At 57.5% G+C, this 115,343-nt stretch carries 100 protein-coding genes and 2 pseudogenes (2 of these 102 running past the window's edge); 43 read left to right on the top strand and 59 right to left on the bottom strand.

Annotated elements, in window-relative coordinates:
• Positions 1 to 51: the 5' end (the start) of an NAD(P)H-dependent oxidoreductase gene (locus tag ELR57_RS01350; RefSeq protein WP_126956479.1), read on the bottom strand. It extends 537 nt beyond the left edge of the window; the window shows 51 of its 588 coding nt (coding positions 1-51); it begins with the start codon at positions 49 to 51; its stop codon lies beyond the left edge, outside the window.
• 116 nt (positions 52 to 167) lie between these two features.
• Between ELR57_RS01350 and ELR57_RS01345 the strand changes: the two genes are divergently transcribed.
• Positions 168 to 599: a MarR family winged helix-turn-helix transcriptional regulator gene (locus tag ELR57_RS01345; RefSeq protein ID WP_126956477.1), complete on the top strand. Its 432-nt coding sequence runs from the start codon at positions 168 to 170 to the stop codon at positions 597 to 599.
• Positions 600 to 643: 44 nt separating this feature from the next.
• Here ELR57_RS01345 and ELR57_RS01340 read toward each other — a convergent pair whose 3' ends face one another.
• Positions 644 to 1,726 carry a glycosyltransferase WbsX family protein gene (locus tag ELR57_RS01340; RefSeq protein ID WP_126956475.1) on the bottom strand — a complete coding sequence of 361 codons (1,083 nt, stop codon included), beginning with the start codon at positions 1,724 to 1,726 and terminating at the stop codon, positions 644 to 646.
• Positions 1,727 to 1,756: 30 nt separating this feature from the next.
• A complete protein-coding gene (locus ELR57_RS01335) occupies positions 1,757 to 2,854 on the bottom strand; it encodes a glycosyltransferase family protein (RefSeq protein WP_158629892.1) in 1,098 nt (365 codons plus the stop codon).
• Positions 2,855 to 3,067: 213 nt separating this feature from the next.
• Between ELR57_RS01335 and ELR57_RS01330 the strand changes: the two genes are divergently transcribed.
• Complete coding sequence (locus ELR57_RS01330; protein ID WP_238162365.1) at positions 3,068 to 3,619, top strand: hypothetical protein; 552 nt, start codon at positions 3,068 to 3,070, stop codon at positions 3,617 to 3,619.
• A 229-nt stretch (positions 3,620 to 3,848) separates the two neighbouring features.
• Here the strand turns inward: ELR57_RS01330 and ELR57_RS01325 are convergent, their stop codons facing one another.
• A complete protein-coding gene (locus ELR57_RS01325; protein WP_126956471.1) occupies positions 3,849 to 4,595 on the bottom strand; it encodes a Bax inhibitor-1/YccA family protein in 747 nt (248 codons plus the stop codon).
• A gap of 99 nt (positions 4,596 to 4,694) precedes the next feature.
• Positions 4,695 to 6,755 carry a beta-galactosidase gene (locus ELR57_RS01320; protein WP_126956469.1) on the bottom strand — a complete coding sequence of 687 codons (2,061 nt, stop codon included), beginning with the start codon at positions 6,753 to 6,755 and terminating at the stop codon, positions 4,695 to 4,697.
• A gap of 133 nt (positions 6,756 to 6,888) precedes the next feature.
• On the opposite strand from ELR57_RS01320, the gene ELR57_RS01315 reads away from it, so the two are divergent.
• From ELR57_RS01315 to ELR57_RS01280, 8 genes are all read left to right on the top strand, one after another.
• Positions 6,889 to 7,743 carry an AraC family transcriptional regulator gene (locus ELR57_RS01315; protein ID WP_126956467.1) on the top strand — a complete coding sequence of 285 codons (855 nt, stop codon included), beginning with the start codon at positions 6,889 to 6,891 and terminating at the stop codon, positions 7,741 to 7,743.
• A gap of 21 nt (positions 7,744 to 7,764) precedes the next feature.
• Positions 7,765 to 8,718 (top strand): hypothetical protein, encoded by a 954-nt coding sequence (locus ELR57_RS01310; protein WP_126956465.1) that lies wholly within the window; start codon positions 7,765 to 7,767, stop codon positions 8,716 to 8,718.
• 84 nt (positions 8,719 to 8,802) lie between these two features.
• Positions 8,803 to 9,027 carry a (4Fe-4S)-binding protein gene (locus ELR57_RS01305; protein WP_126956463.1) on the top strand — a complete coding sequence of 75 codons (225 nt, stop codon included), beginning with the start codon at positions 8,803 to 8,805 and terminating at the stop codon, positions 9,025 to 9,027.
• A 1-nt stretch (position 9,028) separates the two neighbouring features.
• Entirely contained in the window at positions 9,029 to 9,307 is a 279-nt protein-coding gene (locus ELR57_RS01300; protein ID WP_126956461.1) for a GNAT family N-acetyltransferase, read from the top strand.
• A gap of 22 nt (positions 9,308 to 9,329) precedes the next feature.
• On the top strand, positions 9,330 to 10,001 hold the full coding sequence (locus ELR57_RS01295) for a lysoplasmalogenase (RefSeq protein WP_126956458.1): 672 nt from the start codon (positions 9,330 to 9,332) through the stop codon (positions 9,999 to 10,001).
• A gap of 258 nt (positions 10,002 to 10,259) precedes the next feature.
• Entirely contained in the window at positions 10,260 to 11,306 is a 1,047-nt protein-coding gene (locus ELR57_RS01290) for an LLM class flavin-dependent oxidoreductase (RefSeq protein ID WP_126956873.1), read from the top strand.
• A 297-nt stretch (positions 11,307 to 11,603) separates the two neighbouring features.
• Positions 11,604 to 13,097, top strand: coding sequence for a glycerol kinase GlpK (glpK, locus tag ELR57_RS01285; RefSeq protein ID WP_126956456.1), 1,494 nt, complete (start codon positions 11,604 to 11,606; stop codon positions 13,095 to 13,097).
• 200 nt (positions 13,098 to 13,297) lie between these two features.
• On the top strand, positions 13,298 to 14,221 hold the full coding sequence (locus ELR57_RS01280; RefSeq protein WP_126956454.1) for an aldo/keto reductase: 924 nt from the start codon (positions 13,298 to 13,300) through the stop codon (positions 14,219 to 14,221).
• Positions 14,222 to 14,277: 56 nt separating this feature from the next.
• Here the strand turns inward: ELR57_RS01280 and ELR57_RS01275 are convergent, their stop codons facing one another.
• Positions 14,278 to 14,736 carry a GNAT family N-acetyltransferase gene (locus ELR57_RS01275; protein ID WP_126956452.1) on the bottom strand — a complete coding sequence of 153 codons (459 nt, stop codon included), beginning with the start codon at positions 14,734 to 14,736 and terminating at the stop codon, positions 14,278 to 14,280.
• A gap of 473 nt (positions 14,737 to 15,209) precedes the next feature.
• On the opposite strand from ELR57_RS01275, the gene ELR57_RS01270 reads away from it, so the two are divergent.
• Positions 15,210 to 17,465, top strand: coding sequence for a putative bifunctional diguanylate cyclase/phosphodiesterase (locus ELR57_RS01270; RefSeq protein ID WP_158629891.1), 2,256 nt, complete (start codon positions 15,210 to 15,212; stop codon positions 17,463 to 17,465).
• Between the two features lie 706 nt (positions 17,466 to 18,171).
• Here ELR57_RS01270 and ELR57_RS01265 read toward each other — a convergent pair.
• The 3 genes from ELR57_RS01265 to ELR57_RS01255 all read right to left on the bottom strand — a co-directional run bounded on the left by ELR57_RS01265 (position 18,172) and on the right by ELR57_RS01255 (position 23,154).
• Complete coding sequence (locus ELR57_RS01265; RefSeq protein ID WP_126956448.1) at positions 18,172 to 19,299, bottom strand: SGNH/GDSL hydrolase family protein; 1,128 nt, start codon at positions 19,297 to 19,299, stop codon at positions 18,172 to 18,174.
• 61 nt (positions 19,300 to 19,360) lie between these two features.
• Positions 19,361 to 22,147, bottom strand: coding sequence for a glycoside hydrolase family 3 C-terminal domain-containing protein (locus tag ELR57_RS01260; RefSeq protein ID WP_126956446.1), 2,787 nt, complete (start codon positions 22,145 to 22,147; stop codon positions 19,361 to 19,363).
• Positions 22,144 to 23,154: a LacI family DNA-binding transcriptional regulator gene (locus tag ELR57_RS01255; RefSeq protein ID WP_126956444.1), complete on the bottom strand. Its 1,011-nt coding sequence runs from the start codon at positions 23,152 to 23,154 to the stop codon at positions 22,144 to 22,146. The genes ELR57_RS01260 and ELR57_RS01255 overlap by 4 nt, the downstream gene beginning before the upstream one ends.
• A gap of 322 nt (positions 23,155 to 23,476) precedes the next feature.
• Here ELR57_RS01255 and ELR57_RS01250 point away from each other — a divergent pair, with 322 nt between their 5' ends.
• The gene (locus tag ELR57_RS01250; RefSeq protein WP_370452176.1) at positions 23,477 to 25,609 is read left to right on the top strand and encodes a glycoside hydrolase family 3 N-terminal domain-containing protein; all 2,133 of its coding nucleotides are present in this window, start codon (positions 23,477 to 23,479) and stop codon (positions 25,607 to 25,609) included.
• A 132-nt stretch (positions 25,610 to 25,741) separates the two neighbouring features.
• Here the strand turns inward: ELR57_RS01250 and ELR57_RS01245 are convergent, their stop codons facing one another.
• The 13 genes from ELR57_RS01245 to ELR57_RS01185 all read right to left on the bottom strand — a co-directional run bounded on the left by ELR57_RS01245 (position 25,742) and on the right by ELR57_RS01185 (position 40,399).
• Positions 25,742 to 29,137: a GH36-type glycosyl hydrolase domain-containing protein gene (locus tag ELR57_RS01245; RefSeq protein ID WP_126956440.1), complete on the bottom strand. Its 3,396-nt coding sequence runs from the start codon at positions 29,135 to 29,137 to the stop codon at positions 25,742 to 25,744.
• 19 nt (positions 29,138 to 29,156) lie between these two features.
• Positions 29,157 to 30,146, bottom strand: a complete 990-nt coding sequence (locus ELR57_RS01240) for a LacI family DNA-binding transcriptional regulator (RefSeq protein ID WP_126956438.1) — start codon at positions 30,144 to 30,146, stop codon at positions 29,157 to 29,159.
• 53 nt (positions 30,147 to 30,199) lie between these two features.
• On the bottom strand, positions 30,200 to 31,018 hold the full coding sequence (locus ELR57_RS01235; protein ID WP_126956871.1) for a carbohydrate ABC transporter permease: 819 nt from the start codon (positions 31,016 to 31,018) through the stop codon (positions 30,200 to 30,202).
• Between the two features lie 54 nt (positions 31,019 to 31,072).
• Positions 31,073 to 31,972, bottom strand: a complete 900-nt coding sequence (locus ELR57_RS01230) for a carbohydrate ABC transporter permease (RefSeq protein WP_126956436.1) — start codon at positions 31,970 to 31,972, stop codon at positions 31,073 to 31,075.
• 119 nt (positions 31,973 to 32,091) lie between these two features.
• Positions 32,092 to 33,393: a sugar ABC transporter substrate-binding protein gene (locus tag ELR57_RS01225; protein WP_126956434.1), complete on the bottom strand. Its 1,302-nt coding sequence runs from the start codon at positions 33,391 to 33,393 to the stop codon at positions 32,092 to 32,094.
• A 460-nt stretch (positions 33,394 to 33,853) separates the two neighbouring features.
• The gene (locus ELR57_RS01220; RefSeq protein WP_126956432.1) at positions 33,854 to 34,633 is read right to left on the bottom strand and encodes an endonuclease/exonuclease/phosphatase family protein; all 780 of its coding nucleotides are present in this window, start codon (positions 34,631 to 34,633) and stop codon (positions 33,854 to 33,856) included.
• Between the two features lie 59 nt (positions 34,634 to 34,692).
• Positions 34,693 to 35,169, bottom strand: coding sequence for a DMT family transporter (locus ELR57_RS01215; protein ID WP_126956430.1), 477 nt, complete (start codon positions 35,167 to 35,169; stop codon positions 34,693 to 34,695).
• Positions 35,166 to 35,879 (bottom strand): Crp/Fnr family transcriptional regulator, encoded by a 714-nt coding sequence (locus ELR57_RS01210; RefSeq protein ID WP_126956428.1) that lies wholly within the window; start codon positions 35,877 to 35,879, stop codon positions 35,166 to 35,168. The genes ELR57_RS01215 and ELR57_RS01210 overlap by 4 nt, the downstream gene beginning before the upstream one ends.
• A 40-nt stretch (positions 35,880 to 35,919) precedes the next feature.
• Positions 35,920 to 36,345, bottom strand: coding sequence for a DMT family transporter (locus ELR57_RS01205; RefSeq protein WP_126956426.1), 426 nt, complete (start codon positions 36,343 to 36,345; stop codon positions 35,920 to 35,922).
• 196 nt (positions 36,346 to 36,541) lie between these two features.
• Complete coding sequence (locus ELR57_RS01200; RefSeq protein ID WP_126956424.1) at positions 36,542 to 37,249, bottom strand: hypothetical protein; 708 nt, start codon at positions 37,247 to 37,249, stop codon at positions 36,542 to 36,544.
• A gap of 20 nt (positions 37,250 to 37,269) precedes the next feature.
• The gene (locus ELR57_RS01195; RefSeq protein ID WP_126956422.1) at positions 37,270 to 37,725 is read right to left on the bottom strand and encodes a hypothetical protein; all 456 of its coding nucleotides are present in this window, start codon (positions 37,723 to 37,725) and stop codon (positions 37,270 to 37,272) included.
• Positions 37,726 to 37,739: 14 nt separating this feature from the next.
• Positions 37,740 to 39,053: an SPFH domain-containing protein gene (locus ELR57_RS01190; RefSeq protein ID WP_126956420.1), complete on the bottom strand. Its 1,314-nt coding sequence runs from the start codon at positions 39,051 to 39,053 to the stop codon at positions 37,740 to 37,742.
• Between the two features lie 218 nt (positions 39,054 to 39,271).
• Positions 39,272 to 40,399 (bottom strand): NADH-dependent flavin oxidoreductase, encoded by a 1,128-nt coding sequence (locus ELR57_RS01185; RefSeq protein WP_126956418.1) that lies wholly within the window; start codon positions 40,397 to 40,399, stop codon positions 39,272 to 39,274.
• A 314-nt stretch (positions 40,400 to 40,713) separates the two neighbouring features.
• Here ELR57_RS01185 and ELR57_RS01180 point away from each other — a divergent pair, with 314 nt between their 5' ends.
• Together ELR57_RS01180 and ELR57_RS01175 are read left to right on the top strand one after the other, a co-directional pair.
• On the top strand, positions 40,714 to 41,367 hold the full coding sequence (locus tag ELR57_RS01180) for a peroxiredoxin-like family protein (protein WP_126956416.1): 654 nt from the start codon (positions 40,714 to 40,716) through the stop codon (positions 41,365 to 41,367).
• Between the two features lie 145 nt (positions 41,368 to 41,512).
• Complete coding sequence (locus ELR57_RS01175; RefSeq protein ID WP_126956414.1) at positions 41,513 to 42,220, top strand: DUF421 domain-containing protein; 708 nt, start codon at positions 41,513 to 41,515, stop codon at positions 42,218 to 42,220.
• Between the two features lie 399 nt (positions 42,221 to 42,619).
• Here the strand turns inward: ELR57_RS01175 and ELR57_RS01170 are convergent, their stop codons facing one another.
• On the bottom strand, positions 42,620 to 43,147 hold the full coding sequence (locus ELR57_RS01170; RefSeq protein ID WP_126956412.1) for a GrpB family protein: 528 nt from the start codon (positions 43,145 to 43,147) through the stop codon (positions 42,620 to 42,622).
• 128 nt (positions 43,148 to 43,275) lie between these two features.
• Here ELR57_RS01170 and ELR57_RS01165 point away from each other — a divergent pair, with 128 nt between their 5' ends.
• Positions 43,276 to 44,346, top strand: coding sequence for an SDR family oxidoreductase (locus ELR57_RS01165; RefSeq protein WP_126956410.1), 1,071 nt, complete (start codon positions 43,276 to 43,278; stop codon positions 44,344 to 44,346).
• A 48-nt stretch (positions 44,347 to 44,394) separates the two neighbouring features.
• Here ELR57_RS01165 and ELR57_RS01160 read toward each other — a convergent pair whose 3' ends face one another.
• The 3 genes from ELR57_RS01160 to ELR57_RS01150 form a co-directional block, all read right to left on the bottom strand.
• Positions 44,395 to 44,763 carry a winged helix-turn-helix transcriptional regulator gene (locus ELR57_RS01160; protein ID WP_126956408.1) on the bottom strand — a complete coding sequence of 123 codons (369 nt, stop codon included), beginning with the start codon at positions 44,761 to 44,763 and terminating at the stop codon, positions 44,395 to 44,397.
• A gap of 81 nt (positions 44,764 to 44,844) precedes the next feature.
• A complete protein-coding gene (locus ELR57_RS01155; RefSeq protein ID WP_126956406.1) occupies positions 44,845 to 46,272 on the bottom strand; it encodes an MFS transporter in 1,428 nt (475 codons plus the stop codon).
• A 118-nt stretch (positions 46,273 to 46,390) separates the two neighbouring features.
• A complete protein-coding gene (locus tag ELR57_RS01150; RefSeq protein ID WP_126956404.1) occupies positions 46,391 to 46,939 on the bottom strand; it encodes a TetR/AcrR family transcriptional regulator in 549 nt (182 codons plus the stop codon).
• A gap of 183 nt (positions 46,940 to 47,122) precedes the next feature.
• Between ELR57_RS01150 and ELR57_RS01145 the strand changes: the two genes are divergently transcribed.
• The gene (locus ELR57_RS01145; RefSeq protein ID WP_238162364.1) at positions 47,123 to 48,145 is read left to right on the top strand and encodes a bifunctional transcriptional activator/DNA repair enzyme AdaA; all 1,023 of its coding nucleotides are present in this window, start codon (positions 47,123 to 47,125) and stop codon (positions 48,143 to 48,145) included.
• A gap of 103 nt (positions 48,146 to 48,248) precedes the next feature.
• Here the strand turns inward: ELR57_RS01145 and ELR57_RS01140 are convergent, their stop codons facing one another.
• The 3 genes from ELR57_RS01140 to def all read right to left on the bottom strand — a co-directional run bounded on the left by ELR57_RS01140 (position 48,249) and on the right by def (position 51,566).
• A complete protein-coding gene (locus ELR57_RS01140; protein ID WP_126956400.1) occupies positions 48,249 to 49,781 on the bottom strand; it encodes a catalase in 1,533 nt (510 codons plus the stop codon).
• Between the two features lie 167 nt (positions 49,782 to 49,948).
• Positions 49,949 to 50,809, bottom strand: coding sequence for a hypothetical protein (locus ELR57_RS01135; RefSeq protein WP_126956398.1), 861 nt, complete (start codon positions 50,807 to 50,809; stop codon positions 49,949 to 49,951).
• Between the two features lie 232 nt (positions 50,810 to 51,041).
• Positions 51,042 to 51,566: a peptide deformylase gene (gene def, locus ELR57_RS01130; RefSeq protein ID WP_126956396.1), complete on the bottom strand. Its 525-nt coding sequence runs from the start codon at positions 51,564 to 51,566 to the stop codon at positions 51,042 to 51,044.
• A gap of 233 nt (positions 51,567 to 51,799) precedes the next feature.
• Here def and ELR57_RS01125 point away from each other — a divergent pair, with 233 nt between their 5' ends.
• Positions 51,800 to 52,684, top strand: a complete 885-nt coding sequence (locus tag ELR57_RS01125) for a GNAT family N-acetyltransferase (RefSeq protein ID WP_126956394.1) — start codon at positions 51,800 to 51,802, stop codon at positions 52,682 to 52,684.
• Here the strand turns inward: ELR57_RS01125 and helD are convergent.
• Entirely contained in the window at positions 52,663 to 55,083 is a 2,421-nt protein-coding gene (gene helD, locus ELR57_RS01120; protein WP_126956392.1) for an RNA polymerase recycling motor HelD, read from the bottom strand. The two genes, ELR57_RS01125 and helD, sit on opposite strands and share 22 nt — an antisense overlap.
• Positions 55,084 to 55,314: 231 nt before the next feature.
• Between helD and ELR57_RS01115 the strand changes: the two genes are divergently transcribed.
• Positions 55,315 to 55,866 (top strand): Crp/Fnr family transcriptional regulator, encoded by a 552-nt coding sequence (locus ELR57_RS01115; protein ID WP_126956390.1) that lies wholly within the window; start codon positions 55,315 to 55,317, stop codon positions 55,864 to 55,866.
• Positions 55,867 to 55,954: 88 nt separating this feature from the next.
• Positions 55,955 to 58,690, top strand: a complete 2,736-nt coding sequence (locus tag ELR57_RS01110) for an invasin domain 3-containing protein (RefSeq protein WP_126956388.1) — start codon at positions 55,955 to 55,957, stop codon at positions 58,688 to 58,690.
• A 133-nt stretch (positions 58,691 to 58,823) separates the two neighbouring features.
• On the opposite strand, the gene hmpA is transcribed toward ELR57_RS01110, so the two are convergent.
• The 3 genes from hmpA to ELR57_RS01095 all read right to left on the bottom strand — a co-directional run bounded on the left by hmpA (position 58,824) and on the right by ELR57_RS01095 (position 63,210).
• Positions 58,824 to 60,062 (bottom strand): NO-inducible flavohemoprotein, encoded by a 1,239-nt coding sequence (gene hmpA / locus ELR57_RS01105; RefSeq protein WP_126956386.1) that lies wholly within the window; start codon positions 60,060 to 60,062, stop codon positions 58,824 to 58,826.
• A gap of 179 nt (positions 60,063 to 60,241) precedes the next feature.
• Complete coding sequence (locus ELR57_RS01100) at positions 60,242 to 62,569, bottom strand: MMPL family transporter (RefSeq protein ID WP_126956384.1); 2,328 nt, start codon at positions 62,567 to 62,569, stop codon at positions 60,242 to 60,244.
• A gap of 26 nt (positions 62,570 to 62,595) precedes the next feature.
• Positions 62,596 to 63,210 (bottom strand): TetR/AcrR family transcriptional regulator, encoded by a 615-nt coding sequence (locus ELR57_RS01095; protein WP_126956382.1) that lies wholly within the window; start codon positions 63,208 to 63,210, stop codon positions 62,596 to 62,598.
• 403 nt (positions 63,211 to 63,613) lie between these two features.
• Here ELR57_RS01095 and serS point away from each other — a divergent pair, with 403 nt between their 5' ends.
• Positions 63,614 to 64,891 (top strand): serine--tRNA ligase, encoded by a 1,278-nt coding sequence (gene serS / locus ELR57_RS01090; RefSeq protein ID WP_126956380.1) that lies wholly within the window; start codon positions 63,614 to 63,616, stop codon positions 64,889 to 64,891.
• A 109-nt stretch (positions 64,892 to 65,000) separates the two neighbouring features.
• Here the strand turns inward: serS and ELR57_RS01085 are convergent, their stop codons facing one another.
• From ELR57_RS01085 to ELR57_RS01075, 3 genes are all read right to left on the bottom strand, one after another.
• Positions 65,001 to 65,597, bottom strand: a complete 597-nt coding sequence (locus tag ELR57_RS01085; RefSeq protein WP_126956378.1) for a hydrolase — start codon at positions 65,595 to 65,597, stop codon at positions 65,001 to 65,003.
• A 3-nt stretch (positions 65,598 to 65,600) separates the two neighbouring features.
• Complete coding sequence (locus tag ELR57_RS01080) at positions 65,601 to 66,809, bottom strand: multidrug efflux MFS transporter (RefSeq protein ID WP_126956376.1); 1,209 nt, start codon at positions 66,807 to 66,809, stop codon at positions 65,601 to 65,603.
• A gap of 86 nt (positions 66,810 to 66,895) precedes the next feature.
• Entirely contained in the window at positions 66,896 to 67,726 is an 831-nt protein-coding gene (locus tag ELR57_RS01075) for a helix-turn-helix domain-containing protein (protein ID WP_126956374.1), read from the bottom strand.
• A gap of 294 nt (positions 67,727 to 68,020) precedes the next feature.
• On the opposite strand from ELR57_RS01075, the gene ELR57_RS01070 reads away from it, so the two are divergent.
• The gene (locus tag ELR57_RS01070; RefSeq protein WP_126956869.1) at positions 68,021 to 72,010 is read left to right on the top strand and encodes a carbohydrate-binding protein; all 3,990 of its coding nucleotides are present in this window, start codon (positions 68,021 to 68,023) and stop codon (positions 72,008 to 72,010) included.
• Positions 72,011 to 72,079: 69 nt separating this feature from the next.
• On the opposite strand, the gene ELR57_RS01065 is transcribed toward ELR57_RS01070, so the two are convergent.
• The 10 genes from ELR57_RS01065 to ELR57_RS01020 form a co-directional block, all read right to left on the bottom strand.
• Positions 72,080 to 74,350, bottom strand: coding sequence for an S-layer homology domain-containing protein (locus ELR57_RS01065; protein WP_126956372.1), 2,271 nt, complete (start codon positions 74,348 to 74,350; stop codon positions 72,080 to 72,082).
• A 172-nt stretch (positions 74,351 to 74,522) separates the two neighbouring features.
• On the bottom strand, positions 74,523 to 75,863 hold the full coding sequence (locus ELR57_RS01060) for a polysaccharide deacetylase family protein (protein WP_126956370.1): 1,341 nt from the start codon (positions 75,861 to 75,863) through the stop codon (positions 74,523 to 74,525).
• Between the two features lie 29 nt (positions 75,864 to 75,892).
• Positions 75,893 to 76,540, bottom strand: a complete 648-nt coding sequence (locus tag ELR57_RS01055) for a hypothetical protein (RefSeq protein ID WP_238162363.1) — start codon at positions 76,538 to 76,540, stop codon at positions 75,893 to 75,895.
• Positions 76,541 to 76,804: 264 nt separating this feature from the next.
• Complete coding sequence (locus ELR57_RS01050) at positions 76,805 to 78,889, bottom strand: hypothetical protein (RefSeq protein ID WP_202866390.1); 2,085 nt, start codon at positions 78,887 to 78,889, stop codon at positions 76,805 to 76,807.
• Between the two features lie 101 nt (positions 78,890 to 78,990).
• Positions 78,991 to 80,421 carry an S-layer homology domain-containing protein gene (locus tag ELR57_RS01045; RefSeq protein ID WP_148125548.1) on the bottom strand — a complete coding sequence of 477 codons (1,431 nt, stop codon included), beginning with the start codon at positions 80,419 to 80,421 and terminating at the stop codon, positions 78,991 to 78,993.
• Positions 80,422 to 80,840: 419 nt separating this feature from the next.
• The gene (gene lspA, locus ELR57_RS01040; RefSeq protein WP_238162362.1) at positions 80,841 to 81,317 is read right to left on the bottom strand and encodes a signal peptidase II; all 477 of its coding nucleotides are present in this window, start codon (positions 81,315 to 81,317) and stop codon (positions 80,841 to 80,843) included.
• Positions 81,318 to 81,401: 84 nt separating this feature from the next.
• The gene (locus tag ELR57_RS01035; protein WP_126956362.1) at positions 81,402 to 82,373 is read right to left on the bottom strand and encodes an RNA polymerase sigma factor; all 972 of its coding nucleotides are present in this window, start codon (positions 82,371 to 82,373) and stop codon (positions 81,402 to 81,404) included.
• Between the two features lie 68 nt (positions 82,374 to 82,441).
• A complete protein-coding gene (locus ELR57_RS01030) occupies positions 82,442 to 82,882 on the bottom strand; it encodes an SRPBCC family protein (RefSeq protein WP_126956360.1) in 441 nt (146 codons plus the stop codon).
• A gap of 12 nt (positions 82,883 to 82,894) precedes the next feature.
• Positions 82,895 to 83,326 carry an SRPBCC family protein gene (locus ELR57_RS01025; protein WP_126956358.1) on the bottom strand — a complete coding sequence of 144 codons (432 nt, stop codon included), beginning with the start codon at positions 83,324 to 83,326 and terminating at the stop codon, positions 82,895 to 82,897.
• A gap of 17 nt (positions 83,327 to 83,343) precedes the next feature.
• Entirely contained in the window at positions 83,344 to 83,829 is a 486-nt protein-coding gene (locus ELR57_RS01020; protein WP_126956356.1) for a MerR family transcriptional regulator, read from the bottom strand.
• A 259-nt stretch (positions 83,830 to 84,088) separates the two neighbouring features.
• Here ELR57_RS01020 and ELR57_RS01015 point away from each other — a divergent pair, with 259 nt between their 5' ends.
• The 5 genes from ELR57_RS01015 (at position 84,089) to ELR57_RS00995 (ending at position 88,579) form a co-directional block, all read left to right on the top strand.
• Positions 84,089 to 85,090 carry a PLP-dependent cysteine synthase family protein gene (locus ELR57_RS01015; RefSeq protein WP_126956354.1) on the top strand — a complete coding sequence of 334 codons (1,002 nt, stop codon included), beginning with the start codon at positions 84,089 to 84,091 and terminating at the stop codon, positions 85,088 to 85,090.
• A 130-nt stretch (positions 85,091 to 85,220) separates the two neighbouring features.
• Positions 85,221 to 86,237, top strand: a complete 1,017-nt coding sequence (locus tag ELR57_RS01010; protein WP_158629890.1) for an ABC transporter permease — start codon at positions 85,221 to 85,223, stop codon at positions 86,235 to 86,237.
• Positions 86,231 to 87,022: an ABC transporter ATP-binding protein gene (locus tag ELR57_RS01005; protein WP_126956350.1), complete on the top strand. Its 792-nt coding sequence runs from the start codon at positions 86,231 to 86,233 to the stop codon at positions 87,020 to 87,022. The genes ELR57_RS01010 and ELR57_RS01005 overlap by 7 nt, the downstream gene beginning before the upstream one ends.
• Positions 87,019 to 87,477: a FixH family protein gene (locus ELR57_RS01000; protein ID WP_126956349.1), complete on the top strand. Its 459-nt coding sequence runs from the start codon at positions 87,019 to 87,021 to the stop codon at positions 87,475 to 87,477. The genes ELR57_RS01005 and ELR57_RS01000 overlap by 4 nt, the downstream gene beginning before the upstream one ends.
• 31 nt (positions 87,478 to 87,508) lie before the next feature.
• Positions 87,509 to 88,579 carry an ABC transporter substrate-binding protein gene (locus tag ELR57_RS00995; RefSeq protein ID WP_158629889.1) on the top strand — a complete coding sequence of 357 codons (1,071 nt, stop codon included), beginning with the start codon at positions 87,509 to 87,511 and terminating at the stop codon, positions 88,577 to 88,579.
• A gap of 74 nt (positions 88,580 to 88,653) precedes the next feature.
• Here ELR57_RS00995 and ELR57_RS00990 read toward each other — a convergent pair whose 3' ends face one another.
• From ELR57_RS00990 to ELR57_RS00980, 3 genes are all read right to left on the bottom strand, one after another.
• Positions 88,654 to 89,331 (bottom strand): YdeI/OmpD-associated family protein, encoded by a 678-nt coding sequence (locus ELR57_RS00990; RefSeq protein ID WP_126956345.1) that lies wholly within the window; start codon positions 89,329 to 89,331, stop codon positions 88,654 to 88,656.
• A 27-nt stretch (positions 89,332 to 89,358) separates the two neighbouring features.
• Entirely contained in the window at positions 89,359 to 90,567 is a 1,209-nt protein-coding gene (locus tag ELR57_RS00985; RefSeq protein ID WP_126956343.1) for a macrolide family glycosyltransferase, read from the bottom strand.
• A gap of 61 nt (positions 90,568 to 90,628) precedes the next feature.
• Positions 90,629 to 91,549, bottom strand: coding sequence for a hypothetical protein (locus ELR57_RS00980; protein ID WP_126956341.1), 921 nt, complete (start codon positions 91,547 to 91,549; stop codon positions 90,629 to 90,631).
• A gap of 195 nt (positions 91,550 to 91,744) precedes the next feature.
• Here ELR57_RS00980 and ELR57_RS00975 point away from each other — a divergent pair, with 195 nt between their 5' ends.
• Both ELR57_RS00975 and ELR57_RS00970 read left to right on the top strand, forming a co-directional pair.
• Positions 91,745 to 92,620 (top strand): cell wall hydrolase, encoded by an 876-nt coding sequence (locus ELR57_RS00975; protein WP_126956339.1) that lies wholly within the window; start codon positions 91,745 to 91,747, stop codon positions 92,618 to 92,620.
• Between the two features lie 187 nt (positions 92,621 to 92,807).
• Entirely contained in the window at positions 92,808 to 93,605 is a 798-nt protein-coding gene (locus tag ELR57_RS00970; protein WP_126956337.1) for a TetR/AcrR family transcriptional regulator, read from the top strand.
• Positions 93,606 to 93,689: 84 nt separating this feature from the next.
• Here ELR57_RS00970 and ELR57_RS00965 read toward each other — a convergent pair whose 3' ends face one another.
• A complete protein-coding gene (locus ELR57_RS00965; RefSeq protein ID WP_158629888.1) occupies positions 93,690 to 95,237 on the bottom strand; it encodes an MFS transporter in 1,548 nt (515 codons plus the stop codon).
• 211 nt (positions 95,238 to 95,448) lie between these two features.
• Positions 95,449 to 96,150, bottom strand: coding sequence for a substrate-binding domain-containing protein (locus tag ELR57_RS00960; RefSeq protein WP_238162361.1), 702 nt, complete (start codon positions 96,148 to 96,150; stop codon positions 95,449 to 95,451).
• A gap of 68 nt (positions 96,151 to 96,218) precedes the next feature.
• Here ELR57_RS00960 and ELR57_RS00955 point away from each other — a divergent pair.
• Positions 96,219 to 96,368 (top strand): annotated as a pseudogene (locus ELR57_RS00955) (carboxymuconolactone decarboxylase family protein); the annotation flags it as partial.
• 262 nt (positions 96,369 to 96,630) lie between these two features.
• Here ELR57_RS00955 and ELR57_RS00950 read toward each other — a convergent pair.
• Together ELR57_RS00950 and ELR57_RS00945 are read right to left on the bottom strand one after the other, a co-directional pair.
• A complete protein-coding gene (locus ELR57_RS00950) occupies positions 96,631 to 97,077 on the bottom strand; it encodes a GNAT family N-acetyltransferase (RefSeq protein WP_126956331.1) in 447 nt (148 codons plus the stop codon).
• A 51-nt stretch (positions 97,078 to 97,128) separates the two neighbouring features.
• Positions 97,129 to 98,322, bottom strand: coding sequence for an MFS transporter (locus ELR57_RS00945; protein WP_126956329.1), 1,194 nt, complete (start codon positions 98,320 to 98,322; stop codon positions 97,129 to 97,131).
• A 164-nt stretch (positions 98,323 to 98,486) separates the two neighbouring features.
• Here ELR57_RS00945 and ELR57_RS00940 point away from each other — a divergent pair, with 164 nt between their 5' ends.
• The 8 genes from ELR57_RS00940 (at position 98,487) to ELR57_RS00905 (ending at position 104,638) form a co-directional block, all read left to right on the top strand.
• Positions 98,487 to 99,164: a TVP38/TMEM64 family protein gene (locus ELR57_RS00940; protein ID WP_126956327.1), complete on the top strand. Its 678-nt coding sequence runs from the start codon at positions 98,487 to 98,489 to the stop codon at positions 99,162 to 99,164.
• A 134-nt stretch (positions 99,165 to 99,298) separates the two neighbouring features.
• Positions 99,299 to 99,682, top strand: a complete 384-nt coding sequence (locus tag ELR57_RS00935) for a MerR family transcriptional regulator (RefSeq protein ID WP_126956325.1) — start codon at positions 99,299 to 99,301, stop codon at positions 99,680 to 99,682.
• Positions 99,679 to 100,437, top strand: coding sequence for an SDR family oxidoreductase (locus ELR57_RS00930; protein WP_126956323.1), 759 nt, complete (start codon positions 99,679 to 99,681; stop codon positions 100,435 to 100,437). Before ELR57_RS00935 ends, ELR57_RS00930 begins: the two co-directional genes overlap by 4 nt.
• An 82-nt stretch (positions 100,438 to 100,519) precedes the next feature.
• Positions 100,520 to 100,945 (top strand): exosporium protein C, encoded by a 426-nt coding sequence (locus ELR57_RS00925; protein ID WP_126956321.1) that lies wholly within the window; start codon positions 100,520 to 100,522, stop codon positions 100,943 to 100,945.
• A 226-nt stretch (positions 100,946 to 101,171) separates the two neighbouring features.
• Entirely contained in the window at positions 101,172 to 101,741 is a 570-nt protein-coding gene (locus ELR57_RS00920; protein ID WP_238162360.1) for a sigma-70 family RNA polymerase sigma factor, read from the top strand.
• On the top strand, positions 101,698 to 102,831 hold the full coding sequence (locus tag ELR57_RS00915) for a hypothetical protein (RefSeq protein ID WP_126956319.1): 1,134 nt from the start codon (positions 101,698 to 101,700) through the stop codon (positions 102,829 to 102,831). The genes ELR57_RS00920 and ELR57_RS00915 overlap by 44 nt, the downstream gene beginning before the upstream one ends.
• A gap of 2 nt (positions 102,832 to 102,833) precedes the next feature.
• Positions 102,834 to 103,796, top strand: coding sequence for an ABC transporter ATP-binding protein (locus tag ELR57_RS00910; RefSeq protein WP_126956317.1), 963 nt, complete (start codon positions 102,834 to 102,836; stop codon positions 103,794 to 103,796).
• A complete protein-coding gene (locus ELR57_RS00905) occupies positions 103,793 to 104,638 on the top strand; it encodes an ABC transporter permease (RefSeq protein WP_126956314.1) in 846 nt (281 codons plus the stop codon). The genes ELR57_RS00910 and ELR57_RS00905 overlap by 4 nt, the downstream gene beginning before the upstream one ends.
• A gap of 141 nt (positions 104,639 to 104,779) precedes the next feature.
• Here the strand turns inward: ELR57_RS00905 and ELR57_RS00900 are convergent, their stop codons facing one another.
• Positions 104,780 to 105,241: a phage tail protein gene (locus ELR57_RS00900; protein ID WP_126956312.1), complete on the bottom strand. Its 462-nt coding sequence runs from the start codon at positions 105,239 to 105,241 to the stop codon at positions 104,780 to 104,782.
• 203 nt (positions 105,242 to 105,444) lie between these two features.
• Between ELR57_RS00900 and ELR57_RS00895 the strand changes: the two genes are divergently transcribed.
• On the top strand, positions 105,445 to 106,884 hold the full coding sequence (locus ELR57_RS00895) for an HD-GYP domain-containing protein (RefSeq protein WP_126956310.1): 1,440 nt from the start codon (positions 105,445 to 105,447) through the stop codon (positions 106,882 to 106,884).
• Between the two features lie 72 nt (positions 106,885 to 106,956).
• Here ELR57_RS00895 and ELR57_RS00890 read toward each other — a convergent pair whose 3' ends face one another.
• From ELR57_RS00890 to ELR57_RS00880, 3 genes are all read right to left on the bottom strand, one after another.
• A complete protein-coding gene (locus tag ELR57_RS00890) occupies positions 106,957 to 107,964 on the bottom strand; it encodes an NADP-dependent oxidoreductase (RefSeq protein WP_126956863.1) in 1,008 nt (335 codons plus the stop codon).
• Between the two features lie 134 nt (positions 107,965 to 108,098).
• Positions 108,099 to 108,392 carry an ArsR/SmtB family transcription factor gene (locus tag ELR57_RS00885; protein WP_126956308.1) on the bottom strand — a complete coding sequence of 98 codons (294 nt, stop codon included), beginning with the start codon at positions 108,390 to 108,392 and terminating at the stop codon, positions 108,099 to 108,101.
• A 185-nt stretch (positions 108,393 to 108,577) separates the two neighbouring features.
• Positions 108,578 to 108,892 (bottom strand): hypothetical protein, encoded by a 315-nt coding sequence (locus ELR57_RS00880; RefSeq protein WP_126956306.1) that lies wholly within the window; start codon positions 108,890 to 108,892, stop codon positions 108,578 to 108,580.
• 229 nt (positions 108,893 to 109,121) lie between these two features.
• Between ELR57_RS00880 and ELR57_RS00875 the strand changes: the two genes are divergently transcribed.
• From ELR57_RS00875 to ELR57_RS00860, 4 genes and pseudogenes are all read left to right on the top strand, one after another.
• Positions 109,122 to 109,820: a response regulator transcription factor gene (locus tag ELR57_RS00875; protein ID WP_126956304.1), complete on the top strand. Its 699-nt coding sequence runs from the start codon at positions 109,122 to 109,124 to the stop codon at positions 109,818 to 109,820.
• Positions 109,821 to 109,824: 4 nt separating this feature from the next.
• The gene (locus tag ELR57_RS00870; RefSeq protein WP_126956302.1) at positions 109,825 to 110,769 is read left to right on the top strand and encodes a sensor histidine kinase; all 945 of its coding nucleotides are present in this window, start codon (positions 109,825 to 109,827) and stop codon (positions 110,767 to 110,769) included.
• Between the two features lie 73 nt (positions 110,770 to 110,842).
• A pseudogene (locus tag ELR57_RS00865) lies at positions 110,843 to 111,765 on the top strand (ABC transporter ATP-binding protein).
• Positions 111,758 to 112,447: an ABC transporter permease gene (locus tag ELR57_RS00860; RefSeq protein ID WP_126956300.1), complete on the top strand. Its 690-nt coding sequence runs from the start codon at positions 111,758 to 111,760 to the stop codon at positions 112,445 to 112,447. Before ELR57_RS00865 ends, ELR57_RS00860 begins: the two are co-directional and overlap by 8 nt.
• Positions 112,448 to 112,539: 92 nt before the next feature.
• On the opposite strand, the gene ELR57_RS00855 is transcribed toward ELR57_RS00860, so the two are convergent.
• The gene (locus ELR57_RS00855; protein WP_158629887.1) at positions 112,540 to 113,418 is read right to left on the bottom strand and encodes a MerR family transcriptional regulator; all 879 of its coding nucleotides are present in this window, start codon (positions 113,416 to 113,418) and stop codon (positions 112,540 to 112,542) included.
• 167 nt (positions 113,419 to 113,585) lie between these two features.
• Here ELR57_RS00855 and ELR57_RS28525 point away from each other — a divergent pair, with 167 nt between their 5' ends.
• Positions 113,586 to 114,518, top strand: coding sequence for a methyl-accepting chemotaxis protein (locus ELR57_RS28525; RefSeq protein WP_126956296.1), 933 nt, complete (start codon positions 113,586 to 113,588; stop codon positions 114,516 to 114,518).
• A 63-nt stretch (positions 114,519 to 114,581) separates the two neighbouring features.
• Here ELR57_RS28525 and ELR57_RS00845 read toward each other — a convergent pair whose 3' ends face one another.
• Positions 114,582 to 115,343, bottom strand: partial view of an RNA polymerase sigma factor gene (locus ELR57_RS00845; RefSeq protein ID WP_126956294.1) — the 3' portion only. It continues 489 nt past the right edge of the window; the window shows 762 of its 1,251 coding nt (coding positions 490-1,251); its start codon lies off the right edge, out of view; its stop codon occupies positions 114,582 to 114,584.

Below are 115,343 nucleotides of genomic sequence, written 5' to 3'. Positions count from 1 at the left end.
ATAGCTCAAGCTGTCGTGATTCGGATGCGCGTAGATCGCAAGAGTTCTCATTGGACACCTCTTTAGTTATCATTTGATAACCATAAGGTATCACTCCCCAATTTAGTTGTCAATTGATAATTGTTTTATGATAAGCGATTTGTTATCTTTGCTCTAGAGGTGACGACATGGACCAGAAAGCGCTATTCGGCAATCTTGTAACCTTCATCGCGGCGGTTATCGAAGCGAAGCATGAATTCACGAAAGACATCCGCATCGAAGGGATCACCCCTGTCCAATACAGCATGCTGGAATATTTGGCCGCTCATCGGAGTGGGCCCGTGACGATAAGCGAAATGAGCGATTGCCAGCATATGTCCTTGCCGAATACGAGCCGCGAGCTGAGGAAGCTGAGCGAGAAGGGACTCTGCGAGAAGTTCGCGGATCCCGAGGACAAGCGCAAGCAATATATCCGTCTCTCCCCGAAGGGACAAGCACAGATGGACGAGGTTTTCCAGGTCGTCTACGGCAAGTTCCTCCAAAGAGTGCAGGGCTTGACCGACAAGGATTACGAAGAGGTTATTCGCGCTGTTCATCTTCTGAAGGATAAGGTTTTCTAACTGACCGACACGACTCAAAAGAAAAGAGCAAAAAAAGCCGGTCCTCAGTCGCCGTAATCGGCGGCGGGACTGGCTTTGCTCTGCTTCAATAACGCTTGCCGAACGGCTTCCAGACAGCGGTATCCATGCTCTTGATCCGGTTCCAGATAAGCCCCCTCCGCCCATTCGTTCCAAGCGTTGAGGAACACGAACTCGCTTCCGTATTCTCTCCTCGCCTTCTCCAGCTGCCGGGTCAAGTACCGCTCGAACTTCGCCGGCGTCATGCCGATCGTGCTCTGGCCTTCCGCCCCCTTGCGGGGAGTATTGTCCCAGTTCACGAAGGCTCCCGGGTAGATCCTCTCTCCTTGCCGATGCGGCGATCGATGCAGAATGGACGACCATACGCGATCGTAATCGACCGTCAAGTGCGGTCGGCCGTCAACCCGCACGCGATCCCAATGGGGTTGCAGCATTCCGTGAGCGAACGTATAATGCGGCTCGAATTCCACGCTGGCATCGAAGCCGGCGGAGGTTCCCGATCGGAAGCCTCCCAACGTCCGGACAAGGTGCAAGCCGCCGAGTCCGTTCTGCACCGCGAGCTTCCGCCAATGCAGCAGCATCTCCTCGCAACGGGGAATGTGGGCCGGCCGGTAGATCGACAGCAGCGGCTTGCCGTCCACGCGGATATAGCGCGGATCCCGGAACGCCTCCAGCAGGCATTCGAAGTGCCGCGTCCAATCGTCCTCTTCGCCGTAGCTCTGCGGCATCAGAATCTCCGAATCCATTCCGTCCCATCGTCTCGTCCACGGTTCGTTCGCCCAAGAGAGACAGAACGGGAATTCCGGTTCCCCGCTCCTCAGAACCTCGCCCAAAGGCTTCTCCAGAAGCTGCTTCCCCGCGAACCAGTAATGGTAATAACAGAACCCGTATATTCCGTATTCTCGCGCCAATTCCGCCTGCCTTGCCCGAGCCGCCGGGTCAGTCAGGTCGTAGTAGTTCTCCTCGGCAGGAACGCGCGGCTGCTTATGCGCAGGGTACAGGGACCTGGCGCGCCTCACATTCGTCCATTCCGTGAATCCTTCTCCCCACCATCGGTCATTCTCTTCGATCCGATGGAATTGGGGAAGCAGGAACGCGATTATTTTCAACTCTTGCTCCTCCCCATCGCGGCGTCCCCCTTAAGCGAAGACCGTTCTCAGAAGCTCCGAACCCTGCTGCAGAAAAGAATGATGGTATTTGTTGTCCATCAACGCGCGCGAAGCCATCCATCTTCTCTCGTCCGGCTCAAGCAGGAAGCGCTTGATCAGCTCCTCCGCCTCCGGAAGGGATCGATAGAGGAGCCAGTGGGTATCCGAATCGAGCGAAGCCGATATTCCCCGCTCTTGATAAAGCTGAAACGCTCCGCACGCCGAGATCTCATGAGCCCGATGCAGGGAGAAACTGCCGTTCACGACCAGTTTGGCGCCGTTAAAATATTCGGCCGCTTCCGCCTCCGTTGCGGAAACGACCCAGTCGCCGAGCGTCTCCCAGCCCTCACCGAGCGTCCGAATCTGCAAATTCGCCAGCACGGGGGATCGCGCCAGCTCCCCCAGCAGGGGATTCCGGTAAAGGCTGCCGACGAGAAGCACATCGGAACCGAACCCCCTCTCCGTCTGCCGCGGGTAATAAAGCTCCGTATCCGCAGCGAACGGCAAGCATCGGCAGCTTTCGCAGCCAAGAGATTGATAGACGATGAGGTTCTCTCTGTTCTGAGTGAATACATGATCCGCCGCTTGCGCCAGCCGACGCTCGACATCGGTCACTCCATCCTGGTCCGACAGCCAGACGGCTTTGAGAGCGGAAGTGGCCTGAAGCGCCGCCATGTTCTCCTCGGACGGCAGTTCTTCCCCGCCGAGCACGATCGCAAGATCATAACTCTGATCTTCCATATCCTTCGCCCATTCTCCGCTTGCTTTCACGGTGACTACCTCTCGAACGAGATGTCGAAGCGCGTCCTCCAGCAAGTTCACGGAGATCGACTCGTTCTCCCCGAAAGCTCCCTCGATCAATAGCACCTTGAGCTTCTTCGGCACCCTCCGGCCGCGTTCGTTCTGCTCCCGGAAGTCTTGCAGAAGGCGCAGGCTCTCTTGAAGGCTGCGATACACGCTCCGGTGATAATCCGCTACGGCTCCGATGACCGGATCCAGCTTATCGGCAAGGGCCCGCTTCATCTGATTGACGAGCCAACGGTTCGAGGCTTGGGTTGCCGTCGGCTTTAGCTTGGATGCCTTCTTCATTCGTCGCCATCCCTCTTCTCCTCGGCGCTCGCGCATTTCTTTGGACTAAACTACTATATGCGTCCGAATCCCCTTTGTTTGTAGGTATTCGACCAATGTCGCCGATAGATTCGTGTCTATCAGGGACGCCTGTGCTTATAGAAAATGTGCAAGGGTACCATGTCCGGCAAGCTTCGTCCACATATACTGATAGGGAGCAAACGGAAGGGGAGGGTGATTGTTCTGCCGACATTTGATCAGGTCGAAATAGACGGCAATATGACGCTGGACGGAGATATGAAGCTGAACGGGAGCGTGACCATCGCTACCGATATTCAACTGAACGGAAACCAGACGATATTCGGCGATCTCCAGGTGAATGGCAGCGAGACGATCGACGGGAACTTGCAGGTCAACAACAACGAGACTATCTTCGGCAACCTGCAGCTGAACGGAAGCGAGACCATCTTCGGCAATCTTCAGGTAAACGGCAATCAGACGATCGATCAGAATTTTCAGGTGAACGGCAATCAGATGGTCGTCGGAAGTTTGCAAATTAACCAGAGCGTAAGATCGTTAGGCAGCGTTCAAGCCGCGGCCCAGCTGCTGGTCGCCAACTTGCCTTCTCTTCCCGCCGGCATTCCCGCTTCCCAGCAGGTGCGCTACTACAACCCCGGAATCGCGAACCAACCCGGACTCGTTCTTAAAGGCACGAACGGAATGAATTACATTCTGTTCGTCGACGCCAGCGGGGCAATTCCCGCTCTGGCCATTCAGCTGGCTTGAGGACTGCTCTTGCTATTTAAAATAGAAGAAATATAGTAATCTCCCTTCGTTTCTTAGTCGGGGGTCTCACGCCTACAAGACGGACCTGGTATACTAAAACAATTAGCCCTTTCGACTTCCCCACGGGAAACTGAAAGGGCTTTTGATTGCATATGAAATAAGAAAGCCGCCTCATCGGAGGCGGCTTTGCTTTGCTTCTGCATAATTCTGCATCATTATGATCGATTCCTCAGTCGCGGTTGCTGAACACCTTGGCCAGAAGCCTGAGCATCTCGACATACAGCCACACGAGCGTCACCATCAGGCCGAAAGCGCCATACCATTCCATGTACTTGGGAGCTCCCTGCTGCGCGCCGGATTCGATAAAGTCGAAGTCCAGCACCAGGTTGAGAGCCGCAATGGCAACGATGACGAGGGAGATCAGGATGCCGACCCAGCCGGTATCATGAAGGTAAGGCATCTCGACTCCGAACAGGCCGAGAACGAAGCTGAGCAGGTAAACGATCATGACGCCTACGGTGGCGGAGAAGACGCCAAGCTTGAAGTTCTCCGTCGCCTTGATCAGCCTTGACTTATAAGCGAAGAGCAAGGCAAGGAACACGCCCATGGTCAGCAAGGCGGCTTGCAAGGTGATTCCATCAAAGCGATCCTCGTAAATCGCCGAGAGAGCGCCGAGGAAGACGCCTTCCAGAATGCCGTAGATCGGAACCAGATAAGGAGCGCTCGGAGGGTTGAAGCTGATGATCAGGGACAGGATGAAGCCCCCGATGGCCCCGCCGATGGCGTAAGCCCCCACGTCGTAGCCATCGAAGTATCTCGACCAACTGACGAACGCGCCGGCCAGAAGCAGCACCAACGTGATGAACGTCTTGTTGACCGTGCCCTCGATCGTCATGAGCGATGCGCTATTGCCGTACCCCGTCGTGCGTTTGAACGTGTTCTCGTTTAATGTCGGATTGCCGCTGCGACCTATCAAGTGAGGATCACCTCTATCGGATATTTGATACGAGTGTACCATATCCAAGCCTTATTTCCCATATTATTCCGAGACGATAGGCGATAGAAGGCCCAAGCCTTAAATAGAAGAGCTCTTGAGGATACGAATACCGTTCACCGGAAGCTCGATGCGCGCCCCTGCCTCCTCCGCCGATTCCAAATCGACGTAAACCCGTCCATCCAACGAGACCGAACGCGGTTCGCCGCTGAAGTTCATGACGAAGACATAGTCAGACACCCCGTCCGAGCGGACCTGAGCCGTCACGCCTTCAGGCAGCTTAACCTCCAACGCTTTGCGCACCCCTGCGGAATCGGCGATCTTCCAATAGAATTCGCCAAGGAAGTCGTCCTTCAGCCTTGTCGCCATATAATACGCTTGGCCTAGCCCGAGCCGATTCCTCGTCAGCGCCGGACGGCCGGCATAGAAGTCGTCCGCGTAGACGCCGAGCACTTCGGCCGTCTCCGCATGGATGAGCTCGCACAGCTCGCGAGCCTCGAACGTCCCTTCCAGCTCAAGCTCGTCTCCGGGCAGAAGGATCACTCCGTTGCGATCGTCGTCATGCAAGCCCTCGATCTCCTCCGCCCAGATTCCCAGCGTCTTCCTCAGAGGCCCGGGGAATCCGCCGAGATGGCAGAGGTCGTGCTCGTCCACGATGCCCGACCAGTAGGTCGCCACAAGCGTTCCCCCTGCCTCCACGAATTGCTCCAGCTTCTTGCCGGTCTCTTCCCGGCACAGATACAGCATCGGGGCGACGATCAGCCGATAGCCGGAGAACTCGTCCTCCGAGCCGATCACGTCCGTCGGTACGCCGAGAGACCACAGCGCGCGATGATGCGCGTACACCGTCTCTTCATAGTGTAGGCCCATATTCCGCGGTCCTTGGGCATCCTTGACGGCCCAGCGGTTGTCCCAGTCGAACAGGATGGCCGTCTCGGCCGGAGTCGAAGTACCGACCACTTCCGTTAAGCCCGCGAGCGTCCGTCCGAGCTCGGCCACATCGGCGAAGACGCGAGTGTGCTCATGGCCGACGTGATCGACAACCGCTCCGTGGAACTTCTCGCTCGAGCCCCGGCTTTTGCGCCATTGGAAGTATTGGACGGAATCGGAACCGTGCGCGACTGCCTGAAGAGAAGAGAGCTTGTGCATCCCGGGACGCTTCAGCTTGCTGACCGACTGCCAATTGGTCAGGCTCGGCGTGCTCTCCATAAGCAGGAACGGCTTCTTCTTCAGGGATCGGAACAGGTCATGATAGAAACCGACGAAGGCCGCCAGCTCGCTGTCGTCCTTGCGCTCGTGCCACAACGGGTAGCTGTCCCAGGAGATGACGTCCAGCTCGTCCGCGAAGCGCCGATAGTCCAAGCCCTCGATCATATGCATGTTCGTCGTGACCGGAAGATCGGGATTCGCGCCGCGAACGGCCTCGATCTCATGACGGCAGAAGGACACGGTCCGATCCGTCACGAACCGGCGCCAATCCAGGTTATGCCCGTGAACCATCGACTCGCCGTGCGGCGCCGGAGATTCGATCTGCGCCCAGTCCGTGTAGGTATGAGCCCAGAAGGAAGCCCACCACGCCGAATTAAGCGCGTCCAGCGTCGCATACTTCTCCTGAAGCCACTTGCGGAATTCCTCCTGGCACAGCTCGCAATGGCACTCCCCTCCGAATTCATTGGAGATGTGCCAGCCGACGACGGCCGGATGCTTCGCGTATCTCTCTGCCAGCTTGGCGTTCAGAATCGCCGTCTTCTCGCGATAAATCGGAGAGGAATAGCAGTGGTTGTGCCTCATGCCGTGCAGGTTGCGTACCCGATTCGCTTCCACGCGCAGAACCTCGGGATACTTCGCGGACATCCAAGCCGGCCGCGCGCCGCTCGGCGTCGCCAACCAGGCGTACAGGCCGTTCGCCGCGAAGGAGTCCAGGAGACGGTCCAGCCACCCGAATTCGAAGCGTCCCTCGCTCGGCTCCAGAGCCGCCCAGGAGAAGATGCCGACGGACATCGCGTTGCAGCCTGCCAGCTTCATCAGACGGATGTCTTCCTCGAGCACCTTCGGGTCGTGCTGCCATTGGTCGGGATTGTAATCGGCGCCGTGCATCATGACGGGCAGCGCAGCGCTGACCGGCGGAAATCTCTTGTTCATTGCAAGGTCACTCCTCTACGAAATAATCGGCTGATTCGCTTATCTGCCTTTGATATTAAGACAGTTGTCCCTTATACTCATAGCATAATCGACTCAGAAAATCGCACTTTTCGAACATGGAGGAAAAAGACCGATGATGCCCTTTCTGATCGCCGACTTCGCCGCCTCGGAGCAGCTGCTCCCCCTATATGTCTGTGTCGTCGGCAGCCATGATCAGAAGCGGATTGACCGCCCCAACGGATACCCCTTCCACCAAATCTTCTTCTCCCGGGGCGGTCGGGGAACGTTCCGGCTTGAGGGTCGGAACTCGAAGGCGAAGGAGATCGCCATGCCGCCGGGCTCGCTGCTGATCCTTCCTTCGGGAGTTCCTCACGTCTATGCGCCGGACGATTCGGCGGAGGAGTGGGATCTGGGCTTCGTCGCTTTCGACGGGGATGCGGCCGGCTCCGTCATGGGACAGCTCTCTTCTCTCTTGAACGTTGCTATCGCCGCGAACGACTTCCATGGGCTGTGGAGCCAGCTCGAAGCGATCTGGCACAACATCAGCCTGAACGGCGAGCAAGCCTATTGGGAGTCGTCCAAGCAGCTCTATGGCTTGCTTCTGTCCATCCGGAAGGATCAGACGACCGCCCGCAGTCCGAAGAGAAACCGGATTTATCCGCAAGACCCGGCGAACGACGCGCTGCAGGCGGCGGTGAGGCTCATCCACGACCATTATCAGGATCGCCTCTCCGTATCGAACATCGCGAGAGCCGCCGGATACTCCCCCCAGCATTTTCACCGATTGTTCGTCCAGCATTACGGGGTCTCCCCGAACCAATACGTGCTGCAGCTGAGAATGCGCCGCGCCATTCAGCTCCGCCAGGATCAGCCTGGCATTACGGTCGAGCAGGCAGCCCAGCAGCTCGGCATGGAGACCAGCTACTTCATTCGTTTATTCAAGCGATTCTACGGCAAGACGCCCAAGCAATACTGGAAGTCGGAATAAAGCGACGAGGAGCGGGAATAGATGAAGATGATCGAGCGGTACCGGAGCGAGCTGGAACGGATATACGCCTTGGCGGAAGAGGAGGTCCGAACGATGCCCGCAGGGCTAGACGTCCACGCGCGACTCCTTCTGAATCGCAGCAACCCTCTTCTTAATGGGGGAAAAGCGAATCTGATCAGCTATCTCCTCCCTTATTGGGTAGGAGAGAAGCTGAACGCGCCGGTCGAGTCGTGCCGGGATCTGGCGGTCGGCAATCTCTATATGATGCTGCATTTCTTCGTGCTGGACGATGCGATAGACGACGATGCGGGTTGGACGGATGAAGAGCGGCGTCGCGTCATTCCGCTCGGGCAGCTGCTGCAGAGCCTGTACCTTCGGCTTTATCTGGCAAGGTTCGGAGCGGAATCGCCGATTTGGGCACATCTCCGGGGATACATGGAGCAGTGGGCTGCGGCCATGTCGCGGGAAGCGGAGGAACGATCCGATCCAAGGAACTACCGGGCGCTCGCCGCGAAGGCGGCTCCTATCAAGCTGTGCGCTGCGGCGCTCCTGCTGGAAGCCGGACTCGATGAGCGAATTCCGGATATGGATGAAGCGATTGACCTGGCGTTAGCCACGTTGCAGTTGGCCGACGACTTGTCGGATTGGCGGGACGATCTGGCGGAGCCGGACGGCAACGCCTTCCTGACCTTGACTCGGGAGCTGCTGAACGCCTCGGACGAGACGGTTCTCGATACGCGAGCGGTCCAGCGAGCGATCTACCACCGGGACGGGATCGGCCGGTTGGCCGGACTGGCGGAAGAGCTCGGGGAGAAGCTCGTCTCGATCGAGGACTGCCCTCTTCGTCTGCTTGAGTATCAACGCTCCATTGCCCAAGAGCTTCGGACGGCTGCGAGCGATACGGAGGAACAGGTTAACCTCTTGCTGCGCGGGGATCGGCTGGCAAGTTTGTTGTCGAACTCCGTTTCTACATAGAGGAATATGGGGCTAAATCGCGAATTGAGATAAGAACGGCTTCCATACTCTGATTGCCTGCAGGAAAAGGGAGGGTGGTTGCGGATGAATTCCGAAGTCAAGCGTTATACCGGGAAGGAGATCGACATTCTGTTCGACTCCGAGAGATGCGCGCACTCCGGCGTCTGCGTTCGAGGACTGCCGCAAGTATTCGATGTTCGTCGTCGGCCTTGGGTGCTCGCGGATGCCGAATCCGCCGACCTCATCGCCAAGTTAATCGACCGCTGTCCAAGCGGCGCTCTGCGATATGAACGCAAGGAGGCTACCTGACATGAGCGAGATTCAGAGAAGCCATAACGGCTTCTATCTCGGCAACGACCCCGACGACCGCGACGCGGAGATCGAATTCTCCCGCCGAAGCGATGGGACCATCGTCATTCTGCACACCCTGGTGTCGGATCGGCTCCGCGGTCAAGGGATCGGGCAACGGCTTGTCCAGAAGGTTGTCGAGCTGGCGCGGGAAGAAGGCGTAAAGATCGTTCCGCTCTGCCCGTTCGCCAAAGCGCAATTCCAGAGAGTCGAGAACTATCAAGACGTCTGGGCGAGATAAGCCAATTGGAGGCTACCCATTCATGTTCCGCCGTACCCTTCCCTTTCTCATCCCTGCGATGGGGTTGCTCTACATCTTTCTTATTCCGGACGATCCCGAGCCGATCAAGCTGCTCTTCAAGCTGATCCCGATGGTTCTTATCCTGTGCTACGCCTGCCTGCATGCGCCGGCCGGCGAGCTTCGCAGCCATAAGCGGCTGCTGCTCGGCCTGCTTTTCTGCATGATCGGAGACGCCACCCTGCGCTGGTTCGTCATCGGCTTATCCGCATTCCTGATCGGACACCTCTTCTACCTGAGTTATTTTCTCCGGCAGAGACGAATGACCCGGGCCAAGCTTATCGTCATGCTGCCCATGCTGGTTTATGCGGTCTACATCGCCGCGAGGCTGGTCCAAGGCTTGCTTGATTCGAATGACGGCTACCTGATCGCTCCCGTTCTTTTCTATGTAGCGGCTATTTTCACCATGAGCGTGTCCGCCCTGGCGAACGGCAACCGGTTCGCGATCGCAGGCTCGCTGTTGTTCCTGGCTTCGGATTCGATCCTCTCCTGGAACATGTTCGTCTCGGACGTCCGTTTTTCCGGACCTCTGATTATGCTGACCTATTACGCTGCCCAATGGCTGATTGCGAGCAGCATAAAGACTCCGCTCGCGAAGCCGCAGGCTTCGGAGCGCCAGAATCCTTCTTTCGGCTAGCCGGCCGTTAACCGATGAATTATCGCAGCCCATCAGATCAAAGCCGCCCATCCGGTCTCTCTCCGGCCAACGGGCGGCTTTTTTGCGCGTCGCCTGATTGTCTAGACAACGGGGAACACTAAGCGGGACAATGCAGTCGGAACGATTGAAAAACCGAATTTGCTCACTAAACTTTATTTTGTTGTGTAACATTATTTTTTATAGTATAATGAGGCCATATCAAAGGAGGGAACCCCAATGGGCGAACATACACCTGTTATGGAGATTGGAATCAGCACATTCCTGGAGACGACCCCCCACCCGTTGACCGGGGAGAAGGTCAGCCACGCGGAGAGACTGCGCCGGGCCGTAGAAGAGATCGTTCTGGCCGAACAAGTCGGCCTTGATGTTTATGGTATCGGGGAGCACCACCGCGCGGATTATGCCGCTTCGGCTCCCGAGCTCGTCTTGGCCGCAGCCGCCCCGCTCACGAAGAGAATTCGGCTGTCGAGCGCCGTCACCGTATTATCCTCTAACGATCCGGTGCGCGTCTATCAAGCGTTCTCCACGGTCGACGGCCTGTCCGACGGCCGTGCCGAGATCATGGCCGGAAGAGGCTCGTTCATCGAATCGTTCCCGCTGTTCGGCTACGACCTGAACGATTACGACGATCTGTTCGACGAGAAGCTGGAGCTGCTGCTGAAGATTCGCGAGCAGGAGAAGGTCAATTGGCCGGGAAGCAAGCATCGGCCGGCGATCGTGGGCAAGGGCGTCTATCCGCGGGCCGTTCAAGAGCCGCTCCCGGTCTGGATCGCCAGCGGCGGCAACCCGGAATCCGCCGTGAGGGCGGGAATGCTCGGCTTGCCGATCGTCTTCGCGATCATCGGGGGAATGCCGGAGCGCTTCGCGCCGCTCGTCGAGCTGTACAAGCGCGCCGCCGCCAAGGCCGGACACGATCCGAGCAAGCTGCAGATCGCCTCTCACTCCCATGGCTTCGTCGCCGATACGACACAGCTCGCTGCGGACACGTTCTTCCCTTACAATCAGTCGCAGATGAACATGATCGGCCGCGAACGAGGCTGGCCTCCGATGAGCCGCGCTTCCTACGACGCCTCGCGCGATATCCGCGGAGCGCTCTATGTCGGCGATCCGGAATTCGTCGCCGAGAAGATCGTCAACCTGCGCAAGCAGCTCGGCCTGACCCGCTTCTTCCTGCACCTCGATGTCGGCTCCATGCCGCGCGAAGAGGTCATGCATGCTATCGAGCTGCTCGGGACGAAGGTTGCGCCTATCGTTCGCAAGGAGATCGCCCGGTTGGAAGCTTAACCGACGATTAAGCGGAATCTGAAGGAATGACTTGCAAGCAGCCCGAAGCGATAATAACGCTCCGGGCTGCTTTATTATGCCCATTGCGAACGAAATCGCCAACTGCGGGCTTTGTTGACGCTTACATGAGATACCGAATATAATGAGCACTAGTTAACCATACGATCGGTCGCAAGGTTCCACCTCGTTCGCTTGTTCTCTCGGGACAGGAAGACGGGTGGACTTTTTTGATCGGCGTGGCAGAGACATGGCTTGGCGCTTCCGGGCAGGAAGGCTGCGCAGGGGAGGAGACTTCGCGTGGGACGATATGTATTGGCGTTGGATCAAGGCACGACTAGCACTCGGGCGCTGCTCGTCGATCGGCAAGGCTCAATTGTCGCGATGGAGCAGCAGCCGATCGAGCTGAGCTACCCTCACCCCGGGTGGGTCGAGGGCGATGCGGAGCGAATCTGGCAATCGGCGGAGGACGTTATCTCCCGGGTCCTGAAGACGACGTCCATCACGGCGGAAGAGATCGCCGGCATCGGCATCACGAATCAGCGAGAGACGACCGTCGTATGGAACAAGAGGACGGGCGAGCCGATCTATTCCGCGATCGTCTGGCAGTCCCGCCAGACGGAGGAGATCTGCGAGCGGCTGCGGCAGGGCGGCCATGAGAGACTCATTCGGGCGAAGACCGGCCTGCGCATCGATCCGTACTTCTCGGGAAGCAAGCTGGCCTGGATTCTGGAGACCGTCGAAGGCGCACGGGAACAAGCGGATCGCGGAGAGCTGCTGTTCGGCACCGTCGACAGCTGGCTGATCTGGAAGCTGACCGCGGGGAAGCTGCATATCACGGACGGATCGAACGCTTCCCGAACGTTGATGTACAACATCTATGAACGCAAATGGGACGAGGAGCTGCTCGGCCTCTTGGGAGTCCCTCTCTCGATGCTGCCAGAAGTTCGCTCCTCTTCCGAGATTTACGGAGGAACGGAGCCTTCGCTCTTCGGGGGAGTCTCGATTCCGATCGCGGGAGCGGCGGGAGACCAGCAAGCAGCCCTGTTCGGACAAGGCTGCTACGAGCCGGGAACCGTCAAGAATACGTATGGAACCGGATGCTTCATGCTGATGAACACCGGAACGGAAGCCGTCGAGTCGCATTCGGGACTGCTGACGACGATTGCGTGGGAGCTCGACGGCAAGGTCGAATACGCGCTCGAAGGCAGCGTGTTCGTTGCCGGAGCCGCTATCCAGTGGCTCCGCGACGAATTGGAGTTCTTCGACGACGCGGCCAAGTCCGAAGCGATCGCCGAGAAGGCGCAGTCTACCGATGGCGTCTACTTCGTGCCCGCGTTCGTCGGCTTGGGAACCCCTCATTGGAACAGCGACGTCCGCGGCTCGATGTTCGGCCTGACCCGGGGAACGACGAGGGCTCAGCTCGTCCGGGCCGCCTTGGAATCGCTGGCGTATCAGACCAAGGACGTGCTTAAGGCGATGGAGCGCGACTCCGGCGTCCATCTGACCCGTCTCGCCGTCGATGGCGGAGCGGTGAGGAACAACTTCCTTATGCAATTCCAGAGCGATCTTCTGAACGTCTCGGTCAAGAGACCGGAGACGAACGAATCGACCGCCCTTGGCGCCGCTTATCTAGCCGGTCTTGCGGTCGGCTACTGGAGTTCCAGGGACGAACTCCTTCGCTTGCGCAAGGTGGAACGCGAGTTCCAGCCTTCCATGGCGGAAGAGGAACGCTCCAGGCTGTACTCCGGCTGGCTGCGAGCGGTCAAAGCGGCCATTGCTTTCGCCGAATAATGATCCGGAATCGATAAAGCAAAATGAACGGAACGATATTCTTCGTGTATTCTCCCGGGAAGTACGAATGGGCTGCCCGTTTCCCGATCTAGACCTTTAAGATAATCTATGCAGAGCGGCGTTTGAATCTCTTGCTCTCCTATGTCACAATAGAATCGCTAGGAATGCGCTTACTTATACGATCGGAGGTACATATCGAGATGAAGACGATCAAGCTGGGCACAAGCAATCTGGAGGTTCCTGTCGTAGCCGTCGGCTGTATGCGGATCAATTCCCTGGATAAAAAGCAAGCGGAGCAATTCGTTCAGACGGCCTTGGAGGAAGGAGCGAATTTCTTCGATCACGCGGACATTTACGGCACCGGCGCCTGCGAGGAAATCTTCGCGGACGCCATTCAAATGAGCCCTTCCGTTCGCGAGAAGATCATCCTTCAATCGAAGTGCGGCATCCGTCCCGACAAGGGCATGTTCGACTTCTCCAAGGAGCATATTCTGGCATCGGTCGACGGCATCCTGAAGCGCCTTCGCACCGACTATCTGGACGTTCTGCTGCTGCACCGTCCGGATACGCTCGTCGAGCCGGAGGAAGTGGCGGAAGCGTTCGATCAGTTGGAGCAATCGGGCAAGGTGCGCCACTTCGGCGTATCCAACCAGAACCCGATGCAGATTCAACTGCTGAAGAAGTTCGTGAAGCAGCCGCTTATCGCGAATCAGCTGCAGCTTAGCATCACCAACGCGACGATGATCTCCCAAGGCTTCAACGTGAACATGGAGAATGCGTCCGCGGTAAACCGCGACGGCAGCATTCTCGATTACTGCCGCCTGAACGACATCACCATCCAGCCATGGTCTCCGTTCCAATACGGCTTCTTCGAGGGCGTGTTCCTCGGCAGCGAGAAGTTCCCGGAATTGAATAAGAAGATCGACGAGATCGCGGCCAAGTACGAGGTGTCGGGCACGACGATCGCCATCGCCTGGCTGCTTCGCCATCCGGCCAACATGCAGCCGGTTACCGGTACGATGAACGTCCAGCGGCTGAAGGATTGCTGCAGGGCGGCCGACATCCGTCTCACCCGCGAGGAATGGTACGAGATCTTCCGCGCGGCCGGCAACGTTCTTCCGTAAGCTATCTCAAGAAGAAGGGCTCCCTGACGGCAGGGAGCCCTTCTTCTTGTCACTTCTTAGCGCAATTCCATGGTCATGTACTTGCTGTACGGATCGTCCGTGTAGTTCGCGAACGGCCCGCACTCCCGGAAGCCGAAGCTCTCATACAGCCGAACGGCAGGCAGGAACGCTTCCATCGAGCCGGTCTCCAGGCTAAGCCGGGTATAGCCCCGCCGCTTCGCCTCGCCGATAATGTGATTCAAAATGGCTCTCGCGACTCCCTTGCGCAGATGAGGGGTTGCGGTTCGCATCGACTTGAGCTCGCCATGCCGGGGATCCAGCTCTTTAATCGCGCCGCATCCAGCCAAGTCTCCGTCGATCCATGCGCTCCAGAAGGTGATCTCCGGCTTCCGAAGGCCGTCCAAATCGAGGGCGTGCACGCTCTCCGGCGGGGAAGTCTCGTGCATGCTTCGAAGATGCTCTTCCAGTAAAGCCGCCACTTCCGGTCCCCGCAGATCGTCAACCTTGATCTCCATGCTCCCATCCCTTCTCTCTCTCCGAATCAATTAACGATAGTATACGACAGCTTCCGAGGCGAGATCAACAATATGGTATAGTATAGGAAAAGCTCTATTCCCATCCACAACATCCATAATAGAGGGATTCATTGGACTACGAATTCATCGTAGACGCCACCGGCCCGATTTTTCTAATCAAGCGTTTGCACCCGATCGATTAAGCCGTTTCTTTTCCTCACCCCCCCCCTCCTTAGAGCCTCCTAATTCTATCCCGGGCCGTTCGCGGCCAAGCATGAGCTCGGCAAAGGAAAATGCCGTTTTTTGTCGAATTATTAGGACAAAGGACGGATCGTACCAAAATTAGCAAATGCTAAATGTTTCCCAGTACATTTCTAACAATTTTCCGATAATCTGTTTCCGTTACCTCCATCTCACATCTCACTAACATCGGGTGCCCTATGAGAAGATTGGCGAGACGTCATCTGTTTGCAATGCATTCCTATAAAGCTTCCATCGGGCTGTGGATCTTCCTGGCCGGCGCGGCGCTGCTCCTGGACTCGGTCGTCGTGCTGTTCACCCATTCCTACAAGGAACGGCTGACCAAGGAAATCTATAGCGACGCCTCCTTCGAGCTGAAGGCGCATGCCTCCGCCCTTGCCTCCGCGATCGGGAGCAAGCTGGACCTTGCCAAAGGCTTGAAGGCCTTCGCCGTGGAAGAGCTCGCTCATTCCGGCTCCGTCGAACCGGCCCGCTTCGAGACGTTCGCCTCCAACTTCATGAAGGACATACCGGGTATCCGTAACTTCTCGGTTTATCCGGACGGCATCTCGACCATGGTCTACCCCAAGGAAGGCAACGAGGCCATGCTTGGCCTTAATCTATTCCGGCACAAAGACCATTCCGTAAGGGAGAACGCCGAGCGCACCCGACTGGCGGGCCGAATGACGGTGCTCGGCCCTATCGAGTTGGCCCAGGGCGGACAAGGTCTCCTGTCCAGAGAACCGATTTACCTGGAAGGGCGCTTCTGGGGCTTCGTGTCCGTCGTTCTGGATATCCCTTCCATTCTGAAGGAGGCCGACTTATACGATCGGAACAAGGGGATCGAATTCGCCGTGCGGGCCAACGGGCAGATTCTGCTCGGCATTTCCGAGCGCTTCGACAACCCTCCGCTCCGTGAGACCGTCAAGCTGCCGGAAGGCCAATGGGAGATGGCGGCCGTGCCGAGCGCTGCCCGTCTCGATTCCATCGCGTCCAAGATTCGCCTCGTCCAGACGATAGGCTGGTGCTCCATCCTGCTGATTCTGTTCTTCCTCTATTCTCAATTCACCCAGAAAGCTAGGCTCAAGAAGCTTGTCGAGGAACGCACCCACAACCTCGAGGCCGCGAACAAGCAATTGGAGATCACCTACCGGGAGCTTGCGGCAACGGCCTATCAGGACGTAGTAACCAGCTTGCGCAACCGATCCGCGTTCAACGAAGCCCTAACGGTCTGGGACCAGGAACGGCTAGAACGGCAAGAGCGGCAGGAGTCGGCGTCCAAGCTAGCCTTGCTCTACTTGGACATGGATCAGTTCAAAATGATAAACGATACGCTAGGACACAGCTCCGGAGACCAGCTGCTTCGGGAAGTCGGCAGCCGATTGAGCGCCATACTGGAGGAAGAGCAGACTTTGTTCCGCATCGGCGGCGACGAATTCTCGATTCTCCTGCCGAGCTTTGAGAATGCCGGGCAGGTCGAACGCTTCGCCCAGCGGGTGTGCGATCTCTTCGCTCAACCGTTCGTGCTGCGGGAAGCGGAGTACTTCATTACGGCCAGCATCGGAATCGCCTTGTATCCCGATCATGCCCGGAACGGCGCCGAGCTAGTCCGCAATGCCGACATCGCCATGTACCGCGCCAAGGAGGAGGGCAAGAATCAATACCGGTTCTACGATGTAACGCTGGATCCGAGCTCGGAGGAAGCCATCGAGATCGCGAGCTATCTTCGCCGCGCCCTGGAGAAGCAAGAAATCTGCATGCATTATCAGCCGCAGGTCGAAGCCGGCTCCGGCAGGATCATCGGCCTGGAAGCCCTCATCCGCTGGCAGCATCCGAAGAAAGGCCTGATTCCTCCGAACCGGTTCATTCCGATCGCCGAGGAGACCGGGCTGATCCTTCCGATTAGCGAGAAGGTGCTGCATCTCGTCTGCGCCCAGAGCAGGGCCTGGCAGGACGCCGGTCTGCCGCCGGTGCGAATCGCCATCAACTTGTCCGCCCGTCAGTTCTCGCAGAGGGACTTCGCGGTCCGCCTGACGGAGATTGTCGCGGAATACGGGCTCAGCCCATGCTGCCTAGAGCTGGAGATTACCGAGATGATGGCGATGAAGGACGATCTGCAGCCCGTTCTGCTGGAGCTGAAGGATAAGGGCTTCACGCTCTCGATCGATGACTTCGGGGTACAATATTCTTCCCTGAATTACTTGAAGAAGCTGCCGGTCGACAAGATCAAGATCGATCGCTCCTTCGTCAGCGGGATCGCCCGGGACCGCAAGGACGAGGCGATCATCGTCGCCATGCTGCAGATCGCGGACCGGCTCAACCTGACGGTTATCGCGGAGGGGGTGGAAACCAACGAGCAGCTGGAGTTCCTGAGGGGCAACAACTGCCAGGAGATTCAGGGGTTTATTTTCCACAAGCCGCAGCCGGCCGACCAGATCGAAGCTCTGCTGCTGGCGGAGGCAAGGGAGAGCAGGGAGCAAGGGAATTGAAGCGCCGATGAAGGCTAATTAATTTCGCTGTAGGCAGAGGACCAATAGATGACGAATCTCGACAAGTGCGGCCTGCCTCTAGCGTTTGCCGCTACTCAACAATATGGAGTTAGTCTCGGGTGTGACTAATTCGGTGCGTGGCGCGCAACTTGAAACGGAGTTAGTCCCGGGTGGGACTAATTCGGCACGCAGCGCGCAGCTTGATGCAGAGTTATTCTCGGGTGAGACTAATTCGGCACGTTGTACGCAACTTGAAACGGAGTTAGTCTCGGGTGAGACCAATTCGGCGCGCGGTGCGCAGCTTGATGCAGAGTTAGTCTCGGATGAGACCAATTCGGCGCGTGGCGCGCAACTTGAAATGGAGTTAGTCTCGGGTGTGACTAATTCGGCACGTTGTACGCAACTTGAAACGGAGTTAGTCTCGGGTGAGACCAATTCGGCACGTTGTACGCAACTTGAAACGGAGTTAGTCTCGGGTGAGACTAATTCGGCACGTTGTACGCAACTTGAAACGGAGTTAGTCGCGGGTGAGACCAATTCGGCGCGTGGCGCGCAACTTGAAATGGAGTTAGTCGCGGGTGAGACTAATTCGGCACGTTGTACGCAACTTGAAACGGAGTTAGTCGCGGGTGAGACGGATCGCAAACGCAATAAGAGGAGCTGCCCTTAAGTCGGATGACTTCGGGACAGCTCCTCTTGTTGTTCGTTATCGATCCAGAAGACCCCGTAGATACCCCGTCAGCTCCGCCGCGGCTCTCTCGTGGGCTTGCTTTCCCGGGTGCCATCTGGCCCCCACGGTCTCCTCCGTCATGTCCGGAAGCTGGAACACCGACACCTTCCGGTCCCCGGACGCCCTGACGTATTCGCTAACCGCGCGGTGGATCGCCGGCATCATCGGAATGCCGAGCATTCCGTATGCCCAGACGATGTGCGCCTGCGGGTTGTTCCTTCGGAGCTTCGTCAGGAAATTCCGGGCGGCTTCCTCGAAGGCGTTCAGATCCTCCTCGTTGAAGCTGCCGTCCTCGTTCAGGCGCTGCTTGTAGACTCGCCCGGTCGCCGGATCCGTCCAAGCCGCGTTGAAGAACGCCCCTCCGTCGTTCGTCCCGAGGTTCACGACCACGACATCCGGCTGCCAAGCCGCGAAGTCATGGTTCTCGTGCGCGCCGAGCGCCGCGTTCTTCTCCCCAGTCAACAGTCCGCATACCTGCTCGTAATAGTCCGGCAGATTGTTGCGCGGAACGTTATCCCAGCTGGTCATGACGCCCCAACCGCTCTGCGAGAGCACCCGGTAATCCGCATTCAGCGCCGCTGCCGTCCGATACGCATAATTATCGATCGCGCTGAACCACATCGGGATCCAGTCTTCCTCCGGCTTCGCCCCGATGGCGCCTTCGCCGGACGTGATGCTGTCCCCGATGAATTCGATCCTGCGCGGCTTATCTTCCACCGGAAGGAACTCCCCGTCGAACTTCGCGCCGTGGATCCGCAGGGAATGGCTCGGGTCGCCGCTCATCGCCTGAACGTCCTTGACGATCCGCACGTTCTTGACGACTTCCGCGTTCATCCCGCGGAAGACGCACACCCAGCTCTTGCCCTTCTGCACCATCTGGCGGCCGACCGGAGCCGAATTGATCAGAATGCTGATCCAAGGCTCGTACTGGTCGTAGTCGCCCTCGATCTCGATCCACAGTTCGGAGCCCCTCGCGTTGAATTCGACGGCGCTGCCCGTCCAGAATAACGCCAGCGGCGACCGGCCGCCCGCGGTTCTGCCGTGAATCTTCACGTTCTCTATCTCGGATAACTCATAATGGATTAACTTCTCGTTCGCGCTCACCGTATCATCCTCCCTATCAAGAGTATCTCCGCGGGGCGCGCCGGGTCAATCCCTCTTCAGGCTAGACCCGCTTGAACTCGATCCAATCGATCCGAAGGCCCGGCTTGATCGTCGCCAGCTTCAGCTCATACACGCCGGCCTCCAGCTCGACCTTAACCAGCCTCTGCTTGATCCACTTGCCTTCCGTGCCGTTCGTCTGAACGGTCGTCAGCACCTTATCGTTCAGCAAGACGTTGCAGGCGCTCTGGGCCAGCTCCGATTCCGCGGACATGATGCTCACGATCAGCCGGTAGGGTCCCGCGTGTTCGGCACGAATCCGAACGGCACCCGACTCGGAAGGCTGGACTTGCGCGTTTTCCGACAGGAGCTGAGCCCCCGCCGGATCCAGGGAAGGATCCGCCTTGAACCTCTCGACCGTCTCTTGGATCGCTTGATCCCTGGAGAAGACCGGCGCGTTCATGATGAACTCGCAGATGTTCGCGGCGGAGCGCTGCAGCTCGCCTCTTGTCAACGTGCCGGCATCCAGCGATTCAAGCGTATTGTCCTCATAAGCGTTGATCTCCGCGCCGTAGTTGGTGACGACCATGTAAAGGTCGTTCTGCGCGCGAACCATGGCGTTCGTGTACTTGCGGTCCGGCGCCCCGCCCGTGACGCAATCGTTCATGACGGCCCACCAGTCGGTCATGACGATGCCGCGGAAGCCCCATTCGCCGCGAAGGATCGTCGTGTTCAGGTCGTAATTCGAGGCCGCCCAGTGCCCGTTGATCGGGTTGTAGGAGGTCATGATCGAATTCGCGCCTCCCTGCTTGACGGCGATCTCGAAGCCTCTCAGGTAAATCTCGCGCAGCGCGCGTTCGGAGACGACCGCGTTCACCTTGGTGCGGTACTGCTCCTGGTTGTTGCAGGCGAAGTGCTTCAAGGTTGCGTTGGAGCCGCCTCGTTGAATGCCTCTCGTGCAAGCCGCGGCGAATACGCCCGATAGGAACGGATCCTCCGAGAAATACTCGAAGTTGCGCCCGTTGAGCGGGCTCCTGCGAATGTTCATGCCTGGGCCGAGCAAGGTGTCGATCTGGTTGCGGAGGAGTTCCTGACCTTCCATGACATACAACCGCTCGACGAGCTCGGTATCCCATGTCGCCGCCAGAAGGGTGCCGATCGACACCTGGGTCGCCTTCTCTCCGCTGTCCATCCGAATCCCCGACGGCCCGTCCGCCGTGCTGGCTACCGGGATTCCAAGCTTGAGCAAGCCGTCGCTCACCCCGCCGAAGGCCGACGCCGTGCCCGAGGTCACGAGCGGGCTGCTCATTCCCTCTCCCCGGACGATCGTCGCCAGCTCCTCATCGCCCAGTTGGGCGATGAACGCCTCCATGCCGATGCGGCCTTCCTTGACATCCTTGAGCTTATAGCCCCGGTCCCCCGTCTGCTCGAGCGTCTTCGGCAAGCGGCTCTTGATCCGATCCGCCATCGACACTTGGCGAGTCGGCGCCTCTTCGTAGATGAGCTCGTACGTGCCATCGTCCTTGCGGGCGCCCGGCTTCATTCTCGATAGGCCTTGCGTCGGCGCCATCGCCTCTTCCAGCTGTGCCACGACGCGAAGGGAATTCACGATGTACCCGTCTTCTCCGGCCACGCCGACCCCGGTCAGCCGCTTGACGCTGGTTCCCGCATAGAGGCGATAGGTTCCCGCTTCGAGCACGTAGGCGGAACGGTGTCCCGTCGCTCCGGCATCGTCATACGAAGCCATCGAACGGACAGGGAAGCTGACGGTGAGCCGTTGAGACTCTCCCGGCTCAAGCCTCTTGGTCTTGCCGAACGCGGCCAATGCTCTCGCCGGCTTGCCCAGAACGCCCTGCGGCGCTTCGTAATAAACCTGTACGACCTCTTGGCCGGCATAGACGGTTCCCGTATTCGTAACCGTTGCGTCCAGTTCAAGGATTTCTTCTCCTTGCTCGCTCAGCACGAGCCGAGCAGGTTCCGGCTCGACCCGGAAGGTCGTATACGAGAGGCCGAAGCCGAACTCGAATTGCACCCGGTCCGGGCAGAACGTCTCGAAATAACGGTAACCGACATAAATGTCCTCTTGATACAGGCTCGTATGCTCGTGCCCGTAGTTGCGAGTGGATGGATAATCGTCGATGGAGAAGGCGATCGTATCGGTCAGCTTGCCGCTTGGGGTTACCTCTCCGGCGAGAACGTCGGCGATCGCGTTGCCGCCTTCCATGCCTCCGTGCCAAGAATAGATGACGGAAGAGATCGGGTGAACATAGTCTTCGTTCAGCCAGCTCATGTCGATGATATTGGACACGTTCAGCACGACGATCGTCCGGTCGAAGCGCGCCGTCACCTGCTTCAGCATCGCTTTCTCTTCCGGCGTAAGCTGATAGCTTCCCGGCTTGTCGGCGTTGTCCTGATCTTCTCCGGCCGTGCGCCCGATGACGACGATCGCTTTGTTCGACCGGCCTCTCGCCGCCGCGACGAGGTCATCGGTGAGCGGCATCTCCTTCTGGTGCCAAGGCTCGGCCGCCCATCCGCCTCCTCCGTTGTCGAACGGATTCTCCTCGATCCATTTCTCGTACACCGCCGCCAGCTCTTCGTCGACGGCAATGCTCTTCTTGCCGCGCAAGCCGTCCAGCAGGTTGGTCGTATAGGCAACGTGGACGCTCCCTCCGGAGCCGGTGCCGCTGCGGTAGTAATTCACTTGAATCCGTCCGAAAATAGCGACGCGGTCCCCCGACTGCAGCGGAAGAGCCCGGTTCTCGTTCTTGAGCAGGACCGCCCCTTGCGCGGCTGCCGTCCGGCTGAATTCCGCGAAGCCTTCCAATGGTACTCCGATCAAAGATGCGCTCATTGCAATTCCTCCTTAGGTAGTTGGTTTTCCTTGGCATCCGAGACGTGCTTGACCGAGCCTCCTTCGATCAATCGAACGTAGACCCGCTCCGTCTCCACCGGCTCTCCGGCGATCATCTTCATCATCTGTTCGGCGGCGAGGGCGCCCCACTTCGTCATCGAATAATCGATCGTGGCGAGCCTCGGACGAATGTACTGGCCCAGCTCGATGTTATCGAAGCCGACCAATCGGATGTGCTCGCCGATCCGAAGCGAAGTGCGGGTCTCCAGGTACTCGTACAAGCCGATGGCCATCTCGTCATTCAAGCAGAAGACGCCCGCGGGACGATCGTAATCCTCTTCGATTCGGGCTCCCGCCTCATATCCCGCATTCTTGTGGAAAGTGCCCGGAAGCAGCGTGACTTCGACTTCCGGCACGCGGTCCGCCGCCTGCTGAACGGCGCGCATGCGCTGCCAGGCGTCGTAAGAGCCTTCCGGCCCCCCGACGACATAGATCCGTTCAAGGCCTTGATCGATGAGGTATTCCATGGCTAACGTCGCTCCAGCCTTATTGTCCAGAAGCACCTGATTGATGTTAGGATGCATCAGCTCCCGGTCCAGCACGACCAGCCGGTGGCCTCGGTCCGCGAATTGGAGCAGTTCCTCATCGGTAAAATCCGCGTCGAGAACGATGGCGCCGTCGAACGTTCTCTCCGGGATCAGCCGATGCGAGCGGCTGCCGCTGCACACGATCAGGTCATATCCTCTCCGGCTGAGCTCGTCCTTTACTCCCTGAAGCAGATTCCCGTAGAAATGGCCGCCATAATTCGTCAGGTACATCCCGATGAGCATCGATTCCCGCTTCTTGAGCCTCCGCGCCGCTCCGTGCGGGACATACCCCATCTCGTCGGCCAAAGCCAGAATGCGTTCCGCCGTCTCTCTCGTAATCCTGTCGCTTCCGTTCAACGCATAGGAAACGGTCGAGATCGAGACGCCGGCCCTCTTCGCGATATCCTTGATGCTGATCACGTAAGCTCACCTCCTTGCGCTAGAGAGGATGAACCCCTCTATTGCTGAAACGTTTCTACAATCCTAGTAAAGCGTTTTCCTTTCTTCTTGGAAATCGTTTTTCTAAGTTCCGATTGTTTAAATTTAATGCAAAATCGCATAAATAGCAACTAAAATGAGCGTTTGACGGGATGGGGAGGCAGATTTATAATCATCGTAGAAACGTTTCGACAGAAATGATCCGATCGAGATGGAAAGAAGGGATTAACCGATGTCCAATACCAATACGCCCGCTCCCGGCGCTGCTCGGGAGAAGCTTACCCCGCAAGAGTATCTTGCGCGAATGACGCTGGAGGAGAAGGTCGATCAGCTGATCCAGCTTGCCGTCCCCTTCTTCGAAGGAGCTTCCGATGCCGGCCAGATCACCGGGCCGATGGCCTCGCTCGGAATTACGGAGCAGACGGTCCATAACGCCGGATCGGTGCTTGGCATGGCCGGCGCGCAGGAGACGATCAACGTCCAGCGAGCGCATCTCGAGAGGAACCGGCTCGGCATTCCCCTGCTGATGATGGCCGATATCGTCCATGGCTTCAAGACCATCTTCCCGGTGCCGCTCGCGATCGGTTGCTCCTGGGATCTGGAGCTCGCGGAACGAAGCGCGGAGATCGCCGCCAAGGAAGCGGCCGTATCCGGCGTCCACGTCACCTTCGCGCCGATGGTCGATCTTGTCCGCGACCCTCGTTGGGGCCGGGTCATGGAATCGACGGGAGAGGATCCTTACCTGAACGCGGAGTTCGGAAGAGCCTTCGTCCGCGGCTTCCAAGGAGCCGATCTGGCCGGCGATCCCGACCGCGTCGCCGCTTGCGTGAAGCACTTCGCGGCTTACGGCGCGGCCGAAGCCGGCCGGGATTACAACACGGTCGACTTGTCCGAGCGCCAGCTTCGGGAGTTCTATCTGCCTGCCTACAAGGCTGCTCTCGACGAAGGCTGCGAGATGGTCATGACGTCCTTCAATACCGTGGAAGGCGTCCCTTCCACCGGCAATGCCAAGCTGATGCGCAACCTTCTGCGGGAAGAATGGGGCTTCGACGGCGTCCTTATCTCCGACTGGGGCGCGGTGAAGGAGCTTATTCCCCACGGCGTCGCCGCGGACGAGGCGGAAGCGGCTCTCAAGTCGTTAAAGGCCGGAGTCGACATCGAGATGATGACCGCTTGCTATACGCACCACTTGGCCGATCTGATCGGCAAGGGCGAAGTGGAAGAGGCCCTTCTCGACGAAGCTGTGCTGCGTATCCTTCAGCTTAAGGAGAAGCTCGGGCTGTTCGACAATCCGTACCGCGCCGCCGATCCGGAGCGCGAGAAGGAGATCGTGTTCAGCGCCGAGCATCGCGAGGCGGCGAGAGAACTGGCGCGCAAGTCCAGCGTGCTCTTGAAGAACGACGGCCTCCTGCCGCTTAAACCTTCCCAGCGCATTGCGGTCATCGGGCCGTTCTCCCGTAGCGGCGACCTGCTCGGCCCATGGTCCTGGACCGGTTCTTCGGATGCCGTTGTCCGGCTGTCCGAAGCGATCCGCGGCAAGCTGTCCGATCCGGCAAGCCTGACCGTTGCCGACGGATGCGGCATCGAGAGCGTGACGGAAGAGCAACTGGCGGAAGCCGTCGAAGCGGCTCGCAACGCCGACGCGATCGTGCTGGCGCTCGGCGAGAACTCCGACATGAGCGGAGAAGCCGGCTGCCGGGCGGACATCCGCTTGCCGGAAGCACAGCTCGAGCTGATCCGCCGCGTCCGGCGGTTGGGCAAGCCGTTCGCGGCGGTGCTGTTCAACGGCCGTCCGCTCGACCTGCACGGCGTCTTCGAGGAAGCGAACGCCGTACTGGAAGCCTGGTTCCCAGGCTCCGAGGGAGGGCTCGCGATCGCCGACCTGCTCTTCGGCGACGTCAATCCTTCCGGACGCCTGACGATGTCGTTCCCGTTCAGCGTCGGCCAGGTACCGGTCTACTACAACGCCTTCAATACCGGACGGCCGCAAGGCGCTCCGGATGCGCAGGTCCGTTATGTGTCGCAGTACCTCGACATCCCGAACGAGCCGCTGCTGCCTTTCGGCTTCGGACTTAGCTATACCGCCTTCGAATACGGCCAGGCCGAACTGTCGTCGGACACGATGACCCCGGACCGGCCGCTGACCGTCACCGTTCGCGTGACCAACGCGGGCAGCACCGCCGGCGTCGAGACCGTGCAGCTTTACGTGCGCGACCTCTCCGGCGAAGTCGTGCGTCCGGTGAAGGAGCTCAAGGATTACCGTCAAGTGACGCTGCAGCCGGGCGAGAGCCAGGTCGTTCGCTTCGAGATTCGCGAGGAGCAGCTTCGCTATTACCATTCCGATCTGTCGCACTCCAGCGACGCGGGTACCTTCCACGCCTTCGTCGGCTCCAACAGCCGCGACAATGCCGTTCTCCCGTTCCGTCTGGCTAAATAACTGGCAGCATCCTAGAGAATGGGGCCGCCCATAAGGAATTAACTTATGGGACGGCCCTATTCTTTATATAGAAAGAGGGCTGTCTCTCCGTCATAAAGACGTCTGAGACAGCCCTCTTGCCCGCGCTAGCGGTTACGCATATACCTCTATGATCGTGCTGCCCTCCGTGCGATGGGCTTCAATCTCGGAACGCTTGATCCTCAGGCCGCCCGTACGGTAAGGGTTGCTCATTCGTTCCGCCTCAAGCTCCTTGCCCGCGATCGCCACGGATCCGACGATGCCGTCCTTGATGCGGTAGACGAAGGAGATCGGCTTCCCGCCGTACTCGAAGTCGAATCGGGTTCCGTCCAACTCGGCAGGCAGGACCGGATCGACGATCAGGTCGCCCTCTTCCTCCCGAATGCCGAGAACGTTCGAGATGAGCTGGTTCATGTAGATCCCCGGACCGCTGGAATAGATTCTCCAACCGCCCTTAACGGCCACCGTGCCGTCGCGCAGCTCGTCGAAGCGCTCCTGCGCTTCGTAACGCGTCTTGAACTTGCCGTCCGAGCTGCTGAAGTACGCGTTGCTCTGGCGCAGCTCCGCGTTCGGCACGACTTCGCGGATGCCGATCGGATTGATGACCTCCAGGTTGCGCCAAGTCTGGTCCCGCTTCCCGATCTTGGCCATCGCTTCGATATAGCGGATATGGGCGTGCACGTACTGCAAGCCGATCTCGCGGCCGAAGTTCGACGCCTGCTCCGCGCGCTTAAAGTGGACGCTGACGCCGCCGACATATTGTGCCGGGCGATTCATCAGACGCACGCCGTCCGGGCAATAGAGCTTCTCTTGAATGATCTCGTAATGGGCTTGCATCTGTTCCGGCGTCAACAGCTCGCCGATCATGCTTCGGGTCATCGGCAGCAGGCGGTACTGGATGCCGGTCTCCTCATCGGTCGGATGAAGCATGAGCTTGGCTGCCTTCGGATCCTCGAAGTAGAGGAAGCCCGGAATAACGTCCGTCCCCAGAATATGACGGTTAAAGTCGGTCTTGATGCCTTCCGCAAGCTGCCCCAGCTCGGCCGACCAGACAGCGTCCTGCTCCGCGAGCACTTGCGACAGCGTATGGATCGTCTGATAGGTAAGCGCCACGGTCCAACTGCTGACCATATACTTCTTCAGCTGGGCGTTGGCCGGCTGAAGCGTATCGTCCCAGTCCCCGTCGCCGTATGCCGATAAGTGCGTGTCATGCAGGAAGTGAGTCCGGATATAGTTCAATTCCTTCAACGCGTGATCCCGAACGGAAGCCGTCGACTCCGTAAAGCCGAATCCTTCCTTGGCGGTGTAAGGAACCTGTTCCTCGAGAATGCCGAAGTCTCCGGTTGCCTTCAGATAGTCCGCCAGCACCTTAAGCGGCCATACGATGATGTCGCCATGGCTCTCCTCCTGCTGGATCTTCGCGTATTTATCGAACATGAACCATTGAGGCCAGTTGCCGTCTTCCGCGTATTGATGGCTGAAGACGGTGAGCAGAACGTCGCGGATCTGCCGGTATTGATGGGTCGCGAGAAAATACTCCACGGGCCCTTGGCACACGTCTCTCGTGCCCCAAGCCGCGCCGCCGTACTGCTCAAGCCCATGAGGAACGGAGTAGTGGACCAGCATGTTGTGGGTATACCACCATGCCAGCGCGTTCATCTTGAACAGCCGATCGGAAACCCGGCCTTCTCTTGAGAGCTTGAACCCGTTCATGACTCCCGCATAGAAAGTCCGATACCGCTCGATCTCCGCGTCGGCACTGCGTTGCGCAACCGGAGGCTTCCCTCCGTTCAGCAGCCCCTGATGGGTTAATGTCCACTCCGCGCTAGGCGCCAGCTCCATCACGACAAGGGAAGCGCTCCCTTGAACGGGACCGTCGGCCAGAAGCCTCTCGTCTCCCAGCTTATAGGTCGTCCCGTCCAGCTGCATTCGGTAGGCGAGCTCGGGATAGGTCTCGGCGCTAAGCAGCGATCCTTCCGGCCGGAAAGTGAGCGCACCCGTCCGTTCATCGAGTTCCATTCGGAACGGAACCTCATATTCGACCACATGCATGGAGATCTGGTTGGTCACGAGATAGCGATAAGGAGCGCCGCTTTGAGATTGGACGTGCAGGCGAACTTCGGGGGAATCGACGGTCGTGAAGTTGGTGATGACCCACGTCTCCGACTCGGTCTTGTAGAACCAGCGAACGTAGTTGAAGCCGATCTCGAGCCAGGAGGGCATCGTCAGCAGGCGATAGCGACCATCCGCTTCTACGTAGATGCGCTGGCCCGCGGTCTTCGGAATGTTGAGCGCGCTTCGGGCATTGGTCATCATCTTGTTCAAGTTCGTATTGCCGACGACCAGATGGGAGTTGAAAATACCGTACATATAGGAGGTAGTCGTGACGACCTCGGGATTCTGGCGAGCATTGTCGCCGCTCATCAGAATATGGCCATGGGGCCGCTCGACAAGAAGCTCTTTGCCCTTCAGTACGACGTGCTCGTAGCTGTCTGTGAAGAAGGCGAGCAAGCTGCCGTTCTCCCGTTCCTCCTGGCGCCGGTTCGGATACCGGAGCTCCAGCTCTTCCGCGCCGATCGCCAGCGTCCGGAGCGGCTGCCCGATCTTGGACGAGATCCGGATCGGCTCTTCCCACGCCGCGTTTCCTTCTGCAGGCGAAGGTTCGGAGGCTGCTTCTAGCTCTTCCCAAGCCTTCCGGACGACCTCCTTGTTCTCGAGGCTGCCAACCGCATCGGGATGATGATCCCGGAACAGGCCGTAGAAAACGAACCGGGATTCTTGCTCCCGGCTTGCCTTGCCGGACTGAAGCGCCGTAAAGGCGAATTCATATTGGTAGATCTCGTTCGGCAGATGCTCCCGCTGCAAAGCCTCCGGCTGATTGGTCTCCTTATAAGAGAGGCCGAAGAATTGGAAGCCGTCCGTGGAATAGCCTTCCGCCTTCGTCAGCGATCCCTGCTGGAGATAAGGGAATCGACCGCCTTGGGGCTGATTCTGCCGAGAGCATACGACAAATCCGAGCTCGTCGTCCTCGTAGACCGAATGGTCGATGTACTGGGACACGTAAGCTTCGTTCGTGCGGACCGCGCCCGGATCGGCAAGGCCGATATCCTGCGTATAGATAACGTCGGCCGCCGCTTCGCTGCCCGACATCCGAACCTCCCAGAACCACATCCCCTGTTCCGCCAGGGAGAATCGGACCTCATAGGAGATCGCCTTTTTCATCTCGGCGACGGGCGCGATCTCCCCTTTCCAGACCAATCGATCGCCGAAGCGGCCAAATCGGCTTGCCGAACGAATGCCCAGCAGCGGATAGGAGCGAATGCCTTCCTTCAGAAATAACCTGATATATAGATTGCCAAGAGCGCCGTCAAGCGGATTGCTCATGAGCTGGTTGATCATCGTCGTGCCGCCAACCGCTTCATACAGCTCGCCGCTGTTCAGGAAGGCAAACCTCAAATCGCCCTTCCGCAGCGTAAGTTTCGACTCGGGTGCCATAGTCAATGTTGTCATGGTATTCTCACTTCCTAATCTATTGCTGCCTAACCGATTCCCTCTCGATTAACTCGACCCTTAATTTATAAGAAAGGTTCACTTCCTCGCCGTTCAGCATCTGGAACAGCAGATGCCCGGCTAGGGAACCCGATTCATGCATCGGTTGACGGATTGTCGTCAGCTTCGGGTTCAAGTACTCCGCCAATTGAATATCGTCGAATCCGATGACGGAGACGTCGTCCGGCACGGTCAACGCGCCCTCTTCCATCGCCTTGATGCCCCCGATCGCCATCTCGTCGTTGCCATAGAAGACAGCCGAGGGAAGCTCCCCTTGCATCATCATCATCTTCGTGGCCTTATAGCCGCCGTCGCGCGTAAAATTGCCGCTAAGCTTCCACTTCGACTTCTCTTCGAGTCCGGCTTCCTTCATTGCCAGCTGATAACCTCGATAACGAAGCGCGTTATCGAAGGAATTGGACGGGCCGCTGATATAAGCGATCGAGCGATGACCCTTGTCGATCAGGTAGCGCGTAGCCGTATAGCCGCCCATCTCGCCGTCGACGATGACGCTGATCAAGCCTTCCCCGGAAGTCATCCGATCCATGACGACGATAGGGAAGCCCGAATTCGCGGAGGTAAAAAGAATCTCGTCCGTGATATTGTGAGCGAGAACGATAGCGCCATCCACTCTCTTCTCGCGCAGAAATTTAACCGCCGTGGAGTTCTTGCCGCCTAGCGAACTGCACGCGATCAGGTCGTAGCCATGAGAGAGCGCGACGTCCTGCACGCTGCGGATCAATTCCGAATAGAAAGGACCAGACAAGTCCGTCAAGATCAAGGCGATGGTATTCGTGCGGCTGCGTTTTAAATCCATGGCGAAGCCATTCTTGCTGTAATTGAGTTGCCTGGCTGCCTCAAGGACTTTCTCCTTTGTCTTAGGGCTGACTTTACTGTCTCCGTTCAATGCATAAGAAGCAGTCGATAGAGCAACTCCGGCCAACTTTGCCACGTCTTTAATCGTAGCCATCCAAGCCTCAATCCTTTCCAAACCGTTACTTTGCTACTACTTTTCTACTATATCTATTTCATCCCGGAGATGGTATATCCTTCTATGATGTGCTTCTGGAAGAAGGCGAAAATGATGATGATAGGAACGACCATGAACGCCGCGCCCGCCATCTGCAGGCCGAACTCCGAAGAATATTGGCCTTTAAGCAAGGACAGCCCTACCGAAAGGGTGTACAGCTTCTCGTCGTTGGCGACGATGAGCGGCCACAAGAAGCTGTTCCATGCGGCGATGAAGGTCAGAATTCCTTGTACGGCAAGCACCGGCTTGACGATCGGCAGGATCAGAATGAAGAAGATCTTCAATTCGCCCGCTCCGTCGAGACGAATCGCCTCGATCAAGTCCGTCGGAATCGTCTGCATGAACTGCCTGAACAGGAAGATTCCGAACGCTCCGACCAGGCCGGGCAGCACGACTCCCGCCATCGTGTTCACGAGATGAAGCTTGTTCACGATCAGATAAGTTGGGATCATCGTGACTTGGCTCGGGATCATCATCGTCGCCAGGATGAGCAAGAAGAACTTGTTTTTCCCCGGAAACTCGAACTTGGCGAACGCGTATCCGGCGATTGCATTCAGGAGCAAGCCGACGAACGACCAGACTACGATCCACAGGGTGTTTTTCAAATAAACCAGAAAGTCCATCTTGACGAACAAATCCGTGTAATTCTTGAAAGTAGGGTGATTCGGAATGATCGTCGGCGGTATGATCGTAAACTCGTTCTCGGGCTTAAACGAAGAGCCGATCATCCATATAAAAGGAACCATCATGAGAATCCCGCCAATCACCAACAAGGCGATCATGATGCTTTTCTCCACTTTCTTTAACGCCATGCTTTGTCCCTCCTCGACCGGTCCGCCCTCCGATTCCTCCATCGGAGATGCCTCTTAATATTCGACTTCCTTCTTGCGCACCGCGAACTGAACGATCGTCGCTATGATGATGATAATGAACAGAACGAACGAGCCTGACGCGGCATAGCCGAAGTTGTTAAGCTGGAAGCCGTTGTTGTAGATGAAGAGAGCCATGGACATCGTGGCGTTCAGCGGGCCGCCCTTGGTCATGACGAACGGTTCTTCGAAGAATTGAATCCAGCCGATCAGTGTCGTAATCGTGACGAAGAAGGTCGCGAAGCCGAGCAGCGGAACCGTAATGTAACGGAGCTTCTTCCAGCCGGTAGCGCCGTCGAGCTCGGCGGCTTCGTAATAATCGCGCGGAATGCCTTGAAGCGCCGCCAGGAAAATGATCATGTTCAAGCCGAGAGCCTTCCAGAGCGCGAGAAGGATTAAGCTCACCTTGGCAAGCGAAGGATCCAGCAGCCATTGCTGCTCCGGAATGCCGAACCAGGAGAGCACATAGTTGAAGAGCCCGTAGTTGCTGTTGTACAGATAGCCCCACACCACGGCCACGGCCACGATATTGGTGATGGACGGCAAGTAATAAACGAGGCGGAAGGTCTTAAACAGCCAGCCCGTTCCATAGTTGAGCAGCAGCGCGATCGCCATCGACAGAATCACGACAAGCGGAACCCCGATGACGACGTAAATGGCCGTGTTATAGATGGACTTCAGGAACACGGGATCCTTGAACAGGTCGATGTAATTGGAGAATCCGACCCCTTTGATATGCGAATAGTCGGCCAGTCCGATCAGGTCCATATCCGTGAAGCTGATGATCAACGCCACGATGATAGGCACGACCGAAAATACCGTAAGCAGGATGATGACCGGAGCGATAAACATATAAGGGTATTTGTACTTGCTCCAGCCTCTCGCGAGCTCCTTCATCCTTCCTCCTCCTCTCAGATAACCCACTCCCTTCCATGCGGGCGACTATAGACAGATAGCCGGGACTCTCGCTGAAGTAGAGTCCCGGCATCGGCAATCGCGACGGAAAGAATGACGAATTACTTGCTTAGAATTCCCGCAATCTTGCCGTTCAGCTTATCCATCTCTGATTGCACGTCGGCTCCGCCGATCGTGATCTGTTCGAAGGAAGCAACCGACGCTTGAGATACTTCTTCCCATTCGGCGATCATCGGAGTCGGAACGGCCACTTTGAGCTGTTCGCCGAACGCGCTGATCAACGGATCGGAAGTGAAGCGAGAGTCGTTCCAAGCTTCCTTCAGGGCCGGCAAGGAGTTGGAAGTCTCATAATACTTCAGTTGGGCGTCCATGCCGCTCATGAAGGAGATGAACTTCGCCGCTTCTTCCGGATGCTTGCTGTACTTGAAGATCGACAGGTCGGAACCGCCCATAAGCGACTTGTTGTTCTTGTTGGCAGGAAGCGTCTTGATCGTCCACTTGCCCTCGATCTCCGGATCCTTCTCCTTCACGCCTTGAATCATCCAAGGACCGCTGATGAACATAGGAAGCGTGCCGTCCTTGAAGGCTGCGAATGTGTCCAGCTCGGAACCGACCGGAACCAGCTTTTCTTTGTAGAAGCTGTTCAGGTAATTCATCGCTTCCACGTATTCCGGCTTGTTGAACAGAGGCTGACGGTTGCTGTCGATGATGTCGCTGCCGGCTTGCCAAGCGAACATGGACAGATAGTTCTGGTCCTTGGCATCGATGTTCACGGCATAATGGCCCTTGCCGCCCTTGGCGACTAGCTTCTCAGCCGCATCCTTAAGCTCATCCCAAGTCTTCGGTCCTTCCGGATAGCCGACGTCAGCCAGCAGATCGGAGCGATAGAACAGGGCGCGGGTCTCTACGTACCAAGGAATGCCGACCGTAACTCCGTTGAATTGCGTCGTTTGAATCGCGCCATCGAAGAAATTGTCCGCCTTGAGAGCCGGATCCTTCTCGATGTAAGGCGCCAGGTCCAGCAATGCGCCCGCTTCGGCGAATTCCGGAATCCAGGTCGTACCCATCTGAATGACGTCCGGACCTTCCTTGGAAGCGACCGCCGTCAGCAATTTATCGTGAGCGGCATCCCACGGAATCGCTTGAACGTCAACCTTCACGCCCGGGTTCTTCTCCTCGTACATCTTCGCGATCGGTTCGACCGAATCGGAAGTTCCCATGAACCATACCTTCAGGGTAGTCGAGCCGCCGCCGCTCGTGCCGCTCGAGGCGCTGGCCGTGCCGGAGGCGCCGGAATCGCCGGAAGCGCCCGCGTTGGAGTTGTTCGAGTCGTTCGAGCCGCAGCCTGCCAACAGCGAGATCGAGAGCAGTGCAGCCACCGTGATGATTCCTTTTTTCTTCATTTGTACCTTCACCCCGTCTTTAGTGTGAGCGAAACCTTGTAAATCCAAAATGACAACCCTTTCATCGAAACGTTTCGATTTTTTTCGAAAAAAAAGGGTACCTTCTTACTACGTAAAACTAACCTTTTTTATGGGAAAATCCATGATTTTCCGCATAAAATCAAGCTTATGAATCCAAAATAACTCAATAACGTTCTGAAGCAGAGATAAGCTGATCCTAACCTATTCGATTTTGGAAGCGCTTATATCGAAACGTTTCAATGAGCCCATTATAAACCCATGCGGAGGCGATTTCAAGGGTGTTTTTGCTAAACTCTTCTGGTTTATTTTCTGCCTCGGAAACGGCGCTTTGAGTGGATTAAACGGCTAACGAAACCCTTCGCGCTCGCTTGATGGCCCCCTGCGCATAAAGAAAGACGGCCCGAGAACCATCTCGAAACCGTCTTCTATGCGGCTTAACTCACCGTCTCAACACGGCGACTACCGGGTAATGATCGGATGGATAACGTCCTTCGTACTTGTTCCGGTCGATCGCGATCCGTTCGACATGAACATCGGAGGTGACGAAAATATAGTCAATGGGCTCCCCCTCCGTGCCGCCCGCGAAATCATGGAACGTCCGGCCGATCTCTGCGGTTCCAGCGCCTAGAGCGGAATAGCAGTTGCGGTAACCATCGGTCCCAAGGCCGCGAACGACCGAGTGCTTCGGAGTCACGTTGAAATCGCCCGTCAGCACGACCGGCAATCCCGTCTTCTCCCTCATGGCGCCGATTCGGCTCTTGACCAGCTCCATGCCGTTCGCCTGGGCTTCCTCGCTGATGTGATCCAGATGGGTGTTGAACACCGCAAGCTCGAATGCCTCCTCCTTCAACGACCGAAGCCTCGCCCACGTGCACATGCGGGGATAATCCGCCTTCCAGCCGAGAACGCCCAGCCGTTCCGGCGTCTCCGACAGGCCGAAGCTTCCCTGCTCGACGACCTTCCACTTGCCCTTCTTGCAGAAGATCGCGCAGTGCTCGTCGTCCCGCCCGCCTCTTCTGCCTTCTCCGATCCAGCCGTACTCTTCCAGCAGCGGCTCCAGATCCCGAAGCATGGAATAAAGCCCTTCCTGAATGCAGACCATATCCGGGTCGTGCTGCCGGATCGCGGCCGCAACGGCAGCCGGACGATAAGGCCATGCGTTGCGGCCGTCCGAATCCACGTTCACTCTAAGATTGAATGTCATGACCGTCCATCTCATGCTGCATCCCTCATCCCGCTGATTCTAGGGGAGTCGTCGACACCCCTTGGATGACCGCATTATAGCACATCGGCAGCGGGTTCGGCTTCTGTTGCGGCTCCGGGCTTTCTCGCTTTGAATAGCGCCAATCCGCCGATCAGCAGAATCGCTCCGGCCGCCTTCAACAAAGTGAACGGAACCTTCTCGAGCCCGAACCAGCCCAGCGAATCCATCCATAGAGCGCTGAGCAGCTGGGAAGCCATGATAAGCGAAACGGCATAACCCGGGCCAAGCAGCTTGACGCTTCGCACGTTGCAGATGACCACTCCGATGCCGAGCAACCCGCTGAACCAGAACCAAGTCTCCATCGAGCCCCACGACAGAAAAGCAGTTCCCTCCATCAGCAATCCCATAGCGAGGGAAGCGAGAAATCCCATTCCTAACACCAACGCCGACGTGCTCCCGGGGCTGGCCGCCTCGTTCACTCGATTGTTGAACATCGTTTGCACGCTGATCAGAGCGCCTGCTGCCAGCGCCATGGCCATTCCCGCCATCATGAGCCTTCTCTCCCTTCCCTTTCGTAAATGTTGCCGCCGGCCATTGCCGTTAAGCCGGTCCTATCCTTCACGATGAGCGTTCCGTGCCTGCGCTCGACGAGCCCGGAGGCCGCGAAGCCTTGAATGACCCGATTCAGATGACGATAGCTCGTGCCGATCAGGCCCGCGATGTCCTTCATGTCCGTCAGGCTGATTCGGTCTGCCGCCCCCGCTTCTTCGTCCGAGGAGACGGACAGAAGGTAGCTGGCGAACCGGACCTCGACCGGATGCAGCAGATGGGAGCTGAGCGCAATCGACTTGGTATAGAATTTTCGGCTGACCTGATCGAGCAGGAACTGCAGCAGCGGAACCTCTCCGTTAAACGGACGGAGCCTCTGCTTATGGATGCCGATCGCCTCGACCGGGGTTACCGCGGTGACGGTGTTCAAATTCTCCCCCTCCTGCAGGTATTCGATCTCTCCGATGAGCCCGAGCGGAGTCGTAAAGTTCACCAGAAGCGTCCTGCCCTCGGCCGAAGTCGTATAGATCCGCACCTTCCCGTGCACGATCAGGAACACCTGCTGGGGTTCTTCCCCCTGGCGGCAAAGAGCTTCATCCGGTTCGAAACGGTAAAGCGTCAAGTGCTTGCGCAGCTCCGGCGGAAATACCTTCTCCAGCTCGAATTGGCGGAGATAGCCCTCCAGACGTTCCTTATCCTCAAGTTGTCTCACAACGATTCCTCCATTGGGATAACCCCTGTCCTTAGTCGGATCAGAGCGTCAAGAACACGATACCGAGCATCATGCAGCCGAACCCGACCCATTGCGAAGGCGCGTAACGAACTCGTTTCTTGCCGAACCCGCCTGCCCTCTCTATGAGCAAGGTAACGGCGATTTGGGAGATCAGCACGGCGGCCACGGTCAGAGCCGCGCCGTTATGGTGAATGGCCGTAATGTTGCTGAAAATAATGAAAGCGGCGAAGCCCCCACCCAGCAGGTAAACCGGTTTTACCCGCTTCAGGTTTCGCCAAGTACGGTCGCGCGCAGCCAACGCCAGCACGAGAGCGGCAACGAAGCCGACGCCCTGGGTTAGCGTTGCCGCCTGCCAAGTCCCGATGCTTCCGCCGATCGCCGCGTTGGCCGTTCCTTGCAGCGTGAGGAAGATCCCGCCCAGACAAGCCAATAATACGCCCCTCATCGTTATTCTCCTCCTTGCCCCTCTTCATATCCTTATTTAACAACGAGAAGGCACCACCGGAAAGGACATATGTCCTCGACTTTCGCCCGCCTGAAGAGAATCGCCGCAGGAGAATAAAGAAGCCGCAGTCCGGAGACTGCGGCCATGCTCGTTGAACCAAGAATATAGGATCGTGCGGCAAGCGGGCGCCGCCGGCTTACTCCGTCGTCAATAGATTGCCGCAGAACTCGCATTCGGCCGTCTCGCCGCGATAGAGCGCGGTGCTCGAGCCGCATCCTCGGCAGACGACCGTTCGCTTGACGGGAGGACCATCGTCCTCTTCGTCCTGATCTTCTTCGTACTCCTCCGCTTCGCCTTCTTCATAGACCTCTTCTTGTCGGCCCGTCTCTTCCTCTTCCAGAGCGTCGATAGCCGCTTGGAAGCCGTCCCCGGTCAGCGCTTGAAGGGCAAGCAGGTAACGCATATCCTGTTCGACGTTCCGGTAGCTGATTCCCGTCATGGCGGAGATTTGATTGTAATCCTGGATGCCCTGCTCTTCCATCAAATGTCGATAAAGCCGGTAGCGTTCGTCCATCTTCTTCCGCCTGCCGCTCGAAAGTCCCGCGAAGATGAAGATCGGGATGAGCATGACGACGGCGAAGAGAATGAGAACCGTCCAGATCTCCCCGTTCGTCAGCGCCGTGTCCGTATCATCCATCTTAAAGACGATATAGAAGAGAACGGAATAGGCGAGCCAGAACCAGACGAGCGAGGAGGAGATGACCCCGTAGTCCTTGGACCGCATGTGGTTGACGTTCGCGTGCGCCATAAAGCGAATAATCAGAAGCAGGATAGCAAGCGGGAAAAATAAGATCGCGGCCCAGATGATGACGCCGTCGCTGATTTTGGGTTTGTTGATTTCCATCGTGTCTGTTCGTCCTTTCTTCAGGTGCCTTCTTCTTGCCGGGCCGCGTTCATCCTATAGAGAACCAAGAGGCCCATCAGGAAGGCCGCGATTCCGAGAGCGATGAACTGCAGAAGGCCGTAAAGGAAGGTCGGGATATCCAAGACCCAAGAGAATACGACGGCCAGCGCGAGCGCGACAAGGAGATAGAGCAAAGCTGCGGTTCCCATTCCCATATAGGAGGGAATCAACCTTCTCGAGCCCGGCAGAGACAATTGGTAATGCACGGCGGTGCCGTACAGGAACGTCTCGCCGATCGTCAGAGCCAGCGTCGTGATCCAGATGTGGCCGGCTCGGCTGCCCGGAACGTCAACCAGCACCAGGAAAGCGACGGTAACGAGCAGCGCCACAACGTACAAGAACGTCAGGATGATCACGGCTAAGCGACCGGAGCTCCCGGAGTTCCTCCCTTGCGGGTTATGCAAAGCGTTTGACATCGTCTCCTGCCCCTTTATTCGTTCAATTTAGTGCCGCATTCGAGACAGAACTTCTGTCCCGGCTTCACTTCATGCTTGCAGTTCGGGCACATCGGGCGGAGATTCGTTCCGCATTCCGGGCAGAACTTGCTCGCCGGGTCGACGGCGGATCCGCAATTGCCGCAGGTCGACTCGCGCAGAGCGCGGCCGCACTTGACGCAAGCGTCGGCATCCGGCTCGTTGTCCGCGCCGCAAGTCGGGCAGGGATGATGCGGGTCCCCGCAGTGCGGGCAGAACTTCGCCGTTTCGGGGAATTCCAGCCCGCACTTGTTGCACGCCGCCATTGCCGGCGCCGCCTTCGCCGGGGACGCGGAAGCCTGAAGGCCGCGGCCGCAGGCGAAGCAGAACTGGGCTTCCTGCCCGTTCAAGGTCTGGCAATTCGGACAAACCTTGTTAGGCGCGGACCCGACGGTTAATTGGTTGGTCAGGCCCGACATCTGTTGGCCGAACGAGCCGCCGAGACCGACGCCCATTCCGAGGCCGAGTCCTGCGCCCATCACATTGGCGCTGGCGCTGCCTTCGTTCTTGGCCGCTCCTTCCAGCGTATCGAAGGTCCGCTGCTGCTGGTACGTGTAGCCGATGATGTCCATCTCCGCTTTTTTCGCGAGGGCGTCCTTCAGCTTGAGCGTCGCCGGGTCATCGTCCGGGATATTGATCGAATCGATGAAGAAGTTCGTCATCCGAATGCCGAATTCTTGGAAGATCGGCATGACCCGTTCCTCGATGTGCTTCGAGATCTCCGACAGGTAAGCGGAGACTTCCAGCAGGCTGATCTTCTTCAGCACGAGATACGAAGAGATCATCTCCTTGATGTTCATCATGAGCAGCCCGCGGAAGTATCGAACCATTGCGTCCTTGTCGAACACCGCCACCGTACCCACGAGCCGGGTCAGGAACTGGCGAGTGTCTTCGATGACGATCCCGAACTGCCCGAACGAGCGAATGTTGACGAACAGCTGATACTTCGGGTCCTGCAGCTGGATCGGGACTGCCGTTCCCCACTTCACGTCGAGAGAATAGGCCTTATTGACGAACCAGACTTCCGCGGTGAAGGGAGAGCGCCCCCCGAAGGGCAGATTGACGATATTCTGCAGCAGCGGGATGTTCGCCGTGCTTAGCGTATGGCGGCCCGGACCGAACAGGTCGAGAGCCTTGCCGCTCTTGAAGAGAATGGCCTCCTGCGATTCATTGACGATCAGCTGCGTCCAGGTGCCCAGCTCCTGATTGGGGTATTTCCATGCGTATACGCCTTCCGGTCCATCGAATTTGACGACCTCTATGATGGCCATGCCTGCACCCTCCTGAATCCCTGGGGAAGTAGTACTCCGTGCCTATTTCATTCCAGCTTTCGACTTCTAGTAGTCTTAATTCTACATTTAATAGATTTTTCCTCTCCTGTGAAGGGAAGCAAATAAAAAGAGGCATTCCCTGGAGATTCGCTCCAGCAAATGCCTCTTGTTCAATTACCCGCGACCGTTCGCGGCAGCTATGCTTATTCGTTCGCCGCTCAGTCCCCGATCGGGAACCAGCCCGGCACGTGAACGATCTTATCCCAGAGCGGTCCGGGTACCTTCAGTCGCTCGCGTCCCCGCGGGTCGAGCTTCGTCTCGAGCTCCTCCTGCCTGCCCGCTGCCACCTTCTTCGCCCAGTCCGGGTCGATGATCATCTCGCGCCCGATCGCGACGAGCGGAGTCCCCGTGGCGAGCGACTCGACGGCGTCTTCGGGCGTCCGGACCGAACCGACGCCGATCACGGGAACGAGATGGCCCACGCGCTTCTGGATCCATTCCAGCCGGGTAAGGCTCTCGTCCGCCCCCCGTCTCGGACGGGACCGGAAATCGAAAAGCGAGACGTGCAGGTAATCCAGCTCCTTCTGCGCCAGGGCATCGACCAGACGGAACGTCTCTTCCATCGTGATGCCGGGATTCGACGCCTCCTCCGGCGAGAACCGATATCCGACGAGGAAGGGGCGATCCGCCCGTTCGCGGGCGACCCGCTTCACCTCGTCGACGACGGCGAGCGGGAAGCGGAGCCGCTTCTCCAAGCTGCCGCCCCAACGGTCCTCGCGCCGGTTCGAATGCGGGGAGAAGAATTGCTGAAGCAGATACCCGTTCGCGCCGTGGATCTCGACGCCGTCATACCCGGCTTCGATCGCCCGGCGGGTCATCTCACCGAAGTCCCGGATGATCGATTCGATCTCCGCATCGGCCAATTCGCGGGGAACGACATCCGGATTCTGGTCGGAAGGAATGGAGCTCGCGCTAACCACATCCCCTTGCGGAACGAGTCCCGGCTTGCACTCCCGTCCGCCGTGGAAGATCTGAAGGATGACCTTCGATCCGCGCTCCTTGATCGAGCTCGCCAACCGGCTTAAGCTTGGAATCATCTCGTCCCGGTCTGCGGCGAACTCGCCGGGGAACCCCTTGCCATTAGGCGTGCCGTACGTGCAAGCCGTCACGATCATACCCACGCCGCCCTCCGCCCGGCGAGCGTAAAAGTCTACTTCCTCGTCCGATACCGTGCCGTCGGCATGGGCAGAGTAATTCGTCATGGGAGCCATGACGAGACGATTCTTCACTTCGACGCCGCTGCGGAAGCGGAAGGGTTCGAACAACGGCTGGTATTCCGTTCTCATGAATGGAATCTCTCCTTTTCGCTTTAACTGTAACAATTATAATTACTGTTGTTTTTATTGTCACAGAATAAGGCTTCGATGTCAACAGACTGGACAGTCCGCGCAAAAACTTTCTTGGCCCTTTTCTTTGCTCCTGTCTTCGCTCCTGTCTTTGCCTCTTCCATTAACCTTTCCGCATTAGGGCCCGCGGTATCCGGCCATGCCCCTAAACAATCAGCTTCTGGATATTTTTTGCATAAACCCCTTACGGCCCCGCTTATCGTCTGCTATAATAAAATACCAATCGGTATCTTTTTCTAAAGGGGGAGTCCGTCATGCGCTTAGAGCAGGCTTTGCATGAGGCCAAAGAACGTTTCAAATCCAGAGTCCCGGAGGACGCACAGGAAGGGATCTTCCGTTTAATCCGCGAGCAGCGGGGTGCAGGCGCGATCTATGGGTTGAAGGAGGGGCAGCGCGCCGTCGATTTTACCCTGAACAACGCGGAGGGCAGTCCGGTCAACCTCTTCGAGCAGCTTGCCCATGGACCTGTCGTCCTGACCTTCTACCGCGGAGAATGGTGCCCCTTCTGCAATTTGCAGCTGCGCGCCTATCAGAACATCCTTGCGGAGATCGAGGCGCTGGGCGGCAGGCTGATCGCCGTCAGTCCGCAGACTCCCGACCGCGCGCTTTCCCAACAAGAGAGAGAAGAGCTTCGCTTCGACGTGCTCAGCGATTCGGAGGGCAAGGCAGCCGAGTCCTATCGTTTGTTATTCGAAGTGCCGCCGTACCTAAGAGAGCTCATGACGACGAGAATGAAGCTGGATTTGGCCGACTATAACGAAGGAAGCCGTTGGATCTTGCCGGTTCCCGCAACCTTCGTCATCGATCCCTCCGGAGTCATCCGCTTGGCTAGCGTCAATCCGGACTTCATGGAACGCTTGGAGCCGCGCGTCCTTCTAGACGAGTTGACTAAGATTGCGGGAAGGTGATCGCTTCAGGACGATGAGGCAAAGAACAAATCCTTGCGGAATCGAATTGGCCGCATTCGTTCGAATGGACTCCATGCCCGGTTATAGTTCTTTCCCGAACCGTCAATAGTGATAACAACATAGCCTTGATAAGGAGACCCACCGCGTGCATCCCTATCTGGAGATCCCCATCCGAACGATTGCCGCTTTCGTCCTCATGTTGATTACATCGAGAATGCTCGGCAAGCAGACGATCTCGAACATGACGTTTCACGACTTCGTCAGCGGCATCACGCTTGGCGCCATCTCCGCGAACCTGGCGTTTAACGTCACCATTAGTCCCTGGTTTCCGATCGTTTCCCTGCTGGTTTTCTTTCTTATCTCCTACTTCGTCTCCTGGCTCGCGATCGAGAGTCGAACCGGGAACAGGTGGGTCTCCGGCACCCCGACCGTCGTGATCGAGAACGGCAAGATTCTCGAGGACAACATGAGGCAAATCCGCTACACGATGGATTCCCTGGCGCAAGCCTTGCGGGAGAAGGATATTTTCAACATGGAAGAAGTGGAATATGCCTGTCTCGAGGATCATGGGAAGCTGTCGGTCAAGAGGAAAAGCGAGTACGAGTGGGTCACGCGCCGGGATCTGAGGATCCATTCGGAAGCGGTGAAGTCGTTTCCCGTCGAGCTGATTCTGAACGGCCGAATCCTCGAAGACAATCTTGTCGGCAACGGATTGACCGCCGAATGGCTAGAAGGAGAGTTGGCGCAGCGCGGCAAGACGGTTATCGACGTCTTCTATGCGGTTAGAGGGACTCAGGATAACTTATACTTTGATTATTACCAAGACCACATCAACGATCCGATTGATTCTTGAAGGAGACCCGGCTCCATCGCGGATGATCCGGAACCGGACGGCTCCGATCGAGCCGGTTGCCGAGCAGCTCGCTCGTAGTTGGGCCGCTGCCGGCTTGCTCTCCTGCGGATATATATGAAAAAGCGAATAGATTTTCTCCCAAACCGTCATTTCCTGCGATTGTATTCGAATTTTCATATACAAAACGCGTTTTCTCCCCGTCCAGGGTGAATTGGATATGATTTTTCAGATATAACATCCGAATGACGAGGGATCGCGTCATTTATATTCGAAAAATCGAATACATCCTCTCGCCTCCAAAAAGAAGGCCAACGCCCTTCGCGGCAACAGAGGAGAGGAGAGAAAATTACGTTCTTTCGTCATCGAATTCTACCGAAACTTCGACAATAGCGTTCTAACTTAACGGCCGGTCTCCGCGCGATACCAGGCCAGCGCTTCCCTCTCCAGCTCCTTGACGAAGGCATCCTTGCCGTCCATGTACGCTTCCATATCGGTCGGATGCCGCTCGGCGAGACTTGCTTTAAGCGCCCCGTAGTCACTGGCTGCCTCGGGATGGGTCCGAAGGTAATCGCGGACGGCCAGGTGCCGGTCGATATCCGCGCGATTATCCTCTTGGAAAACATGAACGTGATGCGTTCGCCGATCCCCGCCCTTGCGGAAGTACCTTCTCCCGCTTATCCCGAATTCCCCCATGCACTCGTAGCCGAGAGCCTCCATCTGTTCGTTGAACCGGTCCACCCTCTCGATGTTCCGCACGACGGGCAGGATATCGATGATCGGCTTGGCCCGCAGGCCGGGCACGGAGGTGCTGCCGAAGTGATGGATGGCGAGCAGTTCCTCTCCGAGAACATCGCGAATCCGCTTAGCTTCTTCCTCGTACATCGTCTCCCAAAGCTGGTCGTAATCCGTTACGATAATAAGCCTCATTTCGCCGCTCCTTTTCCTATGGGGATCGATTCCTTACCTGCAGGTTCCTATATAACCTCAAAGTGCGTACTTCTCAAGCAGCCTCCGACTTCCCATAATTGGGTTCACTAAGGAGAGGAGTGACTGGCATGAGTCTGGAAAAGAACAACGAGCGTCAAACGGCGCTGGTCGTCGGAGCCAATGGGGTGATCGGACGCAACCTGATCGATTATCTGCTGACGATCCCCGATTGGGAGATCGTCGGCGTGTCGCGGCGAGAAGGAGTTCATGCCGGGCGAGTCCGCCACGTCTCCGCCGATCTGCTGGACGAAGCCGATACGAGAGAGAAGCTAAGCGGACTGACGGACATCACCCATATTTTCTACGCCGCTTATCAAGACCGCCCCACCTGGGCCGAGCTCGTCCAGCCTAACTTAGCAATGCTTGCGAATGTCGTCAACGCGATCGAACCGATAGCCCCCGGCCTGAAGCACATCAGCCTCATGCAAGGCTACAAGGTCTACGGCGCCCATCTGGGGCCGTTCAAGACCCCGGCCCGCGAGACAGACGCGCATCACATGCCGCCCGAGTTCAACATCGATCAACAGCAATTCCTCGAGCGGAGGCAGCCGGGGAGCTCTTGGACTTGGTCGGCGCTTCGGCCTTCGGTCGTATGCGGGTTCGCCCTCGGCAACCCGATGAACCTGGCGATGGTGATCGCGATCTACGCGTCGATCTCCAAGGAGCTCGGCATCCCCCTGCGATTCCCCGGCAAGCCGGGAGCTTACCGCAGCCTGCTGGAGATGACGGACGCCGGCCTGCTCGCCCGCGCGACCGTCTGGGCCGCGACGGAGGAGAAGTGCGCGAATCAAGCGTTCAACATCGCGAATGGCGACTTGTTCCGCTGGGATGAACTCTGGCCTAAGATTGCGGCCTTCTTCGGACTGGATGCGGCGCCGCCGCTGCAGATGAGCCTCGAGACGGTCATGGCGGACAAGAACCCGCTGTGGAACGAGATGGTCAAGAAGCACGGGCTCGCGGACAACAGCTACGAGGACGTCTCCTCCTGGCGCTTCGGAGACTTTGTCTTCTCGTGGGATTACGACTTCTTCGCGGACGGAACCAAGGCGCGCCGCCTCGGCTTCCGCGAGTTCGTCGACACCGAGGAGATGTTCATGGGCATCTTCCAAGATCTCCGCGATCGCCGAATCATTCCATAAGCGCAAAGCAAGAAACCGGATTCCGAGAATCAGGATCCGGTTTCTTGTCTATTCCTCCGTTCCGGTCGGCCCGTTAAGGATCGGGGACGTGTCTCCATACACCCGTTCTACGTACGCCTCGCCCCAGCGGCACAGAGAATGAAGAATCTCCTTCAAGCTGCGCCCGAAATCCGTCAGCTCATACTCGACCTTGGGCGGAATCTGGTTGTAGGCGGTCCGGTTCACGATTCCGTCTTTTACGAGCTCCCCCAACTGCTGGGTCAGCACTTTCTGCGTGATGGAGGGGATAAGGCTCATCAATTCGCCGTTGCGCTTCTTCCCGAATGTCAGGTGGAACAGAATGATCGGCTTCCACTTGCCTCCGATCACCTCTAGCGCGGCTTCCACCGCCGTGTTGTAGGTTCTGCCCGCGTTCATGAAGCCTCGTCTCCTTCCCCTTCGGACCGTTCACCTCCATTATACGTACCGCATCGACTATTCTCCATGCCCTGTATATCGTTAGGCTTCAGGACTGGCGACGGGAGAACGTGCCTCCGCTGCCGCCGACCTCCGACTCTTGCCCTTCGCGAACAGCGCCACCGTCAGGAGCGCGACCGTAAGCATGGCCGTGAAGACAAACAAGGCGGGCACGAGATGATGGCCGAAGTCGTCCGGAGTCGCGATGGCTCCGCCGCGGGCGAAGACGAGACCGCCGATCGCCACGCCGAACACTCCGCCAAGCTCGCGGGCGGCGTTGCTCATTCCGCTCGCTTCGCCTGCCGCTTCTTCCGATACGGAGCTCAGCAGGCCGTGGGAGAGCGGGGTGAAGCTGAAGCCCATGCCCGCCCCGGCCGCCATCATCATCGGCACGATATAGCCGAACGGGAACACTGCGCCTTGACCGAGGATAACCAGCGCGAAGCCGACCATCGCGGCGATCTGCAGGAAGATGCCCAGCAGGAGCATGTTCTTGGAGCCGAAACGCCCGATCAGCAAGCCGGCGAGAGGCGCGCAAACCATCGTGCACGACGTCCACACCATCTCGCGAGCCCCTGCTCCCAAGGCGGAATAGCCTTGCGCTTGCTGCAGGAACAAGGTCAGCAAGAAGATCGCCCCGAAGATGCCGGCATTCAACCAGAAGCCCGCCATCATATAGGCGCTGTAATTGCCGCTGCGGAAGTTGGCCAGGTTGATGAACGGCTGCTTCCGGCCCCTCTCCCACCCGAGGAAGGCGAGAAGCAACAGAGCCCCTCCCGCGATCGGTCCCCAGACGGGGAACGTTCCCCAGCCTTCGTCGTTGCCGCGAACGAGCCCGAACACGACTCCGAACAGGCCGGCTCCGAGCAATAGAATGCCGAGCGGATCAAACGGTTTGCTAACCCCTCTCGATTCTTCCAGCCATCGAAGGCCGAAGAGGATCGCCAGAACGCCGATCGGCACGTTGATCCAGAAGATCGTCTCCCAAGGCGCGCCTTTGATAATCGCGCCCCCGACCAGAGGCCCGATCGACAGGCCGAGGCCGGAGATGCCGGACCAGATGCCGATCGCGGCCGCCCGCTTCTCCGGAGGGAACGCGGTATTTACGAGCGTTAAGCTGATCGGCAGAACCGCCGAAGCGCCGATTCCTTGAAGGGCGCGCGCCAATGTCAGCTGAATCGAACTGTCGCTTAGCGCCGACGCCAACGAGCCTAGCGTGAACAGAGCCACGCCCGCCAAGAAGACTTTCTTCCTCCCGAAGCGCTCGCCCAGCATGCTGAACGGAATCAGCAAGACGGCGAAGGCTAACGTATAGGCGTTCATGAACCATTGCATGTCGGACATCTTCGCGCCGAAGTCTTGCTGGATGGAAGGAAGAGCTACCCCGACGACCAAGTTATCCAGCATCGCCATGAACAGGACGATACAGGTGATGACCATCAGACGAACCCGATAAGCCGCCGAAACCATTTTCTCAACACACTCCTTGAGTATTTTTATTTATAGATAAATAAATTAATGCCCAAAAAAAGAGGTCTATCCTCGTTCCCGAATCGGGCAGACCGGCCTAACCGGCCTGCCCTCGGGTTTATTCCCGGTCGTCGCGGGGACCAAACATTCCAAGCTGCGGCAAGTCGAGAACTTCCGACATCGTGATGACCATCCCGCAGGCGATGAATTGGCTTGCCAGGATGTCCGCACGAGGAAGTCCGGCGTTCATGAAGCGCTGGGCGACCAGCTCGTGAATGGTTCCGAACTTCTCGCGCACGAACTGCCGAATCTCCGGCTCCGGGGTGGCGAACGACGACTGCATGCAGATCAGGATCTCGTCGCGATGGGACTCCATGAGCACGTTGAAGGCATGCCCCATCTCATGAGCCAGCTCCTGAGGCGGAGCTTCGACCGACCGGAACGCTTCGATGAGGCGGCCGACGGCGCGGTCTAGAACGGCCAGGTACAGCTCTTCCTTCGTCTTGAAGAAGTGGAACACGTACGGCTGCGTAACGCCGACCTCGGCGGCCACGAGCGCGGTGGTCGTCTTATAATAGCCATTCGTTGCGAATAGGGCGGCAGCTGCGTCCAGAATCTGATCTTTGCGATTCGGGGAAGCGAGCGGGTTGTTTTTCTGTCTGGCCATGGCTAACCTCATTTATTTATTTACCAATAAATTAATTTATTCCGGCGAAGATGTCAACCATTTTCCTCCATCCCCGCGAGAAAAATCAGTGCCTGAATTTCGGCTACGCCGATTGGCGAAACGAGCTATAATCAGTTTATCATTCCAAGGGTAAGGTGCCAAAAGATGGACGAGGAACGCAAAATGGAGTTTTATGCAGCGCTCATCGAGAAGAATTCGGATTACGAAGGCGTCTTCTACGTCGGAGTGAAGACGACCGGCGTGTTCTGCCGTCCGACTTGCCCGGCGAGAAAACCGAAGTTCGAGAACTGCGAGTTCTACGAGAACGCCCAGCAAGCGCTTCTGGCCTCCTTCCGGCCCTGCCGGCGCTGCCGGCCGTTGTCGCATCCGAATCAGGTATCCGACTTGGTCCGCATGCTCGTGGAAGCGGTGGAGAGCAATCCGGAGAAGCGTTGGAGGACCGCGGACTTTCGCGCCCTGTCGATCGACGAGTCCACGGCTCGACGCCAATTCAAGAAACGGTTCGGAATGACTTTTGTCGAATATGCTCGGGCTCGTCGCATGGGACTGGCTCTGAAGGGCATCCGATCGGGGGAGACGATTATCGATACTCAATTAGCATCCGGTTACGATTCCAGCAGCGGCTTCCGGGACGCCTTCTCGCGCATCATGGGCGCCCCTCCTACCCGGCTGGACGACAGCCGCATCCTTAAAGCGGCATGGCTGGATACCAAGCTTGGCCCTATGGTGGCCATTGCGGACGACAGCGAGCTCTATCTATTGGAATTCGTGGATCGGAGAGGGCTGGAACGCGAGATCGAACGGTTGAGGAAAAGGCAGAAGGCGGCGATCATTCCAGGAGAGACGGAGCCGATCCGGTCGATCGAACTGGAATTGGCCCAATACTTCGACGGTTCGCTGACCGAGTTCAAGACCCCGCTTCATCTTGTGGGCTCTTCCTTCCAACGGGGCGTATGGGAGGAATTGTGCCGGATTCCGTCCGGGGAGACCCGCTCTTACGCCGACATCGCGAACGCTTTGGGCCGTCCGACCGCTTACCGCGCGGTCGCTCAAGCGAATGGCGCCAACCAGTTGGCTCTCGTCATTCCGTGCCACCGCGTCATCAACTCGGACGGTTCGCTGTCCGGGTATGGCGGCGGAGTCGCCCGCAAGGAATGGCTGCTGAATCACGAGAAGCGGGGCTGAGAGCCGGTCTCCGCAGACGCTAAAGAAGCTGTCCCGCAGATCGACCGAAGTCGGTTCGCGAGACAGCTTTTTTGAATGGCCTTATTGACGCGATTCGTACGGTTCACCCGGGCTTGGCGTACTTGGGAATTTGCCGGGCGACTCTCTCCCCCAGCTCCGCGCACGCTTGGCTCAGGTAGCTTATGACGATGCCCTGCAGCTCGGGGGAAGCGTTGGCGAGGTCGGCGGCGAGGTTGTCGACCAGGTGCTCCTGATGCACGGGCGGAAGCGACAGATAGAATTGCCCCGCCTGGGAGAAATCGTCCTGCTTGGGGATATCGGAACGGACGAGCTGTCCCTCCACGTAGCGTCCTTCGCCGCTGGTCACGATCTCGGCCGGAGTCCAATGAGCCTGGTGGTTGATCGGAATGCGGCGGAATTCCGGTCCAAGGCGATGCCGCTGCGAATCCCAATAGATGTTGGCGCGTCCCTGCAACATTTTGTCGTCGGACAGCTCGGCCCCGTTCAATAGGTTGGACGGCGAGTAAGCCAGCTTCTCGACCTGTTCCTTGTAATTCTCGGGATTGCGGTCAAGCACCAGCTTGCCGACCGGCACGAGCGGATACTGCCGTTCGTCCCAGACCTTCGTGTCGTCCAACGGATCGAAGGGAAGCGACGCTTCGTCCTGAGGGTTCATGAGCTGAACGTAAAGCCCGTATTCGACGGTCTTGCCCTGCTGCAGGGTGTCGTAGAGATCCTTGCCCGCGTAATCCGGATTCTCGCACGCCAGCCGGGCCGCCTCCTGCCGATCGATCGCCTGTTCCCCGGCCAGCGGCACCCAACGATACTTCACGTAGGATCTCGCCCCTTGGGCGTTTCTCCAGACATAGGTGTTTACGCTATGCCCCGGAATATGGCGAAGGCTTTTCACCGTGCCCGCGTCGGAATAGAGCCTCACGACGAAGTGAGTCGCTTCCGGCGCCCGCGCGATGAAGCTCCAGAACCGGTCGGGATCGATCAGGTTATTGACGGGAGAAGGAAGGAACGCCTTGATGGACTCGGGAAAACGGATCGGATCGCGGACCAGGAACACGGGGATATGGTTGGCGAGCAGATCGAACACGCCTTCGTGGGTGTAGAACTTGGTCGAGAAGCCGCGCACGTTGCGCGACGTATCCGGAGTTCCCGGGTTGCTGACCGCCAGGGAGAACCTGACGGTAACCGGGACCGTCTGTCCGGGCTGCTGCAAGAAACAAAGCTGCGTATACGGAGTCATGGAGTTAAGCGTCTGAAAATACCCGAATGCGCCATAGCCTTTGACGTGAACCGGCCTCTCCAGCAGCTTGCCGTGAACGAACGTCTCCAGCGTCTCGTGGAGGAGGCTGTCCTGCTCCAGGATGGGGCCGCGCGGCCCTACCGTCTGCGAATGGTACGATGCGGGGACATCTCCCGCCCACTGCAAAGGCTGCCCGTAAGCCCGAAGCTGCTCATCGCCCGTCCCGCGCCCGCCCTGCGGCGCCGGCGCTGCCTGCGACGCTTTAGCTGCCTGCGACGCTTTAGCTGCCTGCGCGGCTGCCTTAGGCTGCGGGTTCTGACCGCTCGGCGCGCTCTGCGGGCTTCTCGGAGTCTGCGGGCCCCGGTTCCGGTTGTCTTCCATGATCCCTACCTCCCTTGTCTACGAACAATCCCTCCTATTTTTATGCGGAGCCCGAAGGGGGATATGACTAAGCGCAGGCAAGGGAAGCCAGCTAACCCGTAGGGATCGCGAGGCGGTAGGTAAAGGAAGATAATCTGACTACTCTCTTGGGCGGTAACGCGCGGCAGTTAGTTCGTCTCGAGGCTCGTCTTCACCAACTGCCCGTCCTGAATGACATATTCCCTTATGGCATCTCCGATCAACCTATCGACAAGGTATCTTCCCGGATCGTGCTTATCTAACGCGAATACATTCTCGATCCCAAAGCCCTTTGCGCCTTGGGTTTCATAGACACCGTTGTTATCGGTAAAAAAGACGCTGTTCAGCCAGGCATAATCGTCTTCTCTGACAAAAACAACGCCTGCCGCCGATTCGTATTCATAAAAATCCACCAAGTATATTTTCGTATGATTCCATTCATTCGCATTTTCGCTTCTCATCATATCTTCAGTGAATGCGTGGATATATCCCTCGGCAGCCGATATCATTTTATTCTTGGCGGCGGAGGCTCCATAGTACGGGGGACGAGGCGGTTGGACGGTTAAAGCGAATTCGCCAGCAGTCGTATACGATTCCTCGGAGGGCCATGCGGGATCGCCTTCCGTTGCGATGCCATCGCCGAACACAAATCCATCCTTCGCTTGAAAGACAACGAGACCTTCGCCGACATTCGTATGGATATACGGAGTATCGGGATGGCTGGCATACACTCGGATCTCGGCATCGACCCGCTTGCCGATATGCGGTTCGAATACGAAGCTGTTCCCGGGAACGGAGCTAGGATCAAACCAAAGATGATAGTTAATGAATTCGTCAAAGGCCGTCTGGATAGATTCCGCCGTGAAGCCCGATGGCAGTTTAACATCCGGTTGAACGGCGGCTTGCTTCGTCGCAGCCAGATTCCCCGACGGATTCCCAGCTTGATTCATGCAGCCGCTGCCGATCCACACCGTCATTGCGGCAAGCCAAATCAGAGTTATTCTCCTCACAGTCGATCTCCTCACCCGTCGCCGAACAGACGAATCCCTATTTTCCACACATATCCAATATTATGACGAGTCAAGTCGACAGAAGGTTTAAGTCATAACCACAGGCTTGCGGAAATTACGGCCGCTAACAAGTCATTTCCCTTAGAATCCGAATGGGGCCAATTAGTGCCTATAGAGGTCTCCAATTTCCGTTACGATTCCTTATAAAAAAAACCGGACGATCGACAAGCGATCATCCGGCTCCTTCTTGGTTGCTCAATCGAATCACGGGAAGCAGCTCGATCTTATGCTCCGACTTCTCGTGGTAAAGCCATCTGTCCTGTACGCGATCGACGAACAGCACCCCGTTCAGGTGGTCGATCTCATGCTGCATGCAGCGCGCCAGGAAGCCCTCGCCCTCTAGAATGATCGACTCGCCTTGGCGGTTCAGGGTCTGGACCTTCACCTTGTTCGCCCGCTTCACGAACCCGTAATAGCCGGGATACGATAAGCAGGATTCCGGACCGACTTGCTCGCCGGAGCTCTCGACGATCTCCGGGTTAATAAGCTCGATCAGGCCGTCGCCGCAGTCCATCACGATCAACCTTCGGAGATAGCCGACCTGAGGTGCGGCCAAGCCGGCCCGGCCTTCGCCGTCATACAAGGTCGCGGCCATGTCCTCAAGAATCTTAATCGCTCTATCGTTCACGCCGTCGACGGGCTTTGCCTTCTTGCGCAAGATCGGATCGCCGAACGGCAAGATGGTTCTGACTGTCATTGCCAAAGCTCCTCTCCAATTCTGCGGATGGATACAGCCTAATATAACATAATTATGCGGCGAGACCCATTCAGGCGGACGCCCGTTGCTCTCCTTTATATGTTACATTGGAGATAACTTAGCGGGAGGCGATAAGAATTGATGACTATAACAACCGGACCTAATCTCGAAGGATAGCGCCTATCGGTCCATAAACTGCGTGGTTCCTTCCCTTATAGAAGGTGCATCTCTTTATGTCCAATACAAAAAAGACAACCAAGACAACCGTAATCCCCATGCTCTACGACTCTCGGGAGCACCTCTCGGCGATCGCCCGGCTGGAGGAAGAATGCCGCCGCTTGGATCCCGTCCCGTATCGAGCGGGAATCGAACATCTCGCCAAGGAGAACGGGGATCGCGGAGTCCTCTGCTTCCGGGACAACGAGCTGATCGGGCTGCTAAGCTGGCACACGCCGGATGGAGAGACGGCCAAAGTCGACGCGAGGGTTCACCCTCATTATCGTCGGCAGGGCGTCTTCCGCAGCCTGCTTCGGCATGCGGCGGAAGAAGTCGCGGCGCTCGGCATTCGGCAGTTCAGCTTCCGCGTTCCTAAGCTCTCGGATGCCGGAATCGCGGCGGCGAATGCGCTTGGAGCCGCCTATGACCGAACTGAATTCGCGATGACGCTTCGCCGGAATTCGATGGACAGCCGCGTCGATTCCGACATCCGCCTGATTCCCGAGCAGCCCGAGGATGACGAGTTCATGATCGATTGCATGGTTCAGGCTTTCGGCGACGACGAGAACTGGACCCGCGACTATCTGGCCCTGACCCGCCGCGAGCCCAGCCGGACTACCTATATCGCGTGGGCAGACGGCCAACGCGTCGGAATGATCCGGGTGAACGCTGCCGGCGAGCGAATTGCCGCCATCCACGATTTCTGCATTCTGCCCGCTTATCAAGGCAGGAAGCTCGGCACTCAAGCGCTTCAAGCAGTCGTCTCGCTCCTCTTGGCGGACTCCTTCGCCGACATTCGCCTGGGAGTCGTCACGGATAATGAGCGAGCTTTGAGCCTGTATCTCAAATCCGGGTTCGAGGTGACGGCCGAGAATCGGTATTATCTCGGCAAGCTGTCGTAAAGCGCGGGATCGACCCCGCGAAGGAGAGGCGACCATTCTCCCGAGGCGTAAAGGCGAAGCCGGTGCATGGCGCGGGTGCAGGCCGTATAGAAAAGCTTGCGTTCGCCCTCCCGGCGGTACGTCCGAGATGACGCGTCGTAGAGGAGCACGGCATCGAATTCGACGCCCTTGGCGAGATAGGCGGGAATGACCAGCACTCCCTTCTGGAAGTCCAGCGTCTTCTTCGTGACGAGGCGCAGCCCTTCGCATCCTTGTGCGGAGAGAAGCTCGTGCGCGCGGACGCTCTCGGCCGCCGTCTTCGCGATGACGGCGATGGAGCCGAAGCCTTCGGCCCTCAGCTCCGCTACGTCCTTCGCGATTCGCGCGACCCGCTCCTCTTCGCTGCCGGCGAGGCAAAGAATCGGCTTGCCGCCCGATCGATCGAACGGCACGATCTCCTGGCCTCCCGGCAGCAAGGACCTCGCGAACTCCACGATCTCGCGGGTGGAGCGATAGCTGCGAACGAGCCGAATCAAGTTCGTCTCCGATTCCCCGTATAAGGGAACGAGCGGGGAGTCGGCCTTCTCCAAGTTCGTCGACTGCGTGAAGATCGCTTGGCCGAAGTCGCCCAGAACCGTCATGCGGGCGCGCGGGAACAGCTTCTTCAGGAACTCGTATTGGAACACGGAGTAATCCTGCCCTTCATCGACGAACACATGCTTCACCTCCGTATTCGTCCTCACCCCTTCCACCAGCTCTTGAAGATGCAAGTAAGGCGTCGCGTCCTCGTAGAACAATTCGGACCGGCTAAGCTTCTCGCGCGTCTGCTCGGCGATCTCTTCCCAGAGCGAAGGGATCTGAGCTTCCTTCGTCATCTCCCGATAAACCTCTCTATCCGCGAACAGTTGGGCATACAATCCGCTCTTGTCGATAAAAGCAAACTTTCTCACGCTTCGTCTGAGCGGCTTGAACTGCTCCTTCACGATGCCGCGCCGCAGCAGCTCCTCTTCCTGCTCGGCATAACTGAAGTCCCCTTCGTCTCCTCGGGTCTGACCCAGCATCCTCTCCCTCGCCTCCGCATAGCGTTCCGCGAAGTCGAAGACGCCTCTGTCCTTGTGAAGCTGGCGATGGACTTCGGCATACTGGTCGTTGTCCAGGAAGTGCATCTCTTCCGTGACCCAGTCTTCTTCCCTCTCCTTGCGTTCAAGCGCGGCCAATTCCTTCAGCAGCCACTCCTGAAGCAGACCGACTCGATTGGCAAGCCGGATGGAAGCGTCATAGCCGTAGAACCTTGCCGTCATCCGCTCGGCGGAGATCAGCTCCCGGCCGCGGAAGCGGATGGCGTTAAACCGCATCCCTTCCCGCTCCAACCACAGCGCGTACTGGTGAAGCGCCTTGAGATAAGCCTCCGAAGACTTGTATTGGATCCCTTCCAAGCGCGCCGAATAGCCCGGACTCCCTTCTTCCGTCAGCACGTATTCAAGCTGGTCGAACGGATCCTCCAGAGCAAGAGCGTTCCCGAGCCAATGGTCCAGATACTCCTGGAAGGTCGTCTGCTGCATGTTCTCTTCGCCGAGCTCCGGAAGCACCGTGGAGACATAGCTGTTGAACATCGAGTTAGGCGAGAAAAGGACGATCTGATCCGCTTTGATCCGATCCCGGTACCGATAGAGAAGATACGCCACTCTCTGCAGGGCCGCCGACGTTTTCCCGCTTCCCGCCGCGCCCTGCACGATCAGCATTCGGCTCTTCTCTTCGCGAATGATCGCGTTCTGCTCCCTCTGGATCGTCGCCACGATGGTCTTCATCTGCGAATCCGCGCCTTGGCCGAGAACCTGCTGCAGCAGCTCATCCCCGATCGTTACGCTCGCATCGAACATGTTAAGGAGCTGTCCCTCTCTGATCTGATACTGCCGCTTCAACGTCATCGTGCCCGCGATAAGCCCGCCCGGCGTCGTATAAGCCGCTTCTCCGGGCGGATAATCGTAGTAGAGGCTCGCGATCGGGGTGCGCCAGTCGTAAACCAGGAAGCTCATGCCGTCTTCGCTGGCGAAGGAGGACACGCCAACGTACACCTGCTCCCTTAAGCCCAGTCCTTCCTCTTCAAAGTCGATCCGTCCGAAATAAGGGGAGGGCAGCAGCCGGTTCAAGCTCTGCCACTGCCGCATCCGCTGCCGATGGCTCCTCTCTCTCTCGGACAGAACCGCAGCCTGCTGCTTGATGGTGAAGAAGGTCTCTTCGAAATCCTCGTCCGTGCTCGTGTTGACCGTCACTTCTTCCCAGAAGCGCTTGCGAATATCCACGACCTGGTGGCGGAGCCCGGCGACTTCCGGCTCCAGCTCCGCGATTCGCTCCCGCAGCTTGCCCGTTACCAGATCCAGCCTCGTCTGCTCCTGTTGCCAATCGTTTGCGTTCGACATTTTCCCAGAACACTCTCCTTCTCATTCAGGCTAGAAGATGGTTGACAGCCGGTATCCCCTTATGATAAGATTAAAGTGTAAGTAAGATAGGATACATATGTCCGAATTCAGAAACTATCATAAATAGCGCCCCTAATCATAGCACAGGGGTTCTCCATATGCAACCATAACGAAGAACCCGGCGACCTGCCGGGTCCTTTTCTTTATCTTATAAGCAACGAGGAGATACCGATGATTCTGCACAAAGGCGAGATCCTGTTCCGGCAGGGAGAATCCGGCGAGCTGTACCAAGTGAAGAGCGGCCTGTTGAAAATCATTCGGGTGCACGAGGACGGAACGCCCACTTTGGTGAACATAATCGTCCCCGGCGAGATGATCCCCCACCATTCCCTGTTGACGCCATCCCCCAACTTCGGAACCGCCATCGCCCTGATGACGAGCGAGGTCGAGGCGCTGTCGGCGAGGAGCTGGTATCAAGCCCTGGAGGAGAATCCCCGTCAATACCGCTCCATCGCCATTAAGCTGCAGGACAAGCTCCGCATGATGCAGCAGCGGATCGATCAATTGACCGAGATCGCGCCGGCCGACCGGCTTCGGAAGCTGCAAGCCTGGTTCCAAGCTTACATCGCTCCCAGCGCGCTAACGGACGTGCTGACCCAAGACGAGATCGGCCAATTCATCGGATTGCGGCGGGAGACGATCAATCGGCTGCTGCGGGATCAGGCGGTCTCGGCAACTCGTAATGAATGCGGGTCCTTGCGAATAGATGGAAATACCCCATAGTAGGTATGGTCTATTCGAACCGATTCCTCTACCTTATTTACATTGATGATTAATGGAGTAAAAGAGAAATCATTGGTGGAGGTTCGGGATGATCGGTTCTATGAAGAAGGGTTGGAAAAGAGGGCTGGCCGCCGTTCTAGCGCTTGCGCTCGCATGGGGAACTTTCGCGGGGGGACATGCCGCTCGTGCCGCTTCGGCGGATGCGGTGTTGGATCAGGCTGTCGATACGAATTATGCTTCGGGTTTTATCGATTCTAGGTATTCCGCAGCTCAGTATTTCATGCCGGGCATCACCGGCGAGCTGGATCAGGTCGATCTTCTGCTTAACAAGCAGGGGGATCCCGGCGACGCGATCCTTAGCGTGATCGACAATTCGTCGCATGTGCTTGCAACGGTCAGGGCGGAAGTCCCGCAGTTCGGGTGGGTCGAATTCGACTTCTCCCAATCGCATGTTTACCTGGCGCAAGACGTGCAATATCATTTGTCGTTGACGGCGGAGAAAGGGACGGACGGTTCGAACGGGTTGAACTGGTTCTCGAACTATAACAATGTATACGATCGAGGCTATGCGATCAATCCTAACACTAATTTCGACTATGCCTTCCGAACCTACATGATTCCCGACACCTCCATCTCGTTAAGCGACAGCGAATTGTCGGTCGAGTCCGATACCTTGCCTGCCGATGGGACAAGCCAGACGGATGTAACCGTGACGTTGAGGGATGTCCAAGGAGACGTGCCCTCGTCCGGAGGGGAAACGATTGAGATCACGTCGACCCTGGGGCAGGTAGGGGACATAACGGACAATGAGGACGGGACCTATACCGCAACCTTGACGGCTCCGACGACAGCCGGTATTGCCACGGTCGCCGCAACGGTTGGAGGCGCCGCGCTAACGCATACGGCCGAGGTCGAATTCTTGGCGGGCGAGGTCTCTTCGGATGCGAGCACGATCGAGGCGGACGATGACGAGCTGACGGCCAACGGGATCAGCGAGACGACTATCACGGTGACGCTGCGCGATTCCTACGGAAACGCGCGGCACAGCGGCGGGGAAGCAGTCGAGCTAACGACGACATTGGGAACGATCAGCGATGTTGAGGACAACGAGGACGGAACGTATACGGCGACATTGAGGGCTCCGACGAATCTAGGTACGGCGACGATAAGGGGCGAGTTAAATGGCGCCCCCATGCCGCATACGGCAACCGTGAAGTTCGTGGCGGGATTGGCGAGTCGTTCTCTATCGACCGTCACGTCTGACGTCGGGACGGTCGCGGCGAACGGCACGAGCCGGGCGATCGTTACCGTACGACTTAAGGACGATCAAGGACTTCCGGTTGCCGATCAGCGCGTGCAGTTGACGGCTAACGGCGGGCATTCCATTATCGCGGCGCTGACGGAGACGACGGGCTCTGACGGCGCGATAACGTTCGCGATCACCGACACGACGGCCGAGACGGTCACCTATTCAGCCGCGGTAACCGCCCCCGAATCGACGATTAATCAGACAGTGACCATTGTCTTTACTAAGGTCGCCTCGGGATCCGGCTCCTCGTCTTCGGCTGGCAGCTCTACCGATCCTGCTCCTGCTCCGCCTGTCTGGATCGACGGCCATCAGGTAGACGGCATTGTCAAGACGCAGCCGAACGGGGATCGGACGAAAGCGATCGAAATCAACATAACCGCGGACTCGCTTCAAGCCGTGCTGAACGAGTTCGGCGGGAAGGCGGATAAGAACCTGACCGTCTCCGTCAAGGCCGATGCTGACGAATATGTGCTTACGCTTCCCGACGAAGCGCTGTCTCTGCTGCAAGAGAATGCGGATTCGATCGAGCTGGCAACGCCGTTCGGCCAGTTCCGCTTGTCCGTAGCCGACCTAGCAGGCGCGAAGAGCGGCCGGACAAGCGAAGACGAGCTTCGCTTATCGATCGCTCGCAGCGAAGCCGAAGAGCAGAACGGGCTTCTTGAGGCCGCGGACCAAGGGGGCTTCCAGCTCGCCGGAGACCCGATTCATTACCGGGTATGGGCGATCGGCACCGACGGGAAACGGGAGATCTCATCGTTCGGTCACTACGCTCGCAAAGTGATCTATCTGACCGAGAAAGACGGCTTATCGGCATCCGCCGCCGTCTTATGGGATGCCGAGCGTGGCGCTCGTCCTGCCGCCGCGGAGTTCGTCTCGGTGGAAGGCCGTCCTGCCGTAATCATCCGCAGTCTACAGAACGGCCTCTACGCGCCGGCATTCCGTTCGTTGAGCTTCGCCGATACGGCCGGCCATTGGGCCGTTCCGGACATCGCGGCCATGTCGGGCCGCTTCATCGCGAACGGAGTCGCGCCGGATCGCTTCTCGCCCGATGCTCCCGTAACCCGAGCCGAACTGGCGGCACTGCTGGCGAGGTCGCTAGGGCTGGAAGCTCCCGAAGACGGCACCTTCTTCCGGGATGTCTCCGTTGCAAGCTGGTACGGCAGCCCGGTCGCGGCTCTCCGGCAATACGGAATCATGAGCGGTTACGAGGACGGAACGTTCGGCCCCGAGCGGGAAGTGTCGCGCGAGGAGACGATCGTAACGATCGTTCGGGCGATGCAGTGGGTGAACGGAGAATCGTCGGCTTCTTCTGCCGGCGGGGCGGAGCTGTCCCGCTATGCGGACGGAGGCCAAGTCGCGGGCTGGGCGCAAGAGGCGATGACAACCGCCATCCGGCTAGGCTTGGCGCAAGGAGACGGGGAACGCCTGCTGCCGCAGAAGGTGCTCACTCGGGCGGAGACCGTCGCGCTTCTCCATCGAATGCTGGTTCTGGCGGGCCTTATCGAGAAGGAGTAGAACGGACTTAAAAAGCTATCCGGAAGCAGATGCTTGGATCTGCGTCGGATAGCTTTTCTGTTATGGCGCTGCTCCTTCGCTAGGGGTCGAAGCGGCGCCGACGATGCAGCAGCCGATCGATAATCGATCGGGATCAGGCGGTCTCGGCAACGGGCCCGGACAAAGCTCCCTTGGGTCCGAAGAACTCGTAATGAATGTCCGAATCCGGGATGCCCAGCGACTTCAGCGCGGCGTTGATGGCCTGCATGAAGGCGACCGGACCGCAGAAGTAGTACGATGCTCCTTCGGACGGAATCAGGTTCCGCAGCCATTCCGCGTCGATAAACCCTTCGTGGTGGTAGGCATGCGCCCCCTTATCCTCGTCCGTAGGCCGACTATAGTTCCAATAAACGCGGATCTGCGGGTGAGAACGCGCCAGCTCTTCCACTTCTTCCTTCATCGCATGAAGCTTGCCGTTACGGGCCGAATGGATAAAGATCGTCTTGCGCTCCGGCTCTCTCTCGGCGATCGTCTTCAGCATGCTCAAGGTCGGAGTCAAGCCGACCCCGCCGCTGATCAGGACGACCGGCCGCCTATCCTGCAGATCCAACGTGAAGTCTCCCGCCGGCGCGGTCAGCGGAAGCAGGTCTCCCGCCTTCACCGCATCGTGAAGGTACTCCGATACTTTGCCGTCGGGCTTGCCCTCGCAGCCGACCTCCTTCTTCACGGAGATGCGGTAATACGGCTTGCCCGGAACGTCGGATAAGCTGTATTGGCGAAGATGCGTATACGGGTCTCCCGGAATGTTGAGCTTCACCGTGACGTATTGGCCGGGAATATAGCTCGCAATCGCCTTCCCGTCCGCCGGAACCAGATAGAAGGAAGTAATCGCCTCGCTCTCAACCGCCTTCCGGTCGACCTTGAATTCCCTCCAGCCGGCCCAGCCGCCTTCCTGCTTCTCCGCTTCCTCGTACATCTGAGCTTCGACCCCGATGAACGCGTCGGCAATGACCCCGTAGGCTTCGGCCCACGCTTGGATAATCTCATCGGTAGCGGCGTCGCCCAGAACGTCCTTGATCGCGGCCAGAAGGTTCTCCCCGACGATCGGATATTGATCCGCCGTAATGCCCAGACTGCGATGCTTGTGGGCGATCTGCTTCACCGCCGGAAGGATCTCTTCCAGCCGGTCGATATGGGCAGCCGCGGCATAGACTGCGTTGGCGAGAGCCGTCTGCTGCCGTCCCTGTCTCTGATTGGCGTGGTTAAATACGTTCAACAGCTCCGGATGATTCGAGAACAGCATCCGGTAGAAGCGTTTCGTGATCTCCGTTCCATGAACCTCGAGCACCGGCACCGTCGATTTAATAACCTTTATCGTTTTCTCGCTCAGCATGCGCGACCTCTCCTATGTAGCTCGAATAGCCTTGGCTTCATCAAGAAGTATAGCCTGCCGAATAACGGTAGCTTGTGATTGCACTCACACCAATATGCAACGATTTGTGACGTTAGAATCGGAACGAGAAGAAGGGCACCCCGGTGGATGCCCTTCTTTGAGAGACAGGATATATTCGATTAGTTCGCCTTAGGCAGAGGCTTGGCTTTATCATGCTTCTCGCCGTTAAGCTGAGAGATCAGCTTGTCGCCTTCGACGTCCAGGTTCGGCAGGATGCGGTCCAGCCACTTCGGCAGCCACCAAGCCTTGTTGCCGAAGATCGCCATGACGGCGGGCACGAGGCACATCCGGACAATGAACGCGTCGATGAAAATTCCGATGGTCAGCGCGAAGCCGATCTGCTTGATCATGACGTCCTCGGTGAAAATAAATCCGGCGAAGACGGAGACCATGATGACGGCGGCGGCGACAACGACGCTGCTGGCGCTCTTATAGCCATATACGACGGAATCCAGCCCCTTGCGGCCGTGGACGTGCGCTTCTCGCATCGAGCTTACCAGGAACACCTGGTAATCCATCGCCAAGCCGTAGAGAATGCCGGTGACCAGGATCGGCAGGAAGCTGAGCAGCGGGCCGCCGGTGTCGAAGCCGAAGACGGAATGGAGCCAGCCCCAATGGAAGACGGCCGTGGTGATCCCGAAAGTGGCGAGAATGCTGAGCAGGAAGCCCGCGGTCGCCTTGATCGGAACGATGATCGAGCGGAACACAAGCAGCAAAATGATAATCGACAGAAGCATAATGATTCCTACGTAGATCGGGAAGGCTTCCGAGAGTTTAGCCGACATATCGATGTTAATGGCCGTCTCTCCGGTAACCCCGATCTTGACGTCATAGGTTTGCGCGATGCTCAAATCCGAAGCGCGCAGAGCCTTGACCAGATCTTTGGTGGCGGTATCGGTGGGACCCGTTCCGGGGATCAGGCTGAAGATCGCCAGGTTCCCCTCCTCGTTGACGCCCATTGGCGATACGGATACTACATTGTCTAGCTTCTGCAGCTCTTGGGCCATCCCCGATAGCTGCTCCGCCGAGATCTTGGCGGACGGATCGTTCGGCTCGGCCACGAGAACGAGCGGGCCGTTGGAGCCTTCCCCGAATCCCTCGGCGATGGCGTCGTAGCTTTGTCTGGTCGGCGTATCCAGATTCGCCGTTCCGGCGCCCGGAATGCCCAGCTCCATGTCTTTGATCGGAATGGCGGCGACGCCAAGCACGACGACGATGCCGACGATAACGAGCCAACGATACTTGATGACGCCCTTCACCCAAGGCTCGGCAACCCCGCGGCTGGCGGCTTTCTCCTGCTTCTTATGCTTCTCGCGCGCCTTCGGCGAACAAATTTTCTCGCCTACCAAGCCGAGCAAGGCAGGCAGCAGCGTCAAGGCGATCAGCACGCTGACGAAGACGGTCGCGGCGGCGACAAGCGCCATCGTGGACAGGAAGCCGATTCCGATAACGAGCATTCCGCTGAGCGCGATGATGACCGTCAGCCCCGCGAAGAAGACGGCGCTGCCCGCCGTGCCGATCGCTCTGGAGGCCGCCTCCATCGCGCCTAGTCCTTGACCGAGAATGAGTCGGCGCTGACGGCTGACGATGAACAACGCATAGTCGATGCCGACGGCAAGGCCGATCATCAGGGCCAAGATGGAGGAGACGCTCGTCATGTTGACGAAGGTCGAGATCGAGAACGCCCCGCCGACGCCGACCGCCACTCCGAAGATAGCCGTCAGCAGCGGCAAGCCCGCCGCCACCATCGAGCCGAGCGTGACGAACAGCACGATCGCGGCCACGACGATTCCGATCGCTTCCGTCGCCCCGGTGGTGATCTCCAGCGGCGCCAACGATTCGCTCGGCAGCACGTTCAAGCCGGTTCCCTTCTCGGCCCCCATCACGATGTCGACGATCGAATTGAGCACGTCGCTCGGAACCGACTTCAAGGCGATCGTAAACTGGAATTTGAACAAGGCGACCTTGCCGTCCGCCGACAAGGTCACCCCGAGAACGGGAGAGCCCTCCGACATCAGCATGCCCGAAGCCGCGGCCGCGCCGTCTGCCGATTGCGTTGATGCGTCGGACTGCGAGGCGTCCGAAGAGGAAGCTGTGCCATCGGACCCTGTCATATAATCCGCAGGATTGATAACCAACTCCTGCTTGTAGACTTCATTGACCGCCTTCGCGATCGCTGCGGACCGTTCCGGCGTATCCAGCCTCTCGTCCCGCGGCGCCTTGAAAATAACGCTCCCCGAGCCTCCGGCGGCTTGAGGCAGCTCCTCCGCCAGCTGGTCCAGAACCCGCTGCGCCTCGGTGCCTTCTATCTTCATCTCGGAGCTCGTCTTCATCCCGTATACTCCGATCATCGTTCCGACGATACCCAATACGACAATCCAGCCTAAAATGAAATACCACGGCTTGCGATAAGCGGTTTTCCCCACTCTATACAAAAAGGTAGACATGTTTCTCTATAACGGCTCCTTCGCTGTTAGAATCCATTCCTTAAGTAGCCATAAATCTTGTTCAGATACTGATCGAACGCCAGCGCGCCGGGGTTGTCGGCCTCCGATTCGCCGGGAAGCAGGACGTGAATGCGGCCGTCGACCAGAGGAAGCATCGCGCCGAACAGCGCACCCAGCAGCAGGTGGGTATAGACTTCATCGTAACGGCCCCCGGACCAGCCATGGAACGTCTCCTGAGCCGTCATCTGCAGACGATGCACCGCGCCGAGGAAGTAAGGCTCGAGCGAAGGATGCTTCTCCTTCAACCGCACCAGCTCGCGCATCTGCCTCATCAAGTCCGCCGTGAGCTGCAGCTTGATCAAATCGTACAGAATATCGATCAAGGGAGTCTCCTCGGACATCCCGACCAGAAAACATTCGGCTTCCTCCGAACCGGGATAGACGGTCGCTCCCGTCGCCACCGCCTCTTCCTTGCAGGAGAAGTAGTTGGCGAACGTTCTTCTCGAATAGCCGGCGGCTTGCACGATATCGTCCACCGTGAATCCGTCCAGGCCGCGTTCCAGCGCCAGATCGAACGCCGCCTTCGCCAGCGACTGGGACGTCGCTTCTTTCTTGATATACCGCAGGGATTGTTTGATCATGACCCTTCTCGCCTCTGCGGGCGCCTCCTTCCTGCAACGTGTTTTCTTCTAATCGTAAGGTCCAATTGCCCATTGCGCAAGTTTGCTCATTAGGCAATTCTGTGACATTTTCTAGAAGCCGCTTGTATGCAGGAGTTGCAAAAATAAAAGCTTGAGCTATAATAGTGAAAATATCGCATCATGCCGATGAAGAGAATCCAACTCGGAGGCGTTCTCGTCAAGGGGATTATCGCATCTCGAACATCCCCCTAAGTTAACCGGATCCGCCCGTTAACGCGGACTAAGTGGATTGAACAGCCCTGCTGTTCGGTCAATTTGGGTGGCACCGCGAAAAAATAAAGCGCTCCTTCGTCCCAATCGGACAAGGAGCGTTTTTTATTTTATCCAAAAGGAGTGCAGTGCCATGTTAGACATCAAGTGGATCCGGCTTCATCAAGAGAGGGTACAGGCGGCAGCCGACCAGAAAGGGATTACGGTCTCCATCGCCGAGCTTATGGCTTGGGACGACAAAAGAAGGACGCTTCTTATCGAGGTCGAGCAGCTGCGTCAGGATCGCAACCGGATCACTCCGACCATCGCAGCGTTATTGCGGAAGAAAGCCGCCGAAGAAGCGGAACGGCTGAAGCTGGAGGTCAAAAGCATCAATCGGAGATTAGGCGTCCTGGAGCGGGAGCTTCAAGAAGCGGAGGCGCATTGCCGCGAGCTCCTTCAGCTCGTTCCCAACGTCGTGTCGCCGGATACGCCGCTCGGCCTGTCGGATAAGGATAACGTCGAGATCAAGCGAATCGGCGAGCCTTCGGCCTTCGACTTCGTGCTTCGCGATCATGTCGCGCTGGGAGAGCTTCACCGTATGATCGACATCCCGCGCGGAGTGAGAACGGCGGGAAGCCGCAATTATTACCTGACGGGAGCCGGAGTCATGCTGCATCGCGCGGTGCAGCAGCTCGCTCTGGATCTGCTTGTCGGCAAGGGCTTCACGCTGCTCGAGGTTCCTCTGATGGTCCGCTCGGAAGCCCTGCTCCATACGGGATTCTTCCCCCTGGGCCAAGACCAGACCTTCCGCATCGCCGACGAGAACAAGTGGCTCGTCGGAACCTCGGAGGTCCCTCTCGTCTCGTATTATCACGACGAGATCGTAGATGCGGCAGTGCCCATCAAGCTGGCAGCCGCGTCGGCCTGCTTCCGGAACGAGATCGGGTCGGCGGGCAAGGACGTTCACGGCCTCTATCGGGTTCACCAGTTCTCGAAGGTCGAGCAGGTGATCCTCTGCGAAGCCAGCCTGGAGACGTCGGAGCGCATGCTTCAAGAGATAACGGCGAACGCGGAGGAGCTTCTGCAGATGCTGGAGCTGCCTTACCGCGTCATGGCCGTGTGCGCGGGAGACATGTCGCAGAAGACCTATAAGCAATACGATATCGAGACGTGGATGCCGAGCCGGCAGGCTTACGGGGAGACGCATTCGTCGTCCAATCTGTTAGACTTCCAAGCTCGCCGCTCGAACATCCGGTACCGGGATGAGGACGGGAAGCCGAAGTTCTGTTACACCTTGAACAACACCGCCGTCGCTTCGCCTCGAATCCTCATTCCTCTGCTGGAGAACCATCAAGAAGAAGACGGCTCGATTCGGATTCCGCTCGCGCTTCGGCCTTATATGGGCGGGCTGGAGAAGCTTCAGGCCTAATAGCAAAGGGGCGTCCTGCAAGTTAAACGCACGCGAACACCTTAAAGAGGCTGTCCCAAAGTAAGCTTCCGCTTACTTGGAGAACAGCCTCTTCTTTATGGCCGATGGATTATTCCAACGCCGCAATGACTTCGTCCGCCGTGCGGACCTTTCCGATCCGCGGGAACAGCTTGTTTACGACATAATGATGCTCATCCGCCGACGATGCGGCCATCGCTTCTTCCACGAACACTTGATGGTAACCGTGCTGGTAAGCCTCCCGAGCTGTCGTATCGACGCCGATGGAGGTCGAGATTCCGCACAGCACGATGGTATCGATTCCGCGGCGGCGAAGCTGCAGGTCCAGCTCCGTGCCGTAGAACGCTCCCCATTGGCGTTTGGTCAGCACCAGGGCGTTCTCGAAGCGAGCCATCTCCGGAACCAGCTGATCGAAGCCTTCCGGGAGCTTCATGGCCGGCATCTCGACGTCCGTGCGAGGATGCAGCATATCCTTGCCGTCCGTGGCGGAGACTCGAACCAGAACGACGAAGGCTCCCTTCTCCGTGAAGGCTTCCGCCAGCTTACCGGCCGCGCCGATCACATGCTCGACCGAGTTCGGCGCCATTGGGCGGCCCAGGCTCGCGATTCCCTTCTGCAGGTCGATGACCACCAGGGCTGTTTTCTTCGCGTCGAATGCATCTTTTGCCGAGTTGTTCAATTCTGTCATGGTTCAATTCTTCCCTTCAAGAGTTGGTAATTGGAGCTTCTTATACACCTTGAAATATACCCATCCCGCATTCAGCAGCAGCAGAGCGCCCGTCATGAAGAACACGTAACGCGGCCCCAGCCAGGAAGCGACCTGCCCGCCGAGAATCGAGCCGCCGAACACTCCCAGATAGCCCGCGGCAACGTTGAACCCGAACACCCGGCCGGTAATGGAGCTCGGAGTAATTCTCTTTAGAAGGGTGTTGATGGACGGGCTCAGTCCGCCTGCGGCCAAGCCGAAGACGAACCGCAGCGCGGTCAATTGCCACGGGTCGCTGACGAAGGCCTGAGGGATAAACACGATGCCCCCGACGAGAAGGGCGCCAAGCAGAACCTTGTGCGGACCCGCGCGGTCCGAGAGCTTCCCGAGCCGCGGTGCCGCCAGCACCTGAGCCAGCCCTGACGCGGAGAAGACGACGCCCGCGATCAAAGCGACATGCCCCATATTCCGGGACAGATCGGAGACGTAGACGGTCAGGATCGGTTCAATGGAATACAAGGACGCCGTCAGGACTAGAGCGGTAAGGAACAAGGTCAGCGTTAAGCTCTTCTCCGGAACGCTCGACCAGAGCTCCTTCATCTTCGACGTCTTCTTTTCCTGCCTGACGAACGTCTCCTTCACGAACAGCAACGTCGTCGCGAAAGCGATCATCATCAGGCCGCCGGTCACGAAGAAGGAATTCTGCAGCCCGAAGCGTTCGGCAATCAGCCCCCCGACCGAAGGTCCGATGAGCGAGCCCGAGGTATTGGCCGTCGACAAGGTTCCGAGCGCCCATCCGGAATGCTCTTTATCCGTCTGGGTAGCGATCAGAGTCGTACAGGCGGTGCTGTAGCCGGTAATGACGCCCTGAAGCAGCCGCAGCCCGATCAGAACATAGACATTGTGCGCGAAACCCATGCATCCGATGACAAGAGCCATTCCGAGGCTGGCTCTCAACAGCATCGGTTTGCGCCCGAATTTGTCCGCGGCGATGCCCCAGATCGGCGAGAAGATCGCGGAGACGATGAACGTGACGCCGAAAGCCAGGCCGGATACGGCGGAGACCGATCCCGCGTCTTGCACGCCCAATTGCTTGATGTATAGCGGCAGAATCGGCGCAATCTGGCTCATCCCGATGCCGGTAAGAAACATGCCGAACCAGCAGACGAACAGATTCCTTCTCCATATGGGCATAACGAACAAGCCTTCCTTCTGAGATGCTTTGGTTCCTGGAACCCCCTCATCGTATCAGCGGAAAGGCTTGCGGGACATGCAAAATCTTAAATTCCATGGACATTCTTGCTGTAAAATTCCTTGGGACTGCGCCCCTCGATTTTCTTGAACAGCCGGCTGAAGTAGAACTCATCCGTATATCCCAACGCTCCTGCCACTTCTTTGATTCGCTTATGGCCGTCCATCATCATCTCTTTGGCCTTATCGATCTTCATCTTGTTGAAGTACTCGATGACGGAATAGCCGGTCGTCTCTTTGAACGCACGGGATAGATAAGTCGGCGACAGCTGGGCGACGCCCGAGAGCTCGTCCAAGGCGATCTTGTCGGCCAGATGCTCGCGCATGTATTGAATGACTCTCTCGACCTTTAAGGAGGTCGAATATGGGGTCCGGGCTTTCTTGCGATTCCGGGCGATGACGACCAGCAGCTGTTGAAGCTGCACTTTGGAGGCGAACTCGTATCCCGGCAGCTTCGCGTCCCAGGTCTCCGCCAGCTTCTTGAACGCGTCCTCCACTTGATAATAATCCTTCAGAGACTGCGCTCCCTCCAGCGGGAGAGTCTGAGGCTCTTCCTGGATGCTCCACCCGTCTTCGCCGAGATTCACGCGCGCATAGCTGAAATGAACCGAGTAGAAGCGGCCGGGAACCGAAGGATCCGTCTTGAGCGTATGCCTTAGCCCGGGGCGAATATAGAGCAGCATCCCGTCCTTCAGGTCGTAGCTCTTCCCGCCGATGCCGAATTTCCCTTTCGCTCGGGCGATGAAGATCAGCTCATGATGATCTAAGATTCTATCGAGATCGATCGGTCGCGACCGGCCTTCCGCGGATTGCCTGAAGTTGCAGTAATGGATATGGAAAAAAAGGTTCTTGACATTCATTGGCGATCACCCGAGTTTTATTATAGCAAGATTTGAGGCTCCCCCGGCATCGATAGCTTGGCCATGATCATAATCCCGCACACGATCTCGATAGAAATGCTCCTTTATCTCGGGGAAAGGCTGCATTATGATCTCTGTGCAATACCCAGTGAATGTTAATTCTTCGGAAGGAGGGATGCTCTTCACTGTTGATAACGCTTTCATTCGTGTGGAGCCAACCAGACCCGCAGAGAGGATTGGGTGAGCGCACTCGTCAGCGTCGGAAAGCAAAAAATCTCGTATGACGAAGGGAGAATGAATAACGTGAGAAGGCAAAGACGGAGCATCGCCTGGCTTTGCATCCTGACTCTGATGATAGGAGGATTCCTGTCATCCCTTGGGGCCGCATCCCCCGCTCAAGCTGCCGGAGGCCCGAACCTGGCTGCCGGCAAGACCGCGTCCGAATCCGGTCACGCCGACGTTTATGTCGCGTCCAACGTCACGGACGGCAACGCAGGCACGTACTGGGAGAGCGTGAACAACGCCTTCCCGCAGTGGGTACAAGTGGACCTCGGCAGCGCGTCCTCGATCGACCAAGTCGTGCTGAAGCTTCCCTCTTCTTGGGGCAGCCGCACTCAGACGCTGTCCATTCAGGGAAGCTCGAACGGCTCCAGCTTCTCCGACCTGAAAGCGTCGGCCAGCTATACGTTCGATCCGAATTCGGCGAACACGGTGACGATCGACTTCGCCGCGGCCAGCGCTCGGTACGTGAGGGTGAACTTCACCGCCAACACGGGCTGGCCGGCCGGGCAGGTCTCGGAGGTCGAGGTGTATGGCGTCTCCTCGCCGGTCACGCCTTCGGCCATTCCGGGCAAGATCGAAGCCGAGAGCTACAGCGCGATGAACGGAATCCAGACCGAGACGACCTCGGATACCGGCGGCGGCCTTAACGTCGGCTGGATCAACGCCGGGGACTGGCTGGACTACAGCGTGAACGTGCAAGCCGCCGGCACTTACGCCGTGGAATACCGAGTGGCCAGCAATGCCTCGACGGGCCAGCTCCAGCTGCAATCCGGCTCGACGACGCTGGCGACCACGACGGTGCCGAACACCGGCGGCTGGCAGAATTGGCAGACGGTCACCGCGAGCGTTACGCTGGCGGCTGGCCAGCAGACACTGCGCATCTATGCCAGCGGGCCTGACTTCAACATCAACTGGATCAACTTCTCGCAAGGCAGCTCCGCCGATACCCAAGCTCCATCGGCCCCGGCCAATCTGGCTTACACGCAGCCTGCTTCGGGCACGATCAGCCTGACCTGGAGCGCGTCGACGGACAACGTCGGCGTTACGGGCTATGACATTTATGCCAACGGCCAGCTGCGCGGAAGCGTGAACGGGACGACGCTTACGTACACGGATACGCAAGCCGCGAGCGCGACCGTGACTTATTATGTCACGGCCAAGGATGCCGCCGGCAACGTCTCCGCGGCGAGCAATTCCGTCACGAGAACCGGCACGACTTCCGGCAACGACACGAACCTGGCAATCGGCAAGACCATCACTTCCTCTGCGTACACCTTCACCTACGCGCCGACGAACGCCAATGACAACGATACGAGCACTTATTGGGAAGCAAGCGGGCAGCCGGGCACGATTACCGTTGACCTCGGGGCGAATGCCAACGTTACGTCGGTCGTCCTTAAGCTGAACCCGAACAGCGCGTGGGCAACCCGTACCCAGACCATTCAAGTATTGGGTCACGACCAGAATTCGACGACCTTCAATAATCTGGTCTCAGCCGCCGTGTATACGTTCAATCCGACATCCCAGAACACGGTTACGATTCCTGTCGGAGCAACGGCAAGCAGCGTGCAGCTGAAGTTCACCGCGAACTCCGGCGCGCCGGGCGGACAGGTGGCCGAGTTCCAAGTCATGGGCACGATGGCTCCGAATCCGGACCTGACGGTCACGGGGATCACCTGGTCTCCGGCTTCTCCGGTCGAGACCAGCGCGATCACGCTGAACGCGACCGTTCAGAATGCCGGCTCCGCGCCTTCGGCAGCGACGAGCGTGAACTTCTATCTGGGCACCGCTCTTGTCGGCACGGCTTCGGTCGGAGCCCTCGCGGCCGGCGCATCGGCGACCGTCTCGACGAGCATCGGGGCCAAGGATGCCGCCTCGTATCCCGTCACGGCCAAGGTCGACGAGAGCAATGCCATTATCGAGACCAACGACTCGAACAATAGCTATACTTCATCAACCGCGCTGGTCGTCGGCCAGGTACAGAGCTCCGACCTGATCGGAACCGCTTCCTGGACGCCAAGCAATCCAAGCGCGGGGAATACGGTAACCTTCACCGTCAACCTCAAGAACCAAGGCAATATCGCTGCCGCCGGCGGCGCGCATGCGATTACCTTGACGCTGAAGAATGCGGCCGGAACGACCATCCAGACCTTTAACGGTTCCTACAGCGGAGCTCTTGCCGCCGGAGCTTCGGCCAACGTGAACATGGGCACCTGGACGGCGGTCAACGGCAGCTACTCCGTCGCGACGACGGTTGCGACGGATGCGAACGAAGTGGCGATCAAACAGGCGAATAACGTCAGCACGCTCAGCCTGTACTCAGGCCGCGGCGCCAACATGCCGTTCACTATCCTGGAAGCGGAGGCGTCTTCCAACGCCACCAATGGCACGAAGCTCGCTCCGAACTTCACGCCGGGCGACTTCGCGGGCGAAGCATCCGGCCGTTCGGCAGTCCTCCTGGACGCGAACGGCGAATATGTCGAGTTCACGCTGACTTCTCCGGCCAATGCGTTCGTCCTGCGCAACGCCGTCGCGGAGAACACGACCGGCACCGTCAGCATCTATGCCAACGGCGTGGATAAAGGCAGCTTCAACGTGACGTCCAAGTTCTCCTACGTCTACGCGACGCCGTCCACGCTTGGCCAGCTGGGCTACAACAACTCGGGCTCCAAGGCTTACTGGCTGTACGAGGATTCGCAGCTCATGCTCGATCAAGTGTATCCGGCGGGAACCAAGATCCGAATTCAGAAGGATGCCGGCGACGTGTCCTGGATCTACGTGGACATGATCGAGACGGAGAACGTCGCTCCGGCCGCCACCAATCCGGACCCGGCCAAGTACGTTGAAGTATCGAGCACCAAGTCGATCGAGCAGGCCCTGACCGAGTTCAGGCAGGATTCGACGAAGAAGGGCATCTTCATTCCGGCCGGAGAATGGACGATCTCGTCCAAGATCTTCTTGTACGGCCGAGCCACGGAGATTATCGGCGCAGGTCCCTGGTATACCAAGCTGGTCGCTCCGCAGAACCAGACGAACACGGACGTCGGCTTCAACATCGGCTCCGCCGCCAACGGCTCTACCATCAAGAACCTGTCCGCATGGGGCAACTACGTCTACCGCGTCGACGGTCCCGGCAAGTTCATCGACGGGAACGGCATGCAGAACGTCACCGTCGACAACGTCTGGGCCGAGCACTTCGTCTGCCTCTATTGGGGCGTGAACTCCTCGTATAATACGTTCAAGAACAACCGGATCAAGAATATGTTCGCGGACGGCATCAACATGACGAACGGTTCGTCCTACAACATCATCGACAACAACTACGCCCGCGGAACCGGCGACGACTCGTTCGCCCTGTTCAGCGCCATCGATGCTGGCGGGTCGTACAACGTCGGCAACAAGTACACGAACCTGACCGCTACCAATGTCAGGCGCGCCGCCGCGTTCGCGGCCTACGGCGGCCAAGACAATCTGTTCCAGAACCTGTACGGAGCGGATACCCTGACCTATCCGGGCCTCACCATCAGCAGCTTGAGCTTCGGCTACAATACGCTTGGCTTCGGCGCCCTGGATACCGTCTTCGACGGCATTACGCTGGACCGCACGGGAGGGGATTTCTGGACCAGCGTCGGCGCCGACGACAAGATCAACGATTACCAGAACTTCGGAGCCATCTGGGTGTTCGGAGGAGACCGCGACCTCAAGAATATCCTTGTGAAGAACGTAGATATCAATAATCCGGTCTACTTCGGCCTCATGCTCCAGACCAAGTCTCCGGAGAATCTCGCGATGCAGAACATCCGCTTCGAGAACATCAACATCAACAGCCCGACCCGCTACGGCATCAAGCTGGTCGCCAAGGCGGAGGACGGGCAGGGACCGGTCGTGGGATCGGCGAGCTTCACCAACGTGAAGGTGAACAATCCGGGAATCGCGGCCATCTATGGAGAGAGCAAGAGCCCGAACTTCACCGTGGTACGGGTGTCGGGGAACAACTGGTAATCTCTTGAGCATTTAACAAGCAAGGAGCCCCAGGCGTCATGGAACGCCTGGGGCTTCTTTTTCTATGGTTTAAATGAAATCTAAGGCGTTCAGCAGGCGTACCAAGACGACGGCCGCTTGAGCGCGCGTCGTCTCCCCTTCCGGAGCGAATGCATTGGCGCTCGGGCCGGTCATGATGCCGAGTTGCGCCACCGAGCGAATATCCGCAAGCGTCGATGCGTCAACGCTGCCGAGATCCTTATAGACGCTGAGATCCGCAGAGGTGGGTTCCGATGTCCCCTTCCCTTCCAGCGCGACGGCGGCCGCCAGCATGCTTGCCATCTCTTCGCGCGCCAACGGCTGCTCCGGCTTGAAGTCCCCTTCGCCCGCGAAGGCCAGCAAGCCAAGCGACTTCGCCTGCTTGACGGCGGAGAAGTACCAAGTGCCATGCTGGACATCCGGGTATGGCAATGACTTGTCCGTCAGGGTGCTATCCGGCGGGAGGCCTCGGCCGAGTGCCCGAACCAGCATCGCGGCGAACTCCGCTCTCGATACCGATTCATTCGGCGCATACTTGCCATTGCCGACGCCTTCGACCAACCCTTTCGCCGCAGCGAGCTCTACGGCCGATCGAGCCCAGTGTCCATCGGGCATATCAGAGAAGCGGACGGCATTGTCCATCACGGCGTAAACGCTGTTCGTGCGGGATCGGATCGCCGCGTACCAGACGTTATCGATCTTCGCCGCGCTCGCGGGAATAAATTCGAACTTGCCCGTTGTCTCGTTATAACGGAACGCCCCCCAATGCTCCGGCATCGCCGTCACGCCGCTCGGCATCGGAATCAGCCGGGTGACCGTTTCGCTGAAAGAATTGGCTCCGCCGAGAACCGTTCCGCTCTTCGAGTTCACGACCTCGATGTCGAAGTCGACCGGAACTCCGAGAAGCTTGCCGTTCGGAAGGCTGGCGCTAAGAGCCGCCGCCGTTCCGGCATCTCGGGACATGTCGGCCAGGATCACCTTGAAGCTGATGTCATCGGCTTGGAGACCGTTATCCGCCAGCAGTTGGGTCAGCCCGGGAATGAGAGAAGCCAAATCGACCGGAACTCGGTAGATGCCGTAAGGCGCTTGAATCTCCAGCACGAAATTCCCATTCCGGTCAGCCAAATCGCTCAGAATACTCGCCGGAATGCTGACGTAGGCCGAGCCGTCTTTAGGCGTCGCTTCCAAAGTCGCGGAAGGCTTGGACAAATCCAGCGTATTAGGATCAAGCGGCGCGCCGTTCAGATCGATCGTCGGCCCCGACACGATTGGCGGAGAGACGGAGGAAGAGGGAGCCCTCGGCGTCACGCTGTTGGACGCCGAGGATGCTGCGCCGGTTCCCGCGCCATTCGTCCCCGTCACCGTGAACTTATAAGCCGTGCCGTTCGTCAAGCCAGTCACCTTAATCGGGCTGGACCCGCCGGTTACCGTTATGTTGTCGGGACTCGAGACAACGGTATAAACCGTGATCGCGCTGCCGTTGTCGTCCGGCGCGGCGAAGCTGATCGTCGCCTCTTTATTTCCCGCCACCGCGCTTACTCCGGTCGGCGCGCCGGGGACGCCTATCGGAGTTACGCTATTGGAAGCCGCGGAAGCCACGCCCATCCCCATGTCGTTCGTCGCCGTCACCGTGAACGTATAGGCAGTCCCGTTCGTCAGGCCTGTCACGGTTAGCGGTCCGGACGACCCGCTTGCCGTTCTATTGCCGGGATTGGAGGTCACCGTGTAATTCGTGATGGCTTTGCCTCCATCATCGGCGGGTGCCGTGAAATGGACCGTCGCCTCTTCGTCGCCCGCCGTCGCGCTAACTCCAGTCGGCGCTCCCGGGGCAGTAACGGCTGAGACGGACACCACCTTGACGGCTGACGCGCTATTCACTGTATCGTCACTGACGGCAAAGCTAATCGTGCGGTTTCCATAGTGCGGCGAACTTGACGGATTGGAATAAGTCACCCTGCTCAAAGCGTTGGTCCATTGCTCCAAGGTGGAGGTCCCGCGGATTGATTCAAGCGTTAATGTCCCGTTGGAATAAGAGGTCGCCTGGATGTTGCCGATATCGGAACCGTTCGGCTCCAGGGCAAGAACGTCTTCCGGGGAAAAGTAGTTTCCCGTGATGGCGACTATCGCCCGGACAAGCGTCGAATGACTGTCGTCCGATACGGTAATGCCGGGATCGATGACGATCGATCCCGCTCCTCTCAATCCGGTCGTTCCGCCGCTTGTCGTCACGGTTAAGCCACCGGCCGCATCCGCTTGGGGAGCTGCGGGAACGAGCCACATTGCGATCGATAATATCATGAGCATAGCGATACTTTTTCTCATAGGAACCTCCTGGACCTTCTCGACTCTAGCTTGCCTAAAGGGCTTCCGACTCCGACAACGCTACTAGAATAGATTGCCAGCCCATCGGGGAAAGGTCAAGCAATTAGAGTCGTTATAAGATTCCATTCTTCAAAAAAACACTAAAGCAGCTTGTGCTTTAGTGTCTTCTAATCTACTTGAATGCCGCGAACGTCAGCTTCTTGCCTTGCAGGTACTCGATAATCTCCGGGAGCGCCGCAACGGTGTTCTTGTCCTCATGCAGCACATAGACGCCGCCGGCCGCATCCACCTCATGGAAGTAGCGTACGATGTCCTCCGGCTTCTTGGCATTCCAATCCTCCGGATCCCGGTTCCATAGAAGCGTCTTCATGTTCAGCGCATCCGCCGTCGCCACGAGCTCGTCGTTCACGGCTCCGTACGGCGGGCGGAACAACGTAACGGGCGTGTCCGTCAGGGCCTCGATAGCGGCGCTTGTCTTCAAGAGATTGGCGCTTTGTTGCTTCGGCTGGGCTTTCGTCAGCACGCTGTGGTCCCAGGAATGGTTCCCGATCGACATGCCATGCTCGCTGGCATAAGCGACCGCTTCCGGGTGACGCTTCACGTTCTTGCCGACGAACAGGAATGTCGCCGCGATCTTGTGTTCCGTCAGGATATCCACGATGTCCTGCGTAAGCGCGGAAGGCCCGTCGTCGAAGGTCAAGGCGACGTAGTCCTTCGACAGCCCGAAGAACTTCTTCTCCTCGTCGATATCGATGACCTCGTATCCTGCCTTCTGAGCGGCCGTCTGAACCTGAGGCTGCCCGATGGGCCGAGCCGGTTGAACGACGGCAAGCGAAGCCTGCTCCTTAGGCGCCTCCCGAACCGATCCGGGAGCTGTCGCCTCGGTCGGCTCCGCCAGGATATCCGCCGCTGCGTCCGCCGTTGCTTCTCTGTCCGTCTTTGCTTCCGTTGGTGCTTCCGCCGCCTCCGCGACGCCGAACGATACGTTCTGGGCGTGGGCCGAATTGGCTTTGCCCTCGGAAGGAATGGACAGGACCGCCAATAAAATAAACGCGACCGGCAGCAGGTTAGCCAGACCGGACAGCTGCGCCCTAAGCTGACGCAGGAATGGCGCTCGGCGCCGAACCGCCGTCTCCGCTTCGCCGATCCGGTCTTCTTCGTTCATAAGGACGAGCGGAAGCTCCCCTTGCCGAATCCGGTTAATCCGATCGACGAACGATTCGCTGCAGGCAAAATAAAGCGTGTCCCGAAAAACGCCGGTTGTTCTTACGATGGCGCTATAGTGCGTGTTGCGATAGGGGTCCCACTTGGGGTAGGGGGACAGCCGCGCCCTTCCGCCATCGAGCGGCCGCAGCGCTTCCAACCCCAGGTAGGTAAATTCGTCTATGTCGATTATATAGGTAGCTTGCCTATCTTCATGGGCAACGACGATCGTTAGATAATAGTGACCATCGGAGGACTTCCCAAGCGATAGCAGCTCCATCACCTGTGTGCTGTATGTCTCCATGGCCATCCCGTCCTTCTTGATTCCGGCCGCGTCGGTTAATCGGCAGAAGCTCGATCCATCGAGTCTGCGTTCGAAGCGAAAGGAGAAGTCAACCGGTTGGTAAAGTCGTTCACGATGTTCAGAAGGTGCGCCTTCTCCTGGCGAATGGCTTCGAACTTCTGCTTCATCTGGGACAGCTCGACCTCCAGCCTTGCATTCTTCTCTTCCAGCTCGCCGATCTTCTTGTTCTTCTCCGCCGCCATCTCGTTGTACTTCTGGAGCAAGCTCGCATAATTCTGCCTCTCAAGCTCGATGACGCCCTTAAGCTCTTCGATCTCGCCGGACAGCTTGGAATGAAGCTCCCGGTAGTCTTCCATCAGTTGATCGACCTTCAGGTTCTTGTCGATCAGCCTCTGTTCCAGCTCCAGGATGCTCTTCTCGCGCTCCTCGATGACTTTGCTCAGGTTCTTCAGGTCCCGGTTCAGCCGGTCGATCTGCCCGTTCGCATGGCCCAGCCGATCCTGCAGGTCGTTGCGGGTCATCTCGACTTGCTGTTTGGCGTTGATCATCTGCTCGACGGCGAAGATCAGATCGAGAGAACGCTTATCGAGGTGTCCTTTATTAAGCAAAATAGAGCCGGAAGACTCATCGTTCGCCGCGGCTCTAGCCGAAGTTGCCGACACTTCCTCCTGCGACTCTTCCAAGTCCTCCCTTATGCCGAGATCCTCTCGCGATTGCTGCTGCTCAAGACCACTCTTCTTTTTGGGGAATGGAGAAAACATCGACGAACTCACCTTTTCTAAGAAAATGTTGATAAATGTCGAAAATATTTCTTTCATTATAGATGAATTTTCCATTTTGATATGCGGGGCTAAAGTACCGATTTATATACCCTTGTAGGCATTAAGGAGGGGATATGTGGAAATTTCGCGGCATCAAAAAAGAGAGGCTTCCGCCTCTCTTGCCGTTTATCTTAGCCGTTCAATAAATTTCTCCATCAAATCCCGGAATGCGGATCTCGATGAGGAATCGATCAGATTAATATAGGCGACTTGTTGATTGAACAAGAGATCCGAGCCCTTCAACCCCAGGGATACTATATCCGCGATATCGATTTGAGCGGGCTTCTGAAGCATGTTGTGAATGTAAATCCGCCGATCGGTTACCAAGAAGCCATCCTTGGCGCTTCCGAAAGCCGTGTTGTCGAACAAGAGAATCGGCGTCTCGTCCGGCTTCAGGAACGCATAAGCCTCTCGGGCATTCCGGAACTTCTTGGCGGCTTTCTCGTTCTCGTTCTCGATAAATAAATAGTTGCGGAGGGATTGGTTATTAAGGCTTAAGATCGTATTCCTTACATAATCAATGCCCTTCTCCGCGCCGGCGACAGGAGCTGGCGCAAGCTTGGCGGCCGATGCTTCCGATCTCGCGGATCGAACCTCCTGCGAAGCAGTGCCTCTGCCGGCTGCGGCTCCCGGGCTCAAGCTTCCGCTGTATTTCTGAACGAAGATCAGAAGCTGGATGAACTCGTGGAAATTCTCCCTATCCCTGCCGCTAACCTGTACGATGTCCGCCGACTTCCCATTGATCAGAATGGAACTGCCGGACAGGTCTATGCGCTCGATGTCCTGCAGACTCATGCTCCAAGCCTTCTCCATCATGTTGCTGACGTAAATTCGCTGATCCGTGATGAAGAGGCCGTTCTTGGCGCTTCCGAAAGCCGTGTTGTCATACAAGAGAAATGGAGTCTCCCCCTGAAAAGGCGCATAGGATGCTCGGACATTCTGCAGCTTGTTTGCCAATTTATCGATAGCGTCTGCCGACACCAGGAATGCCTTAGTCTTTAGGTTGTCATTCTGAACGGAGTAGAATGCCTTCCGGACCGCTTCTATCGGATTCGCCGGCAGCTCGGATTTGATCGAATGGAATAGGCGGTTGCTTTGCAGCTTGTCCTCCAGCTCGCCCGCCGATCCGCCGAAGAGCTGTGCCAGTCGCTCCCTGCTCGCGTTAGCTTCGTGGATCTCGCGAAGCCGTTCATCGATCGGCATCTTGAACAAGCGCGCGTATTCGATGAGATCGTTCCGGTTCTCCTCGGCGACATGCTCGAGCGCCAGATCGAAATAGTCCATATCGAATGGGTACTTCTGCAGAATTTCCGCGATCAACCGCGTTAGATCCTGCTTGCGTACATTCCCGTTCCGAATATTGTTGTACATAATGGCCGACTCTTCATACTGGTCGGCGTCATACGATTCGGCGACGAGCGATAATTCGCGATCGTTCAAGCACTCGACGACAGCCATATGGACGGAAAAAATGTCCAGGTACACCGAGATGCTTAAGGATCTTCTAGTCTCGGGATTCTTGAATATCTTGCCCTTCATGCTGCTGACTTCCGCGCTCGTTGCCGCATTGCCCAGCGCGTTGGTGAACGAGTGCAGCAGCCCGGTCGCCATATTGGCGGATCCGGCCATCGCCATCCCCTTCAACGCGCCGCCGACGCCGAACCCGCCCCCGACAAGCCTGCCTCTGCCCGCTTTGCGGCTGGCACGGTAGTCCTTCTTGGCTTCTTTGTAATCCGTCAGCTCTTGGAACTTCTCTCGAATGTCGCTGAAGCTCGACTCCCAATAGCCGCTGTGTTCCAAGGCGATATCGCTGAATCTGCTTATATTGACGTTGTAAATCCCTAAACTCCTGAGCATGTCCACGGCATGCTCCAGAGCCGAGTTATAGTAGCTCTCCGAGTCGTCGTCGCCGTATCGGATCAGATCGTCCAGGCTGCGGTACCTCGTATCGAAGTTCCCCGCCATCCGTTGCCGCGCTTCCTCGGCCAACTCTTCGAACTCATTGCGGATATGAACATAAAACTCCGTTTCCTTCGGAACCTCGACTTTATACCCCAACAGATCGTAGATATTGGAGTGCTCCTGATGCTCCGGGGAGTAATCGGGCGTCTCCGTCGGCATGGTTGGAGCCGTCTGCGCAGGTTGGACAGCCTGCTGCGGGTATCCCTGAACGGCCGTTCCGCATCCTGAGCAGAACTTGGCTTGATCCATTAATTTCGTACCGCAATTAAAACAGAACAATTCGACTCCGCCACCCCTCGATAGAACTAGAAAACTAAGTCCATATTACTATCTTAGGGTCTATTTTCCTACTAAAAATTCCCTATATTATCGATGAACCCCGACAATCGCAACAGGTTCCGGATGATCGTCGCCGCTTCCGCCCTCGTAAGGGCGTCCTGCGGGGCCAGCTTTCCGCCGCTGCGCCCTGCAATAAGCCCCGCTTGCAGGCTGTCGGTCACTCCTTCTCTCGCCCAGGCCGAGATCTTGCTTCCATCCGCAAAACTCGCAATCCATTCAGCCGACGGGGGCTTCAGCTTGTCCGCGACTCCGGTGAGCCTCATGGCCCTGGCGAGAATCGTCATGGCTTGTTCTCGCGTCAGCTTCTCCATCGGCCGGAAGGTTCCGTCCTCATAACCGTCGATCAGGCCGTACGCATTCGCCGATCGGATGAATTCGCCGTACCAGGCCGCCGCCGGAACGTCGGAGAATCGAGCCGTCTCGCTGCCCGTTCCGTTCGCCTCTGCCGGCAAGCCCAAAGCACGGGCAAGAATCGCCGCGAATTCCGCGCGGGTAATCTCTTGGCCTGGATGGAACAGCCCTTGTTCGTCGCCGGCAAGGATCCTCCGCGAGCCCAGATCTTCGATCGCCTCCTTCGCCCAATGAAGCTCGGCGTCCGAGAACGGTGCCGCGAAGGAAACAATGCCGTATAGTCCGCTCGACAGGCTGCGGATGTTCGCCCAATTGCTGTCGTCGCTTATCGAGAGCTTCGTCGGCACGGGCGCGATAGAACTATCCGATCCGAGCATAATCGCGCTCTTGGCGAATTCCGGATACAGTCCTCTCGGAATGGCGATCGAGAACTCCACATAGGAATCGAAGCGATCGATCTCCGCCTCCCGGTCGCCTAGCACTGCCCGCACGGAGAAATCCATAGGCATGAGAATCCCGGATTGCTCGCGAAGGGACGCTTGCTCCATCCGCTCCTCCTGATCTTTCCGAATGGGGACGGTCTCTATCTGAAGCTTGAAGTCCGACAGCGTCGCGCCATCGCCGAAGGATTCCAACAAGCGGTTGGCATTGATGGCTTCCAAAGGCACCGAGAAGGAAGCATTGGCGGTTCCAAGCACGACCGTCGCCCGCTTCTCGGACAACCGCTCGAACAAGCTCCCGTTCAGTTCTATGTAAGCGGCGGCCGAAGGAGCTTTCACTCGAATAACAGCCTTCTCCTCCATCCCCGCCTCCTCCAGCTGCGGCTCCAGCTTCGCTTGGTCGAGGGCGATTGCCAGAACGTCCCTGCCGCCGCGCTTCACCGTCGTTACGGCAAGGCTCCCCTCCAGCCCCGCGCTTCCGTTAACGAGAAGCGTTGCCTTCCCGGACGGATCCGCCTCCGGGTCCGGGTAGAGCGGCTTCTCCGGCACCAACTCAAAGCGAGGAAGCTGTCCGTTCTCCGAATCTCCTTCTGCCGAGACCAACGGACAAGCGTATATCAGCAAGCTTGCCGCCAGAACCGATATCCGCACGCCTTGCCTCCATCCTCTGCTCCTTTTCCGATTCACTATCGACTCCCCCTCTCCTTCGGTTAACAATTGCCTCTCTATTCTACCAATTAAGCCCAGATAGAAACAGGAGCTGCCTCACAAGTCAGGCGACTTATGGGCAGCTCCTTATTAGTTTCGGTTCGTTCGAAGTGTTTTAGGTTTCTTTTCGAATAGATATGATTTTTCGAGTATAAACGGCGCATACTACTGAAAAACAGAGATTATATTCGAAAAATCATATATAAGTGGACGACTTGCCCAAAATGTCCGGAGATATATACGATATTTCATATACATCAACCCAAATTGCCGATAGCCAGAGAATTATATTCGACAAATCGAATACATTCGTGACTCGGGGCGTGTCTCGTCGTCGCGAGCTTCCGAGACCACCCCTTCTTTTACCGCGCTCCGTAACACAGCTTCTCCGCTCTTTTTTTCCTGATCGGGCTTATGATCAAACCATCCAACAGCATGAGCACCACTCCGACAGTGATCGCGTGATCCGCGAAGTTGGAGATGCCCCTGCCGAAGTCCAGGAAGTCGGTCACCCAGCCGAAGTAAACGCGGTCGATGGCATTCCCGATGGCGCCGCCGGCGAATAAAGCCGCTCCCAGCTTCAGCAGGAACCCCTTCATCAAGCCTTTATGAACCGAATAAACCGCCCATGCGACGACCAGAACGGCGGGAATCACGAACCATCTCCCATAGCCCTCGAAGCTGCTCGCCATGGCGCCGGAATTCTGGAAGAAAGTCAGTTGGAATCCATCCCACATCGGAATCGACTGTCCTACCTCCATATTCATCCGAACCCACAGCTTGGCAGCCTGATCGAGCAGAACGACAAAGATCAGAATCGCATAGAACAATGAACTCACCTCGAATGCCGTTTTCCGATAGTATGCCGCCAGCGTCCTTATTAGGATACGGTTCGTTCCCCTTGCCGTTTCAAAAAGGGGCTGCTAGCATGATTCTTCCTCTCTTGGAAGCCCTAACTGCGCCGCGGCGGCTTCCATAAACTGAGGGCAGAAGTAATAACCGTTCAAGCTTATGATGTGGCCGTCTTCCGTCTCCGCCGCCATGATTTCGTTTAAAGCCTCCGGAGTCCCTTCTTGCGTCGTTCGGCAGAAAATCACTGCTTGTCTGCCCCATAGCTCCATGACAAAAGCTTGCAGATCGGCCCGTTCATAATGGCTGGGGTTATGGGATGCTTGCATGATGACACCCTTGCCGTACTCCTTGCTCGCTTGAGCGACAAAGCTGTAAACGGCATTCTCAGCCAACAAATTCGCAATTCCTTGGAAGTCGCGGCGGTTGAAACAGGAGACATAACGATCGACGAGGCTCGGATCCGGCCTAGGAGAAGACAAGTAATGCGGCTCAACCCTCGCCGTGCCATTCGCGGCCAGCTTACGAAGACTCTCCCTTGCACGGAACAACGCGGCGTGAATGGCTCCTTCCGTTGTCCCCAAGATTTCGGCCGCTTCGCGAGCCGTGAATTGCAAGGAGTCCATCAGGACGAGGATAACCGCCTGCCTTGGAGGGAGGGAAGCCAGCAACGTCTCGAATGCTTCCCGCACTTCCAAGCTCATATCCACATCACTCAAGGAATCAGAATCAGAAGCCGGCCCGTCCGTCCATTCCTCCGTAGGCATTCTCCGCTTGCGGTTGATATCGATCCAATGGTTGGTCGCGACCCGGAATAGGAAGGCCCGAGGGTGAATCGGCTGCTCTCTATGGGAGAGCGAAGACAGAGAAGTGAACATCTTTAGCAAGGTGTCCTGATACAAATCTTCGCCATCCCACGGATTGCCGGCCAGCTTCCTGCAATAGCCCCAAAGCTCATTCTGGTAAGGGCCGATGATCTCCCAGAATCTCTCGTATAGCGGTCTTGCGTCATCCCCAAGCTTCTGCAGAACCGTTCTCTCCGACATGGACAATCCCCCCGTTGCTTTCTCTATATCTTAGACGAGGAAGGCATTGATTTTCTTACGCGCTATCCCTACATTTCAGCCAAAAGATCCTGCAGCCGGTCGAAGTTCTGCTCATTCCCTTCGACGCACATAGACTTCATCAGCTCGAAGTCCCTCGCCTTCTTGAAGAGCTGGCGGAAGGTGAGTCTAGTTCCTCCCTCTTGCTCATCGAAGATGGCCGTCACCTGAAACTCCGGCGCCGATAGGTGGCGAAGCACGATCCGCTCCGGCGGCAGAATCTCCTCAAAGACGATATGGTTGGGATAATCCGCTCCGTTCGGGCCGTGCATGACGAACCGCCAATTGCCGCCCGGCTTCAGATCGTACTCTTGGAACGTATTGGTGAACCCCTTCGGCCCCCACCAGCGGGCTAGCTGCTCGGGGTTTGTCCAAGCTTGAAAGACTATGTCACGGGGAAAATCGAACCGGCGCGAAGATATCACTTCGTTGTCGCCCAAGATAGCCGTCATCGGAATCCTCCTTTAGAGTATCTTGCTCAAGGCATCCAGCATCTCGTTCGTTCCATGCTCGCGAATCTCCGGCGTATCGTGGCCGTCAAAGAACGCTCCTTGCTCCGTGAATATCAGCTTCGTGCCGCCTTCGACCGGGATGAGCTCTACGGTTGCGGTCGAAACGGAGATTCTCGTAGTATCCGAGTCTAGGGTGTAGGTGTAGACGATGCGCTCCTCCGGAACGATCTCTTGGTAGCACGCGTCGAAAGTGAAGACCGGCCCCTCTGGCGGGCCTCCCCTGCTATACTCGCGCCCGCCGACCCGGAACTCGAAGGAGTCGGGCTTGGAGAACCATCTGGCTTTGGCAGTTGGATCGGCCCAGGCCTGATAGACTTTCGCCGGCGCTGCGGCATAAGTACGTTCAACGACAAAAGTGGCATGCTTAACGAATCGTTCGGTCACGGAATTTCCTCCTCTGATTACGTTCCTTCTTCCTCTTCCGCAAGAAAATCGCCCAGCACGTCCAGACGGCGTTCCCAGCTTGCCTTCCGCTCGATGACCAGCTTCTCATGGCTTCGCTTCATGGCTTGCAGGAGCTGGGTAAAGTCTTCGACGCCTAATGACTCTTTCCCTTGCATAAGCCTTGACGCATGCTGCAGCTGTTCAAGCAGCCGTTGCTGCAGCCCGATCTGCTCTTTGACCTTGCCCATCTGCAGCTGGACGATCTCGAGCGGGCTGAACTGCTTATCCGCCAATGCGGACCTTACCTCTTCCAGGGACAAGCCCAGCTCCTTGAGCGATAGGATCTGCTGCAGGCGCGACAGATCGGACTCGTCGTAAAGCCGATGGCCGGATTCCGTCTGCCCGGACGGCGAGAACAGGCCGATCTGATCGTAGAATCGCAGCGTTCGAACGGTGAGCCCCGTAAGGCGGGCGAGGTCTCCTACCTTCCAAAGTCGCTTCATAGATACCCCTTCGTTAGCGCTAACTGTTTACCGGTAATTTGATTATAAAAGATGACGTAACGTAAGGTGCAAGCAGAATCGTTGTCCAAAGATGAAAATATAGAAAAATATTTCCAAAATGTCCAATAGGAATTTGTTATTAGAACTTCATAAAAATCTTTAACCCGATTGGTAGACATCTGGTAAATGAGGCTATAAAATTCCATTAAACCGATATGAATTAGCAAGTATGGAATTCAAAGACCAAGGAGAGATTCGGATGAGCCGCGTATCTACATCGGGCAAGATTAAGAAATCCATTACCGAGCTGGTCGGCAAGACGCCCTTATTGGAGCTTGTCAATTACGCGAAGGCAAACCAATTGGAGGCGGAGATCGTCGCGAAGCTCGAATACCTGAATCCCGCGAGCAGCGTCAAGGATCGAATCGCCAAAGCGATGATCGAAGCCGCCGAACGAAGCGGCCAGCTCAAGGAGGGCGTCACGATTATCGAGACGACGAGCGGCAATACCGGCATCGGACTGGCGGCCATCGCCGCGGCCAAAGGGTATAAGCTTAAGATTTACATCCAAGACAACGTCAGCGAAGAGCGGACCAAGGTCGTCCGGGCATATGGCGCGGAGATCTATCCTTTCTCGGTTGTGCCGGAGGTCGTGGAAGCCATCGAGCGAACGGAAGGCGACTTCGTGGAGATCGTCAATGTCTTCAAGGAGGTCGTCGTCGACAAGGAAGAGAACGTCTTGTTCTTGAACCAGTTGGATAACGCCTCGAATCCCAAGGTGCACCTGGAGACGACCGGACCGGAGATCTGGGAAGACACCGATGGCCAGGTCGATATCTTCGTCGCGACGATCGGGACCGGCGGAACCGTGAGCGGCGCGGGCGCCTTCTTGAAGTCCCGGAACCCGAATATCCGGATTGTCGGCGTCGAGCCGGCGAAGGCCTCCATCGCCACGCCGGCGAATCCGGATATCGTCGAGATCACGGGGGTGCACCGCTTCTCCGACGCGGGAGAAGCGAGAACACCCGCCAACGTTCATACGCATGTGATCGACGAGTATATCGAGGTAGAGACCAGCCAAGCCTATGAAGCGGCAAGGAAGGTAGCCAAGTCGGACGGAATTCTGGTCGGCACCTCCTCCGGAGCGGCCATCTGGGCAGCGACCGAGCTGGCTAAGCGTCCGGAGAACAAGGGAAAGCGGATTGTCACGATCCTGCCCGATACGGGATTAAGGTATCTCTCGACAGACTTGTTCGAATAGGTTGGCCTATCGGCGTCGCCAGATGAATAACTGTCCACCGGACCACCGGAGATCAGCCCGACTTTATCGGGATGATCTCCTTTTTTATGACCCCGTCTCGTACGGAACGAAAGGAGAACTTCCCTGCCTCATGGAGATAACCACCGACACGCTCTCCCTAACGGCGCCTTCCGGGCGAAGCGGAAGAAGAAACCGGATTCGCCCGCTGTCGGCCGTCGTCATTCTGCTTCCATCCGCGCTGTTGCTAACCGCTCTGCTGCTCCACGATCTGCTGCCGAATAAGCAGCCGGTGGCTCACGCCGCGCAATACGGTTACCTGATCCTTATCGCGCTCGGCTTCTACCTGTTATGGGCTGTCTCCGCCTTCGCATGGGAGGGCGCCTTCCGGCGGATTCGGAGCCAGGCTCCGGTCACCGCCTTGATCATTCTGATCGTCGGAGTCTGGGAGCTGTTCACCTTGAAGCTGAATTCGCTTCCGCTCCCCTACTTCCCATCGCCGGTCAAGATCGCGGACGCGCTCATCAACGATCGCCACAAGCTGCTTATCTGCACCCTCTACTCGTTGCGCTTGCTTGTGCTCGGCTACTTGATCGGCACTTTCTGCGGTCTCGTCACCGGCATTCTGATGGGCTGGTATAGACAGTTCCAGTACTGGATCAACCCGTTCCTTCGGTTCATCGGCCCGCTGCCCGCAACGGCATGGATCCCGGTTGTCTTGCTCGTCTTCCCGTCCAGCTTCACGGCCAGCATCTTCCTGATCGCGCTGGGCACATGGTTCCCGGTCTCGGTCATGACCTGGTCGGGCGTCTCCAGCGTGAACAAGTCGTACTTCGAGGTCGCCAAGACGCTGGGCGCCGGCGAACGCTATCTCGTGTTCAAGGTAGCGGTCCCCGCGGCGCTCCCTCTGATCTTCATCGGGTTGTTCATGGGATTGGGAACGTCCTTCGTCACGCTGGTCGTCGCGGAGATGCTCGGCGTGAAGGCCGGCCTCGGCTTCTATATTTCTTGGGCGCAGGGCTGGGCGGAGTATTACAAGGTGTACGCCGCGCTGCTCATCATGGCGGTGCTGTTCTCGACCGTCATGACGCTGCTCTTCAAACTGCGCGATCGCGTGCTGACCTGGCAGAAAGGACTGATCAAATGGTAACGGCCGCAGAAGGCGGACACATCGCCATCGATAACGTATCGCACGTCTTCGCGGATCACGGCAGCGAGGTCGTCGCGCTGGGCAGCGTCAACCTGGATATTCGCCCGGGCGAGTTCATCTCCCTTATCGGGCCGAGCGGCTGCGGGAAGTCGACGCTGCTTCGGCTCGTGACCGGACTGGATCACCCGACGTCCGGCGAGATTCGGCTCGATGGCGAGGCCATAAGGGACTCCCATTATTCGCGCGGGCTCGTCTTCCAGGATCCGACCTTGTTCCCTTGGAAAACGATCTGGAGCAACGTGGCCACGGGACTGGAGGCTCGCGGGGTTCTGAAGGAGCGGCGAGAGGAGGTGGATCGGTTCATCGAGCTCGTCGGCCTGAAGGGCTTCGAGCGCTCCTACCCGCATCAGCTATCCGGCGGGATGGCGCAGCGGGCGGCTCTCGCCCGCGCGCTGGTCAATCATCCGAAGGTGCTTCTGTTGGATGAACCGCTCGGCGCGCTGGACGCGTTCACCCGGATGAATCTTCAGGACGAGATCCTTCGGATCTGGCAGGAGCGCGGAACGACGATGATCTTCGTTACGCACGATATCGACGAGGCGGTCTACCTGAGCGACCGGGTCGTCATCATGACCCCGCGGCCGGCTCAGATCAAAGAGGTCGTTCGCATCGATCTGCCGCGCCCTCGGGCGAGAAACGGCGGCTCCTTCTTCGAGTACCGGTCGCGCATTCTGGAATCGCTGCAGCTCGTCCCGGAGAGCCCGCAGCCGGAATACAGCCTATGAGGAGGAGAGAGGGGAACGTTCGTCGCGGTTCGTTCGTCGCTTGGATGATACCGGCGACGCTAACGGCATTGTTGCTGCTCTCCGCGTGCTCATCCGGTTCCCGTGCCGGATCCGGGGCCTCTTCCGGCAGCGGAGGCGCGGAGGAAGACCGGTATGGCATCGCCTTCTCCACCTATCCGGAGACGCTTAAGCAGAACGAGAGCGCGGAGCTGAAGGTAGAAGTCACGAAGGGGGGCGCCCCCGTCAAGGAGGCGGCCGTCATCCTCGAGCTATGGCCTAAGGATGCGAGCTCGAACAGCCACGCCCAGATGCCCGCGAAAGCGGACGGCAAAGGCAATTACTTATTGAAGGGTCAATTCTCCGAAGAAGGCACTTATTATGTCATCGCGCATATCACGCCGAAGGAAACAGGACAAATGACCATGGCAGGCTTCGATTTCGAGGTTGCGCCCTGATCGCGAAGGATTCGAGATGGAGGATGGAAAAATGAAGAACAACTATGCCAAGAAAAAAATTTGGTTAACGTCCATAGCGGTCGTGACGGCGATCAGCCTGATGTCCGGCTGCGGCAGCAAGAAGAACAATGAAGAGGCGGCCGGAGGTGACGCTTCCGGCACCCCTGCGACGGGAACCGCAACGACGGCGAAGACGAACAAGCCTCTTCAGAAGGTTACCTTCGCTTATGCGGGGGGAACTTGCGAAGCCCCGATCTATACGGCCATCGAGCAAGGCTTCTTCAAGGAGGAAGGGCTAGATGTCGAGCTTGTTCAACAGGACTTCGAGACGCTTAAATCGGGGATCTCTTCCGGCAAGGTGGACGCCACGGTCGGCAACTTCGCCTGGTTCAAGCCCATCGAACAGGGCCTAGACGTCAAGCTGACCGGCGGCCTGCACGCGGGCTGCATTCAGCTCGTCACGCCGAGCAGTTCCGGCATAACGTCCATTAAAGAGCTGAAGGGCAAGACCGTCGGCGTCGACGTCATCGGCGGCGGACCGCAAATCACGTTGTCCATTGCTCTTAAGGAGAATGGCCTCGATCCGGAGAAAGATGTGCAATGGCGCGCTTACCCGGCGCAGCAGCTGTCTACGGCCGCGGACAAGGGAGAGATCCAAGCCTTCATCGTCTGGGATCCGGCCGGCCAACAAGCGATCGACGAGAAGAACTACGTGAGTCTGCTTAATACGGCGCACGACGACCCGTTCATGTCCGGTTACTGCTGCTACTCCGTCATCAGCGGCAAGGTAGCGGAGGAGGATCCGGAGAAGGCCGCCGCGATCACTCGGGCGCTTCTCAAAGCGGCCGAGTGGGTGGGCAACAACCCGCAAGGAGCGGCGGAGATCGAGACGAACAAGAAGTACGTGTCGGCGGATGTCGCAACGAACCAAGCGCTTCTGGCAAGTTACACTTGGAAGCCCGGCGTGAAGGCGGCTCAAGACAGCGCCAAGTTCTTCATTAAGAATCAGAAGGAGCTCGGCATCCTCGACTCGTCGACGGACGAGAATGAACTATTCGACCGTCTCTTCTACGAGGCGATTCCCGATTATAACGGCAGATAAGCGTTAACGTTCACGGCAGCAAGCCCGGTTAGCTCGGTATACGGCTAATCGGGCTTGTTCTGTCCGATAAGATCTTAAGGGTTCTCTCTCCGGTAGCTATCCAAACTCTTATATCCTTGGCCCAGAATGGCCTTCATCTCTTCCCGCCGTTTCTCCCGGGTCTGCTCCTGCACGGCGCTGTATACGTAACGAGCCCAATCCTTCCGGTAGCCGGGCGTCAAGGATCGATAGAAGGCCAACGTCTCCGGGTTGTCGGACAAATCGCGCTCCACGTCCGGGATCATCGAGAGATAATCGCCCACGCGCTGGCTAGGCTTGGAGGATGATTCCTTCTCTTTCCCCGCCCGCTTCTCCGATTTGAAGCCGACAACGGTGAACACCTCGTTCAGGCCCACCATTCGCGCAAACTTCAGGCTGCTCGTTCCGATATAGCCATCCTCGTCTGCTCCTACCCCTTCGAAGAGGCTGTCCCGATGAATATAGGTCGGGTAGGCTTTATTCCCCTTCTTCGGATAAGCCGCGTACAGGTAGCCGCCTTGGCTCAGATCGTTGCGGTCAATGACGTTATGGACGAGGTCCCGCAGCGATTCCATATCGAACACATAAGCAAAAATCAGATCGTACGGGCCGTCCTTCAGCTCGGTATCAGGATCCGCTAATCCCGATAAGCTGTCTTCCTCCTCGGGCCTATTCAATACGGCGATCTTCTTGAACTTGTTCAGGTTGAGCTTGTCCACGATCGTTCTCTCCATGCGCGCATCCTCCATGCTATCTCAGTCTTAGGAACCTCCATGGCTTCGTCCGATACCCTCTAGAATCTCGTCAACCGCACGGCGCGCCCCGCCCGCTTCCCGGAGGGAGCCCCTCATCTTCTCGGCGGCCTTTTTGAACGAGGGTTGGCTCAGCACATGGTCGGCAGCTTCGCGCAATTGGCTTGCCGTCAGCCCTTGCATGGGCAAGGTTATGCCCGCTCCGACCCGAGCGACTTGCCCGGCGACGAGCGGCTGATCCGCGCTCTGCGGGATAACGATCAGCGGAACGCCATGAGAGAGTCCCTCATGGGCGCTGTTCATTCCTCCATGCGTAATAAAAAGCTTGGCGCGTTCTAGAACCTCCATCTGCGGAACGTAGCCGCGAACGACGAAGTTGGCCGGAACCGCCCCGAGGTCGGACAGCCGGACCTTGTCTCCGATAGACAGAACGACTGTCTCCTCCGTGTTCCCCAAAGCTTCGAAGCATAGCTTATAGAAGTCGGCGGCTTGGTTAAAGACCGTGCCGAGCGAGATGTAGATGGGGTTCTTCCCATCGATTGCCGCGAGATCGAAGTCCTCCGTCGTCGATCGTTCGGAGAGGGAGGGACCGACAAACTTGTAGGACGGGTCGAACGCTTCCCCTTCCGGTTGGAACTCCCTTGTCGTATACACGATCGTGAGCGGCGCCGGATTGCAGAACACCTCGTATGGGGAGCTTATCTCCACGTTGTATTTTCCCACCGCCTCCGCCTTCAGGCTATGGAATCGGTCGAGAATAGGCTCAGCGATCTCCGCCGGAACCTCCGCGCGGAACGATTCCATCAAGCCATTGAAGGATACTTCCGTCTGCGCAAAAGAGGAACAGGAGCTGATGGCAGGCAGCTTCAGGAGCTGGGCGATCATTCTCCCGCAGCCGAACATGGAATCGTGGATGACGTAATCGAAGCGCTCCCCTTCTATCTGTGCCAGAACGCTCGGAATCACGACATCCGCCGTCAGCAGCAGGCCGTTGACTCTCTCGAGGACGTACGTTCTCCCTCCGGCGATAAACGCCTTGATGAATTCCTGCCCGTCGAAGGTTCGTACGATGGCCCCCGCCTTCTCCATCCTCTCGCGGAAGGCTTCTATGCAGAAGTACACGACCTCTTCTCCGCGCGAGACCAGCTCCTGCACGACGCCGACCGTCGGATTGATATGTCCCTCTGAACCGCCGTTAATAAATAAGACTCGCGCCATTTTCTACATCTCCTTCTTAAGAGGCCGAGGATATTGCCGCCGAAGCGTCCGGCGAGGATCGTTAAACGGGAGCCCAGTACCTTCCGTTCTGCAGATCGGTATCCTGGAGCTTGCCGTCCGCTTCCCTTAGAACGAACAGATTCTCGCCTTCGGGGGCTCCCCACGACATTCCCAATAGCACGCCCTCATCCGAATGGGCGAGGAACAGCACTTCGAATAGGCCGGGGTCGTCCGCGCCGTCGACTCTCCAGGTCCCGTTCTCTTGATAGACCGCGGGAAAATCCTTGAACAGAACCTTATCCCCGCTTACATAAGCGATGCTGGCCAGCATGTCGTCCCCTTGCCGCTCGAACACGAATAAGGCTACCTTCTCCTTATCCGATTCGGACAGCAACCGGCTCTGCGCGATCTTCCGCTTCTTTATCGCCTCGATTCGGGCGATGGTACCGGCATCGACCGGAAGATAATCTCCGGACGAAGATTGTTCGTCTATCGTACTCTTCAATTCGGTTAAAGAACGCTCTCCGACGACTCCATCCTTAACCAGCAGATACGACTTATTCGGAATCAGCTTGCCATCCTTCGCCCGGTAGACGTAGCCGGCCATATTGTCGAAGTTGTACATCGTCTGCCTGTTCGTATCCTGATCGTTGGCATCCTGCCATCCGACGAGCTCGATCTCTACCTTCTCCCCGTTATGGCCGATGGCTTCCGCGAATCGTTCCGGGTCCGCAAGCTTGACTCCTTCGCCGTCCTGCAGGGCAATCAGCCGATCCCCCGACTCGTTCGCGAATCCGAACGCGTTCTCCAGCAGGCTAAGCTCTATCTTAGCCCCTGCCGGCGTGACGGTAGCCGTCGCGGTTGGAGTAGGAGCCGCGGTTGCTATGGACGGAGCCGCCGGTTGGTTCTCCTCTTCCTTGCTGCATCCGGCCAGCAAGGCCAGAGCCGCGACTCCCGCGATTGCGATCCCTCTCGTTTTCATAATTTACACCCCTCTATTCTCATTAAAATATACTCATTCTTATCAGAAAGGACTTGCTCCATCTCTCTATTATTATGGATAAAACCGAGCCTCCCAAGCGATTGACGCCTAGCGTCCGCTCTCATTATCCTCAATCTTCCACCTGAGCGGCCGGCTATCTTGTCGTATGATGGTACGAGTGGAAGGGGGAATATCGTGTTCGGCAGACGTTGGACTCTATCATTGACATCATTGACGCTATTAGCCGCGATTATCCTTGCTTGGCCGCCCCAAGGAGCCTCGGCTCAGTCGATCGGCGGCACGACGGTTTACGTCGACGGCCAGCGGGTCGTGACGACAGCCATTACGCAGAATGGACTGCAGCTCGTGCCTGCATCTTTCTTCCGCCAATTGAACGCCTCGGTCAGTTGGAGCGCGTCCTACCGCTCCGCGGTGCTTAGCACGGACTCGCTCGTCATGGGGTTCCCCGTCGGCGAACGCCACACCGATTACCAACGCGCCGGAGAAACGGCTTGGAAGCGCGACTTCTTGGATACGCGCACGACCATTATTAATGGATCCGCTTATGTGCCCCTAGCCTATACCGCCCGCAAAATCGGGTTAAGCGTAGGATACGACACCCGAACGCGATCGGCAACCATCTCCTCGGCAGAAGGCAATCTCGTTGTGCAATCGACGGCCCATCAAGCATCAAGCGAAGAGCTGAATTGGCTGTATCGGCTCACGGAAGCGGAAGCCGGAGGCGAGAGCTATGCCGGCAAGGTCGCGGTGGCCGCTTCGATCCTGAACCGGGTCGACAGCCCCGAATGGCCGGATTCGATTATCGATACGATTTTCCAAGTGGACACCTATAACGGCATCTCTTACTACCAGTACTCGCCGGTATTGGACAAGCGGATCTATTCCGTCTCGCCGACCCGGGAGACGATGAATGCCGTGCAAGACGCGCTAAGCGGCTCCGATCCGGGGTTGGGAGCGGTCGTCTTCTACAATCCGGACAAGACGGACAACGCTTGGGTGCGAAGCCGGCCCGTCACGGTCCGGATCGGCAACCATGTCTTCGCAAAGTGAGTATAGCCGTTCCCGACCGTCGAGCTCGACTTTGGCCAAGGCGTGAAGCGACTGGCAGATAGCCCATGGATTCGAATTATCGTCTCTCATAGGCGCCCGGGAGGGCGCCTTTTGTTTGCGCAAATATGATATACTGTTTACACGATAAACACTTTAATCGAGGCAGAGGATACATGGGGGAGACGAAATGAGCAACCACGAGATTACGCCGGAAGAAGCGGCGAAGATGCTTCCCGCCGGCGCGGCGCTCGGCTGGGGACTGGTGAAGCCGCCGCAGCGCGGACCCAAGAGAGAGATGAGCATCGACCAGATCGTGAAGAAGGCGATCGAGATCGCGGACCAAGGCGGGCTTGGCGCCGTCTCGATGAACCGGATCGCCACGGAGCTCGGCTTCACGGCGATGTCCCTCTATCGCTATATCCCAAGCAAGGATGACCTGTTGATTCTCATGCAGGATGCGGTGTGCAATATCCCGTTCCCTCCGGAGAGGCCTCCGCAGGAATGGCGGGAGGGCTTGCGCGAATATGTGATGGGCACGATCGAGGTGTTCCGCCTTCATCCGTGGTACGGAGACATTCCGATCTTCAGCGTTCCCATTTCGCCTAACACTCTCCGCATGGTGGACTGGGCGCTTCGGCCCCTGCGGGAGCTGCCGCTGAACGATTACGAGAAGATGTCTTTCGTTCTCCTTATGAGCAGCTACGCCCGTTCCTGCGGCCTCATTCAGAGGGACATGGAACGCGCCATTCAGGCCGGCTCCAGCGAGAAGGAATTCGGCGGGCTCTCGTACACGGACGCGCTGCGGGTTCTCGTTAAGCCGGAGCAATACCCGAACCTGCACCCGATCGTCATGTCCGGCGCCTATACCGAAGAGAACGCCAACGACAATCCCGTCGGCAATGACGTGGACTTCGGGCTGGAGCGAATTCTGGACGGCATCGAGCAATACGTGAATCGCAAGCGAAGCGGCGGAACGGACCGTTAGAGCCGGAGCCGCTTCGCCAACGCAAGAAAGGCTGCTGCCAAGGATGATTGCCTTGGAGCAGCCTTTCTTATTTATGTCATAAGGTTAAGCAGCGGCTTTAATCGTTGTTTGCTTATCGCGGAGCAGCGCGAGGGTCGTTGCCGTCGCCAGCAGCAGGATGACGCCCGAGACGAGACAGGTGACATGCATGGCGGACAGGAAGGCTTCTCTTGAAGCGTCTATCACCTGCGACGCGGCTTCGGAAGGCAGATGCCTAGCGGCGGCTGACGCTCCGGCAATGGTCTGCTCTGCCGCGCGGGCAGCATCCGGCGCGAGCCCTGCCGGGAGATGAGAAGAGACGGCATGGCGATAAACGGCTGCGAGAACGCAGCCTAGAAGCGCGATGCCGAAGGAGCCCCCCAGCTCGCTTGAAGTCTCAAGGAGACCTCCGACGGCGCCCGCGCGGTCAGCCGGCGCGACCCCAATGACATAATCGGTGACCAGGGTCATGACGGATACGATTCCCGCCGCGACCAATCCGGCCCCGATGAGCACGATGGCCAGAGGAGAGAAGCTGTCCGTGCGGACCTGGGTCAGAATGCCGAAGCCGATCGCCGACAAGAGCAAGCCTCCAGCCATCACGCGCGGTCTCCCGAGCGTTAGCGACAGCTTGGCGGCAAGCGGCGCCGCGGCCCCGACGGCGACCGAAGGCAGCACGCTCCAGAGGGAGGCGACGAACGGGGAATACCCGAGAACCGATTGGAGGAATTGGGTATTCATCAACGCACTCGCCATAAGCGCGAACATGGCGATGAAGTTGATGAGGATCGATCCCCCGGTCCGCCGATCTCTCAGAGCGCGGACGTCGATCAGAGGGTTGGGGATGGTCGCCTGGCGCCGGACGAACCCGACTCCGACGAGCAGGCCTGCTGCGAGCAGAACGGCGGGAGTCGCCTTCCAGCCATCCTCCGCGATTGTCTTGACGCCGTAAGTGACGGGAAGAATGGCGGCAAGCGCGAGGAGCGAGCTAAGAATATCGATTCGGCTAGGTACGGCGCTGCGGGACTCCGGCAGCAGAAACGGCGCAATGAGAAGCAGCAGCGCCATTGCCGGGATATTGATGAGAAACACGGATCCCCAGGAGAAGGAGTCCAGAAGCAGGCCGCCGATAATCGGTCCGACGGTGACGCCGCTGGCCATGACGGCGCTCCATATCGACATCGCTTTGGTCCGTTGCGCTTGGTCTTGGAACATCGTGCGAACGAGAGCCAACGTCGACGGCATAAGGGTTGAGCCCGCTACTCCCATCATGCCGCGCGCCAGGATCAGGGCGCCGGAAGAATGGGCATATGCCGCGAATAAGGAACAGAGGGCAAAGCCGACCGACCCGATCATGAGAAGGCGCCGTCGTCCGATTCGGTCGCCTGCGGCGCCCATCGTCAGCAGCAGACCGGCAAGGATGAAGCCATAAATGTCGAAGATCCATAATTGTTGAACGGCCGTTGGCTGCAGATCCGCGGCAATGGATGGAGCCGCGAAGAACAGGACGGAGACGTCCATGGATACGACCATCAGCGGGAGACATAGGATGCAAAGCGCGATCCATTCTTTGCGGCCGGCCAATCCGGCCGATGCGGGGGATGCGGTTGTCATGAGAACCCACTCCTTTACTGTATACGCCATAAACTGTAACTCGCAGATACAGTATATTACGTAAACAGTATATGATCAACACAGTATAGAGAAATATTTATTACTAGCTGTAACAAAAAGCGAAGGCGCCTGATGAAGGGCCTTCGCTTTAAGAATCCATACTGAATTGGCATAGGATTAGATAGATCCCCATGGAGGCGGGACGGCAGGACTATCCCGCCCCCACTCGCCCTTCCTGTCCTAGATCCTCCTGAATAATCCGTTGAAGCAGCCGCGCGGACGATTCGGCGGCGAAGATTTGCTTGCGGGCCTGCAGGAAGCCGACCGGAATGCGGGGTAGATCCAGCCGGACATTCAGTCTTGCGACCTCGGGAATCAACGGAGTGGATTCCAGCACGACGCCGACGGCAAGCGTCCCTCGGATAAAATAAGGAATGGACGAGATCCGATTGACCGTATTCAGCAGGAGAGGCGATTCCTTATACCGGGCAAGATGCTTGGCGAACTGCATATGGTACAAGCAAGTTCGGCCCCCTGCCGTAACCGGATAGCCCAGAATCTCCTCGAAGTTCACGGAGTCTCTTCGAGCCAGCGGATGATTATGGTCCGCGACGAGTATCGTATGCTCGCGATAAAGCGGCTCGAAGTAAAAGCCGGACGATTCCGGCGGCTCGCCGCACACGGCGAAGTCGAGTTCGTCGCCGAGCAGAGAATGCGCCAACTGGTCGGTATTCCCCGTTACGATCTGGCAGGCCACGCGCGGCTTCCGTTGCTGGAATCGACGCACGGATCCGGCAATCGCGCTCTCCATGCAGGATTCGATAGCTCCGACGCGCAAGCTCCCCACTTCGTCGAGCTGCAATCCGCGCGCAAGCTCGGCCACTCCGTTCCAATGCTCGATCAGGCGATCCACTTCCCCGGCGAAGATCCGTCCGGCTCCGGTCAGTTGAGCATCCCACCCTCTTCTGAACAGCTGCGGAGCAGCTCCCGTATCACCTGAAGTTAGCCGTGGAGAACGGGCTGAAGCCGGAGGAATTGGCGGAGGCGATCACGCACCTGGCTTTCTATGCGGGATGGCCTCGCGCCGCTTCCGCGCTGTCGGTAGCCAAGAGAGTGTTCGGAGCCGATTAAAAAAAAAGCCGCCATTGGCGGCTTTTTAAGTTGTTGTGAAGAGGCGGGTGAGAGCGAAGGTGGCCATTGTATTCGAATTTTCATATTTATTTCCTTATCCATCGGCTAATTCACCCATTGTATATGAATTATCATATACATTTACCGGTTTTTGGAGTTGCCCTCCGAATCTATGCGATTTTTCGAATATAATCTCTGATTTTCGTCATGTTACTCCAAATAAACTTGAAAAATCGCATACATTCGAATCGAGCAGGAACCCTTATTCAAGAGTCAAAGACATGAATACGTCAACCGGATCCTCGCGGTCGACCTTGAACCCGAACCGTTCATACAGCCGCTGCGCAGGACTTCCCTGCAGAACGTTGAGGGACACTCGTTTTCCTTGAACCTCCGATTGCGAGAGCAGCGTTGTTAACGCCCAACTTCCAATCCCGCGGCCTTGATGGCTCGGATGAATGTAGAAATGCTCCAACAACAATCCGTCGTCGGCATCCGGCTTGAGGGCGACGCAGCCAACGAATTCGGCGTCATCCGTCTCCATTATCCAGGTATACTCGGGATCGTAGGACTGGTAAAATCGCTGGCGGACTCTTTCCTCGTCATACCGGCCGAGCCTCGTGAGATCGTCGCGAAGCACGACGGCCCGGAGTTCCGCCAGCATCGTTCGGTCCTCCCGACGGGCCGGGCGAATAACGATATCCTTCATTTTGATGTCCCTCTTTTCCTTAAGCGCCTGCTCTCCGAAGCCCCTTTGCCCTTATCCCCGACGCTCCGACAGCATGCTCCCCGCTCCGACGGCCAGAGCCAATCCGACCAAGACCGCCCCTACCCAAGGCAGCGACGCAAGCGACAGGTGCGTGATAACCCAACCGCCGACAAAGGCGCCCACGGCATTCCCGAGGTTGCCCGCGGAGTGGCTGGAGGTGGACGCCAGAGCGGGCGCGCCCTTGGCAATGCTCATGATGCGAACCTGGAGGCCCGGCATGACGGCGAAGGATCCGGCACCCCAGACGAAGATCGTCGCGACGGCGGCGATCTCGCTATGAATCGTAAACGTCAATGCCGTTAAAGCCAGGACGATGACCGCGTACGTGCCAAGTATCGAAGGCATCAGCTTCCAATCCGCCAGCTTGCCCCCTATGATATTGCCGACGGTAACGCCGATGCCGAACAGAACGAGAATCCAGGTGACGCTGTGCTCGGCGAAGCCGGTAATATCGACCAGCAGAGGCGTAATGTAAGTGAAGACGGCGAACAGCCCCGCATTGCCCAGCGCGCAGATGAGCAGGAACACCAGCAGCTTCGGATGGATGAGCGCCGCCACCTGCTGCCGAATGCCGATCGCCTTCTCCAGCGGCAGACGCGGTATCAAGATGGCGACGCCGATCAGCGCGATCACGCCCATCAACGCGATCGCTCCGAAGGATGCGCGCCACCCCATATTCTGCCCGATATAGGTGCCAAGCGGCACCCCGAGAATATTCGCGATGGTGAGTCCGGCCATCATGATCGACACGGCCCCGGCCCGCTTGTCGGGACGGACCAGATTAGCCGCGATAACCGCGCCGACGCCGAAGAAAGTTCCGTGAGTCAGGGCGGTGAGTACCCGCGCGCCCATCAGAACGGCATAATTCGGAGCGAAGACGGATATCCCGTTGCCTGCTATAAACAATAACATGAGAAAAATAAGCAGCCTCTTCTGGGGAATCCGTTGCGTAAGCAAGGTGAGAATAGGAGCCCCGACGGCTACGCCCAACGCATATAGCGTGATAAGCTGTCCGGCGGCGGAGATGGATACGTTCAAATCCTCGGCCACGTTCGGCAGAATTCCCATAATGACGAACTCGGTCATGCCGATGGCGAACGCCCCGACCGTTAACGAGAGCAGCGAGATGGGAAAGCTGATCTTGGCCGCTCCCGGACGCCGTTCCTCCTGTCGCGATATTTCCATGATGCGATGCTTCAATCCTTTCAACCAATCGAATCTTCCACTAGTGCATTCTACTATAAGAGATGCGAATCGTCTCGAAGAACATAAAAAAACAACCAAAATGATTCTTAGTAGTAAGATATTCGTTATAATATAGGCATATAGCCTTACAGAAGGAGCTCGTCATGAATAAACGCAAATTAACGATACGCGTGCTTGGTTACCTGGCATTCGTTCTTTGCCTATTCTTATTATTAAGAAACAGCGGTTTGACGGTGGACGACATCACTCCGGAGAAGATCCGGGAGCTGGCGCATCACAACCTGATCCTCCTGCTGCTGATCATGCTCGTCCTGATGACCCTGCAGAACATTTTTACTTTTATCCCGCTCATCCTGGTCATTACCGCCAATATCACGCTATTCGGGTTCTGGATCGGCTATTTGTACGGCTGCTTCTGCAGCGTGATCGGAAGCACCCTGGTATTCTTATCGATCCGTCATTTGTTCCGTAACGCCTTTACCGGCCCGAAGATCTTGCAATTCCAGGAGAAGCTCGAGAAGAACGGCTTCGTCTTCGTGCTAACCGGCCGGATTTTCCCGTTCATGCCTACGAATTTGATCAATATCGCGTCCGGTTTAAGCGCCATTCGAACGTCGCACTTCGTTGCCGCCACGACCCTCGGCAATATGGCCTACGGCCTTCTTCTCTCCTCCGTCTCCTTCAGCATGCTGTCGGCCGCCGATCACAATCGGCTCTATCTGCTGCTGGCAGCCGTTGCGGTTCTGTTCGCCGTCCTGCTCTATCGCGTTAACAAAAACAGGAAGAAAAAGAAAGCCGGGACGGAATCGCTCGATTCCTGAGAACGGGGCCATCCTATCGGGATGGCTCTTTACTTTGCTCCGGCAAGCAGAAATAAGGGGATTGACTTCAACCATGGTTCAAGTCGTATCCTACTCTTGTCGACAGGGCAACATGAATTTCGGGAGGCCTCCGAATGAGCTATTTGACGATTGGCGAAGCTGCAGCCAAGCTGCATATTCCGGAATCTACGATCCGTTATTACGAGAAAAAAGGACTGCTGCCGTTTATCGAGCGCGACGAAGCGGGCAGAAGGTTGTTCTCGGAGAGGCAGCTGGCTCTATTCGAGATCATTCTTTGCCTGAAGAATACGCAGATGCCTATAGGCGAAATCAAGCAGTATATGGATTGGGTAGCCGAAGGAGACCGCACCATCGACCTCCGGCTGGAGATGATGGAGAACCACAAGAAGACCGTGCTGGCTACGATCGAGCTGATGAACGAATCCCTCAAGGGAATCGACTTCAAAATCGAACGTTACACCAATCAAATCAATCAGAGAGAAGAGGAACGAGAATGAAGCTAACCGGGAATACGATCCTGATTACAGGCGGAGGTTCCGGAATCGGACTTGCTTTCGCCGAACGGTTTATCCAGGCGGGGAATACGGTTATCGTCACCGGACGGCGGGAGAAGGTGCTTCAGAGCGCTAAAGAGAAACTCCCAAGCTTGATCACGCGGGCGAGCGATCTGAATGTCGAATCCGATCGCACGGCATTGTTCGATTGGGTAATGGAGAATTACCCCGACGTGAATGTGCTCGTCAACAATGCAGGGACCCAACAACGGTTCAGCGTGTTAAAAGCGGATGCGAAGAACGACTGGCACTATTACAATAACGAGATTAAAACCAACATTGAAGCGCCGTTCCATCTCTCCATGCTGTTTGCGCCGTATTTCGCAGCCAAAGAATCGGCCGCTATTCTTAACGTAACTTCCGGACTCGCCTTTACGCCGTTTGCGATCGCTCCCATTTATTCTGCAACAAAAGCCGCGCTTCATTCCTTTACGATGAGTCTTCGGCTTCAGCTGTCCGAGACTTCCGTAGAAGTCATCGAAGTGGCTCCTCCAGCCGTGAATACGGATCTGGGCGGCCTAGGCCTGCATTCGAACGGAGAACCGCTGGACGATTTCGCGGATGGAATCTTTAAAGGCTTGGAAGAAGGCAAAGCGGAGATCGGATACGGAACCTCCGTGGCCCGTCTGCGAATGTCCCGAGACGACATCGACGCCTATGCGGCCAACATGTATCAAGCCACGAAGAATATGATTTAAACACGTACCCTTCGATACTCGTCCAAGCATCCTCTATCATGCTTTCATAGATTGAAGCATTAACATAGAGGAGTTGATAGGAATGGTACGCATCCTTGATAAGGCAGCCGTTCAACCGCTTAGCCGCTTCAATCCGGCCAGGTCGTTCACAATCAGACGTTCTCCGGCCAAATCCAGTCTCGCGACGATTCGCATACGGATTCCGGCGAACGCTCAACCTAACCGGGTAGATCTGGTGGCATCGATTGGCGTTAGAGGAGTCACCGGCATCGGGCAGATTCGCTTTAGAGTTTTCCGCGGCAAAACCGAAATCTTCAACACCGTGCAGGGCATCGAATCGACGGGTTCGGAACAGAACTATATCGTTAGCTTCCAGGCTGAAGATAGAAACGTAAGAGCCGGCACTTTCTCTTATACGGTCACGGCGGAGAATATGACCGCGAATACAAGTGTAGCCGTTGTCGGTCCCATCTCTTTCAGCGGGGTAGCCGTCAAAACCAGGAACTAACGCCGCTTGCCGGCAAACAAGGGAAGCCTCTATTCCTTCATAGGAACAGAGGCTTTCTCATGTTATGCTTGGCTCAAATCCTCGCCATTGCGGACCCCGCGACCCGGTTCGAATCGGTTGTTCGCTGCCCCGCTTCATACGGCGGATGCAAAATGGGAATTCTTGTTGCACTGCTATAAATTCGATTCGGCATCCGTCTTACTATTGAAAGGGGGACGGCATCGACATGATGGAAGACGCTCAGGTGCCCGAGCTGTTCCAGCGCCTGTTCCGGGAGCATTATTCCGAGGTGGCGAGGAAGCTCTATGCGCTGATCGGGGATTACGGAACGGCGGAAGATCTGGCTCAAGAGGTGTTCCTGCGGCTTTACCGGAACCCTCCGGATCGGCTGGAGGCCGTCGGCGCCTGGCTGCATCGGGTGCTGATCCGGGTCGGCTATGATTATCTAAGACAACGATCTTCGAGCAAGACCCTATTGGAGAAAGAAACCGCCCGCATGGCGGCCTGGTCGGAAGGCTTCGCCCCTTCGGGGGAGTCGGAGGTCATCCGCGAATGGGAGATCGACGTAGTTCGGCGGGTACTGCGGAAGCTGTCCGACCGCGACCAGACCGCCCTCCTGCTGCGGGAGGAAGGATACAGCTACGAAGAGATCGCCCGGCGGCTGGAGGTTAACCCCAAGATTGTCGGCACGCTGCTGGCCCGGGCGGAAGATCGGCTAAAAAAGAAATACGGACAGGAGGAGGAACGGCACGATGGCGGACGACGCGTACAAGACCGGAGAGGACCCGGTCTTTGATACGGATCGGGCATGGAGCCGATTCGAGAAGCTAGCGGGCGAGGAGTCGGTCCCGGCGTTCTGGAAGCAAGCGGAGGATCGGTTAAACGGGACTACGGAGGATCAGGAAAAGGAAGGTGCGGTGGAGATGAAGCAGACGCAAACTTCCCGAATGGCTCAAGGAACCTCGGTTGTCGGAACGGCAAACGGCCCGAATGCGGCAAGACCTCTTGCGGCAGACGGTGCCTGGAGAACGGAAAGACCGGCTCGGCGCACGCTTCGGAGACTGTCTGCCGGAGCTGCCGCCGTTGCATTGATCGTCGGCCTGTTCGCGACTCCCCTTGGAGACCGGGCGCTGGCCGCCATGCAGCAAACGTTCCGCATTCAGCACGTAGAAGGCGTCGGAATCTCGATGGATGACCTGTCGGGCATCGCCAATCTTCTGGAACGCGGCTCGCCCGAAGGGGACCGGAGCTTCAATCTGGCTCAATACGGCTCTCTGACCCAGTCCGGCGGTGGAGCCTCCCAGACCCTGACTTGGGAAGAAGCAAAGGCTCGAATGGGCTCCTCCCTGCTTCAGCTGGAAGACGCCGCCGCCCCCTCCTACCAACCGGCGACTTCGATTACTTTCAAGCTGAACGTGAATGCGGTCAACCGATTGCTCCTCCGCTTGGGAGGCACGACCACGCTGCCTGACGAAGCGGATGGCAAGGCCATCCGGCTGTCCATCCCGGCCGGCATCTCGACGGAAGGCACCCTGTCGGGCAAGCCGGCACGGCTCCTCCAATACGGTAAGCCCGAACTGACCGTAGAAGGCGGCATCGATGCGGCCGTCGTCCGGGAAGCGGTATTGGAGCTGCCCGTACTGCCGGACAACTTGCGCACGAAGCTCGCCGCCATCGGCGATTGGCAGAGCACGCTGCCGATACCGTCCATCGACGGCGTCGCGATCAATCTTCAGCTGAGCGGCCATGATGCGGTCCTGTCCAATGACGGCAGCTCTCGATACCTGCTCTGGATCGACGGGAACCGAATGAGCCTGCTCAGCGGGGCGATCAGCGATTTCCCTGACGAAGCCGCGTTCCAGCGAGCGGCCGAGGAGCTTATCTAGCCATGATGATCATCGAGACGGATCGATTGACCAAATCATACAATGGCCGCGGCGGTTGCCGCGGCATTACCCTGCAGGTGCCGGAGGGTTGTATCTTCGGCCTGCTCGGCCCCAACGGCGCCGGCAAGAGCACCTTCGTGAAGATGCTCGCCGGCCTCCACCGTCCCGATTCGGGACGGGCATCGGTGTTGGGACTTCCGCTCGGCCGCCCGGAGGCGCGGCGACAGCTCGGGTACTTGCCCGAGCTGTTCCGCTTCCAGGATTGGCTGACTCCGGAGGAGGTGCTGCGCTTCCACGGGCAGCTGGGAGGGCTGCGACCGCAGGAGACGCATTCGCAGGATTTCCGCCTCCGGATCCGCGACTCCCTGGAGCTGGTCGGCCTATCCGACGCTGCGGAACGCCGGGTCGGCGGCTTCTCCAAAGGCATGCAGCAGCGCCTCGGCCTCGCTGCCGCCTTGCTGCTCGATCCCAAGCTAGTCATCTTGGACGAACCCGCTTCGGCCTTGGACCCCATCGGCCGCTACGAGATCCGCAGCCTGCTGAAGCGTCTCCAGGGCAGAGGCGTGACGGTCTTCCTCAATACCCATCTTCTCGAGGACGTGGAAGAGCTATGCGACGAAGCTGCCTTCTTGTACGAAGGCGAGCTGCTGGCTTCGGGTCCTCTGCGAGAGCTGCTCAGCGGAACCGGGGACAACTGGCGCTTCCGGGTCGGCGGCTGGCTTCCGGAGACGCTGTCGGAGCTGAATGACTCTTCCGGCAACGCTTTGCTGCGCTTGATCGATTCCGATGAGAGCGGCAATGCTCATCTGAGCGCCCGCGTAACGGATCGGGAACAAGCCGGCTATCTCTGTTCCTTGTTCATCCGCAGCGGACTGACGCTCTACGAGTCCGGTCCCGAGCCGAACAACCTGGAGGCCTGGTTCCTTCAGATGGTGAAGTCCCGCCAAGGAGGTATCCCGCAATGACCATGTACATCTCCGTCACCTTCAAGGAGCTGACCCGCAAGCGGGTCTTCTTGGTTACGCTGATTCTGACTCTCTTCTTCCTCGTCCTGTTCGCCTTCGGGGTTCGGGAGCTGGCCCATACCGTCGAGCAGAACCAGACCTCTCCCGCCGGGGCCTTGCTGAACAAAATGGTGTTTATGGTGCTGGGGCTCTTTTTCGCGCAATTCTTGACGGCCTTTTTCGTCCTATTCTCCTCCATGGGCATCATTACGGGCGAACGGGAGAACGGACTGCTGCTTGCCGTCGCCGCTCGCCCCCTCTCCCGCTGGAAGCTGTATCTGGCCAAGTGGCTAGGCCATGCCGTCTGGATCACCGTGTACAGCACATGCCTGTTTGTCGCCGTGGTCTGGACCATCCACAGCTTCGCCGGGCTTCCGTTGTTCGCGGGAGACTTGCTTAGAGGCTACGGTCTCTTTATCTGGATGCCGCTCCTTCTCCTCTCGTTGACCATGCTCGGTTCCGTCTATCTGCCGATGCTCGGGACCGGGATTTTAGCCGCCCTTCTGTACGGGTTCTCCCTCTTCAGCGGGTTGGTCGGAGGAATCACGACCTATGGAGGGAGCCCTCCCGCGCTGGACAAAGCCCTCCTGCTTATCGGACTGATCCTGCCGACGGACTCCGTCTATCGAAGAGGCCTCTACGAACTGCTCGGGGGTTCCGATTGGGCAGGATTGGCTCTGTCCGACATGGGGCCGTTCTCCGTGGGAAGCGTCCCTTCGAACTCCTTCCTCCTGTACACGGCGGGGTATGCGATCGTCCTGCTCCTCCTGGGGTGCCGTGCGTTCAGCCGGAAGGATCTGTAGGCCGTTCCCTGGGAAAGCCATAACCGCCCGCCTAGCCGAAACGGCCGGCTTCCGTACTTCACCCCAGTCGAACCGGGAATGGTCGTATAGAATAAAGCCTCTATTCCGTTGCCGGAATAGAGGCTTTTCTTATCTTGCAAGTCAGTATTCCCCTTTGATCACAAAGAACGAACCCCGGATCGTCCCGGCCAGCTTAGACTTCTGCCTCGCGAACTTGAACTTCCCTTCCAGCTCCTTGGGGACCTCCATCCCTTCGGAAAGCTTGAACCCGACAGCCCGCTTCTTCGGATCATCGATCGTGTATAAGACATTTACCCCGAGACCGTCTTCATAAAAGACGTAAGTCCATCGAATATTCTCCACTTGAAAATGCGACGTCTCCAAAGGTTTGGCCGAAAACTCGATATTGCGTTCTTGCAAGACACGATTTACATAATCAATGACGTCCTGGCTCTCGCCGGCGGGTACCACCGTGAATTCGTGCTTGTACTTATTCATGAAGTAACGGGCTTCGTTAGCTCGCAATCCGGCAAGTGCTTCCGCTACCGGCGAAGACTCTAACCCAACCGTGGATACGTTCTTGAAATCAACGATATACGGCATACTAATCCCTCCTACTCTCTTATTATCCCCGAATTGCTATAATCAACACCTCATTAATAGCCTCCGCAACTATTCGACGCCGTCCGGCAAGATCCCTTCCCGTTAATGGCATAACTTCGCCGAACCGCCGATTCCCCTTAGCAGGAATCGACACCTTCGGCGTCGAACTGAAACTCAGATCGACAGCTTACCGGAAAGTGGGAATGAGATTGCCGCGCTCAACTCGCTCTTTGATGTTCACCCTGTCCATTACCGCTGTTGTCCTGCTGCTGGGGTATACGTATCTCATGACCTTCCCCGGGCACGATACGATGTGGGAGAATCCCCGCTTCCACTTCTACGTTCTCGCTCCGTCGCTCCTAGCCTTGGCCGTCAGCGCCATTGCCGTAGGTTGGACGGGGATCCGCCTCCGGGATATGAATGTTCTAATGCTGGCGTTGGCCATTTTCTCCCTTAACGGTTTCTTTCTCATTCATGCCCTTGCGACTCCCGGGCTCTTGATCCATGATCCGTACCACTTAGCGGGCGCTGCCTCCCAGATCGGGATGACGACCTGCGCGGTCTGGATATTCCTCTCGACCCTGTCATCCGACCACTTCTTCGTCCGCATGGTGTCCAAGCACCGGGAGCGCGTCGTCGTTGGGTGGACAGCCCTTGTCGTGCTGATCAATGTCGCGTCTCTGCTGGATCCCGACCTTTCCGAATACCTTCCGATCCATATTACGCCCGTTAACGACGTGTTGGCGCTTCTCACGATCCTCCTTTATCTGTGGGCCGCCGCGAGATACTATCAGCAGTTCCGGGTCGTCAAGTTCCCCTTGCATGCGGCCATGATCGTCGGGTCCGTTCTGCTTGTCATCACCGAATTCGTTATGGTTACCACCATGATGTGGACGCTGGCTTGGTGGTCGTACCATGTTATCCTCGCCTTGTCGGCCCTGATGCTCTTGTCCGGAATTGTTGCCCAGTATCGGTCGAACCTCTCCATAACGCATGCCTTCCATCAGGAGGACAGCCCGCTATCGTCGGAGCAACTGCGCATCTCCATCTCCGGAAGCATGCGCAATCTGATTGCCGCCACGGAGACCAAAGACGAATATACGGCAGGCCATAATTACCGCGTAGCCATGTACGGCCTGCAGCTCGCCCGGGCCATGAATCTGGAGCCCGAACAATTGAAGGCCCTGGCTCGGGGCGGTCTCGTTCACGATGTAGGGAAAATTCAGATACCAAGCTCGATCCTGAACAAGCCCGGAAAATTGGACCCGTACGAGAGAAGCCTAATCGAGCAGCATCCGGCGATCGGATACGAGATGTGCAAATATATCGGCTTTATGTCCGAAGAGCTGTCCGTCATCCGGCATCATCACGAGAAATGGGACGGAACGGGGTATCCCGACAAGCTAAAAGGCGAGGAGATCTCGCTTCTCGCGCGAATCCTCGCCGTTGCGGACGTCTATGATGCGTTGACCTCCCGAAGGGCCTATCGCGACCCTTGGTCTCAAGAACGCGCCTTGCAGGTCATTAGCGAAGGCAGCGGCACCCACTTCGATCCCGCCTGCGTCGCCGCCTTCATTCGGCTATGCCGACAAGGGGAATTGGTCCTTCCGGAAGCTTCGGGGCAAACTTATGGAACTCGGTAGAAGCCCAAAAAGCCTCTGTTCCGCATTTGGAACAGAGGCTTTTGTTAGGTGCTTATCCCTTCCCGATACCTCTTACCCGACCTTGACGAGCATCTTCCCGATGTTCGAACCCTTGAACAGCTCCAGGAACGCCTCGGGCACGCGGTCGAAGCCTTCGATGATCGTCTCTTCATGCTTGAGCTTGCCCTCCGCCAGCCATTGGCCGAGCTTCGCGGCTCCTTCAGGCAAACGGTCCATATACTCGGCGAGCACGAAGCCTTTCATCAGCGAACGGGTCTTGATCAGCTTGACGAACACGCGAGGACCGACGTCCTTGCTGCCCGTCGTATCGTTATAAGCGGAGATGGCTCCGCATAGCGCGATTCGGGCGTAATCGTTGAGCTGGCTGGTGACCGCGTCCGAAATCTCGCCGCCGACGTTGTCGAAGTAGACGTCTACGCCTTGCGGACAGGCTTTCTCCAACGCTTCCTGCAGATTCGGCGTCGTCTTGTAATTGATCGCGGCGTCGAAGCCGAGCTCTTCCGTCAGCCATGCCGTCTTCTCGTCGGAACCGGCGATGCCCACGACCCTCGCGCCTTGAATCTTGGCGATCTGACCGACGATAGAACCGACAGCCCCGGCTGCCCCCGATACGACCACGGTCTCCCCTGCCTTCGGCTTCCCGATGTCCATCAAGCCGAAATAAGCGGTCAGCCCCGTCATGCCGATGACGCCGAGATTGGCCGAGATCGGAGCGGCCTGCTCGTCGAGCTTGCGGAGCTTGTCGGCTTCGGCTACTCCGTACAGCTGCCAGCCGAGCATGCCCAGTACCTTATCGCCCGGCTTGAACTTGTCGGAACGGGACTCGACGACTTCGCCCACGACTCCGCCTTCGATCACTTCTCCGACTCGATAAGGCTCGGTATACGACTTGGCCGCGCTCATTCTTCCCCGCATGTAAGGGTCGACGGACAGGTAGATGGAACGGACCAGCACTTGGCCCTCCCCGGGTTGGGGGATCGGTTCCTCTCGGAATTCGAACGTCTCGTCGGTAGGCCAGTCGTGGGGACGGGTGCGCAGCAGAATCTTGCGGTTTATCATCGCTTCGATCACTCTTTTCTTCTTCATGATGTAACTATCCAGGTGGGCGGATGATCGATGCACGGGACTTAAATAGTTTTAAAACTTTTTAACTATTGGGGCAAAAACGAGGGTTTCCCGGTTGTCCTCATCGATCATAGACTTTCCAAGAAACCCGGCAATACCGCTTGAATCTGCTCCTCCAATAGGTAGATCTTCTTATTCTGTCCTTCGCGCACGTATTTAATCAGATCGGCATCGTACATGATCTTCAGATGATACGTGACGTTCGATTTGTCCATCCCCATCGCCCTTGCGATCTCTCCGCAATTGTTGCGGTCGGGTTCGGCCTGAAGGTATCGAACGATCTCTATTCTCTTCTTCTCGGCCAACGCCTTGAAGACTCGTGCCCGCTTATCGTCGTCTACCGTCGATTGTTTGATAGTCATTGAACTATCCTACAATCCGATTCCTCCCGTGTCAAGCTTGCGGTAGAGGAGGGCAAGATCACGGAGATCGAGATGATCGCCGATCAAGAGCGTATCGGAGAGCTCGACTTGGCGGAATTATCCGTTTGAACGGCAAGCCAAAGGCCATCCTTCTCAGGATGGCCTTAATGGACTTTTATTGGACCTTATCGCTTAGCTCTGTTTGTATGACGGCGTTTATGATTCGCGTTCTTTTTGTTCGTGCTTAGAATGCCAACGCCTGACGCGCCGAAGCCGGCGCCGGGGAAGAAGCCTAATCCCGAGCCCGGGAAGCCGAATCCGAGCCCGGGCGCGAAGCCTACTCCTGAACCGGGAAAGCCTACACCAAATCCGAAGCCTGGCGCGCCGAAGCCTGGCGCACCGAAACCGGCGCCGGGGAAGAAACCTAATCCCGAGCCCGGGAAACCGAATCCAAGTCCTGGCGCGAAGCCGACTCCCGAACCGGGTAATCCAATAGCCATATGACACTTCCTCCTCGAAGTTGTAGTGGAAATATCATATGGGATAGGAATACCGGTTGCTTGTGTACTTGCCCTCCGGGTGAATAGACGAGGGTTATCGCCCGTCTGTCTTCATTCCCCTTTCATCGATCGCTAGAATTATTTTTTATCCTATTCGCCCTCGTTGATAATATTCAGCTCTCTATCTGGTATGATGGAACGTGAAATATTGGAAAATGGTGGGTGGATTATGTCCGGAGCACATCGCATCTTGATCATTGAAGACGACTCTTCCATCGTCGAGATGCTGCGTAACGCCTTCAGCCGCGAAGGCTTCCTGATCGATGCGGCCGCGGATGGCATGGAAGGCTTGGCGCTGTTCTCGAACAAGGAGTACGATCTTGTCCTTGTCGATCTGATGCTGCCGGAGCTGGACGGCATGGAAGTCATTCGCAGAATCAGAGAGCGAAGCAAGCTGCCGATTCTCATCATGTCGGCTAAGGACGGGGACGTCGACAAGGCGCTTGGCCTCGGATTCGGGGCGGACGACTATATTCAGAAGCCGTTCTCGACAATCGAGCTGTCCGCAAGGATGAAGGCCGCTATTCGCAGAGCCACGGTTTATTCAAGCGCGGAACGACAGGCCGAGCCGTCCGTTCTCGTTGGCGACCTCGAACTGGATTTTGAGAAGTATTCGATCAAGAAAAAAGGGCAAGAAGTACGGTTGACGGCCAAAGAATTCGATATTCTAAAGCTTTTTGCTACGAACAAGAACCGGGTGTTCACCAAATCCCAGCTCTACGCCCTTATCTGGAACGACGACTATCTGGGAGACGAGAACGTCATTAACGTTCATATTCGGAGGCTCAGAGAGAAGATCGAAGAAGATCCTTCCCATCCGGTCTACATCAAGACCTTATGGGGAATCGGCTACAAGTGGGAGGGCTGAAGGGATGAACATCCTCCTTCTATGCGTGATCGCCATTCTCGCCGGTTTCCTCGCCGCACGTATTCGATCGAATGCCAAGAGAACCTCGGATTTGCGGCAGATCGGCGGCAAGCTGGAACAGATTGTGGAGAACCGCCTTGGGGAGAAGCTTCTCCACATGACCGCGGATTCCGAGCTGCAGGCGCTCATGACCGATATCAATCGGCTGCTCGACAGCAGCCAGAAAGCGTCGGCCGAGCATGAGAGAACCCGAATCGCGTCCCGCAAGATGCTGGCGAATATCTCTCACGATCTGAGAACGCCGCTGACGGTCGTTCTTGGATACGCGGAGACGCTTCATATGCAGCCTTCTATCGAAGAGAACGAGCGGAACGAGCTGTTAGCCAAGCTGTTCGGCAAGACGAAGGAAGCCATCCAATTGATCGATACCTTCTTCGACCTGGCGAAGCTCGAATCCGAGGACATCGATCTCCCTCTGAGCCGCATCAACGTCAGCGAGTCCTGCAGGCTAAGCATCCTTCAGTTCCATGAACAGATCGAGAACCGAGGACTCGAAGTGTCTCTCGATATTCCTCCAGGAGACAGGCATGCGCTCGGCAATAAAGATGCCCTGAAGCGAGTCTTGGACAACCTGATCTCCAACGCTCTGCGTTACGGAGCGGATGGCGGAATCATCGGCCTGTCGCTGAGAGAGGAAGACGCCTTCGTTGTCGTGGAAGTGTGGGACGGGGGCAAAGGAATCGAGGCGGCGCATCAAGAGCTCGTATTCGAACGATTATATACTCTGGATGACTCCAGGAATAAGAAGGCCCAGGGAAGCGGGCTCGGGCTGGCGATCGCCCGAAGGCTTGCCGAAGCCATGGGGGGATCGATCGAACTAAGCAGCAAGCCTTATGAGCGGACCGTCTTCTCGGTACGGTTGAAGAAGCTTAACTTAAGAAACTCGTAAGGAACGAGTAAGGAAAATACGCCATTTCGTCCGTTATGATTGGCTTACCAACGGAAGGAAGGGAAGAGGATCCATGACTTACGTCCTGCAGACGCATCGTTTATCCAAGACGTTCAAAGGCAAAGAATCCGTATCCGAAGTGAGTATGAGGGTCAAGAAAGGGAAATCTACGGTTTCCTTGGACCTAACGGAGCGGGCAAGACCACGATTATGAAAATGCTGACCAATCTCATCAAACCGACATCCGGGGAGATTGAGCTGTTCGGCGAGAAGCTGACTCCAACCTCTTACTCCATGCTAGGCAGGATGGGCTCGATTATCGAATACCCCATTTTCTACGACAAGCTGACTGCCCGTGCCAACCTAGAGCTTCATTGCGAGTATATGGGCTATTACAACAAGAAAGCGATCGACGAGGCGCTGGATTTGGTTCAGCTCCGAGGAATCGACGGCAAACCCGTCAAGGACTTCTCGCTCGGGATGAAGCAGCGTCTCGGCATCGCAAGGGCCATTGCGACGAAGCCGGAGCTGCTCATTCTCGACGAGCCGATTAACGGGCTGGATCCGGTCGGCATCCGGGAGATCCGACAGCTGCTGCGTATCCTCTCCCAAGAATACGGGATCTCCATTCTCATCTCTAGCCACCTTCTGGCGGAGATCGAGCAGCTGGCGGATACGATCGGGGTCATCAACCATGGCCGGCTGATCCAAGAGGTCTCTCTCGAGCAGGTCCGCGTGACGAACGCCGAATACATCGAATTCCATACGAACGACTGCGTGAAAGCGGCCTACGTGCTCTCTCACCATCTCAACATCTCGAATATCCGCGTCATCGGGAACCGCACGATTCGGATCTATGATCTCTCGACTCCGCTTCCCCAAGTCAATAAGGTGCTTATCTTGAACGACGTGGCCGTAGAGTCGATCCACCAGAAGAACAGCTCGCTGGAAGAGTACTTCCTCGGCTTATTGAACGGAGGCGGGCAGAGTGCTTAAACTAATTCAGCTCGAGCTTAGAAAATACAGGATTACCGGCTACGCGATTGGAGCCTTTATCGCGATGGCTTGTATTTTCGGCTTGATATGCGGAATCTCCTTTGACCCATCGTCCGCCGAGGATCTTCCGGACTATGAGACTCTCTTCAGTACGATCGACCTTCTCGCAAGAGGGACCTTCATCGTATTCGCCGCGGTTCTGCTATCGCGCTTCATTATCGAAGAATACCGGACCAAATCGATCACCGTCTTGTTCACGTACCCGATTAACCGCAAGAAGCTGATGATCGCGAAGCTGTTTATCGTCTTCTCGTTTACGTTCATCTCCATCGTGCTCACCGACTTGGTCGTCAGCATCCTTATGCTGGTCGTCAACCTTAATCACGAATTTATCTCCGCAGCGTTAACGAAGGACGTTGTCGTCCGGCAGGCGCTTTCCTTCCTGATGAATGCCGTTGCGGCCAGCTTCATGAGTCTGATCCCGTTGTACTTCGGAATGAGGAAGTATTCCACGGCGGCGACGGTCGTCGCGTCCATTCTGATCATCTTTATCGTCTGCAGCAATACGAACGGCTTCTCGCTTAACTCGATCGTCGCCATCCCTATCACCCTGTCGTGGATCGGAGCGATCGTCGCTTATCTATCGTTCCGCAATATCGAACGCAAGGATGTTAATCCTTAAACGTTACGGGCTATGCCGGCGAGAGCATCGATAAAGAAAGCGCCTTTCATGAAGGCGCTTTTTGCCATGGTTATGAGAGCGGACGGTTCCGGTCAAGGTTTATGCCAATCGTCCCATTGATCGACGGACAAAAAACGCACTTTGGCTCTTGCAGGGCGCCGTTCCGCCCGCTCGAAAGCCGCGCCTCCAAGCAAGAACCGCAATCGCGGATGCTTCCGCGCGGCTGCGTCGATCCATTCCATCAGCTTGTCCACGCAGCGGGAGTCCGTTACCGATGAGGCGACGAGCGATACGTTCTGGCTCTCGATGATCCCGTCCAGATCCTTCAGAGGAGTGTCGGGGCCCAGATAGATGACGTTCGCCCCCCGCTTGCGCAAGAACAGGCTGAACGACATCAGCCCGAGATGGTGGTGCTCTCCTTCCGGGCAGAAAGCCAACACCACCGGCAGGCTTGCGTTGACCGGGAAGACCCGGAACAAGGCGGCCAATCGCCGCATGATCGTTTCGGAAGCGAAATGCTCTTGGACGACGGCGATGTTCCCCGCCTCCCACTCCTCACCGACCCGATAGAGGACGGGAACGATGATTCGCCGAAACGCCTCTTCGAAGTCGTATAGGGCAAACGCCAGATCTATGGTATGGTCCGCTTGGGCGGAGTCGAACTGAATTAATTCGGTGTATAGCTTGTCGACCATTCCGTCGTACTTCTGGCTGGTCGCCGACTGCTCGGCGGCCTGTTCCGGAGGGTCGGGCTCGGTCTGCTGCAGAAGCTTCGCCGCTTCGCTGATCTTCATATGATGCTTCTCGATCTGATTCTTAAGGAAGCGAAGCCTCGCTAGATCCTCCTCGCTTAACAAGCGGTGGCCGCCGCTGCTTCGGCTTGGGGCGATAACCCCGTATCGGTTCTCCCAGGCACGGATCGTGACCACCGGGATGCCGAGCAGTTCCGACGCCCTCTTCATGCTATACATCATACGTTCCCTCCTCATTGCAATTATACATAATCGATACAAAATAAGGGTAGTTTCGCCCGAAAATATTCATTTCACCCTTAATTTTGAATCCTCTTGCCTGTTATGTATAGATTTTGTACAATTATATGGAATAAAATCTATACACAATTGAGGAGCTTATTCATATGGGTAGAGAAGAAGCGCCCGCTTCCATAGGGATTCCGAAGGAGAAGAAGCTGCATGCCGCCATGGCGGCCATGGAAAGCTCCTTCGCCATGATCGAGTTCGACATGGAGGGCCGCGTGCTTGAGGTCAATGCGAATTTCGCGCGTTCCCTGGGGTATGCCCCCTGGGAGATGAAGGGGATGCGCCACGTCTCCTTCTGCACGCCGGAATTCCGCAACAGCCCTCGCTATCAGGAATTGTGGAACGGTCTGCGGCAGGGAAAGGCTTTCCAGAACAAGATCCAAAGGGTTCGCAAGGACGGTAGCCTCATCTGGCTGGAGGCTACTTATATGCCGATTCTCGGGGAGGACGGCAAGCCGGCCTCCGTCCTGAAGATGGCGACGAACATCGATGAACGGGAACAGGCAGCCGCCCGGTGGACAGAGGAACTGCTGCATCTGGCCGATGAGCTCCTGAACCGCGCCCAGGAAGGCATGGATCGCAGCGAGGAGATTGAAGAGGCCGTCGGCGACGTCGTTTCGGGCTCCGAGGACAATATGACCGCTCTTCTCCAGTTGGAGGGCCAATCCGATTCCATTCGCGGCATCGTGAGGACGATCAAAGACATCGCCGCCCAGACGAACCTGCTTGCCCTGAATGCGGCCATTGAAGCCGCCCACGCGAAGGAGCATGGGCGCGGGTTCTCGGTAGTCGCCAACGAGGTACGCAAGCTGGCTTCCCAAGTGGAGCAGGCGACTCGCGAAGCCAACGATTACGTCACCAGGATCGCGTCCCGCATTCGGGAAGTCGGCGAGAGCACGAAGAATTCTCGTCTTCTTGCCGCCGAGAGCCAGCGGCGAATTCAACAAGCCGTCGGACAATTCAAGGGAATCGAGGAAGCGGCCCATCAGCTCGACAAGAAGGCGAACGAGATTAGGCTGATCCTGAATTGAAGGTCGACACTCATGTATGCGGGAGGGAACGGAAAGGACAGTATAAAAAAGAAACCAATCGGTTTATCCCGTGGTTTCCTCGTACGACTCTTTGATCTCGGAAGCTTGGCGGCTTAGGAATCGGCGAACCGAAGCATCGGCGCTTAATCCGATCGCGCGGCTGTAGGCGGAGAGGGCATCCTCCAGCCGATTCATTCGCTTGTACAAATGGCCGGCAAGCGCCCAATAAGGCTGATAGTTCATCGCTTCCGCGGAGGGGATGGCCTCCAGCAAGGCAATGCCGCGATCCGCTCCATAAGCCTCCGCGACGGCAGCGGCCCGGCCGACCCATGCGCCTAGGGTAGGGTACAGACGAACGAGGCCTTCGTAGAGCTGAGCAATGGCCCCCCACTCGATACGGCCGGAGCTTGAACGCTGCGCATGCACCGATTGAATGGCGGCCAGGAGCTGAAAGCGTCCGATCCTGCCTGCCTGAGAAGCCGCATGCAGATAATGCTCCGCCTCCAGGATCAACCTCCGATCCCATTGCGCGCAATCTTGCTCGTAGAGGGGAACATAGTTCCCCTCTCCATCCTGCCGGGCCTTGCGGCGCGCTTCGCAGTGCAGCATGAGCGCCAGCAGACCGTAAACCTCCGGCTCGCGGGGAGCGAACGGAAGAAGCAGCCTGCCCAGGTATAGGGCTTCCTCCGCCAATCCCCTGCGTGGCGAATCGGCGATAACCGCCTCTTCCCAACCGCTTCCGTATGCCGCGTAAATGGCCTCGAGAACGGAATCGAGACGATTCGGAAGCTCTTCCTCATCCGGCATATCGAAGACGAGGCGTTC

The sequence above is a fragment of the Cohnella sp. AR92 genome (assembly GCF_003990975.1).
Lineage (GTDB): Bacteria > Bacillota > Bacilli > Paenibacillales > Paenibacillaceae > Cohnella.
The sequence above is the reverse complement of the archived record's forward strand: the minus strand, read 5'-3'. Positions and strand labels throughout refer to the sequence as shown.

Excerpts from the sequence above, each read along its gene's own strand:
- ELR57_RS01065 (WP_126956372.1), bottom strand. The coding sequence starts at position 74,350 with ATGAGAAAAAGTATCGCTATGCTCATGATATTATCGATCGCAATGTGG.
- ELR57_RS01300 (WP_126956461.1), top strand. The coding sequence starts at position 9,029 with ATGAGCGAGATTCAGAGAAGCCATAACGGCTTCTATCTCGGCAACGAC.
- ELR57_RS28525 (WP_126956296.1), top strand. The coding sequence starts at position 113,586 with ATGGGTAGAGAAGAAGCGCCCGCTTCCATAGGGATTCCGAAGGAGAAG.
- ELR57_RS01145 (WP_238162364.1), top strand. The coding sequence starts at position 47,123 with ATGGAGTTTTATGCAGCGCTCATCGAGAAGAATTCGGATTACGAAGGC.
- ELR57_RS00995 (WP_158629889.1), top strand. The coding sequence starts at position 87,509 with ATGAAGAACAACTATGCCAAGAAAAAAATTTGGTTAACGTCCATAGCG.
- ELR57_RS01020 (WP_126956356.1), bottom strand. The coding sequence starts at position 83,829 with ATGAAGCGACTTTGGAAGGTAGGAGACCTCGCCCGCCTTACGGGGCTC.
- ELR57_RS01185 (WP_126956418.1), bottom strand. The coding sequence starts at position 40,399 with ATGAGAACGGAATACCAGCCGTTGTTCGAACCCTTCCGCTTCCGCAGC.
- ELR57_RS01200 (WP_126956424.1), bottom strand. The coding sequence starts at position 37,249 with ATGGAAATCAACAAACCCAAAATCAGCGACGGCGTCATCATCTGGGCC.
- ELR57_RS01035 (WP_126956362.1), bottom strand. The coding sequence starts at position 82,373 with ATGTCGGAGAGAACGGTTCTGCAGAAGCTTGGGGATGACGCAAGACCG.
- serS (WP_126956380.1), top strand. The coding sequence starts at position 63,614 with ATGTTAGACATCAAGTGGATCCGGCTTCATCAAGAGAGGGTACAGGCG.
- ELR57_RS00935 (WP_126956325.1), top strand. The coding sequence starts at position 99,299 with ATGAGCTATTTGACGATTGGCGAAGCTGCAGCCAAGCTGCATATTCCG.
- ELR57_RS01240 (WP_126956438.1), bottom strand. The coding sequence starts at position 30,146 with ATGGCTACGATTAAAGACGTGGCAAAGTTGGCCGGAGTTGCTCTATCG.
- ELR57_RS01150 (WP_126956404.1), bottom strand. The coding sequence starts at position 46,939 with ATGGCCAGACAGAAAAACAACCCGCTCGCTTCCCCGAATCGCAAAGAT.
- ELR57_RS00940 (WP_126956327.1), top strand. The coding sequence starts at position 98,487 with ATGAATAAACGCAAATTAACGATACGCGTGCTTGGTTACCTGGCATTC.
- ELR57_RS01305 (WP_126956463.1), top strand. The coding sequence starts at position 8,803 with ATGAATTCCGAAGTCAAGCGTTATACCGGGAAGGAGATCGACATTCTG.
- ELR57_RS01110 (WP_126956388.1), top strand. The coding sequence starts at position 55,955 with ATGATCGGTTCTATGAAGAAGGGTTGGAAAAGAGGGCTGGCCGCCGTT.
- ELR57_RS00915 (WP_126956319.1), top strand. The coding sequence starts at position 101,698 with ATGGCGGACGACGCGTACAAGACCGGAGAGGACCCGGTCTTTGATACG.
- ELR57_RS01000 (WP_126956349.1), top strand. The coding sequence starts at position 87,019 with ATGAGGAGGAGAGAGGGGAACGTTCGTCGCGGTTCGTTCGTCGCTTGG.
- ELR57_RS01310 (WP_126956465.1), top strand. The coding sequence starts at position 7,765 with ATGAAGATGATCGAGCGGTACCGGAGCGAGCTGGAACGGATATACGCC.
- ELR57_RS00895 (WP_126956310.1), top strand. The coding sequence starts at position 105,445 with ATGAGATTGCCGCGCTCAACTCGCTCTTTGATGTTCACCCTGTCCATT.
- ELR57_RS01335 (WP_158629892.1), bottom strand. The coding sequence starts at position 2,854 with ATGAAGAAGGCATCCAAGCTAAAGCCGACGGCAACCCAAGCCTCGAAC.
- ELR57_RS01215 (WP_126956430.1), bottom strand. The coding sequence starts at position 35,169 with ATGATGGCGGGAATGGCCATGGCGCTGGCAGCAGGCGCTCTGATCAGC.
- ELR57_RS01345 (WP_126956477.1), top strand. The coding sequence starts at position 168 with ATGGACCAGAAAGCGCTATTCGGCAATCTTGTAACCTTCATCGCGGCG.
- ELR57_RS01315 (WP_126956467.1), top strand. The coding sequence starts at position 6,889 with ATGATGCCCTTTCTGATCGCCGACTTCGCCGCCTCGGAGCAGCTGCTC.
- ELR57_RS00950 (WP_126956331.1), bottom strand. The coding sequence starts at position 97,077 with ATGAAGGATATCGTTATTCGCCCGGCCCGTCGGGAGGACCGAACGATG.
- ELR57_RS01010 (WP_158629890.1), top strand. The coding sequence starts at position 85,221 with ATGGAGATAACCACCGACACGCTCTCCCTAACGGCGCCTTCCGGGCGA.
- ELR57_RS01195 (WP_126956422.1), bottom strand. The coding sequence starts at position 37,725 with ATGTCAAACGCTTTGCATAACCCGCAAGGGAGGAACTCCGGGAGCTCC.
- ELR57_RS01205 (WP_126956426.1), bottom strand. The coding sequence starts at position 36,345 with ATGAGGGGCGTATTATTGGCTTGTCTGGGCGGGATCTTCCTCACGCTG.
- ELR57_RS00945 (WP_126956329.1), bottom strand. The coding sequence starts at position 98,322 with ATGGAAATATCGCGACAGGAGGAACGGCGTCCGGGAGCGGCCAAGATC.
- ELR57_RS01320 (WP_126956469.1), bottom strand. The coding sequence starts at position 6,755 with ATGAACAAGAGATTTCCGCCGGTCAGCGCTGCGCTGCCCGTCATGATG.
- ELR57_RS01015 (WP_126956354.1), top strand. The coding sequence starts at position 84,089 with ATGAGCCGCGTATCTACATCGGGCAAGATTAAGAAATCCATTACCGAG.
- ELR57_RS00980 (WP_126956341.1), bottom strand. The coding sequence starts at position 91,549 with ATGAAAACGAGAGGGATCGCAATCGCGGGAGTCGCGGCTCTGGCCTTG.
- ELR57_RS01290 (WP_126956873.1), top strand. The coding sequence starts at position 10,260 with ATGGAGATTGGAATCAGCACATTCCTGGAGACGACCCCCCACCCGTTG.
- ELR57_RS01225 (WP_126956434.1), bottom strand. The coding sequence starts at position 33,393 with ATGAAGAAAAAAGGAATCATCACGGTGGCTGCACTGCTCTCGATCTCG.
- ELR57_RS01085 (WP_126956378.1), bottom strand. The coding sequence starts at position 65,597 with ATGACAGAATTGAACAACTCGGCAAAAGATGCATTCGACGCGAAGAAA.
- ELR57_RS01050 (WP_202866390.1), bottom strand. The coding sequence starts at position 78,889 with ATGGATCAAGCCAAGTTCTGCTCAGGATGCGGAACGGCCGTTCAGGGA.
- ELR57_RS01250 (WP_370452176.1), top strand. The coding sequence starts at position 23,477 with ATGACGCTGGAGGAGAAGGTCGATCAGCTGATCCAGCTTGCCGTCCCC.
- ELR57_RS01060 (WP_126956370.1), bottom strand. The coding sequence starts at position 75,863 with ATGGCCATGGAGACATACAGCACACAGGTGATGGAGCTGCTATCGCTT.
- ELR57_RS01165 (WP_126956410.1), top strand. The coding sequence starts at position 43,276 with ATGAGTCTGGAAAAGAACAACGAGCGTCAAACGGCGCTGGTCGTCGGA.
- ELR57_RS00880 (WP_126956306.1), bottom strand. The coding sequence starts at position 108,892 with ATGGCTATTGGATTACCCGGTTCGGGAGTCGGCTTCGCGCCAGGACTT.
- ELR57_RS00970 (WP_126956337.1), top strand. The coding sequence starts at position 92,808 with ATGAGCAACCACGAGATTACGCCGGAAGAAGCGGCGAAGATGCTTCCC.
- ELR57_RS00985 (WP_126956343.1), bottom strand. The coding sequence starts at position 90,567 with ATGGCGCGAGTCTTATTTATTAACGGCGGTTCAGAGGGACATATCAAT.
- ELR57_RS01245 (WP_126956440.1), bottom strand. The coding sequence starts at position 29,137 with ATGACAACATTGACTATGGCACCCGAGTCGAAACTTACGCTGCGGAAG.
- ELR57_RS00890 (WP_126956863.1), bottom strand. The coding sequence starts at position 107,964 with ATGATAAACCGCAAGATTCTGCTGCGCACCCGTCCCCACGACTGGCCT.
- ELR57_RS01125 (WP_126956394.1), top strand. The coding sequence starts at position 51,800 with ATGTCCAATACAAAAAAGACAACCAAGACAACCGTAATCCCCATGCTC.
- def (WP_126956396.1), bottom strand. The coding sequence starts at position 51,566 with ATGACAGTCAGAACCATCTTGCCGTTCGGCGATCCGATCTTGCGCAAG.
- ELR57_RS00905 (WP_126956314.1), top strand. The coding sequence starts at position 103,793 with ATGACCATGTACATCTCCGTCACCTTCAAGGAGCTGACCCGCAAGCGG.
- ELR57_RS01155 (WP_126956406.1), bottom strand. The coding sequence starts at position 46,272 with ATGGTTTCGGCGGCTTATCGGGTTCGTCTGATGGTCATCACCTGTATC.
- ELR57_RS01220 (WP_126956432.1), bottom strand. The coding sequence starts at position 34,633 with ATGAGATGGACGGTCATGACATTCAATCTTAGAGTGAACGTGGATTCG.
- helD (WP_126956392.1), bottom strand. The coding sequence starts at position 55,083 with ATGTCGAACGCAAACGATTGGCAACAGGAGCAGACGAGGCTGGATCTG.
- ELR57_RS01170 (WP_126956412.1), bottom strand. The coding sequence starts at position 43,147 with ATGAGGCTTATTATCGTAACGGATTACGACCAGCTTTGGGAGACGATG.
- ELR57_RS00870 (WP_126956302.1), top strand. The coding sequence starts at position 109,825 with ATGAACATCCTCCTTCTATGCGTGATCGCCATTCTCGCCGGTTTCCTC.
- ELR57_RS01180 (WP_126956416.1), top strand. The coding sequence starts at position 40,714 with ATGCGCTTAGAGCAGGCTTTGCATGAGGCCAAAGAACGTTTCAAATCC.
- ELR57_RS00900 (WP_126956312.1), bottom strand. The coding sequence starts at position 105,241 with ATGCCGTATATCGTTGATTTCAAGAACGTATCCACGGTTGGGTTAGAG.
- ELR57_RS00965 (WP_158629888.1), bottom strand. The coding sequence starts at position 95,237 with ATGACAACCGCATCCCCCGCATCGGCCGGATTGGCCGGCCGCAAAGAA.
- ELR57_RS01160 (WP_126956408.1), bottom strand. The coding sequence starts at position 44,763 with ATGAACGCGGGCAGAACCTACAACACGGCGGTGGAAGCCGCGCTAGAG.
- ELR57_RS01070 (WP_126956869.1), top strand. The coding sequence starts at position 68,021 with ATGAATAACGTGAGAAGGCAAAGACGGAGCATCGCCTGGCTTTGCATC.
- ELR57_RS01100 (WP_126956384.1), bottom strand. The coding sequence starts at position 62,569 with ATGTCTACCTTTTTGTATAGAGTGGGGAAAACCGCTTATCGCAAGCCG.
- ELR57_RS00920 (WP_238162360.1), top strand. The coding sequence starts at position 101,172 with ATGATGGAAGACGCTCAGGTGCCCGAGCTGTTCCAGCGCCTGTTCCGG.
- ELR57_RS01270 (WP_158629891.1), top strand. The coding sequence starts at position 15,210 with ATGCATTCCTATAAAGCTTCCATCGGGCTGTGGATCTTCCTGGCCGGC.
- ELR57_RS01260 (WP_126956446.1), bottom strand. The coding sequence starts at position 22,147 with ATGAGCGCATCTTTGATCGGAGTACCATTGGAAGGCTTCGCGGAATTC.
- ELR57_RS01030 (WP_126956360.1), bottom strand. The coding sequence starts at position 82,882 with ATGACGGCTATCTTGGGCGACAACGAAGTGATATCTTCGCGCCGGTTC.
- ELR57_RS00925 (WP_126956321.1), top strand. The coding sequence starts at position 100,520 with ATGGTACGCATCCTTGATAAGGCAGCCGTTCAACCGCTTAGCCGCTTC.
- ELR57_RS00990 (WP_126956345.1), bottom strand. The coding sequence starts at position 89,331 with ATGGAGAGAACGATCGTGGACAAGCTCAACCTGAACAAGTTCAAGAAG.
- ELR57_RS00910 (WP_126956317.1), top strand. The coding sequence starts at position 102,834 with ATGATGATCATCGAGACGGATCGATTGACCAAATCATACAATGGCCGC.
- ELR57_RS01190 (WP_126956420.1), bottom strand. The coding sequence starts at position 39,053 with ATGGCCATCATAGAGGTCGTCAAATTCGATGGACCGGAAGGCGTATAC.
- ELR57_RS01115 (WP_126956390.1), top strand. The coding sequence starts at position 55,315 with ATGATTCTGCACAAAGGCGAGATCCTGTTCCGGCAGGGAGAATCCGGC.
- hmpA (WP_126956386.1), bottom strand. The coding sequence starts at position 60,062 with ATGCTGAGCGAGAAAACGATAAAGGTTATTAAATCGACGGTGCCGGTG.
- ELR57_RS01280 (WP_126956454.1), top strand. The coding sequence starts at position 13,298 with ATGAAGACGATCAAGCTGGGCACAAGCAATCTGGAGGTTCCTGTCGTA.
- ELR57_RS01140 (WP_126956400.1), bottom strand. The coding sequence starts at position 49,781 with ATGGAAGACAACCGGAACCGGGGCCCGCAGACTCCGAGAAGCCCGCAG.
- ELR57_RS01080 (WP_126956376.1), bottom strand. The coding sequence starts at position 66,809 with ATGCCCATATGGAGAAGGAATCTGTTCGTCTGCTGGTTCGGCATGTTT.
- ELR57_RS01275 (WP_126956452.1), bottom strand. The coding sequence starts at position 14,736 with ATGGAGATCAAGGTTGACGATCTGCGGGGACCGGAAGTGGCGGCTTTA.
- ELR57_RS01230 (WP_126956436.1), bottom strand. The coding sequence starts at position 31,972 with ATGAAGGAGCTCGCGAGAGGCTGGAGCAAGTACAAATACCCTTATATG.
- ELR57_RS01095 (WP_126956382.1), bottom strand. The coding sequence starts at position 63,210 with ATGATCAAACAATCCCTGCGGTATATCAAGAAAGAAGCGACGTCCCAG.
- ELR57_RS01075 (WP_126956374.1), bottom strand. The coding sequence starts at position 67,726 with ATGAATGTCAAGAACCTTTTTTTCCATATCCATTACTGCAACTTCAGG.
- ELR57_RS01235 (WP_126956871.1), bottom strand. The coding sequence starts at position 31,018 with ATGGCGTTAAAGAAAGTGGAGAAAAGCATCATGATCGCCTTGTTGGTG.
- ELR57_RS00930 (WP_126956323.1), top strand. The coding sequence starts at position 99,679 with ATGAAGCTAACCGGGAATACGATCCTGATTACAGGCGGAGGTTCCGGA.
- ELR57_RS01005 (WP_126956350.1), top strand. The coding sequence starts at position 86,231 with ATGGTAACGGCCGCAGAAGGCGGACACATCGCCATCGATAACGTATCG.
- ELR57_RS00885 (WP_126956308.1), bottom strand. The coding sequence starts at position 108,392 with ATGACTATCAAACAATCGACGGTAGACGACGATAAGCGGGCACGAGTC.
- ELR57_RS01295 (WP_126956458.1), top strand. The coding sequence starts at position 9,330 with ATGTTCCGCCGTACCCTTCCCTTTCTCATCCCTGCGATGGGGTTGCTC.
- ELR57_RS00875 (WP_126956304.1), top strand. The coding sequence starts at position 109,122 with ATGTCCGGAGCACATCGCATCTTGATCATTGAAGACGACTCTTCCATC.
- ELR57_RS00855 (WP_158629887.1), bottom strand. The coding sequence starts at position 113,418 with ATGTATAGCATGAAGAGGGCGTCGGAACTGCTCGGCATCCCGGTGGTC.